The following is an 86090-nucleotide window of genomic DNA, read 5'->3' on the forward strand; positions in this document are numbered from 1 at the left end:
CGCTTTATCCAAAGAAAGGTGATGCAGGTGGAAGGAAAGTGGTTGGGCGGCCGGTATCAGATCCTGCAACGTGCGGGTGGCGGCGGAATGGCTGTCGTCTACAAAGCGATGGATACGGCTCTGGGCCGTCATGTTGCTGTCAAAGTGATGAATGACTCCCTCAGTCACGACGAAGATTTTATTCGTCGTTTTGAAAGGGAAGCCCATGCAGCCGGAAGTTTATCCCATTCCAATGTAGTCCAGGTGTTCGATGTAGGCAGGGAAGGGAATACCCACTATATCGTCATGGAATATATCGAAGGCGCTTCCCTGATGGATCAGATTGAAGAAAGGGGAAGAATCCCGGCAGAAGAAGCTGCCTACATCGTTGCCCAAGTGTGTGACGGACTGGCCCATGCCCACAAAAAAGGGATTGTTCATCGGGATCTAAAACCGCACAACGTGATGTACACCCTGGATGGTCAATACAAATTGGCCGATTTCGGAATCTCCCGAACTACCCGTTCATCCACGATCACCAAGACCGGATCTGTGATGGGATCGGTTCACTATTTCTCACCAGAGCAGGCCCAGGGCAAACCGGTGAGTGTCCGGTCAGATCTGTACTCCCTCGGGGTGACGTTATATGAGATGGTTACCGGCCAGCTTCCCTTTGATGGAGAAGAGGCCGTCGCTATCGCCCTGAAACATTTGCAAGAACCGGTGCCTGACCCCCGTTCTATAGTTCCCGATCTTCCGGAATCTCTCTGTGCCGTAATTTTCAAGGCCATGGAGAAAAAACCGGAACATCGCTTCCAATCAGCCCAGGAGATGGGTGAGGCCCTTCGTCAACTGACCATCATGGGCGCGGAAGCCCCACGTCAAGGGGAACCGCAAGCCTGGACACCAAGGGACGAGCCCCCGTCGCAAATGAACTCCGAGAGGGTGCCACAGCAGCAGAGCCGAACCACTCGGATCACCCAGTCCCGCCAGACCCGTAAAAAAGGGAAAAAGAAGAGATGGATGGGCCTGGCAATGGCCATCGCACTCTTATCGTTCTTATCTTATGGAATTTTCTTTTCCGGGCTGTTTGATACTTCTGACGGACAGGCCGATGCGGAAACAACGGGTACACCCACGCAGGATGAGAAATCGAAAGCGACGGTGGATTCCAAGGAGTCCGAGTCTGAAAAGGAAATGTCAGATAAGGAAGATTCCCCGGCTGACACTTCCCCAGGCGCTTCCTCTTCCAAAACGGAGGAGGAGGAAGAGGCGGAGGATTCCCAGGAAGATGGAGGTCATGACTGGAAGGGTATGGATTGGGAGAAGGGAGATCCTCATTTCAAAAATATCTCTTCCAACGGGTCTGAAGGCGAATATCACGTGACCCTGGAAACCGATCTGAGTCCGGAATTTTACTATGATATCATCCTCCATGACAGCAACGGAAAAAGAAGACAGGTGATCACACGTGTTGCTGTACCTACCCCCGGTGACGGCAGCGATTATGAAGACATTGATTTTAAAGTAGATGTCACTGACGACATTTCCAATGAAGGACTGGTGAAAATCCGATTGTACGATGAAGGAGAGAGTCAGGCCTACAAAGTCCTGGATACACTCCCCTAATGTTCAAGGGCACGCCGAGGGCGTGCTCTTATCCTGTTGGAAATAAACGCAAAAAAAACACCTTCCGTTCAGATATGCGGAAGATGTGTTCACCTCGGGTGACGGATCTATGATCTCAACGCCCCTTTTTTTGTTTGGCCGCCAACGCACTCAGGCGCTCTTCACTGCTCTTCATCCACTTTTTCATCATGTCTTCAAAGTCTTGGGCACCACCTCGGCCTCGTCCGCCGCGACGCCCTCCACGGGGACGGTCATCGGTGAGCGCTTTGATGGACAGTGAAATCTTCCCGGATGAATCGATGGAAAGTACTTTCGCTTTGACTGAATCTCCAACCGTCAATTCGTCCTCCACTTTCTCGACGAACTTGCTGGAGATTTGAGAGATATGAACCAGACCCGTCTCTCCGGTTTCAAGTTTGACGAAGGCGCCAAAGGGTTTGATGGCCACCACTTCGCCAGTCACGACGGATCCTTCCGCTAGCTGACTCATTCAAACACTCCCGCAATCATATTCATTCTGTATGAAGATAACACTTAATCAGGATTAAGTCAATGGGCAGACCTCTCCATCCTTTCGATTATTGTTCCATACTATTTAATATAAAAAATAAATATGTTATACTCTTTCCGTCAACAGCGGGGAATATATACCCCTTCCAGCAGATATGTGATGTACAGAAAGGATGGACCGATGAAGACACAAATGGATGCCAACCATTCCGTGGAACTCGAGTTGAATGGGAGTGTACATTTCAACTTGACCCCTCCTCAGCTGGTAGAAAAAGCGTTGGAACGAAAGGAAGGAATCTTGACCCGTACAGGTGCCTTTCGTGCCGTCACAGGAAAATTCACTGGACGCTCCCCCAAGGATAAATACCTGGTCAAGGATCCCAACATCGGAGATCAGATCGATTGGGGAAACGTCAACCAGCCCATGAATCCAGCAACATTCGAAGGTCTGTTCCAACAGGTGAAAGATTATCTCAAGGAACGAGATGTGTTTATTTTTGACGGTTTTGCCGGTGCGGATTCCCGTTATCGCCTTCCGATCCGCGTCATCAATGAATATGCTTGGCACAACTTGTTTGCCAGACAGCTCTTTGTCCGACCAACAAAAGAAGAATTGAGCGAACATCAAGCCCAGTTCACCGTGATCAGCGCCCCAGGCTTTCAGGCAAAACCCGAAAAAGTAGGGATCCGTTCGGAAACATTTATCGCTATTAGCCTGGAACGTCGGATCATTCTGATCGGCGGAACCGAGTACGCCGGTGAAATGAAGAAGTCCATCTTCAGTGTGATGAATTATTTGTTGCCAGAACAGAATGTACTACCTATGCATTGCTCCGCCAATATGAATAGCGATGGACATAGCGCCCTCTTCTTCGGACTTTCGGGAACCGGAAAAACCACCTTGTCTGCCGACCCCAAGCGAAGCTTGATTGGGGACGACGAACATGGCTGGTCCGATGAAGGCATCTTCAACATTGAAGGCGGCTGCTATGCTAAATGTATCCATCTCTCCAAAGAGAAGGAACCTCAGATTTGGGATGCGATCCAGTTCGGTGCCGTGTTGGAAAACGTTGTGGTGGACGATAATCGTCACGCCCACTATGATGACAGTTCCTTGACGGAAAACACCCGGGCTGCTTACCCAATTGAACACATCCCGTCAGCCAAAATTCCCGGTGTAGGCGGTCATCCTGATGTGATTATTTTCCTGACGGCAGATGCCTTCGGAGTACTTCCCCCGATCGCTAAACTGACCCCCGAACAAGCCATGTACCACTTTTTGTCGGGATATACCAGTAAGCTGGCTGGAACAGAACGGGGTATCACCCAACCGGAAGCTACCTTCTCCACTTGTTTTGGTGCGCCCTTTCTCCCTCGTCCCGCCAGTGTCTATGCAGAGATGCTGGGAGAAAAAATCGACCGCCACCAGGTTCGTGTCTACTTGGTGAATACCGGTTGGTCCGGTGGTCCCTACGGGGAAGGAGAACGGATGAAACTCGCTTATACACGATCCATGGTCCGGTCCGCTCTGGACGGGTCTCTGGAGGAGGCCACCTTCACTCCTGCTCCTGTGTTCGGTGTACAAATCCCCAATCGGTGCCCCGGTGTTCCCTCTGACGTGCTATTTCCTCGGAATACCTGGTCCGATCCCCAAGCTTACGATGTCAAAGTCCGGGAGCTGGCTCGCCGATTCCGGGGAAACTTCCAGCGTTTCCCTGATGTAAGCGATCGCATCCGCCAGGCCGGACCGATGGATTGATTCCAGCGTTTATTGTGGAATCCCCCAGCCAAGGGGGATTTTTCTTTTTCTCCATGGACAGCCCACGCTCCCAACTTTCTTGAAAAAAACTCCCGGAATTGCTATGATCAGCAAAGTGATTTCCACAGACTGACGGATTCGGGAGGGAGCATTCATCCCGAGCTGAGGAGTCAGACCGGGACTCCGATAGCCTAAGATTTGTGTTCCCCTGAGTGCATTCAAAACTGAGAAGGAGAACTACCCTGGCGAGAGGACCTGATGGGGCCCAGGATCTCCATCGGTCACACTAGCCGCTCCTTCTTTTGACATCGGAAGGGAAATGGCCGGACAAACCTTAGAAGCATCGTGAAGAATCCTTTTCAGGGAGGGCGGAAGCAATTTAGGGATCGGAATCAGCCCCCACCCCGACCGTCTCAGAACGCACTCGATCACTATGCTTTATAGAAAGGGATTATCTATGAAGAGACCGATCATTATCGGGGTTGCCGGCGGGAGCGGTTCCGGCAAAACCACCGTCGCTCGCAATATCTGCGAGCGGTTTGCCGATTCTGTCGCATTGATTGAACAGGATGCCTATTACAAAGACCAGTCACACCTACCCATGGAAGAACGAATTCATACCAATTATGATCATCCCTTCGCCTTCGATACCGAGTTGCTCCTCTCTCATTTGCAACAACTGTTAAAGCGAACCCCCATCCAAAAACCGGTCTACGATTACACCCTTCACACCCGAGCAGGGCGAAGAATCCCGGTGGAGCCCAAAGATGTGATCATTCTGGAGGGCATTTTGATTCTGGAGGACGAACGCCTCCGTGACCTGATGGATATCAAAGTGTTTGTGGACACCGATGCCGATGTGCGGATCCTGCGCCGCTTGGAACGGGATGTGAAGAACCGTGGCCGGACATTGGATTCGGTGATTCAGCAATATCTCACTGTCGTCCGTCCGATGCACCTGCAATTTATCGAACCCGGCAAACGCTACGCCGATCTGATTATCCCGGAAGGGGGCCACAACCAGGTGGCGGTCGGCCTGCTGATCAATCAAATCCAGACCATCCTGGCGGAAAACTGAAGGCTCCTCTGAGCAAGCATCGAGTTTTTTTCTTTCCATGAATGGATTCAGTATCAGATAGGTTGATTCGCCGTACCCCATGGGAGATCGGGTCAGGATGGGATTTTGCACTCGTCAGCTACGAGTCGTGCCACAGATTTCAATAGAGCCCCAAAATGGAAATTCCATCTATCCTCTCGCCAATCGATCTTACTTCAGCTATGATATGAGGAGTGGTTTTCCCGGACAAAAGCGAGTTTGAGAGAAAGGTTGGTTGGGAATCCATGAGCATTCTGGCTTTATACTGTAGCACTCGCAGGCAGGGAAACTCTGAATTGTTGGCAGATATCGTGGTGGAAGGTTTGAACTGCACCAAAATTCACCTGATGGATCAACATATTGAACCGATCCAGGATTTTCGCCACGCCCCTGAAGGATTCAAACCCGTCCACGACGATCATGCCAAGTTAATTCGGACGATGCTGAATCACGATATTTTCCTCTTAGCAACACCCATCTATTGGTACGGTATGCCTGGAATTCTGAAAAATTTCATCGACCGCTGGTCTACGTATTATAGTGATATGACCTTTAAAGACCGCATGAGTGAAAAAGAAGTGATTGTCGTAATGACCGGAGGGGATGATCCCCAGATCAAAGGCTTCCCTCTCATCCAGCAATTTTACTGGATCTTCGAGTTTATGGGCATCGAATTTACCCACTATATCATCGGCAATGGAAACAATCCCGGAGATGTCCTGCGAGATCTGAACGCTTTGTCCAAAGCGGAACAGCTCAACCATCAGCTTCGCATGCAGTTTTAAAATCTGCTCCGTGGGAAAGAGGGCACCACAGGTACCTGTGGCGCCCTCTTTGTCAATTCAGGAGGGTCACTGGCGATAAGCTACATATCAGGGCTGTTAATTAATCCTAAAGTGGATGATGGGAACAAAACGACCTCCCTCTTCCCCGTAAAATATTGTTTGAGGGGACGGGATGGTGGGACGTCTACGATCTCTTACAAAGAGCGCAAAAGCTCTTCCGACCTTAGTTCCTACCTAAAATATGGCTACTCAACACGCCTGGCCTCATAGATTTGCAAACGGGTGTACACTGTACTCAATAAAGGAAGGTCCGCCTCTTCTCCCGCCATCTGGAGAAGCACCCCTTGCAAATGATCCCCTTCTACGGAAGCGCCTTTTTCCATATCCCGTAGCATGGAGGATTTCATCGAGGGTTCCAGGAATCGAATCATGTCATACACTTTTTCCACCAAGTCCTCATCCAGAGTGGGTTCCCGCCGGCGAGCGGCAGAGGCGATCTCATCGAGGAGTCTCCGTGTGAGGGCGGATCCCTTCCCGGTCTCCATGATCGGACCGATGGCACTGTTCATCAAGCATGTCACCCCGCTGAAAGTGGCGAGAAACAAATACTTTTCCCACATGCGACGCAGGATCTCGCCACTACGAATCCCTTCAAAGCGCGCTTTTTCCATCGCCTGTTCCAATCGCCTGACCCGCTCCGATTCCGAACCATCCCGCTCCCCGAAAAAGAGATGATGCCGCTCGCCGAAGTGTTTCACCTCGCCTGCATCATTCAAGGTGGCTTCAATCAAGCAAAGCCCACCCAATACTTGTCCAGGGGAGAAAACCTCCTGCAGTCGATCCAAGTGAACCATTCCGTTTAACAGAGGTAGAATCACCGTATCCTTTCCCACATAGGGAAGCAGATCTTGGATAGTCTGTTCCAGGTGATAAGCTTTCACAGCCAACAGTACCACATCAAAAGGGCCGCCTGGCTGACCTGGAGTCAGGGTTTGAACAGGGGAATGGAAATCTCCTTGAGTACTGTGAATCACCAGACCCCTGCTCGCCAATTCTTCCTGGCGGCGAGGACGTACCAAAAATGTGACATCCTGACCACTCTCCATCAGTCGACCGCCAAAGTAGCCGCCGACAGCACCCGCTCCAACCACCAGAAAACGCAACTTCAGCACCTCCCAGATCTCCTCGGCTGATCGGATTCCTTTGATTCAAATAGTTCACACAACAGATAAGGGTATTGTACCCTATTAGCCGAGGGATTGAAAACCCGCCCTCTGAGTGGATCAAACAGAAAACCCGGCACCTCAAGGCACCGGGAGCTCTCTTCATTCAGCAACCATCGCTTCATATTTGTCGGCATCCATCAACTTGTCCAGGTCGGAAGCGTCACTGACTTCCACGACAACCATCCATCCCTCCGCGTAGGGGGATTCATTCACCTTTTCCGGAGAATCATCCAGGTCGCTGTTGATTTCCACCACTTTTCCCGAGACCGGGGAATACAGTTCCGAAACCGTTTTAACCGATTCGACACTGCCAAATGGGGAGTTAAATTCTACTTCATCGCCTACTTCCGGCAGTTCGACGAAGACGATATCACCCAATTCGTCTTGGGCAAAATCGGTGATCCCGATGCGTACCCGCTGATCCCCTTCTTGTTTGACCCACTCGTGCTCTTCACTGTACTTCAGTTCTTTGGGCAGATTCATCCCAATCCCCTCCTATTGCTCTTGGTTTCCCAGGAGACGCTCCAGCGGACGCTCCAACATTTTCATGGCTTTTTCACCGGCAGAGCGATGACGTAGCTGCCCTTCTGCATCAAACAGGTAGAAGGCAGGCACAAATTCGTTTTCAAAAGCATCTACGACACTGTGCTGGTTATCGATGGCTTGGGGATGGGTCATCTCATATTTTTCAATCGCTTCTTTGACCGCTTCTTTATCGGTATCTTTTTCGGAACGGGGCATGTGGATCCCCACCACCTGCAGGCCCGCATCCTTGTAACCGTCCCGAATTTTTAGGACATCCGGCATGCTTTTTTTACAGATGCCGCAACTGATGGACCAGAAGTGAATCAGGACCGGCTTTCCCAGCAGCTCCTCCTTGGTCACCTCTCCGTTCACCCATTCGGTGACACCCTTCAATTCCGGCATTTCTGTGCGCAATCGTAACGCCATGTCTCATACCTCCTACTTCATCGTCCCTAGCCGTTTCGGTTTATATTTGGTGAAAAAGGACCTAACGGAGGCGTTAGGTCCTGGGATCCCCCTCAGAGAGTTTTTTCACCTGGTTTCCAGTCGGATGGGCAGAGGCCCCCGCTTTGCAAAGCCTTCAGTACCCGAAGAGTTTCATCCACACTGCGACCTACGTTGTCATCGGTCACGACTTGGTAACGGACAATCCCGTCGGGGTCGATGATGAACAGCCCCCGTTGAGCGACGCCCTCTTCTTCGTTCAACACTCCGTAGGCACGGCTCACGCGGTGGGTCGGATCGGCACCGAGAGGGTATTTAACCTCACCCAGACCGTTGTCATCCCGGGAAGTGTTGATCCAAGCACGGTGTACGAACTCCGTGTCTGTGCTGACACCGACGATCTCGCATCCTTCATCCCGGAATTCCTCATAACGGTCGGAGAGAGCGGTAATCTCAGTCGGGCAGACAAAGGTGAAGTCCTTGGGATAGAAGAACAACACCAGCCACTCCCCTTCGTAATCAGAGAGCTTCACTTTTTCTTCCAAGGTTTCGAGATTCTTTGTGCTGTTCATTTCAAAGTCCGGCGCAGGCAATCCTACCAAACGTTGAGGCATAGCATAGTTCCTCCTTCATTCTTTGATACTCATGACTCATGTTAACAATCTACCCATGCAATCGATCCGCTAAACCGTCCATTGCCTGGGTTCCATGTATACAATAACATTTATATTATAGAAGTCAATACTATGTTAAATTCAATATAACCTGGGAACGATTTTCAGCGATAAATGAAACTAATTTGCAGAAAAATCGTCACTTCTTGTTCAAAAATGAATATCGATGATCTCATCTTTATAGAAAAAATTTTTTAATGAGTTAAAAACAAAATGGATCTGCTCAAGCGTGTGGGTTAGCCCTATTTTAGATAAGAAATAAGGAGGATGGTGAACGGTGAAGAGCCTTTGCACCCATAGGCACAAGTCTCGCCAGGGTCGCTTCCGCTCCCAGGTCTCGCTATGGCAGCACACGACTCCCTTCCGCTGCCCATTTGCTGGTTAATCAACAGCCCTGGTTTTGTTCCCATCATCCACTTGATGGTTCATCAATAGCCCTGGTATCTGGTGTGTGGATTCACCCGAAAAGGGGGATGAAAGAAAGTCCTATGCAACTAAAGATCATCTACAAACACTACCCTTTCCTACTCCATCGGAAGGATACATTCAGGTTGGTCAATTTTGGGAGAGTTGACGATGGGGGAGACGGGATAGGTCCGCATGGGGGCCGGATCACAGGGATCCAACAGAGACTTCAGCCCGTCGGGATCCTGAATCCTGGGGTCCAGCCACAGGTCCTCCTCCGATCGGTCCAGGATGACAGGCATTCGTGGGTGTATCGGACGAACCTTGTCATTGGCAGAGGTAGTGATGATGGTGAATGTATGTAGGGTGCAACTCTCTTCGGGATCAGTCCACTGATCCCAGAGTCCGGCAAAAGCAAACAGGTCGCCCTGCGCAAACAAAATTCGCATTGGCTGTTTTTTACCGGATGTGTCTTTTTTCCACTCGTAGAAACTATCCGCTGGCACCAGACAGCGTTTGCGACGGAAGGAGTGGCGAAAAGCTGGCTTTTCCGACAAACTTTCGCTGCGAGCATTGATCAGGCGGCTTCCGATGGAAACATCCTTAGCCCAATACGGGATCAATCCCCAGCGCATCGACACCAGTCTCCGAGTGTTTTCCCGGTAAACCACAATCGGCACCGACTGTGTCGGTGCGATATTGTAGCGAGGGACCGAGTCCCGCGACGTAATCTCTTCCACTTGAAAATGCTCTTTGATTTCACCCAGTCCCACCGTTAAGGTAAACCGTCCGCACATGGCCCTCTCCCCCTGCTTTTGGTTTCTAAGCCTCTCTGCCTCCTATTTCACCAGATCCTCTGTTTTTCCTTTTTCACAGTTTGGTGTGAGGGACGATGGTATCGTCACAGCGAACATCCACCAGGGAAACCTCGCGGGAGGCCAGGGCCGCTCTTAGGGCGGGTTCCAGCTCTTTCGTCTGTTCCACCCGATATCCCTCGGCTCCGAATGCTTCCGCCATCTGGACAAAATCCGGACTGTTCACCTCACCTCCCAGCGTCTTAAGCCCCCCTTTGATCATTCGGTTTCGCTCCATAGCATAGACCCCATTATTTATCAGAATGATGGAGATCGGAAGTTTATATGCCACCGCCGTGATCAGATCGGCCCATGTCGTTCCGAATCCACCGTCTCCCGCCAGTACCACCACCTGACGCTCCGGTTCAGCCAGCTTGGCGGCCATAGCTGCTGGCAATCCGAAGCCGAGGGTACGCCAGCGCCCCGAGATCAGGATCTCCTGCTTTTTCGCCTGGAAAACCCGGTTGAACCAGAGCAGGTGATCCCCCACGTCCAGAGCCATGATGGCATCGGCTTCCACCACCTGATGGAGGGCAGCCACCACCCGTTGCGGGGCGATCGGTTCCGTATCCAATTTAGCCTCCCTTTCCAGCTGTGATTTCCAATTCCCCTTCAGTTCCTGAACCCGCTGCAACCAGGCGAAAGGAGCCCCATCCCCGATCTCCCGTATCATTTGTGGTAAAACAGAGGACATCCCCCCCGCCACTGCCGCGGTGATCGGCATCCGATCCCCGATATTTTCCGGCCGGGCATCCACCTGGATCACCGGGATGGGGGCGGGAACAACTTCCTGGGGCCACCAGGTGGCGCCCAGGATCAGACATCCGTCTGCCTCCCGGAGCAGCTCCGTAGCAATGTCACTGCCCCCTTGACCCAAACCGCCGATATAGAGTTGATGATCATGGGGCACACAGGATTTGGCTGGGAGGGTGGTCATGATGGGCGCTCCCCATTTCTCGGCTAGCTGGAGCAATTCCCTTTCGCATCCTTTCACCCCGCGCCCAGCCAGGATAACCGGGCAGGCCCAACTCTTCATAATTCCGATGGCTCTCTGCAGCTCATGCTCCGGTGGCGGCGGGGCCGACTGGGGAACCATCGGCGGATAAAGTTCTCCATGCACGCCGTCCATCCAGACATCCTTCGGGATCGACAGATGGGCAACTCCCCCCATGGATATGGATTTCTTCATAGCTAGGTTCAGCTGAACGGGAAGTACTCTCGCATCAGCAGTCAGCGCTGAATATACCGCCAGCGGCTCGATCATCACCTGTTGATTGAGGTCCTGTTTACTGCCCGTCCCCAGCTTTTTTCGTTCCACCTGTCCTGTGATCGCCAACACCGGTGCCCGATCCTGGGCGGCATCCGCCAGACCATTGAGCATGTGGACGATTCCAGGGCCGCTAGTGGCGGCGCAGACCGCCAGCCGGCCAGTCAGTTTCGCTTCGGCGGAGGCCATCAGGGCGGCTGTGGTCTCCAGACGGCAATTGATGTAGCGGATCTGATCCTGTGCGGCGATCGCATCCATGAGATGTAAGATAGCATCCCCCGCCACTCCATAGATCCTTTCACATCCCCAGGCCGCCAATTGTTCTACCAAGTACTCCGCAGCGGTTCGCGACAGAGCGGATGTTTTTTGATGGATTGACATGGAGCATTCCCTCTTCCGCCCTTAGTCTGTATCGGATTCCAACAGACATACTGCAACACTCGTCTTCAGATTGTAACAAGGCATAAAAAAAGCACCGGATCGATCCGATGCAGCCTTCAGCGGGCCCAAACCTCGTCAAAAGTCTCTTCCTTAAAGCCGACGGTCACTTGTTTGCCATCCGTGACGATGGGACGTTTGATCAGCATTCCGTCGGAGGAGAGCAGGTCCAGCATTTCCGCCTCGTCCATCTCCTTCAAGCGATCCTTGAGCCCCAGTTCCCGGTACTTCTTCCCACTGGTATTAAAAAATTTGGTCAGGGGGAGTCCGCTCTTTTGCACCAGGCTCGCCAGCTCCGAGGGAGAAGGCGGGTTTTCGACGATATGGCGGTCTTCGTGGGAGATTCCCTTCTCATCCAAATACTTGAGCGCCTTGCGACACGTCCCGCAGCGCGGATACTGATACACGGTTAAAGTCAATTCTGGATCCCTCCAAGCGTAGTGGGTCCTTCCTAGAAGGGTTGTGATACCCTGCGTTTGTAGACGGTCGGGATGGGGTTTCAGATCTTTTCGTTGTTCTGAACTGCCAAGATCACTCCATGTGAAACCCAGGGCTGTTGTTTAACCATAAAGTGGATGATAAGAACGAAAGGATCCTTTCGCTCTTCCCATTGCCCCCATCGTAAATATGGCTTGAGGGGACGGGGAGGGTGGGACGGCTACGATCTCTTGCAAAGAACGCATAGCGAGACCCGGGAGCGGAAAGCGACCCTGGCGAGACTTGTGCCCTATGGGTGCAAAGACTCTTCACCCTCCCACCATCCCGACCTGATTTCCACCTCATATATGGCTAATCAACAGGACTCTGTGAAACCTCATCCGCCCTCCGATATTTTCACTCCACTGTCGGGAGATCTGTCCTATCCAACCGGTGGGCACCGTCTTTTCTTAAATCTTGCATTACCAGACATGCCCTAGTATACCCGATGGAAGCCGATTACTTAAAGACCTGGCCTCCCCGTTTGTATTCCACGTCACCGATCCCTTTTCGAACGTTGACCACACGGGCGATCGCAAAGAAATAATCCGACAGGCGGTTCAGGTAGCGGCGAACCTCTTCATTGGTCTCCTGTTCTCCAGTGAGGGTGACCACCCGCCGTTCCGCTCTCCGGGTGAGTACCCGGCAGATGTGCAACACCGCCGCTGCCGGGCTTCCCCCAGGCAGAATAAACCTGCGGATTTCCGGCGTCTCCTGCTCATAGCGATCGATCCACTCTTCCAGACGAGTTACACTCTCTCCGCTCACTTTATAATTCCGCTTTCTGCCCGCCTGGGCCAGATCTCCCCCCGCATCAAACAGCTCATGCTGAATCTCTGTCAGTTCGGCGATCAGATCCCCATACGCCTCGGAATCCAGGCGGCTGATCGCTTCTCCAACAAAGGCATTCACCTCATCCAGGGTGCCATAAGCCTCCACCCGGATATCATCCTTATCCACCCTGCCTCCGATCACACCGGTTTTCCCCTCATCCCCGGTCCGGGTATATAGTTTCATATTTCATTCCTCCTCGGTTTGAGTCTCCCGTGATCACAACAGAAACGATCCTGCCGATTTCAGGACGGTTGGATCTCCTCTCCTGGTTGGAGCAAAACCTGAGGTGCATGGGTGATCGGGTGTTGGGTGAGAACGGGTTCCACCCCGTATACTTCCCGGATCCGATCGGGAGTCAATACGTCGGAGGGCGTTCCCTGTACAAAACAGACGCCCCCTTTTAACATCAGGAGCCGATCGCAATAAAGAGCCGCCAAGTTGAGATCATGGAGGACGATTAGGACCGCCACCCCCTCCTTCTGACTCCAGGACCGGATCCAGTCCAGCATCCCCAACTGATGGGCGATATCGAGGAAGGTGGTCGGTTCATCCAGGATCAACACGCGGGGGCGTTGTGCCATCGCCTTGGCAATCGCCACCCGTTGCCGTTCCCCTCCACTCAACTGATCCACCTGTCGATCGCCATCCGCCTCCAGGCCGGTTTCCTGCAATACCTTCTCCACCACTTGCTGATCCCCTTCTCCCTCCCAGGGCCAAAAACCCTGATGGGGATGACGTCCCATCTCCACCACTTCTTTGACCGTGAAAGGAACCGAAGGCAGCCCTTCCTGGGGAAGAACGGCCAATCGTTTGGCCTTCTCCCGCTGAGACCAAGCGGACAGGGGGCGCCCATCCAGCCAAACTTCCCCCTCATCGAAAGGCTCCTCCCCGGTCAACAACCGGATCAGTGTGGTCTTTCCGCTACCGTTCGGACCGAGCACTCCCAACATCTCCCCAGGGGACACCGCAAGATTTACCCCGCGCAAGACCTTCCGGTTTGGATAAGATTTATGCAAACCCTCTGCAATCAGCATCTCCATCTACCCCTTATCCCCAATCGCTCCCAGTCACTCATGGATATTCGTGTCTGCGCTTTAGCTGCCAAGCAAAAAACGGTGCACCGACGAGGGCGGTTACCACCCCGATGGGCAGCTCCCGAGGCTCCATCACAGTCCGGGCCACGGTATCTGCCCCGACGAGGAAGAGTCCTCCCGCCAATACGGCGGCGGGGATCAACACCCGATGATCCGGACCCACGATTCGGCGCATGATGTGAGGAATAATCAACCCCACAAATCCGATCGTGCCGGAGACAGAAACAGCGGCTGCCGTCATCAAGGTGGCCGAAAGCAACAGCACCAGCCGAGTCCGACGGACGGGGACACCCAGGTGAGCGGCAGACCGCTCTCCCAGGGAAAACAAGTTTAGGGGGCGCGCCATCAGCCAAATCAAAAGCAGCCCGGAAATCAAAAAAGGGAGCACGACATAGATATGGTGCCACTCCCGGGCAGCCACACTTCCCATGATCCAAAACTGGATCCGTTGCAACTCTTCTGCTGAAGAGATCCCGATTATAAAGGTTAGCATCGCACCGAAAAAGGCCTGGATCACCACGCCGGACAGGATCAGGGTTGATCGACTCATCCCTCTGCCCGCCAGTCCAATGACGAGGATGAGAGCCGCCGTGGCGAAGAGAAAGGCCCAGACCGGCACCGTCCATCCCCCCAACCAGGCCACGCCGGCACCAGTAAAGATGGCGATCGCCGCCCCCAGGGCAGCACCGGAGGAGACCCCAAGGATATAGGGGTCGGCGAGAGGGTTGCGCAACAATCCCTGAAACACCACCCCTGCTCCTGCCAAGGCCATCCCCACCAGGGCGGAGAGAATCACCCGGGGGAGACGAATTTGCCAGAGGATCGCCTCAGTCGCCGGATCCACGGTTTTCTCTCCCGTCCACTTATCCTCCACGGTTCGCCAGAGTTCTTCCCATCCCAGCTCCGCACTGCCCCAAGAGACCGCCGCACCCATCGCCATCAATAGCAGAAGGCTCAAAGCGAGTGACCAAACCAGGAACCGTGAGAACCAACCCCATCGCTTCATTTGACTGTTTCGGCATATATTTCAGGGTAGATCGCCTCGGAAATCTGGAGCAACCCTTGGGTGATTCTCGGTCCGGGGCGACTGACGATATTGCTATCCAGCTGTTCTACCCGGTCTTCCTTTATAGCCTGGATACTTTTCCAGCCGCCCCGGGCTGCGATTTTCTCCTCTTTATCTGAATGGGTGTAGAGGATCACATCGGGATTCCATTTGACCACATTCTCCGAGGAGGCTTGGAACCAGCCTTTCTCTCCCTTCGCCACGTTTTTCCCACCAGCCAGTGTGATCAGTTCATCCATGAAAGTGCCCTCTCCGGCAGTAAATAGATCGGAAGAGACTTCGATCCATACCTTGGCCTGTTTGTCCCTTGGTACCTTGGCAGCGATCTTTTTCGCTTGCTGTTCCTCTTTCTTCATCTTGGAGATCAGCTCATCCGACTTTTTCCCGGCACCTGTCGCTTTCCCCACATCCTGAATCTGTTGGAACACACCCTCCAGATTCTCAGGTTCATAGGCGATGACTGTCAATCCCAGCTTGCGGAGCTTGTCCACGGTCTCCTTCCCGTTCAGACCCTCTGAAGCCAGAACCAGATCCGGTTTCAAGGAGAGCACCTTCTCCGTGTCGATCTTCATATCACCCACTTTTTCCACCTTTTTGACCTCGGCGGGATAATCATCATTGGTCGTCACCCCCACCATCCGGTCCTCCAATCCCAAGGCGTATGCCGTCTCCGTCATGCTGGGAATCAAGGATATGATCCGTTTGGGTTCTTTTTTTACGGTCACCTGGGTGTCCGTGCCATCTGTCAAGGTGACTGGAAAACCGGCTTCCTGCTTTCCGGAATCCTCGTTGTCAGCAGGTGCATTTGGAGTGGGCGCACAGGCGACCATCGCAAACACGAGCAGCAGGGATAATCCAATTGCAGAAATTCGCGTCCATCTTTTCATCTCATCCGCTCCCATTCACCGTTTTTCCCGAGGCAAAAAGAAAAACCCCACTTGCCGTGAGGCACAGGGGTTCCTGACCGAATCAAAAAAAACGATCCCAGGATCCGGGCAGTTGCTCTCCTCAGCCTCGAAGGAGATCGCAAGTTTCCCAGATGAAAAGGCAGGTCTCCTGGCTTATGGATCCTCACTCCGCCGCACCTTCCCGTTCTGTAGAACAGTGGCATCCTGCGGCTTCGCTCCCCAAATACAGTGGCGGGACCGCACCGGAATCTCACCGGCCTTCCCTTTTCACTCCCCGTTCTCCGTGGTGACGGGGAGACCTTTTCATCCTATCGACTTGTGATCCCATTATATAATGAAACTGAGAACTGGTTCAATTATAGGGACTGCCAGCGGCCTGCAAAGAAAAAAACTGGTAACAAATTGGCAAAGGGAGGACAGATGCGGACATCCCTGCCGCACCGCCTCAGATGGACAGAAAAAGTTGATGAACCAAAGTTGAACAGCAGAAGGAAGTCGGCTACCCAAGCGACCTGGCCCGTGAAGAAGTCTGATGTATGAGGGGACCGGGTGGGTAGGACGGTTACGATCTCTTGCAAAGAACGCATAGCGAGACCCGGGAGCGGAAAGCGACCCTGGCGAGACTTGTGCCCTATGGGTGCAAAGGCTGTTCACCGTCCCCCCCTCCCGACCTTATTTCCTACCCAAAATATGTTTAATCCACACGCCTGGTTAAATGATGGGGTTTCACAATGATTCTAACTTCCACCCCGAAGGGACTACTCTACAACTGATGGAAGCCATCGAGGCGGCCCCGGCTCCTGCAAAAAATTTTCAGCTGAATTTTTTCAAGACGAAAAGGCCGACCAATATGGGTCGGCCTTTTCGTCTCAAGGGGGTTAAACTAATTCTTATCAATTAAAAAGAGGATTGCAATGGTTTTTCATCTTGCAAAGACATCATTTTCAACCTTCGAAATCGTTTCTTCAAAACTATAACCCATGTAAAAATATATGTCAATCAATGAAAAAAGGGGATTGGCTAGCCACTCTGCAAGATGCAAATCCTAATCCTTTAGGACGCTGCCACTTTCAATTATTATAACGAAGTTCCTATATCAGAGGTTTCAGCTCCCTCCAATCCGTCCTACTTCTCCAGATTTTCATCCCGTTTCTTTTCAGCATTCTCCAGAACCTTTTCCACCCGGTTCTCCAGGTACTGATATTGCTTGATTCGGTATTTTTTCATCATCTCAACCCTCTGATCGATTTTTTTAGTTAAAGCTGTGGAATTGGAGAGCTTCCCCTGTTGCTCCAATTCCTCGGCGGCGGCTTTCAGGTGGGCACTCTCCTGATCGTAACAAGGAATTTTTCATATCATCCCTTCCAATCCAAAGCTTAATTTCCATATGGTGTATAATCCGTTACCGACTCTATTGTAAATCAATCCAAATCGAGAGAATATAGCCGGAAGCAGGGCTGTTGATTAACCAGAAAATGGGCAGCGGAAGGGAGTCGTGTGCTGCCAAAGCGACCTTTGCGCCACAGGCACTACAATCTCGATGGGCTGAAGCCCTGGAATAAAGGTAGCCATCCTACCCAGCGGAGAATCTGGAGGGAGGGCGTTTAGGGGCAACCTCTTCCCTGTGTTGCTTCCGTAAAGCTTTGCCCCTGCCCGATGGTCAGATTTGGAGCGGCCAGTTTTCACTTCCTTGCCGGATGGCAACGGTCGCGTGGGTGAACACGATCTCCCCACCCAAAATATGGCTAATCAACACGCCTGAGCCGGAAGGTTTTATATTGCTCACCTGCAGAAGCCGCAAGGAAGCTTTGAAACCTATCTTTCGTGAAAGAATCCCATATGACATAATGAATTTAGAACCCATGTTCATAGATTTGGGCCCGGCCTTTTCACGGTTTTGAAAAAGGAGTGTGTTCATCTATGCAGTTGACCGGCTATGTCCAGCCGTTGATCCATCAGCATACAGATCCGATTACCTACTTCTGGCCTTTTTCCGATCAGAAGCTACCCATCAACGAATTGCTAGGGGAAGAACTGGAGATCCGCTTTTTGGGAGAAAAAGCTTGTATATACTGTGGACGAAAGATCAAAAAGACTTTTAACAGCGGTTCCTGCTATCCTTGCTTCCGGGACCGAGCAGAGAATGACTTATGTATTGTGAAGCCTCACCAGTGCCACTTTCACCTGGGCACCTGTCGGGATCCTGCCTTTGGCGAACGCCATTGCATGCAACCTCATATCGTCTATCTGGCGATCAGTGATGACGTCAAAGTGGGAATTACCCGGAAAACCAACATGCCGAAACGATGGATCGACCAAGGAGCCGTGACAGCGGTTCCCATCGCTGAGGTTCCCGACCGCAAAACCGCAGGCGAGCTCGAGATGGTCTTGGCGCAATTTATCAAGGACAAGACCAACTGGCGACGGATGCTCAAAAATGAGATCGCCGACCGAGATCTGCTGGAGGTACGTGCCGATATGGAGGAAAAAATCCCGGAAGAGTACCGAGGATACTATCAGGGGGATCGAGAACCGCTGACCTTTCATTACCCTTGTCTGGAATTCCCGGAAAAGGTCAAGCCCCTGAACCTGGACAAAGTGGATCAGATCCAGGGCAAACTCCTCGGAGCCAAGGCCCAATATCTCATACTGGATAGCGGAGTGATCAATATCCGCAAGTTCAGCGGATATAAAGTGGAAGTGGCGGTTTGAAAAACGAACAACAAAAAATCGAAGCCGCTGACGGAGTAGCCTTCGTCAGCGGCTTTGACATAGGTATTTTTCATCGCTTGTGGCGAAAACTCCAGTAGCGCCAGCGATCCGGACGCCCTTTCCTTCGTAACAGAATCAAGCCCCCTGCAAACAATACCACCAGCACCACATACAACCCCGGAAATAAAACAAGGGAAAAGAGGATAACCCCGATGGAAGCAAAAAGTACAGAGACGGAAAAATAACGGGTGAGAAAAAGAGTCAGCAAATAGATGCCCAACCCCACTGCTAGCAACAGCGGACTCAGGATCAGCAAGCCCCCTGCAGCGACGGCCACTCCCCCGCTGTGGACGGGCCGAAACAGGGGAAACAGATCCCCCAGCACAGCTGCCGCGGCTGCCAGTGCACCTCCCGACCACCCTGCCAGCAATAACCCGATCAGGGTAGCCAACGCCCCTTTCCCTATTTGCAATCCTGCGAAGATCATGCCATCCCGCAGACCTTTTCCCGGACGGAACCCACCAGGGGAAAGATGAGTCACCCCGGGCGCTCCCCGGCTTTGAAACAGAGCGAAGGCAGGGAGTGAACCGATCAGGTAGCCGATGACGGCAATCAAGATCCATATCATGTTCTCCCTCTCCCTTTCAGGCAGATCGCACAACCGGGAACCGGTGACAGGAGGTTTTCCCTAAAAAGGATGGAACATTACTGATCCCACCATTCCACTTTCTCCTCCATGGGAGCCCGAGGGCGTTCCTTGGGAAGAATGGAGGGGTAACCGATGTACAAAAACCCGAGCAAGGTTTCTCTTTCCCCTAGTTGAAAAAACTCCTTCATCCTTGGGTGGTAAGTCGGCTTACCTGTACGCCAGATCGCTCCCAACCCCAGAGCATGAGCAGTAAGTAGCCCATTCTGAACCCCGGCGGCCACGGCGCAGATCTCTTCGATTTCCTCTACCTTTGGATCCTCGGAAGGATGGACAGCTGTAGCGATAACTACAGGTGCCCTCAAGGGCTTCCGTTCCTCTCGTTGCAAACTTTCAGCTTGTGCTTCTCGCTCCTCTTCCGTCCACCCCTCCGCTTTGATCTCGCTCAGCACTTTTCCCAACCTCACCCGGGCATCTCCGGTCAATACAAAGAATTTCCAAGGTTGGGTCATATGATGGTTGGGAGCCCAACGAGCCGCTTCCAGCACTTTTTCGATCAGTTGTGGGTCCGGCATGGTTTCACTCACTTTACCAATACTCCTCCGGGACCGAATGGCATCCATCACATCCAAATAAACTCTCCCCTTTCATTGGCTTCCCGTTCTATTCTATCCGATTCCGCTCCATTTAGGAAAATCCGAAGCATCTCATCTCTGAATGGCCGGATATTTGCAAAATGTCAATAGGAGCAACGTCAACAGTCCGCAATAGCCGAAGAAGGGATAGATATACCCTACGAATACCGGGAACCCGATCAGGGAGCAGACATATCCTAGGATAAAGATCAGAGCCATCAGCGTATTGATCCGAACCGGAATCCAATTTTCCAGATTGGCGGCCAATCCATAGACATTCCCGATGAGTGTGGTAAATATTTCACCCCACATCACTGCTAAAAAAAAATATTTCATTCCATCCCCCAGGGTGGAGATCACCAGTGCGATGGGAATCTCCAGTTGAAAGATCTCGGGAATTTTGAGTGCCAAGGCAAAATTGCTGGCCAACAGCATCACTCCCAAGCCGACCCCCCCCAGGATTCCTCCAAGCCGGAGTGTCTTTTCATCCTGGATCTCCCCTCCCATGGGAATCAGCACCGACTGTGACATTGCCAGGTTAAATGCGGCGTAAGTAATGGCGGAGACGACCCAGTTCCGGGCTCCTTCCATGGGTTCCATCGCCAAAAATTGACCGAGACCCGGCCCTGACAGTCCCTGGATTCCCACCACCAGGGTGAAGGCAAACATGCAGGGAACCACCAACGCATTGACATTCAAAATTCCTTCCATCCCTTTGATGATCACCAAAAAGGCAATCAGGGAGGTGACAATCACTCCAAAGTGAAAGGAGAGTCCCAACTGCTCCTGGAACAGAGCCCCAGTCCCGGACATCATCGCGGTGGTCACCCCAAAGAGTATGACTCCCACGAATCCGTTCATCCAACGGCCTACACCGGGACCAAACAAGTAATTATTAAACTCCTCATAGGAACGGGCTTGTAGGCGAGCCCCAATCACCATCATCCGGATCCCCAACCAAGAAAACAGCACGGTCACCAGCAAGATGGCAAACAAGCTTTTAAAGCCGCTGACCGTAAAAAATTGCATGATTTCCTGTCCAGAAGCGAAGCCCGCTCCCACCACCGTGCCAATATAGGTGAAACCGACACGGGAAGCGGTAAACCACCGTTCATGCAACACCACAGACAACCCCTCCCCGACTGAACTCGTCCCCGTAGAAACAGTCTATTGGGACAACACCCGGTTTAGAACCTGTCCGTCGGCTGGCCCAAAAACAACGAACCCCCTACCGATATGGAGGGGGTTCGTTGTTCAGGTGCTCGGACGATCCGGTCCGTCCATCTTTCGGTTACCCAATCCAGGGCGCGATTTCCGGTCCTGGACTTCTTTGTTCTCTTTTTCCTTGCGTTTTTGTTCCGGGCTGAAATTTTCCCGCTTCTTCATGGGATGTACCTCTCCTTTGCCGCCAGGTTCCGGCTGAACCCAAAGCGTCGTGAATAAATGTTGGACGGGGCCGATCGGGATGGGGTTTCACATTCCGGAGTCAAAGTTTATACGAACCCCAGATCTGCCACACCCTAGTCTGCCCTGCTCCACCATTCCCATGCAGTGGGAGGTCACCTTTTTATCCGCCCCAAACCGGGGGACGCCAGGGACCCTGGTCTCCCTGATCCGGAAGGGGGATAGGCTCCCCTGGGCCGTCGTCAGGGGGAGTCTCCGGCGGCTCTCCCGGATCCTCTTCAGGAGGATCTCCTCCCTCATCCCCAGGGGTGTCATCCCCTCCCTCATCTCCCGGTTGCTCTGGAGGTGGGGGTTCCGAAACCAATTGGATCTGTGCCGTGTTGGATGGAGCTGCCTCTTTGTTTTCCACGGTGTCGACTGCGATCACCCGGTATTGATAGGTCTTTTTCCCGCTGTTTGAACCAGGGAGTCCTTCAGCCGGTTCAGGAATAACCATACTACCATCCGTATAAGCACCGGAAGAGGTCTCTCCGATCGCCTGCCAGTTGCCCCCTTCCTCGGAACGTTCCACCCGATATTTCAGACGGCCGGAATAATCGTTCCACTTCAACCGGACCACTTGTTGATCGGCATCGTAGGATGCAGACAGTTGGACCGGCTTCAATTGGAAGGGAGGACGGGGCTCCGGCACACCTGGATTGGAGAAACGGCTGATCTGGGTTCCCTGCAAAGCTTCCGCCATCACTCTTCGAAAAATCTTCGCCGGATAGCCTCCGCCAGAAAGTTCCACTTTGCCATCTCCTTGATTGAAAACCATAGCGGACATTACATACTCCCGGGTGTAACCTACAAACCAAGCCTCCCGGCTGTTCTGCGTCGTCCCTGTCTTTCCGGCCACATCTCGTCCATCTGGAAGACGGGCACTCGTCCCCGTCCCTTGTTGAACGTTGTAGTGCATCATCCGGGTCAGATAGTAGGCGGTTTTTGGAGTCAAGACCTGCTGATTCCTCTCCACTTCTTTCTCCGCTTTCCATTCCCGATTCTCCCGAGTAATCTTCCGGATAGCATGAGCGTCGGTCATGTGGCCGTTATTGGCAAAGGGAGAGTAAGCCTGGGCCATCTGGATCGTGTTCACCCCTTCGGTCAGGCCCCCGAGAGCCAGTCCAGCATCCGAGGATCGATCCTTGTGATTCAGTTGTAGTCCCATCCGGGTGGCATACTCCACCGCAGTCTCCCGTCCCACTTTATTTTCCAACAGCCAGGCCGTAGCCACGTTGAGAGATTTGGCCAGCACCTGTTTCAGTGGCAACTTGCCAAAATAACGTTGCTGAAAGTTTTTCGGTTGCCAGTTACCAATGCGAAAACCCGGTGGATCCGGAACCACGGAATATTCATCGTATCCCTTTTCTTGTACGGCAGGAGCATAGACCGTGATCGGTTTGATGGCTGACCCCGGTTGCTTCAATTCTTCCTTGGAGCGAAGAACATATCCCTGCCCCTTATATTCACGCCCACCGGCAATGGCGGCGATCCCCCCGGTTTGAGGGTGGATCATCGTCGCTCCGCCGTCCAGCTCCTCTTTTTTCTGAAAGAGAGCATCATCATCGAAAGCTTTCTCCATCGCCAACTGAGCCTGGGGCGCCAGATGGGTCTGTATTTTGTATCCTCCGGTGGCTAGTTCCGTCTCGGAGATGCCATACCGTTCCTTCGCCTCTTCCATCACCAGATGTTTAAAAGCTACATACTTATCTGTCTTCAAGTATTTCTTCAGGTGTTTTCGATCCACACCCAGCTCGGTCTGGTGGAGACGATCCCGTTCCTCCTGAGAAATCACTCCTTCCCTCGCCATCAAATCGAGAACCAGGTTTCGCCGCTCCAGCGCTTTCTCCTCGTTCCGATAGGGATTGTATGTGGACGGAGCCTTGGGAAGGGCCGCCAACAAAGCAGCCTCCTGGGGCTCCAGCTTCTCCCGGGTCAAATCTTTTCCAAAGTAGATTTTGGATGCCATCTGGATACCCTGCACATCATTACCGAAGTAGATAAAGTTGAGATAAGCTTCCAGGATATCTTTCTTGTGATATTTTCGTTCCAGATTCCATGCGACGGCTACTTCTTTCAATTTACGAGCATAGGTTTTCGTATTGCTTTCCAGAATGACATTGCGGGCCACCTGCATTGTGATCGTGCCCCCACCCTCTGCCTTTCTACCTTGCAGCACATTATGAACCATCGCCCGCATCAAACCTTTGAAGTCAACGCCATGATGATTATAAAACCGGCGGTCTTCCACGGCGACAAAAGCACCTTCAATCAGTTTTCGCGATGGGACATCCTCCATATGAACATATTCCTTGTTGGTGGATCCCAGTTTGGTCGCCGGACGATTGTTCACATCGTAGATGGTAGAAGCCACGTCGACATGCTTCAATCGGTCGAGAGGCATCGATTTGGCCGACACCATGATCACGGAACAGGCTCCCGCTACCAACAAAGCTGTCGTGATCAACACAAGCAGGATCCATTTCCGGTTTAACAGCCGTCTGGACCCTTTTTTTCGCTTCCTGACCTCGGCCCGTTTTTCCTTCATGCTTCCCAACCTCCCATGTCCTTGGGCTTCTCCATCTCGATCCGTCTACTGACTATACCTGTGTCTATAGTACTCCAATTCTTCCTTTATATCCAATAGATTTCCTTTTCCAATCACTTCATACAAATGCACAAAAAAAGACCGGTCCCTTCGGACCGATCTTGCTTAGACCGTTATCTTCACCACGGCCATTCGTTATTCCCTTCATCTTCATTTTCACCCTGATCACGGCCGGGGGGACGATCCCCTTCCGGAGGAGGAGGGAACACGTCACCGCCGTTGGGATTCTGATCCTGTCCCTGATCCTGGGGTGGTTCCTCAGTCTCCTCCTCTTCTTCGCCATCCTCTTCAGGTGGCTCTTCCTCCTTTGAAGTGATGCGGATCGTCATCACATTGGAGGGTTCGGACTTCTGGTTCTCGGAATCCTCTGCCTTGGTATCGATGGCGATCACTCGGTAATGGTAAGACTTCTCTCCACCATCAGGTACTTCAATATCGCTGTCAGTATAGGAGCCATCCGAAGTCTCACCGATGGCATTCCAGTTGGAACCGTCTTCCGAACGCTCCACCTGGTATTTCAACCGGCTGGAGGCATCGGACCACTGCAGATTCACCTGGGAACTGCCGTCAAATCCACCCCTGAGGTCCGTGATCGGCTTCAGTTCAAAGGGCGGCTCGGGTTCCGGCACGCCTGATGGTTTCTGGAACATCTGGGGCGACTGCCCTTCCAGAGCTTTGCTCATCACATCTTGGAAGATGGGGGCTGCGTAACCACCACCGGAGAGCTCCACATCGTTCTCATTGTTTTTGTCGTATTGGTTGAACACCGTGACCGCGCCCACATACTTCGATGTATAACCCACAAACCAAGCCTCTTTGCTGCTCTGAGTGGTCCCCGTTTTCCCAGCCACTTGATGACCTGGGATCTGGGCGTTGGTCCCGGTTCCTTCCTCGACGTTATTCAGAAGCATCCGGGTCATGTACCAGGACGTTTTGGGATCAAACACCTCATGCTTTTTAATCGGTTTCGCTGGCTCGAGGACCCGGTTGTTCTCCTGGGGAGCCACGATCTTGACCACAGCATGTGCGTCCTTGGTTGCCCCCGTCATATTGGCGAAGGTGGCATAGGACTGGGCGATCTTGACTGTGGTGGTCCCTTCGGTCATCCCACCCAGGGCCAAGGCGGCATAACTGCCTTTATCCTTGTCATCCAGCTCGATCCCCGCTTTTTTCGCATATTCTGCTGCTGCCGGCAGCTTCACCGTATCCTGTAAGATTCGGATGGTGGAGAGGTTCAAGGAGTTGTTCACCATTTCTTGCATCGGGATATCTCCATAAACCTTACGACTCATGTTCTTCGGTTCCCAGTCACCGATTTTGATCGGCTCGTCCTTCACCATCGTGAATTCATTGAAATTATGATCCTTGATCGCCGGACCGTAAACGGTGATCGGCTTGATCGATGACCCCGGCTGCCGGTTGGTGATCGACCAATTGTAGAATCCCGGCTTGTAGTCACGGCCACCGCCCACAGCCACGATCTCCCCGGTTTTCGCATCGAGGAACGTCATAGCGGCGTTCAGTTCCTCCGGCTTCAATTTCTGGCCGCTATCCTTGTCGATAAAATATTCATCCTTCTCCAAGGCTTCTTCTGCCGCCTTTTGCATCTTGGGGTCCAGGGAGGTGTAGATCTTGTACCCTCCGTTAACCAGATCCTTTGAATCGATCCCCGGATAACGCTCCTCGATTTCATTGAGGATCAGACTTTTATAAGCGTAGTATTTGCTTCGTTTGAGGTGCTTTTTGGCTGCGTCCTTTTTGACACCCAGGCCCATCTTTTTATACTTTTCCGCTTCCTCCTGGGTGATCAACGCACCGAAGGGAGCTTCCGTCTCCTCTGCCATCTTGTTCAGCACCACATTGCGACGGAACTTGGCTTTCTCCGGGAAGTTGAAGGGATCGTAACCGTAAGGTGCCTTGGGTAACCCCGCCAACATGGCGATCTCATGGGGTTCCAGCTTCTCTTTGGTAATATCTTTGTCAAAGTAGATCTTGGCCGCCATCTTGATCCCCTGCACGTTATTCCCGAAATCGATATAGTTGAGATAGGTCTCCAGAATCTTAGATTTCTTTACTTCTTTCTCCAGACTCAAGGCGGCCATCATCTCATCCAATTTTCTGGAATAAGTCTTCTTCCGGTCTTTGATCACCGCGTTCCGGGCCACCTGCATGGTGATCGTCCCGCCACCTTCAGCTTTGCCCAAAGCGACGATGTTCTTGACCACCGCCCGTCCCATACTCCAATAGTCTACTCCGTGGTGATTGTAAAAACGCTCATCCTCCACTGCGACAAAAGCCTGGTATAATTCCGGAGACTTCACATCTTTCAGTTTTACATACTCCCGGTTCGTGGAGCCGAGTTGCATCACTTTTTTTCCGTCACGATCATAAACGGTAGACGAGCTTTCCATACTCTTTTTAACTTCATCCATGTTGTAGGTCTTGGCACTCATCAAAACTGCAGAACAACCTCCGACCACCAACAGGAGCGTGGTCATCAAGACCAGCAAAATCCATTTTTTGTTGAAGAAACGGAAACGTTTCCCGTTGCCGCCTCCTTGACCGCCCCGGGAGGAACGGCCCGCAAGGGAACGACGTTTCGTTTTGCGGCCGGTGCTACGTGACCGCGACGGTACGCCCCCCGACATCGTCTGATATTTATCCATCACTTCAAACCCCCTGCATCCCATCATTTCCCGGTTTTGTCTGTAATTTCAATTAGATTACGAGAGCTGAGAATAACGGCGAAATCTTTAATCTTCAAAATCCAATAGTTTCTGGAAAGGTCTCACCCTAGGCAAACGTATCAACCTCTTTCTCCGCTTCTTTCCGTTATGGTATAGTGGGAACGAGGTGATTCCATGAACACCCAAGCAGCGGTGTTTGCCTGCCGGTTTACTGGGTTCATCGGCATCCTCGCATCCCTCCTCTTCTGGAAAATGTACGGTCTCACCGGTCTGTCCCTGGGACTGGCCGGTTCGCTTCTCTGGTTTGGCCTCGGCCTGTACTTTCAAAAGACAGGTGGGAAAGGATAATGCCTGTATGAAATAAATACCCTCTCATTATAACGTAACCGGGATAAAGTTTGTTGCAGAATCTCCGTTTTGTTACAAAACCACTGTTTGTATGTACAGTGGTTTTTGTGTTATGCAACTTCTCACGAAAGAACGCGGCCATTTCCCCATCACCTGTCTGGATAGTCCAAATTCCCAGTTATCAAAAAGCCAAAAAAGAATTTTAAGTCGCTGCCGCCATCCCCATCGAGTTGATTCAAAATTTGGTTCGGAAGCGTGTCAGGTCATTCAGTATGGATGTGAAAAACCCGCCAAAAAGGCGGGCCAGACTCCATTTTTGATAGAGAGTCACGGAAGGTGGAAGGAACGGATTACGGTGCGCTGAAAGTTTTCTCCTTTCTCATTGACTCCCTGAACATCCACCGTCAAATTATAAACGCCAGATTTCGCCAACTTCGGAAGATGACCGGTGAAAGAAGATCTCTTTTCCCCTGTCTCATCCAGTTTTCCGTGAAAACCCTCAGCTTTCATTTGGTGAATGCTACCCGCCTTCGACGGAATCAGGTGAACCTTCACATCCTCCGGTTTCGCTTTCCACCCTGGGGGCAGTTGCACCCGAACCGGAACATCCTGTCCGGATTTTCTCGAAGCTGGGACATCCACTTCAACCCCGGCACTGTCCATCCAAGTTGCAGTCAACAGATATGCATCCTCTTTTTCGGAAACGAGACGAACCTTCCATTGTCCTACCTCTGGATCCGAGATTCGGTAACCTTGGACAACCGCCCTGCGAAAGATTCCCTCATCTGCTTCGGTGCGGTAGTATGGAGCACTCTGGGGGTCGTATACCTTACCGGAGGGAGAGATCAAGCGGACTTCAGCCGATGGATCTCCGGTCATCAGATTGAAAATCGCCTCTCCCACCCCTGATTCCACAGCTATCTCTTCTTCCACTGGAGTGCCTGCAGTGAGGGCGTCTCCACGAACTACCTGCTCCGAACCCTTGGAATTCTTCGCATCAGCGGCAGAGGCCGCCACTTCCTTCAGCGCTTCCGAATCCAAAGTGGAGGGGGCAACGGATCGCAACGTAGGTTCGATCTGAGGGAAAGCGGTACTCCCCATCCGAATATTATCATGATCAAAAGATTCTGTAAAAATATGCTGTCCATAGGGGAGGGAGGTACTCCAGACATTGACCATTCCATCGTTATCTCCATGGGGTGCCAAGTAGGCTCCACCCGCCCACAGAGCGGAGAGGAAAGGTCCCCAACTAGTGCCGGCAGAGGTATGGTAACTGTTTTTGCCGACGTGGGTGTGAGAATCCGTCACAGAGCGAAATTCATCCATATAGCCCGTCTGTAAGGATTCAGTCCCCGCATCTCGCACTCCCAACAGTTCCGCCAACCAGCCGGCCCACCAACTGTAAGCAAGATCTGCCAAATGGGAGCCCCCGTGGGGAGAACCGAGGGTGATCACTCGACCGACATGGGGATGCGCTCCGGAATGGATCAAGGCGGCCTGGGTGTCGATCCCTCCCTTGCTATGGGCAACGATATTCACCTTTTCGCCGAAATGTTGCCGAATCTCACCCAATTGTTGAGCCAGCAGGGCTCCATTGTCCCACATGTCTGCCGCATCCCCGCCGGCGGAATCGTATAACTCCACAAAGGCTGTGCGATAACCGTGATGATAGGCGTAATCATACATATCGTTGGCACCGTGGTACGCCGTATCCTCCCACCAGGAACTGGCCTGTCCGTGCAACCCCTGGACAAAGACGATGGGAGGTTTGCTCTCGTCCAAATTGGGAGGCGTCTCTCCCACAAACCAAGTCCCCGGTTCACTACCGGCGCCCCCACCTCCTTTGCCGCCGTCTTTCTCGACTTTGGCCGGAGGTGGTACCACGCCAGCGGGCTGCGGCTCCGGTGCTTCAGCTGTGGAGACCGCTCCCAGCTCACCGCCCGCTGGGATCAACAACAGAACGGCTATCGACAGTACTCCTGCCTTCCACATACTCCCCTTCAAAGTAAACACCTCATTTCAAATGGATTCAGGCGTGTGAATGATCTCCATTTCAACCACTCCAAGGAGACCATTCGCTTTGCAGGGGAGTATTTCCTGTCTATTTTTTAATGATTTACAATATTCTATATGGTGGCAAAGATTCCATCAGCAGGTGAATATCCTTCGGCAATGGAGATTCCCAGACCCGCTTTTCCCCATCCCGAGGATGAATCAATGAGAGGCGCACCGCGTGTAACGCCTGTCGGTTGATGCCCGTGGCCTGTCCACCGTAGAGGGTGTCACCGATCAGCGGATGTCCCAGATGGGCCATGTGAACGCGGATCTGATGGGTTCGCCCTGTCTCCAGATGCAACTGAACCAAGGTGACCTGGGACCATCGTTGCACCACCTGATAATGGGTACAGGCGGCGGCTCCCTCTGAGGAGACCCTACGTAGATGAGGATTTTCCCATGAACGAGCAATCGGTTCCTCCACCCTTCCCTCTTCCTTTTCAAGCCGGCCGTGAACCACAGCCAGGTACTCCCGTTGATAGCGTTTCCGTTGCATCTGACCGGATAGAACCGCATGGGCATGGGGATGTTTGGCAAATACGATCAGACCGGAGGTATCCTTGTCTAACCGGGTGACCGGACGCACGAGATGAAATTCTCCCCGTTCTCGCCAATAGGCGGCCAATCCGTTAGCCAAGGTCCCCCCTGCATAGTTCCGGGTGGGATGAACCACGATCCCCGGCTGTTTATCCAGGATGATCAGATCCTCATCCTCATGCACCACTTGGATCGGGAGAGGTTGCGGTTTCACTCCGTCACCTGTATCCCCTGGGAGAAATACAGCGATCTGATCCCCTGCGCGTACCCGGGAGGTAAGATAGACTGCCTTCCCATTCACTTCCACCGCTTCTGCCATCTTCAGACGACGGAACATGCGGCGGGAAAAACGATATCGATTGCGAAGCAATTGCCTCACCATCTTGCCCTCTTCTTCTTCCTGGACCTGATGGAGATAATCCGGTTTTCGGTCCATAGACTCCCTCCGTTCACACCTGAATCGAAATTAAGTATATCATTCTCCGGACCGGCTCCTCCCTTCCAGGGTAGCGTGTTCGCTACCCAGGGTTATGAATCCATATATTTATCTTTTAATTGATCCGAGCCTACCCCACCGAGGATCATCAAGGCTAAGGGTAGAAAATTGGATAGTACTTTGGGGATCCCTTCCGGAATCACAATACTTGTACTCACAAAATGGTGTAACCCCAAGATGATGAGTTTGATCCCCAATAAAAATACCCCTAGTAAAAATATACCGTCAAAAAACGCTTTCCATTTAGGATAAGCCAGCTGCTTACTATCTTGAATCACTTTTTCCTCCAATTTCTTGTCAGCCCTCAACAATTCGTCGATCGTAATCCCGAATAGATCACTCAAATGAATGATCACTTCGATACTGGGATAATTCAACCCCGTCTCCCATTTTGAAACGGACTGACGACTGACATGAATTTTTTCAGCGAGATCCGTTTGGGACCAACCTCTTTTTTCTCGTTCCTTTTTTAATCGCTCACTGAAATTCATGATTCCCCCCCTTCCTGATTTGCCATCATGATTCCACCGATTAGATCAGGCGTGTTGATTCGCCCTATTTTTGGCAGGAAATAAGGTCGGGATGATGGGACGATGAAGAGCCTTTGCGCTTTTTGCAAGAGATCGGAGCCGTCACCCCATCCCCGTCCCCTCAAGCCATATTTTACGATGGAGGCAATGGGAAGAGCGAAAGGGTCGTTTTGTTCCCATCATCCACTTTAGGGTTCATCAACAGCCCTGCGGTTAGATGTGTCTGATCCATCCATAGCTGGAGGTCGGGCCCTCACTACTTGCATGATCAGATATGCAATAGCTTAAGTAAAGATCGTTCTGAGCGCACCCCGACGCAACTTCAGGTTGTCACTCTGTGTAACCTACTCCATCCGGCCTGCGATCCCATCCTCCCCAGAGAAAAACCCTGTGCCCTTGTTATCGGGTCACAGGGCGTCAAGGGATAAACATTGGCCCCAGCCATGCTCAATACATTACACCTGTCCGTTGATGGGTTTTGGATAAAACTGAGGGATCGGGATCGAAATACTTGGAAGTATATCTTTTTACAAACCGATCCTGGGCATCGATATACCCTGCCCCCCAGGTAGGGTCCATCGTGATCCATTTTCCATCCACCTTCACTTCCACCCAGGCATGACGATTTCCGTCAGCCTCACCCTCCACAAAGCGAGCTTCCATATCGATGGAGCGGAGCAGAGCGATGGCGAGAAAACTATAGTCCTGACAGACTCCCTTCTTCTGCTGGAGCGCTTTGATTGCCGAGTCATCATATTTAAAAGCATCTGTCCGGAATTTCCACACGTCGTAGCGGATATTCTGGGCCACATATTGATAGATCGCCATGGCCTTTTCCCGCTCGGTCTGTTTCCCTTGGGTCAAATTCTGGGCCAGTTGCTGAATAGAGGGATCATCTGATTGGATCCCTCGGGAGGGAAGCCGATTGCGCAAGTCCTGATCCGCAGTGTTGTTCACTGTAAAGCGCGCCACCCCGAAAAAGCGGAAATAGTCCCGTTGTTGGTCCGTGATTTCAGGAACATTGACAGTCACTTCGTAGGCCCCTTTGCCAAAGCGGAGCCAGAAGGATCCATCAAACCGGTAATTTTTCACGGGGATGAAATAAGTGGCTTCCTCTCCGTCCTTCTTCGTCTGGACAATCAGATGTTTGGTTTTTGCCGCGTGGGGAGCTTTCGGGTCGATGGAGCCCTTGATTCGGTATTTCATTTCCCCCTTGCCACCTCCGGCGAGAGGCTGCTCCAGTTTGACCCCCCGACTGTCGTAATGCTTAAAATACTCGATCGGAGTGGTTTCCTCCACAGAGCGGTTGTCGACTCGCAGGGTGGCCCCTTCATTGTAGTAGTCTGCCCGTTCCGAATCAGGAATCATCACCGTGAGTTGATGAATTCCCTTCCCGTAAAAAAGCGGGACCCGGGTGTCGAAGGAACCTTCCTGCAATCGTAACAAGTGCTTCCACTCCCGACCGTCCTTTTCCACCCGTACCATCACCTGCTGGGCTTCTCCCTTCTGGATGGAACCTTTCAGCCGGATTTCCCCATCGGCTTGCACATAGCCGTCACCCGGATCTTCCAATTTCAAACCGGCTAGCATACCGGCCCGAGTCATGGCTACTTCCCGATCGATCTTAGGGTTGACATTGATCACTTGAAAGCGGGCCAAATCGTAAAACCGGTCTTCCCGTTCTGCACTGGGGAGCCGGACCGTCACCTGGTACTCCCCTTTACCGGCAAACAGGGAAACCTGGCGGCTGAACTTTCCTTCCTTGTTGATATGAGTGTAAAAGGAAAGGTCCTTTTCATCCGTCTCCCGCTTCCCCTTCACCTTTTCCACTTCAATCCAGACAAAGTCAGATTGAAAATCTTCGTATTCTTCCACAGTACCGTCTACCCGGAAATGGGAATTGACAGCAAAACGTTGATATTGAGGCGAGGAAAGAGTCGCACTCACCTCATCAGCGTACGGTTTCAGTTTCAATGGGGTCAAAGACAGTTGCTCATTCTTTTCCGCCGCAACACGGTCCCAACGATTCAAATTGGGTTCCGCCTCCGTCTGAAAAGCGGACATGGGATTGCAACCGGCGGTTACGATCACTGCCATGATAGCCAGCAGGACCCCCCCGGTCAGAAGGATCTTTTTCATCGATTTCCCTCCATATTGAAACCCCGACACACGGAACCGGGGAATATGGGTGGGGCCGCCAGCCCCTAAAAAACCTCTCATCATTATATCAACGATCTGCCTGAAATCACCAATGAATTTGGCAAAAAAAAAGGCACCTGACCACAGGTACCTTCCATATAGAAAGACCAAGACCTAAAAAACAGAAGAACATCGCAATACCCAGACCTAAATGGATCGGCTGAGTTCACCGATCGCCGGGCCCGATTATATCATACTATAATTTTGCGAACCTATGTTTTTAAAAATTCGACCCGATTCGACATTATTATCCCCTGATTTCGGGGGTTATAAGCGATTTCCTTTTAAGTTTTTAAAACTTTCCGCTGTTCCCCCTTCCCCTTCCCCTTCCCTGTCCACAGTTGACAGCGTATTGGATAGAAGTAAGATTGTAATAATGGCCAGTTTCTGTTTTTCATAAAGTATCTTGCATTGATTGAAAGGAGGGAACAAGCCATCGGTCTAGGAAACAATATCCGATACAGAAGAAAGGAACTGGGGCTGACCCAGTCTGAACTTGCCGAGGGGATTATTTCCGTACCTTACCTGAGTCTGATCGAAAATGAAAAGGCACATCCCAAACCGGATATCCTTTCCCCCCTCGCCAAGCGTCTCCATTCCTCTGTAAAAGATCTTCTCGGTGTCATCGATGCAAAGGATCTTCGCCGGGCGGATTTTTTGATTGATAAAATCCGCACCTCCCTAATGTATGAACGATACGGTGAAGCCAAAGCTTCCCTCGAGGAATTGAAAAAACTCTCCGGGAAGACCCCTGATCAACGGGTTCATATGAAAACCGATTTGATAGAAATCAATTTTTTAATTCATTTTTCCAAAAAAGAGAAATACCAAACCAAATTGGCCGCTTTCGAACAGAGGTGGGGAGACCCCAAGGAAGATATCAACCTGCGAGTCTGGTATCTGCGCATAAAAGGAAACATTCATTTTTTGCATGACATGTACGATCAAGCCCTTCTTTGCTACAATCAGGCGGAAAAACTGCTCCCCCAAGTGACGGATGACACTGAAAAAGCCTATATCTACGGGAATCTGGGTAAAACCCACCTGACCCTTTCCGATCCCGCCCTCGGCATTCTATACACGGAGAAAGCGATCAATATCATGCTGAAGCAAGATCGTTGGCTGGAAGTGTGCTCCATGTTCAACACCCTGGGTGCTTGTTACACCAACAAGGGAAATTTCCAAGGAGCGATCGAGTGCTTTGAGCGGGTTCTCCGGATCGCCGACCAATTTAAGTTCTCCAACATACTGATTTCCCGCACCTACCATGAACTGGGGGTCTGTTATCTGCGGTTGGAGGATTGCAAACAGGCGATCTACTACCTGAACCGATCACTGGAAGTGGTTAGTCCCAGTTATCTGCCGGCTTGGGAAGAGGGATTCGTCCACCAGATTTTGTGTCAAACCTACTTGAAAACCGGGGACTTGGATCAGGCGCAAGTTCATATTGAAAAGGCGATCCCTCTGCTGGAATCCCGGGAACGCCTCAAGTCCGAATGTCTGATTTTTCTGGGGCAAATCTACTATCATCGTGGAAATTACCAGCAATTCATCCGCTACTACCAGGAAGCGATCCAATCTTTTCTCCGTTTGGGTACCCCGGAAAACACGGCCCGGGCCACCCACACCCTCGGCAAACATTACATTCAATCAGGAAAAAACGACGAGGGGGTTCGCTACCTTCTGCAAGCGGTGGACCATTATCACCAACTTCTCCCCTGCACCAACTTCGAAGTGGATCTGTCTGAAAAAAAATGACCCGACCCGAAGGCAAAGACCCAGCAAGTCAGGCCACCCGAATCCCCGGTGGCCCGACTTGGTATACAGGAATAATTCCTGCCACCTCGCCTCAGCCGGAATGAAATCTGGCGGGGATTATCAACCACAGATCCTGGTTACTGTGCCTGTAGTACACAACGGTGCCTGGGCACTTTCTCTTCCCCTGATTCACTCCTCCAACATCCGCAAAAAGGTCTGTTCATCCACGATTTCCACCCCAAGATCACGGGCTTTTTTTAGTTTGGAACCCGCCTTTTCTCCAGCGATGACATAGTCGGTGCTTTTACTGACACTGCCGGTCACCTTACCCCCCTGCGCTTCGATGCGGTCGGCAGCTTCCTTGCGAGACATGGATTCCAATGTCCCAGTGAGAACCACGGTTTTGCCAGCGAAGGGGCTGTCTGAATCCGCCTGCTGTACCGGTACGGGCCCCTTATACAACATATTGACCCCTGCTGCTTCCAGGCGGCGGATCGTCTCCTTCACTTCCGGTTTAGCAAAATAGGTCTCGATGCTTTCCGCCATTTTGGGCCCGATCTCGTCGACAGCCTCCAACGCCTCCCGGTCCGCCGCCATGATCGCTTCCATCCCACCGAAATGCTGCGCTAAAATCTGGGCCCCCTTGGCACCGACAAAGCGAATCCCCAGACCGAAAAGCAGTTTTTCAACTGAATTTTGCTTGCTTCCTTCGATGGCCGCCAAGAGATTTGCCACCGATTTTTTCCCCATCCGCTCCAGGGGGAACAAGTCCTCCGCCTTCAGATCATAAAGATCCGCGGGTCCTCGAAGGAGGTTGGCGTTGAAAAGCTGAGTGACCACCTTTTCCCCGAGTCCTTCGATATTCATCGCTCCTCGGGAGACAAAGTGAATAATCTCTTCCCGGGTCTGGGCGGGGCATTGGGGGTTGATGCAACGTAAGGCCACCTCCCCCTCCAACCGGACAAGTTCACTGCCGCATTCGGGACATTCTGTCGGCATCCGGTAGGGTTGCTCCTCTCCGGTGCGACGCTCTGGAACGACACCGACCACCTCTGGAATAATATCCCCCGCCTTTTTCACAATCACATGATCCCCCAGCAGGATCTCTTTTTCCCGGATGAAATCTTCATTGTGAAGGGTAGCCCGCTGGACGGTGGTACCCGCCAAGATCACCGGATCCAACCTGGCAGTAGGGGTGATGGCCCCAGTCCGACCCACATTAATCTCAATGCCCCGCAGGACAGTGACACCTTCCTCCGCGGGGAACTTGTAGGCAATCGCCCAGCGCGGGCTTTTAGCGGTGGTACCCAGCCGTTCTCTCAGCTCCAAGTCATCCACCTTGATCACAATGCCATCAATGTCATAACCCAACTCTTCCCGGTGTTCCCGCCAATGATCAATAAACTGCATCACATCATCGATTCCCTTGACAGTCACCCGCTCCGGGTTCACCTTCAGCCCCCACTGGGACAAGCGATCCAAGGATTCGGTATGAGTCTTTGGCCTCTCTGAACCCTGGAGTCCCTCCATTTCGTAGAGGAAGATATCGAGAGCCCGCTCTGCAGCCAGTCTGGGATCCAACTGTCGCAGGGCTCCCGCTGCCGCATTGCGCGGATTGGCAAACAGGGTCTCGCCGCGACTCTCCTTCTGCTTATTGATCCGTTCAAACTCCTTTCGGGGAAGAAAAGCTTCTCCACGCACTTCTAGAGTAACTTGATTCCCCAGCCGCAGGGGTAAGGAGCGGATCGTCTTCAGATTCTGAGTGATGTTCTCCCCGGTGTTGCCGTCCCCCCGGGTGGCGCCGCGAACCATCACGCCCTCTTCATAACGGATGGAGACCGCCAACCCGTCAATCTTCAACTCACAAACATAGTTCACCTCGTCCACTTCGCCCAACCGGCGAATCCGTCGGTCAAACTCCTGCAACTCCGCAAAGTTAAAAGCATTAGCCAGGCTCAGCATCGGCTGAGTATGCCGTACCTTTTCAAAATAGGGAAGCGGTTCCCCGCCGACACGCTGACTGGGGGAGTCCGGGGTGATGAGCTCCGGGTGTGCCTTTTCCAGATCGAGTAGCTCCCGCATCGTGGCATCATATTCCTGATCACTGATCACCGGCTCGTTCAACACATGGTAACGATGGTCATGCTCATGGATTTCCCGGCGCAGGACCTCGATCCGCCGTTCTACTTCTTTCTTCTCCACGCCATCCTTCCTCCCTCTCTCACACCTTTAGGGTGTTTCTGATCCATCCATGGCTGTGACCCGTCGGGATGGAGTGATCCGTCACCTTTCGTTATTCCGACAGCCAAAGGGATTCTACGGAAGACCCACCCTCCCGCTGGAACTCCCACATCACACTCCTTCCGAAACTAGAATTCCCATACATACCTTAAATCTTGGTGACAGGGGCAAACTGGGCTAACAACCTTTTCACACCTGTGGGGGCGGGAAAAGCGATATTCAACTCCAGATCCTGCCCTTCCCCTTGCACCTTGACGACGGTACCGACTCCCCATTTCTTATGATTCACCTTGTCCCCTACACCCCAATCCGTCTCCGTATCAGGGTTGGGGCGAACCGGCCCCTGGCGCAACACCGGCTTTTGCAAAACCGCCGCCGGTTTTCCGACGGGCTCCACCAGTTCCTGTGGAATCTCCCGCAGGAAAATGGAGGGAGGATTGGCGCTGGTCTGGCCGAAGAGCATCCGCATCTTCGCTCGGGTGAGGTACAATTTCTCTTCCGCCCGTGTGATTCCCACATAAGCCAGCCTCCGCTCCTCCTCCAGTTCCTCAGGGTCGTCCAAGGTACGGCTGTGGGGGAAGATCCCCTCTTCCATCCCCACCAAGAACACCTGGGGAAATTCTAGCCCTTTGGCGGAGTGCAGAGTCATCAGGGTGACAGTATCCTCTGGAGTCTCCCCTTCATCTTCCAGTGTATCCACATCGGAGATCAAGGCCAAATCCGTCAAAAAGGCTACCAAAGATTTATCTTCGTTTTTCTCTTCAAACTCCCGGGTCACAGATAGAAACTCATCGATGTTTTCTAGGCGGGTGGCCGCTTCCACCGTCTCTTCCTTTTTCAGTTCTTCCCGATAGCCCGTCCGTTCCAGCACTTCTTCTGTCAACTCTCCCGCCGACAGATATTCCAACATCGCATTCAGCTCTTTGATCAAGCTGGTGAATCTCTCTAAAGGCCGGAGAAAGCGGTTGGAGAGGCCGATCCTCTCTACCTCCAGGAGCGCTCGCATCATGGAGATCCCCTCTTGGTCGGCAAAAGCTGCAATTTTGTCCACCGTAGCCTGTCCAATCCCTCGCTTGGGCACATTGATCACCCGACGCAAGCTGAGATCATCGTCGGGATTGACCAGAAGCCGCAAATAAGCCAGCAGATCTTTGATCTCCTTCCGCTCGTAAAACTTCAGCCCGCCTACCATCCGGTAGGGGATGTTAGACTTCATGAACACTTCTTCCAGCACCCGGGATTGGGCATTGGTCCGGTACAAAACCGCGAAACTCTTGTAATCCTTTCCCTCCTTCCGCTCTTTTACAACCGTGTCTGCCACAAAATAGGCTTCCTCATGTTCATTCTCCGCTTCATAGAGTTGCACCGGCTCCCCGGATAAATTCTCTGTCCACAGATCCTTCGGTTTGCGCTCCATATTGCGAGCGATCACCCCGTTGGCTGCCTTCAAGATCGTTTGTGTGGAGCGATAGTTTTGTTCCAGTTTGATCACTTGGGCCTCAGGATAATCCCGTTCGAAGTGAAGAATATTGGTGATGTCTGCTCCACGAAAACGGTAGATAGATTGATCGGAATCCCCCACCACACACAGGTTGCGATGATGTTCCGCCAACAGGCGAACCAGCACATACTGTACATGGTTGGTATCCTGGTATTCATCCACGTGGATATATTGAAACTTCCTCTGATAATAGTCCCGCACTTCCGGCACCTGTTGGAACAGGCGAACGGTCTCCGTCAGCAGGTCGTCAAAATCCAGGGATTGATTGGTGCGAAGCTTGTCCTGGTAGGATTCAAAGACCTCCGCCGCCAGTTCCTCCATGTAACTTTGGGCCCGATCCTTCATGTCCTGGACGGAATGGAGCTGGTTCTTCGCGTTACTGATCCGGTTTAATAATCCCCGAGGGGGAACCTGCTTCGGATCCAGGTTCTTCTCTTTCAAAATCTGTTTGATCACTGTCAGTTGATCGGAACTGTCCAGAATGGTGAAATTGCGGTTGAAACCGATCCGGTCAATATCCCGACGCAGGATGCGAACACACATGGAGTGAAAGGTGGAGATCCAGATCTCCTCCGCCTCAGCTCCAGCCAAGGCGTGGATCCGGTCTTTCATCTCCCGAGCCGCTTTGTTGGTAAATGTGATCGCCAGGATGTTCCAGGGGTGGATTCGTTTCTCCGATAACAGGTAGGCCACCCGGTTGGTCAACACCCGCGTTTTTCCACTGCCAGCCCCGGCCACGATCAGAAGCGGGCCTTCCGTTGTCTCCACTGCTAGTCTCTGGTCGGGGTTCAATCCTTGGAGAAGGGAGCCCTTCGTCCAGGTGTTTTGCATTCTGATCCGCACCTTTCCACTTTAATCGTCCTGCGATGCTCCGTTGGTTTCCGTTTCCTTGACCCAGCGGACAGACTGTAGCGCAGCCTCCAGGTCTTGATACACCAGGTTGCCCACGACCACGGTGTCAGCCGCCCGGCTCATCACCTGAGCCTGCTCTTCCCGGGAAATCCCGCCCCCGTAAAACAGACGAGACTTTTCCAAACCTTGGCGCGCTGCCCGCACCATTCTCTCCTCACCGTACATACCACTGTACTCCACATACAGAGCGGGCATCCGGAACAAAAATTCCGCCAAGCGAGCGTAAGCCGTCAAGTCGGCGGATTCCATCTCTGTCCGACTTTCTGTCAGGCGGGCCACCTTGGATTCCCGATGGAGGACCACATAGCCGAGGGCGGCTACATCCTGCCAAGGAATCCAGTCTCCATATTTCCGGATCGCCTGGTGTTGTGCCTCCACTACCCAACGGTGGGAGCTAGAATTGAGGACAACGGGGATCAGATAGCCGTCCGCACCGGGGACAACAGCCGATTCAACGGAAATCTCTTGGACACATTGCACCGGGTATTCAGTGATCCGCTGGATCAGCTCCCGGGAATTTTCATAAGTGATACCATCGGTTCCTCCCACGATCACTGCATCGGTACCAGCGGTACATACCTTTTCCAAGGCACTCTCGGACAGGGATCGGTTGGGATCCAGTTTAAATACATGTCGCCATGTTTTCATGCGTTCGGTCAGCATGCTCATCCTCCCAAGCCGCTCGTTCCATTCAGGATTATTATACACGACAAGGAAAGGGGGAAAAAGAAAGGCTTCTTCATGTTTCCGGGGAAGAATCCCACCCTCGGCGCATAGGATGAACGGAAAAGGGAAACCACGCCGGGGAGGTCACAAGGTGAAAAAATGGTTCTGGAGCGTGGTCATATATTACGGAATCTGGAGCCTGATGTTTTTCATCGGTTACTTGCGGATCCAAAGCCGGTACCACTTGTTTGGGGGAATGGAGCCTTCTCCTGTGCAACATGAGCTCCTCTGGTTCTGGGTCAGCGGGTTCGGACTTTTGTTTGTCCTTCCCTTGGGAGTCAGTCAAGTGGTGGCGGGGATTCTCTCCTACCGATATGCTGCCTCCCATCCCCGCACCTGGATTTCGCTTCTGTTGGGATTTGTTCTGTGCATCCCTGCCATCATCTGCTGTCTCTTCGAATATGCACTGTTTATCCTGCTATTTGCTTAACATGGGGCTTGGGAATGAGGACACAGATCGTAATGAAGCTAGAAACGTTGTGATTTACATCTATCGGAGGGTCAGATGGCCTTTCACATTCCGGCGTCTAAGTTCTACCGATCCGATCCATGTGAAGCCCAACCAGGCGTGTTGGTTATCCATATTTTGGGCGAGAAATAAGATCGGGGTGGTGGGACGGTGAAGAGCCTTTGCGCTCTTTGCAAGAGATCGAGCCGTCCCACCATCCCCGTCCCCTCAAGCAATATTTTACGATGGAGCCAATAGGTAGAGAGAAAGGTCAGTTTTATTTCCTCCACTCATTTTCTGGTTAATCAACAGCCCTGAAACCCCATCCTCTCTGTGAACAGTTTTCCCACAACTTCTAGGACGATCAATCTCCAAAGCGTTATCCTTGATCCGCAACAAATTGACAATGCGTTTTCCACCTGATATGATTTTTCCGAAGAAGGTGATGAAAGGACCCGCAGGTACGACTGTGTCCCAGGAAGTCGGCCCTCGACTGGAAGGTCGATGCACAGGTATCTGTTCCCCATCCTGGAGCCGCTGGCGACGAGCCACGCCGGATGCCCTTCCGTTATCGGGATCGAGTGGATCGCAGGTGCTCTGCGGTCAATCGGGGTGGTACCGCGGGTTGAATCTCCCGTCCCTTTTAGGGATGGGAGATTTTTGTTTACCATGGGATCAAGGAGTGATTTCAGATGGGCGATGAGAAAAAATTTGTGAAGGAGATCACCCCCCAGTCGGAGGATTTCTCCCGCTGGTATATCGATGTCATCCGAAAGGGAGACTTGATGGATTATACTCCCGTCCGCGGCTGCATCGTGTTCAAGCCGGATGGGTATGAATTATGGGAGCGGATTCAGGAGGCGATGGATCGGCGATTTAAGGAGACAGGACATCGGAATGCTTATTTTCCCATGTTGATTCCGGAATCTTTTTTACAAAAAGAGAAAGAGCATGTGGAGGGCTTTAATCCAGAGTTGCCTTGGGTGACCGAAGCCGCCGGCGAAAAACTGGAGGAGCGCCTGGCCCTGCGCCCCACTTCAGAGACGATGATCGGTCAAATGTACAGCCAGTGGATTCACAGCCACCGGGACCTGCCTGTGTTAATCAACCAATGGGCCAATGTGTTCCGATGGGAGAAACGGACCCTGCCCTTTCTGCGGACCTCGGAATTTCTCTGGCAGGAAGGACATACCGCCCATGCCACAGAGGAGGAAGCCCGTCAAGAGACGATGCAGATGCTAGAGATCTACAGAGAAGTGGTAGAAGAGGTACTAGCTATCCCCGTCTGGAAAGGACAAAAAACCACTAGTGAACGGTTTGCCGGAGCAGTGGAGACCTATTCCATCGAAGCGATGATGAAAGACGGCAAAGCGGTCCAGGCGGGTACTTCCCACTATCTCGGAGAAAATTTCGCCAAGGGATTCGATATTCAATTCCTGGACCGAGACAACCAATTGAAATATGTACACACCACCTCCTGGGGCACCTCCACCCGCCTGATCGGCTCTATGATCATGGTTCACGGCGATAACCGCGGGCTCGCCATGCCCCCCCGCGTGGCCCCGACACAGGTGGTGATGATCCCCGTCGGTCCAATCAAACTGAGGGAGAAGGTCATGGAACAGTTCGACCCACTGTTCGATGCTCTCCAGGCGGCAGGAGTGCGCGTGAGAGCCGACCTGCGGGAGGAGACACCGGGTTGGAAGTTTAACGAATGGGAGATGCGCGGTGTTCCTCTCCGTCTGGAAATCGGACCCCGTGACGTGGACAAGGGGGAAGTGGTGTTGGCCCGCCGGGACACCGGGGAGAAGATGGCAGTGGCGATCGATCAGGCGGTTGAGAAGATCGGGGAGCTGCTGGAAGAGATCCAGAAGAACATGTTCCAAAAAGCGCTCGCTTTCCGAAAAGAGCACTCCCATCTTCATATCGATACCTTGGAGGAATTGAAAGCACATATCGCCCAAGCGGAGAAAGAAGATCAAGTGGCAGGTTGGGTGTTGGCCGGCTGGTGCGGAGCCGACGCCTGTGAAGCCAAGGTGAAGGAAGAGACCAAATTCACTTCCCGTAACATCCCCTTTGAACCGCCGGTCACCAAGGAGACCTGTATCGCCTGCGGTCAAAAGTCCCAACATACCGTCTGGTTCTCCCGGGCGTATTAAAGCCCCACCAAAAAAAAGAAGCCCCACAGGGCGCTTGCGCCAAAACGTCTGGAATCCCTCCGTCATCAACGGAGGGATTTTGCTTTTCCCCTGATTTCATCCATTCCACAAGATTACGGGCGGATTGGATTGCGATTCGCAAATGTTAGATCCGTCGGGGGCGGGGATTCAGTTATGTTCACTTCGATTCCCTGATAATTCACACCAGTTCCCGCAACGTCTCTTCCAGGTCGGTGTGACGAAATTGGAAGCCCGCCTCCTGAAGCCGTTTGGGGATGCAGTTGCGTCCGGTGAGGGCCAATCCGGGATCCGCCCGCATCACCAACACCGCGCCTAACCGCACCAACGGGGCGGGGGCCGGCGGTGCCCAGCCTTTGCCCATGGCTTTTCGCAAGGCGGCCATAAAGCTTGCATTGGTCACCGGAGCGGGGCCGGTGGCATTGTAAATTCCCTCCATCGGATGGTCCAAGGCATATCGGATCATGGCATGGAGATCCTCCAGATGGATCCAACTGATGTACTGTTCTCCCGATCCGATCTTTCCCCCGAGACCATAGCGAGCCAGTTTGGCGAGCGGTTCCAGCGCACCGCCGTCCCGACCCAGCACAAAGCCGATCCGCAGCAGCACCTGTCGTATCTCCGGATGGTTCTCCGCAAAAAAGGCTTCCTCCCACCGTTGACACACTTCCACCGAGAATCCCTCACCATGTGGGGCCTCTTCGTCACATTCCTCGCGGGTATCCCCGAAGATGGCCAGTGAACTCGCCTGGATGAACACCTTTGGCGGCTGTTGGCATTGTCGGAGGGCGTGATGAAGCACCTGGACGGAGTCCAGTCGGGAATTCATGATCTCCTCCCGGTTCTTTGCAGTGTACAGGCAATTGACGCTTCGCCCCGTGAAATTGACGATCGCCTCCGCCCCCTCCAGCTCCATCGCCCAATCCCCCGGAGTTCTCCCGTCCCACCGGACATACCGGATGTCCCCCTCAGTCCGTCCCTCCCCCCGGGTCAACACCGTCACTTTGTAATCGCGGGATACCAGATCCTGCGCCAACGCCTGCCCCAAAAACCCTGAACCCCCAGGGATAATCACTTTCCGGCCCATCTCTCCACTCCCTTTGTGATGATCTTCACAAGATTTCAGATCCATTCTACCTGATTTGTTTCAACAATTCAAAAAATGAAGGTCCCAGGGTTGATGACGCATCACTAAAATATTGGATTGATGGCAAGGAAACTTTAATCAAAATTTTGATATTAGTGGATATGCTACACCTCAATTCAGTACAATGGGCTGGACTAGTTGTATGCAAAAATGTTTAGCAGGCAAAGGTATGTCGGCGTGAGCGATTTCTTTATTAGCTGTATTATGCGGTGCTTCTTGCACCATTGGAGTGCCTGCAACAGCAGGAACTACTTGTTATGCTTGCGTAAATACAGCTGGAATGATTGGAGTAACTACATAATGAATTGTTGGGAAAAGAAATGCAAACACAAGTGAATTAAAGATACTTATGAAATTTGGTGATTAGATGAAGCTTAGACAATGGTTAGTCAGAATTTCATTTGTATTAAGCGGTTTATCCATAGTCATCTTTGCAATTGTTTTAGATCAAGGTCTAACAGCTTTTATCCTCGCTGCTGTCTTTGTTGCAATTGCCGGGTTTTTAATGAAAACATAGAAATATGATGTAAGGTTGTTTTCATTGCAAGTAAAAGACTTGAGATCCATTTGGGACTCAAGTCTTTTTTCTGTTATACAGTGAAAATCAGGGATGACACTCCTCATATTCATCCTGAGCATCAGTAATCGCCAATTTAGAATATGCCTCAAAGAATGGAAGAGATGCCCCTTTGCCCTTGATAGTATGCTATGAATCAAGTTTGCCCAGATTCTTTTTATTCTTTAGCCTCATCAGAGGAGCCGGTTTTTTTATGACCCCTCCTTTCATTGCCGTCTCATCTTTGAGAAACCAGGCCTTCAGGATCACAGATGGGCGATCAGGGAGGCGGTATCCGTCACCTGGGTGAACTCACCGTGTAAACTGGCCAGATGGATGCGATGAACCTCCGCTGCCGGAATCCGATTCCCGTCGAGATCCTTCCGATCAAAGGTGGCGGTAGCATCCGACAAAAGCCAAGAATCAAAGCCCAGGTTCCCCGCCATCCGGGTTGGTGGAGACGCAATGATCCGTGGTCAGACCCGCGATCACCAAGGATTGAATCCCTTTTTCTCGGAGGTTCTCTTCCAGGTCCGTCCCGATGAAGGCACTGTTTACGTACTTCTCCATGACCGGCTCTCCCGCCAGGGGACGAGCTTCCTGCTTGAAATCACAACTGTCGGTGTCCCGGTGAAAAAGAGAACTCCGGTTCCGAGAGAGGTGACCAATATGGAACACTGACCATTCTTTTGCACGCCAAACCGATAGCAACTGCTCGATATTTTCTTCTGCATGAAGGTTGTTTCGCGGGCCCCACTTTGGGTCATCAAAGGCTTTCTGCACATCAATCAAAAGCAAGCCTGTTTTTGAGGAGAATTTCAATATCTCTGTTCCCTCCTCTCTTGGTTGTAACTGACACCACAAATATTCGGTACTGAGCAAAAAAACACCTTGCCACAGGCGTGTTGAATAGACATATTTTAGGTGGGTAGATCCTGTTCACCCACGCTCCGATACCATACCACAAGGAAGTAGAAGCTGGCCGCTCCAAATCTGACCATCGGGCAGGGGCAAAGCCTTACCGGAAGCAACTCAGGGAAGATGTTGCCCCTAAACGCCCTCTCTCCAGATTCTCCGCTGGGTAGGATGGCTACCTTGCCATCGAGATTGTAGTGCATGTGGAACAAAGGTCGCTTTGCACCCATAGGGCACAAGTCTCGCTAGGGACGCTTCCGCACCCAAGTCTCGCTTTGGCAGCACACGACTCCCTTCCACCACCCATTTTCTAGTTAATCAACAGCACTGAGTTGTTTAAATGACGATATGAAATCGGATTTTCATACCATGCTTTTCAGTTTTTCTGTATAATAAAAGGGAATATTTCGATATTCATTGGAGAGAGATTAGCATATCATTATAACGAAAATGACAGGGCTGTTGATTAACCACAAAATGGATGATAGGAACAAAACGATCCTTTCGCTCTTCACCGTCTCACCATCCCAATCTTATTTCCTTCTTAAAATATGGCTAATCAACACGCCTGTGAAAATGATTTTTTATGGAAGAAAGGTGTGTGACAACATGTTTTCATTTATTGTCGTTGTGTTTCTTTTATTTTTAGTCCCAGGTCCTGCAGTGATTATTACAATTTCTCAAACGATAAAAAGCGGAAGAAAAAATGGTATTATGACTGCTTGTGGGATCGCCTTAGGGGATAGTATTCACGTGTTGTTTGCTGTTTTAGGGTTATCAGCGATATTATTAAGTTCTGCTTTAGCATTTGAAATCGTCAAATATATCGGAGCTCTTTATTTATTTTACTTAGGGATTCAAATGTTACTTACAAAGACTAAACAAAAAGAAAAATCAAACCTCGAACAAACGTCTGTGTGTATAAATAAAAGCTCGAGTTGGAAATCAATTAAACAAGGCTTTTTAGCGGAAATATTGAATCCCAAAACAGCATTATTCTTTTTGGCATTTTTACCTCAATTTATCCAAAATAGCGAAAGTAGCGTGACATTACAACTTCTTGTTCTGGGTATTGTGTTTGTACTAATGAGTATTGCATTCACTTCCTTTTTGGCTTATTGTACAAGTTTCCTTGGAGCAAAGATGTTCAAAACATCAGGCATTTTTGCTAGTAAAGTTGAGAAAATTGTTGGTGTGATTTATATTGGCTTAGGCATACGTTTAGCCCTTCAAACTCAAGAATAGATGACGATATGAATGATACGTTGGAAAACATGTAAACGGTTCGCATGTAGTGCTTCCAATGTCACTAATCTGATTGTGATTAGGCTATACGGTGTTGTCACCACAGCCTGTGCTACAACTTGCCCAATAAAAAACGTTTTTTGTAAAGATTCCTCAAACATGATCATCTTATTCCCCGCTCCAGCGGAAAAACCGTGAGGACAAAATGATAGATATAATGGCGACACCTACAAGAACCGCAACATCCACGCCATTCTCCCAAATCGGTGTGAAATTCCATGTTTGCCTTATTAAATCAATGACGTAGTAAAGCGGAAGGAGGTGGGCGATAACACGTAATACGTTTGGCATCCATTCGAGCGGAAAGGTGGCTCCCGATAGAAAAATCATCAAATTCAAGGCAAGTGAACTGATGGCTGAAGCAGTCCGAACGTTTTTGGCAATGGAATTGATCAACAGTCCGAACGGGAAGAAGGCAGCCAGGCTTAATAGGATTGCCAATAAGGTACTTCCCAAATATTTCGGTACATGTAAATTGAAGACGAGGTGTCCAAAAATGAGAATAATTCCGGCGCTGATGGTAAAAATGACGGTTCCCTGCACGGTTTGCGCCGTTAACACCATCCAGGGCCGCACGGTTGTGACCTGATAGCGTCGCAAAATGCCTTTTTCACGATAGTTGGCCATCACCGTCCCGATTCCGAAAAACGCAGTGGTCAAGATGTTCACGGCAATCCAAGATGGTATGTAAGCATCGCTGTATGTCATTCCACCGATTTTTGCGCTTCCGAACATCTCTCCGAATAGCCAGATCATCAGAACCGGAAATAAAAAGGTCCAGAACACGGCCATTTTTTCTCGAAAAAATAACTTTGTTTCCATTACCGACAGTTTCACAATTTTATTCATGTTGATCGCTCCTTTAACAGGTGGACAAACAAATCTTCCAGCGTGCCTCGCTCGAAACGGAATGCGGCCACTTTCCAACCGCGTTCTTCACATTCTTTTAAAACCAGGTAGGCAGAACGCTGGAGATTCTCCGTTTGAATTCTCACCCGATCCCCGGATTTCTCCACGTGAATCACGCTGGGCAGGGAGATCAATACATCGGGATCCACATCGAAACTCTCAAACGCTAGGTAGTTTGTCGCTAGGTCTTCTAGCAACACATTCGGTTTTCCAAGTGCCCGGATCCGGCCATCGTATACCATGGCGATCCGATCACAAAGTTTTTCGGCTTCTTCCATATAATGCGTTGTGACGAGGATGGTGGTTCCTTGTTCCTTCAGGGTATGGATGACTTCCCACAACTCGCGGCGTGCTTGCGGATCAAACCCCATGCTCGGTTCATCCAAAAACACGATTTCGGGTTGATGCAAAACAGCTAAAGCGAGCGTTACCCGTTGTTTCCATCCACCGGAAAGATCCTTGAAATACGAATTGAGTTTGTTTTTCAAATGTAACTGTTCAATGATGTCCACCAGGCCGTGATGTGTGTCATAAAAAGAGGCAAACAGATTTAGCGCTTCCTTGACCTTTATTAACTCTTGTATGGATGTATCCTGAAACTGCACCCCGATTTTTTTATTTAATTGATAGCGGTCGGATTCCTTGCCGGGGTCATGGCCAAGTACATGTACCTTTCCGGAATCTCTTTTCCGCAATCCTTCCAGAATCTCAATGGTTGTGGTCTTACCGGCTCCGTTTGGACCGATGATACCGAAAATTTCGCCTTTTTCGACCTTAAACGAAACCCCCTGTACGGCTCGAGTTTCCCCGTACTGTTTGGTCAAGCCTTCAACTTCAATGACATGTTTCATATTTTTTTCTCCTTCTCTCATAAGAAATGAAAGGTTATTCCGGTAGCCACCCTTTGTTTTCGGCAATGGCGACGGCATCCATTCGGTTTCTCGCTCCCAGCTTCTGAATAATTTCAGAGATGTAGTTGCGGTTCGTAGCTGGAGAGAGATAGAGAGCCTTACTGACTTCTTTGACTGAATCCCCCTTCTTCAGGTGCAACAAAATCTCGGATTCTCGTTTCGTAAGTGGGTTTATTTCTTCCATCATGGAAAAAGTAAGATGTGGGCTAAAGACACGCTTGCCCGCGTGAATTTTTCGCAGTGCTTCCGCCAATTCGGACACGGGCATATCTTTTAGCAAATAACCCATTACTCCGGCCTTCACGGCACGTTGCAGGTACCCGCTTCGGGTGAAGGTGGTCACGATGGCGACCCGGCATTCACTGCCTTCATCCCTCAACTTTTCCGCTGCCTCCAGTCCACTTAACAATGGCATCTCTATATCGAGCACGGCAATATCGGCGTTTTTTTCCTGAATCAGCCGTAGGGCCTGTTTACCATTGTCGGCTTCCCCGACAATTTCAATATCTTCTTCCAGGGCCAACAACTGGCTGACCGCGCCCCGTAGCATTCCTTGATCTTCCGCAATGACGATTCTCATTAGATTCCCTCCGTTATCGCTGGTTTCTTAACTTTTGGCACGACGATCGTGATTTTCGTCCCTTTTGTTTCCCCGGTTGTCATTTCAAGTTTTCCTTCGATCAGCAACAACCGTTCTTTCATGCCTAGCAGGCCGCTACCGAACCGGTCGTGTTTTTCCTTCGCTATGCCAACCCCATCATCCCTCACCTGTAGAATATATCTCCCGGGGTCTTCTTCAAGTCGAATTGTGCAAGTGCGCGCACCGCTGTGTTTCACGACGTTGGTGACACATTCGCGAAGACACAGGCTCAGGATATTTCGAATAATCGGTGGGGCCTCACCAAGTTCATCATTGCGTTCCAATTTGAATGAAATCCCGGCTGACTCACAAATTTTGGCCGCCCGCTGGCACTCTTCGTCAAGATCGATGGACTGCATATCACTGATCAGTTCCCGCACCTGCAACAAAACGGATCTTGAAATATTCTGGATTTCACGCGCTTCTTTTGAGGCTTGGTCGGGATTTCGGGGAATCAGCCGCTCCACCAATTCACCTTTCAACGTAATCAGAGACAAGGTATGACCCAACGTATCACGAAGATCACGGGCGATTCGCTGGCGCTCTTCATTCTTAATCAGTCGGGAAATTTCATCATTGGCATGTTGTAGCCCCAATTTCATTTCATGTGATTTCCGGATCATTCTCACCATATAGGGTAGCCAGAAAAGAATGAGAAGAATCGAATACCAGCCAAGGTACAATGGATTCGACTCTCGCAAGAAATAGAACCCGGCTGACCCGGCAAAAAGCGCAACCATGAGTACAGTCATTCCAGTAATTTTGCGGTAGGATGGGTACTTGCCAATCACCAATGCGGGATAAAAGCCGAAGCTCAATTCCCATGGGCTCAAGAAAGCCCCCCATAAAGCAATCGTGACCAGTTGAACAATGATGAAAAAGGTTCGGTGTTTCGCATTCATAATGCTGATCAAATGAGCCGTTGCGATTATAAAAAACAATAGATAGTTGTACCCCGTCTGTTGTGGAAAAATAATCATAGAAATCAATGGAGGAAGCAACATCATTGTTTCCCACGGTAGTCTGACGCGAGCCATTTCTCACCACCTCCATCGTTTTTCTCTATCATACCAAATGGCTTTGAGCCATTAACCTTAACCTCTTTCGTTGGTAATCGGGATCCCGGGAATTTGGGTCTGCTTCTTGCGTTTTAACCACATCGGAACCAACCAGATCGAAAGTAAGAAGACCACGACATGCACCGGCTGTGCAATAACTCCGAATTTATCTGCAGGGGGATTAGCCAAAACATTGAGCGACGACAACAGAGTGACACCTCCTGTTAGTAGAACATAATAGGCTGAAGGTCTAGCAGTTTTTCGAAACCACTTTACGAAAATCATTGCCCCGGCGATATTTGCGATGATCGAAGCAACCGCAATGGAGATCATAACCACAGGCCTGTCACAGCACCTAACAGGTAAGCTGTGGCAACACCGGTAGCCCCCGAAATAACTCCCACATCAGGCGTGTTGATTAGCCATATTTTAGGTGGGGAGATCGTGTTCTACCACGCTCGGGTTGCCATCCGGCAAGGAAGTGAAAACTGGCCGCTCCAAATCTTCCGATCAGGCAGGGGCAAAGCCTTACGGAAGCAACACAGGGAAGATATTGCCCCTAAACGCCCTCTCGTAAGACTTCTCCGCTGGGTAGGATGGCTACCTTTATTCCAGGGCTTCAGCCCATCGAGATTGTAGTGCCTGTGGCGCAAAGGTCGCTTTGGTAGCACACGACTCCCTTCCGCCGACCATTTTCTGGTTAATCAACAGCCCTGCTCCCACATATAAACCGATTAATAAACCTTTTCTCATTATTCCTTGTGCCTCCTTGATTTATTGTATTAAGAGCATATCGAAAAGCCGACGGGACCAGTAGTTATGTACATCACTTCTTTGAAATGATAAATATCATTTTTTTAGAAGGTTTTTCGGAGCGATTTCATGTTTTTATAGAAAAACAGTAGCAAAATCTACGGAATGAATCGATTGCGGAATCCTTTTGCTACTTTTTATAAAGTAGTATTTTCTATGTAATTTCTGTAACAAAAACGATCTGTCCAGCCCTTCACATGTCTGGCTAGAAAAGTCTTTGATAAGAAGAGTAAACTATATAGTAAGAGCTTTACATACTATCGAAGGTCTTGATTTACTTGAAGAGTTTCTGGAGATTATTAAGAAGGAAACTGGAAAGAAACCACCTATCGTCCCCATTTTTCCAAAGGACGGTCTCTTTTTGGTTTTCAAAGTAAAAAGGGGTGCCCCTTAGGTCACTTTTGTGACCTAAGGGGCACCCTCTTGTCGACCGATGCTTTCGGATTTGTGAATATTATAGACTAAATACTGGGACCCGTCTATCCAGCTTTATTTGGATTATTTCCATTGGGTGATATCATCAATTGGCAGTCGAACGGGAGGACGGCCTTCGTCCGCCGCTTTACCAATAGAAATAATAACGATTGGGATGTAACGCGTGGCATCAAGCCCAAATGCTTCTGCAATTTTTTCTTTGTTGAATCCAGACATCGGATTGGTGGCGTAGCCATGTGCGTAAGCTGTTAGCAATAATTGCATAGTGACAAGTCCGCCGTCAACCATTACGGATTCGCGCTTTTCTTGAACAGAGAAACTGTCAAATAACGGTACGACAGTTGAAAGGATTTTTTCCTTAATCTCCTGCGGCATGTGGCCGAGTTCCACCGCTCTACCGTATATTTCATCGGCGCGGTTCGCAAACTCGAGATCACCAAACACGGCAATGACCGCTGAAGAGGTAATAACTTGTGTCGAATTAAACGGTGCAATCTCAAGCAACTTCTCCTTGGCATCCTGACTTTCAATGACAACAAACCGCCAGGGCTGCAAATTGAACGCTGACGGCGCAAGCGTTGCCTCCTTCAATATTTGGCTCATTTCCTCTCGGCTAATTTTTACTTCCGGATTGTATTTTTTAATGGTACGGCGTCCATGAATAACCTCGTTAAAATCCAGAACAGTATTTGTTGGAGTCATCATGTTTTCCTGCCTTCCTTTAAATTATTTAGAGTCGAGAGAAGCGTGAGGATCACTGACAAGCAAACGATCGATAATATCAGTCAATGCTTGCCTTTTCTCTATATATTCTTGTTCATTCCATGAAAAAATCCCTTTGTCCAACCAGAAGGAAGTGCCCACCAGTAAAAATTCTACAGCTAGTTCTGGTTGGTGTGCATTGAATACTCCTTCTTCTACACCTTGTCTAACGATTTGTTTTGCATAGGGAAGTAAGGCCATAATTTCGGCAACAATCCATTTCTGATGCATTGTGCTGTTGTTTTCTTGATGAATGTATTCAAGTACGTCCACATCTTGTTCATTCGGAGAAGCTTCCGTAAAGATCCGTGTAAGCTTCTCTAAAGCATTCCATTGAGTACTTTCGACTAAGTGCTTCACTTTTTCGAGTCGTGAGGCCAAGGTGCGTTCACATGCGGCATTGATGATTTCTTCTTTGGATTGAAAATAGTAGTAGAACGTTCCCTGCGCAACTCCAACTTTCTTGACGATATCTCTGACGGAGGTATGCTCATACCCCTTTGTGGCAAACAACTTGATCGCGGCATTCAAAATCTCATCTCTGCGTTCCTGCGGGTCTTTAGAAATTCTCGGCATTATGATAGGTCTCCTTTTTGTTCACTCCTGTCATATTTTTAATAATACATGTTGACTGACAGTCAGTCAACATTATAAACTTATTTTACACAATGACTGACAACCAGTCAACAAAGGATAGGAGGAATCCTTATGAACAAACGAAAGATTTTATTAGTGCTTGGACTTTCCGCCGCGATTGTTTCTCTCGGCCAAAGTTTGTATGTTCCATTGCTCCCCGACCTTCAGCGTGATCTTCACACTTCTTTATCATTGGTTAACCTCACAGTTACTTTATTTACGGTCGCGATGGCCGTGATGCAGGTTGTGCTTGGACCTATCGTCGATCGCAGCGGCCGCAAAAGAATTCTAATTACCGGGATGATTATCTATGTACTGGCTACGATTGGATGTATGTTTTCTTTCTCTATTGACATGCTTCTCGTTTTCCGCGTCATTCAAGGAATCGGTGCGGCTGCAGTACCTCTGGTTGCTGCAACCATGATCGGAGATGTATTTGAAGGTGAAAAGCGGGCTGAAAGTATGGCCACATACCAAATGATATTGGGGATATCCCCTGCTGTTGGGCCCCTGATTGGCGGCCTGATCGGATCTGTATCCGGGTACACTGGCGCCTTTGGTTTTGCGGCGGCAAGTGCTGTTCTCATTATGTTTACTGCCTTGTTCTTGTTACCCGAAACCATGCCGACAATTTTAACTACCACAGGAAAACAGCTTGGACTAAAAGCATTTGGACGGATTTTTCAAAGCAAAACCGGTCGTGTCGTGTTGTTGTGCGGTTTCGTTCTTTATGATCTCTTTTACACGTTGGTTGTATTTCTACCCACGATATTGGAGTCCCAATATAATTTGGGCGCTGCCACTATCGGTGTTTTTTCCCTGGTGTTAATGGCCTTTAATCTTGTTGGTAGTAAACTCAGCGGAAAACTTCAAACCAAAATTGGTTCTGTAAAATCACTGTTTTGGGTCAGCTCTTTTATCGTGGCCAGTCTTGTTATTTTTATTTTTGCCGCCCAGCTTTCGCTTATAACATTACTTATTGCATTAATGCTTACCGGTTTTGTAAGTGGACTGGCAATGCCTGTGCTGCCAACCTTATTATCGGCAGAATTCGTTCAAGAGCGAGCAACTGCGATGGCGGTCTACAACTTTGTCCGTTATTTGGGTATGGCAACAGCACCGATGATCGGTAGTATTTTATATCCCGTCGGCGGTATAGCTTTGTTGATTGGAGTAACGGCTGCCTTTGTTGGAGTCGCCGCAATTGCTACTCATCAATTATTGCCGAGAAAGAACGAACAGACAGCTTAACCAAATATCATGGTAGCATCAGAAAAAAATGCGGATTTACAACGTTGAGGAAATTTCAATATTAAAAAGCCTAATGCTCAATATAATGTACCCTATTAAGTAGACACCAAATAAATCTACCAATAGGGTGCTTTTTTGTATAATTAAGAAACACAACTAGATATAACATGGAGACGGGAAAATAATAAAAAGCGTCATCTAAATCTGGGGAGTGATTTCCAAAAGCAATTGTTTTGCCATGATCGATGAACTGCGCCATCATCACTCCTTGGCACAGTAGACTTTTGAGGAAGTCTACAAAGTTGTCGAAAAATACATTACTACAAAGAGCATTTCCAGAAAAAAAATGGGGCGACCTTTCCTCTGTCGAACATCGGGAAAAAAGTCGCCACATAACCGTTCTTTTTTCATTGTCTACTTGAAGGGTCCAGACCATGTCGCCTTTTAATCATTTGAACTCAGGCACCAGAAAATAGGCAGCAGAAGGGAGTCATCTGATTTCGTATAACCAACCGATCAAACCACATGAATCTCGACAATGCAACATGGGTTGCTCTTACTTTATTTTTAACCCTCTGTAACAGAGGTAGACACTGCATCTGTCCCTCGAGCTGCCTTAAATCCGGAAGCGAGCAGCAGGACCAAAAATACACCCACGACACCCCACAAGACGGAAGCATTTGAACCAACCGCACCCAACCCGCCGAAGTACATCACTTCCCGCAACCCTTCTGCCGAGAACCGTAACGGCGTCCACGAATAAATCCAATCTCGCATCGTCTGTGATAAGAACTCCGGAGCCATGTTCAGCAACGGCACGGAGAAGAACATCAACAGTACGAGTAACGGCATAGCCGGGAATCCGATCCAATTCAGCAAAGAAGATTGCAACAAGAAGAACGCCGACCCGACCAGCCATAAGAACAACCCAGTCTCTCCCGCCTTCGCTAATTCCATGCCGTACCACGATGAAGCCATCCATATGGTTAAGCCCGACGCCATGCCAACAATCGCCAGTCCCGCGATCGCTTGTAGCGCGCTGACCGTCCACCTCCTTGAACCCGCGGCGACCGCTTTTTTGCCAGTCAGGAACAAGACTATTGCGGTCACCAGACATCCGATATACATCATCTGGGTCAACAAACCCGGCGCATTCCCCGACGCATTGTTCACCCCTGGCGGATGCACAACTTCCTCCTGAACCTTCACCGGTGTCATTAAAGCCTGAGTCATCTCAACCGGAATTTTCCCCCCTGTTTTCTGCCTGATCTGCCCAAGCAGCTGTTGCGACAGCTCCCCACCGATCGTTTTCATAGCTTGCCCCAATCCCTGTCTTACAACCGTCGAGGCTTGAGTATTCATCCCCTCATTGACGATGATCTTCACATCAGGGGGAGCCGGCGAGGGAGTTGCTAACGAGAGCAATCCGCTACTGAGATCCGCCGGAAGCAGCAACGCTCCATAATATTCGCCGTTATCCATCCCTTTCCGGGCTTTTCCCTCGGAATCCACGACATGCCAGACGAAGGGCAGTGCCGAGTTCGACGTCAATTTCTCACGGATCTCCTCCCCTACCGAAAAAGTTCCTCCAGTCGGCAGCTCCGTCGGCTGATCAAGGACAACGAGGGCCACCGGGAGCTCCTTTGGCTTCGATCCAACTGTCCCCAACATGGCCGCCCCAAATATGATAAACACGACCAGGACAATCGCCGCTCCCAGCCACATCATTTTTTGTTTCAGCATTTTCATGATCTTCTACTCCTTGTCTCTTCACCACAATGTTCATTCGCGAAAGGATTCCTAAAGAATATGGCTGGTTCAGCCACACGCACTGAATCGCAATCAACAAAAACATCCCTGCTCTACAAAAACGCTTCTTTTATTCCTTTGATAATAAAGTGGATCACCCAAGTACTTTCGTGATATGAAAGACATCGCCGTCATTCAAGTCGGCGATGTCTTCTATGCGATTCAGTTACACGAACTTCAAAATCTACTGTTCGCATTTTTTCGTTTCTCCAACGGCAGGATGGCCTCGATTACGTCCCAATGCTCGGCAATTTTTCCATTCTCCACGCGGAACAAATCGTAGAATGCAGTAGGCTCACCATCAATAAGACCTTCACTCACCGTAAGCACAAAATTGCCTTGACCGATCACCTTATGAATATGAGTATATTGCATCTCAATGCCTTGCTCCTCCATGGCCTGCACCGAGGCGAGGAGACCGGAAAGGCCGTCTGCAATATCTGGATCATGCTGAATGTAGTGATCCCCATAAAAATAAGAGGTAAGCAAGTCCCTGTTCTTCCCCATCATGATATTCTCGACAAAACTTTTAACATATACTTTGTTCTCATCAGTCTTGTCGATCTCCTGAATCGTGACCGGTCCGTCGATCATCGTATGATTGCTTGGTGTCTTTTCCACCGCTTCCTGCAAATTATCCCAATGTTCGACGATCAGTCCATTCTCAAAACGGAAAATATCAAAGACAATTTTGGGACCGTGAAAATCATATAGGGAATGAAGGGCAACATAATCTCCATCGACTAAAGCTCGCCTAATGCTTACCTTTGTACCCATTTCCTTTAAATGATCAAGTGCATCCAACATAGCCTGACGGCCATCGAGTAAAGCTTGGTTATGCTGAACATATTTATCTGGATGAATGTAAGCCACAATCGCTTCGGGGTTGCCGCTCTCCATACTTTCCAGCACAGCGATTGCCTTACGGATAAGTTCATTTTGATTGTCTGATGTCATTAGAGTTTCCTCCTTATTTTATAAAAGGTTAAAATTCCAGTTTGGGATCGATCGAATGGATCTCAGATCCGTCCGAGCAAAAACAATCCTCCGCCCTCTTTATATACCTCCTTTCAATTAGTCATCAGATAAATAATGAACTACATATTGTTTATTTATCTATTGCTCATTATAATAATGGTTATTACATCAATCAATGTCCAATATTTCTATTTTTGAAAGATAAAATGCAATCTATAAAGGTTTGTCGCTTAACGATTCAAATTTCATTTAGGGGGAACGAAAAGGATGAACAAAAAAACCGATTTAAGAATACTGCGTACTAGACAATCGATTCGAAAGGCGTTTTATGAGCTTATTCAGGAAAAGGATTATGAAGCGATCACGATCCAAGATCTTGCCGATCGGGCGATGATCAATCGAAACACTTTTTATCTCCACTACGAAAATAAACCTGACTTATTAAATAGATGCATGGATGAGTTGTTGAGCGAAATAAAGGACGTCATCGTTCATTGTCCAATTAACATGGATCCTTTCAGTATCTCTAGGCTCGAAACCGTCATGCAATCTGTACTGGAGCATATTTCGCACAACACTCCTTTTTACCATGCCATGTTAATTGGAGAAAATAGAATATATCAGTTTCGTGCAAAAATGGAAAATATCATTAAAGATAAACTAAATAAGGGTTGGTCTGATCAGAGAAAGATATCCAAGGAATTGCTACTCGAATACCTTGTATCATCTTTCATGGGGGTTATCATTTGGTGGCTTAAAAACGATCAGCCGCTTCCTGAAGATGAAGTTGCATCTCAGTTTAGTAAAATCGTTGCCTTCGGATATTTAAAAACTACCGGCGTCGCCGTCGAGGAATAACATTCGCGAAGGTGGAAGTCACACAGCATGGGTATTGATTATCCATATTTTAGGTCGAGAGATCCTGTTCACCCAGGCGACCGTAGCCATCCGGCAAGGAAATGAAAACTGGCCGCTCCAAGTCTGACCATCAGGAAGCCACCATCCCCGTCCCCTTGAGCCATATTTTACGATGGGGGCGATGGATCGCTTCGTTCTCATCATCCACTTCAGGGTTCATCAACAGCTCTGGTCCCGTCATCACATATTAAAAAACGCCGGGAGCAAGCTCCCCGGCGATTATTTTTGTGCACCTTCATCTGGTTGTTGTTCCTTCAGTCGATCCAGAGCCATGGTGTAACCGTCGGTCCCATAGTGCAGACAACGCTTCACCCGGGAAATGGTCGCCGTACTGGCACCCGTATCCTCCTCAATCCGGTTGTAAGTGAACCCTTCTTCCAGCATCCGAGCCACTTCCAACCGCTGAGCCAAAGATTTGATCTCACCCACTGTACACAGATCGTCAAAAAAACGATAACACTCTTCAATGTTGTCTAACGTCAAAATTGCAGCAAATAAATTGTCTACTTCTTTTTGTCTCAGTTTGTCCAATTGCATCCCGATCCCCCTTTTCCCTGACAAACCGCACTTTACCCCTTTAAAATAGGAAATTCGACAAACTTTGCCGACCTCCTCCTATTTGCTGTATTCAAGCCCTCCCTCCACCGGCAGGACATTGATCCATGTCTTTCCGGGGGCAAAGGGTGCCGGCTTTCCATCGATCAACGGCAGAATCCAGCCCTGTCTGTATTCCCAGCGCAGTGGCCAAGCTTTGCCACCGCGAAAGAGCACCCCTTCACCCCCATTGGTGATTCCCACCTCTCTGCGACCGGAGGAATCGATGATTCGGTGAGGTGCGCGGATCACCAACAAATTGTCCATAGCCAGAGGTGTCCCCTTCTCCCGATCCACCTGTTTTTTCCCTTGGGTATAGCGGATGTAACGGCCGGTTTCCGGATGATAGCGATACCCCACTCGGTACAGTCGATGATATTTCAAATCGATATGAGATGCCACTCTTCCCTTATCAGGCTCATTACGGTTGAAAATGTAAGGGCTTTCAACAGTGCTCTCATCAACCCCTTTTTGCTTGACCCCTTTCCACAACTGTTCAAGATCGGTATAGAGATTATGGGGAGATTGGCGAAAGTCTACGCGTCGAAACCAACGGTTGTCCCCGTGAATGCCGTCCAGACTGGGAAGCCCCTCTTTACGAATTCGCAGTAAAGCTTTCGGAGATCCGCCAGCATGGGCCACCACCGCTTCAGGTCCTTGGGCCAGGTCGAGGAAATAAGGCCGGACGCTTCGAACCGGGCCCACAACCCCTTTGCTTTCCCCATAGTAAAAGGCAGCGAAGCGGGTGATCTCTCCCTCTGCCAGAACCTCTGCCACCAGGTCCGCCTGGCTTAATCCCGACTGAGGCCTCGCCTGAGCATGGTTATTCACCATCACCATCAAGAGGGGGCCCTCTGCCTTCTGTTTCATCACTTCGCCCGTCAACGGATGGGTCGTCTGCGTCTCCCGTTCCCTATCGCTCTCTTTGTCGGGGGAAAGAACTCCCGGCAGTGAACAGCCGGCCACCATCCATAAAAGCACTCCCACTCCGACCCAGACCCTGTATCGCATCTTACCACACTCCCTCGGAATTGGAACCCCCTTTGAGCGTATCGTGATGCAGTGTTTACTGATTGAATACTCGATTTCAAGGTTTCTTATTTAATGGTTCGACAGGGTCTATCCGTATCCTTTCATCCACTTGGCACCCATTTTCCCCAAAGAGCTGCCTCACTAGAAGCGTTGTGAAAAAATCGTCCTAAGGTCGCTTCGCTCCCCCGATGAAGGGAGGGTGGGGTTGCACCTGAAGTGATTTTGGATCGATAGAACAACGAAAAAATCATATGAGGCTCCGTCCAGGCCCTCTGCAAAGGCAGTAAATCACAATATTCATCGATCTTGAAGGGTCAGATAGTGAAACTCATTTGGCGTTAGGCGGACCTCTCCGGCCTTTCCATTCAACTCAACCGCTCTGCAGGAACCAACACCTTTTTTTCCTTGATCTGCATCAAACCATCTGCGGTCAGGCGGACCTGGGGTAAATGGGTGGAAGAAAGAAAGAGAAAGGTATAGATCGGATCATGGAAAGGATGGTCGTGTTCTTTCATGCGACGGAGAAATTCCTCCGTCTGGGGGATCAGCTGACTCATGGGGAGCAGACTCGTTTTTCCAGCCAGCGGAAGCGGAAGATTGTACACTTCCTCCCCGTTTTGCACCCAAGTAATCCCTCCCCCTTGTTCCAGAGCACGGTTCGCAGCACGAGCCATCGCTTTTGGGTCCCTTCCAAACAGCAACAAATCCTCCGATCCGTTATAAGTGCTGACCAAGCCGTCAATATCGCGGCCGAACCCTTTCACCACCGCTTTGGTGATCCACTTCCCCTTTCGATCCGCCAGAGCCACCAACAATTCCGCTTCACCCAAAGGAAGGTGCCACCCGCTCCCTGTTGGGGACTCTCTCCACTCCAGCTTGGTGATGACCGGATTGAGTAACCGGAGAACGGGAATTTTGCCTTCTGAGGCTTGTGGGAGCTTATCCAGATGTTTAGGACGAACCCACCCCTTCCATCGTAGCTGGAGAGTGGGATATCCTGCCCAGTCCACTTCGGGAAAGGTACAAAGGAGAGAGCCCGCCTCCGCTACCAGTTCCCCATCGACCAGCACTCTCTCCGGCACCGGTTCCTCTAAGGAAGAGAGAATGTTGATATCCGCAATCCGCCCTGGCGCAATAGCTCCCAGATGCTCATCTACACGATAGTAACTTGCCGGATTCAGAGTCACCATCTGATAAGCACGAACCGGCGGACAGCCAGCTTCCATCGCTGTTTTCAAAGCATAATCCACAAACCCAGCGCGAAGATAGGGAGGTGTGGGACCATCCGTGGTCAACATCAGCCGCTGCCAAGGAATCTCCCCTGGCCATTGGAGCAATCCCTGGATCAGTTTTGGCAGATCTGGACGCAAGGAACTATGCCGCAGTGTCGTTATATAGCCCAATCGCAGGCGATCCAACACCTCCTCCGTTGAGATGCTCTCATGATCCCCGGTCACCCCTGCCGCCGCCAGACGAGACAGAGTGCGAAAGGAAGCTCCAGGGGCGTGCCCTTCCACCCGGATGCCCCTTTTCCTCGCTTCACTCACCCAGCGAGTCTGATTTTCATCCTCCTCCAACAAAGAGATCCAGTCCGTCAACTCCCCGGCCTGCACCACAGAAGAGCGCCTCAATTCCTCAGCCACCCGGTCCCCGCTAAACAAATACCGGGAATCCTCATTCAGATGAGACTGGGCATCTAACCGTGCCCACCACAACATCTTGACCGGGAGGCGATCCAGCTCCGCCAATAACCGAGTCCAATGCTCCGGGTCCATACGGGTGAAAAAGAGCAGGTTGTCATTGATCAGGGTGGTGGTCCCTCTCTTGAGAACATCTTGAGCCAGAGTGACGGGATGATACAACTGAAAGGGGTGGGCGTGAGGTTCGATGTACCCGGGCACCAGCACCTTGTCGGTGACATCGATGACCCTGTGGGAATCAGGGAGTTGGATTCCCCCGTTTTTTAAATCCCCTACATAGGCGATCCGCTCACCATAAAGGGCCACATCGGCAAGTTCTAGCTCTCCCGTGAACAGATTGAGCACCCGACCCCCTGCAAGCACACAGGTAGGCAACCTTTTTCCTGTCGCAGTTGCGATCAATTTCTCCAAATCTTGCCGTCGAATCCGGTGGGTCAATGATCTTTCTCCTCTCTGCTCCATTTTTCACTTCCATGCTACCACAACCCATTCGAGACCGTCCTCCGTATAGGGGACAGACTGCTGATCATAATAAGAGCGAAAACATCCACTAGGGGAGGTGAAGGATGATGCAAAAAAACGTAGGAACATGGGATGCACTGATGCGAATCACCTTCGGTTTGACCGGACTGGCCTGGGGGATCGCCCGGCTAGCTCAGCGCCCCTTCGGTCTGATGCCGCTGATGGTGGCCGGTTTGTCCGCGATGAAAGTGGCGGAGGGAATCACCCGTTTTTGTCCCATGCTATTCGCCATGGGAATCTCCACCCGGAATACCGGACCGCGGCACATGAACACTCTGGATCGACAGGAGGGGTAAGTCTTGGAACAGATGTGGGCTCTTAACGACAAATGGAACGATTACTCCTTTGTCATCCTGACCGTGGTGGGTTCCTTGGTGGTATTGGGGCTGGTCATCAACCTATTTCGCCGTCGAAATAAAAATCGGTAGTCTTTTCCGCTACGAAACCCACATTCCCCCTTTGGAACCAACATATATTGGGGTGACCAAAAAAGGGGGAATTGAGTACACATGTTTATCCGCAATTGCATGACTCCCCGTTCCGCATTGGCAACGGTCTCACTAAACGCCACGGTCCAAGAAACCTTGGATCTGTTGGAACAACAGGGCTTGGATTCCGCTCCCGTCGTGGATGATCAGGAGCGCTTGGCAGGAATCACCGGGTACAAAACCATTTTCCGATCCCTTCAACAGCAGAAGGGATGGGAGACTTCTTTTCGCAATCAACCGATTGTGCGACTGGTGGAGCCGATTCAATCACTCGATCTGGACAGTGACTTTGAGGAAACACTGCCCTTGGTGATCCGCCATCCATTTGTCCCCATCGTGGATCCCAAGGATTCCACCTTGGCGGGAATTGTAAAAATAAAGGATATTGAATCAGCCATGGCCGTCGCCATGGGGTATGGGATCAAAGGGATCCGGATCTTGCTCGGGGTCGTCACGGACTCCCCTTATACACTGGAACTCCTGTTGGAGGCTTTAAAGCCTTACCAGGTAAATATTATTTCCGTTACCACTTTCGATGCGGGAGAAGCCGCAGCTCGACGGATCCTGTTGAAACTCGCGCCTACATCGAAGGTGAAAGCGATCCGTGAAAACCTGAATCGACGGGGTTTTCGGACCCTCAGTGTGAAACAAACCTAACCCCCTTTTTTACCATACTCCGCTGTCCAGGGCGGAGTTTTTTATTTTTTTATTCACTTCTTCAAAAAATTTCCCTTGAATCTTCCCCTGCCTCCCCTTTATTTTAGAAGAAAGGAAGATTTGCTTCTCCTTTCTGCCATCCGGTAGATCGGTGGCAATCCAAAAGAATCATGTTATGATATACAGCACGGGGAACGTATGATCGAGATGTTTCCACAGAGGAGAGTGAGAAAGTATGTCTCTGACCGAAGAAGAAAAAGAGACCGTGATCCAATTTGACGAAGCGGGACAAACCGCCTTAGTCTATACAGCCAGTTGGGGTATGGCCCGTAACCTCAAACGAGCCGGCTACACCCCTGTTAAAAAGACACAAGGCGCTTGGTGGTTTGAAGTTCCCTTGGGAGCTCTCAGTATCCAGGGGGAAAAACTGACGATGAGTCTGGATTCCCTCGGATAAAAAACGGACCCCCTGATGGATCAGGGGGTCCGTTTTTTAGTTAACGATTCCCAACTGCCTCTGTTTCCTCAGAGGGAAGAGTAGCTTCAATCACTGCCGTGGCTGTTTCAATCTTGTCCTGTTCCCGCTGGAAGTCCTTGGTGGACAACCAGATTTTATACAGGATAGCAGCTTCAAAGGCCAGCAGCAAGATCGTCCCGAAAAAGATGGCCTCTTTTATAATTCCAAAGATCGGCGCCACAACAAACACAAACATCTGGAATTCAATCCCACTAAACAGATGCATTCGAATCCGCTTATTCAGGAAGAATTCCCTGATTTTCATGTAAGTGGTGAACTTCGACTTGAACTCCTGTTGCAGATCAAACTTTTTCTTCTGCGTCAATTCGGTGTTCACCGTTTCGTGATCCCGCTCAGTTTCATCTTCCTCTTCTTCCGGTTTGTCCGTCTCTTGCTCCACCCCGGTCGCAGTTTCTTTCGGAATATCGATGACGATGCCGGCGGCTTCGCCGGTCCGTTTCAATTTGCGCTTGGCTTTACGCAGTTTGCCCCGCATCTCCCGCCGCAACTTGTACAACTGAAGGGCATTGATATGGCGTGCACAATACGCTGCCAAGAACAAAAAACCGAGATACAGGTAGACGACATCCCCCGTAAGTTGAAACTGGCTATAGGTGAGGGCTGCCGCAGCAAGAACGACCCGAATATGGTCCAAACTGATATCCAACAATACCCCGAAGGTGGAACCCGTCCCTTTCAGGCGGGCAATTTTTCCATCCATACAGTCAATGATGAAACTGATATGGTATAAGATGGCACCTACCACCAGAGCCGTGGTGTGCCCCTGAAAAAAACAATAAACGGATACCATTCCCAATGCAAAGGAGAACAGGGAAAGCTGATTGGGCGTGATGTTCGTATGGTTCGCCGTGGGCACGATCAAGCGTGAGGCAACAGGATCCACGAGCAATACCGTCCACCAAGCATCCTTTTTCTTGTAAGTCTCCTTTACATCTTCTAAAGAGAATTTAGCCCGGTCCCCACTCAAAGAACCATCACGCTCCTTTCTTTTTTTTCTTTGTTTTCTTTTCATCCTGGTACTTATCGATCATCTCGTCGATGGTTCCCACATCCTGCACCTGGCCCTGCTCCAAGATCAAAGCCCGATCACAGATTCGGCGCAAGGGTTTCAGACTGTGGGAGACGATGACTAAAGTCTTTCCCGAATCGCGAAGTTCTTCCATCTTGGCATAACATTTTTGCTTAAAGTCCTTATCCCCAACCGCCAACACTTCATCGATCAGAATGATGTCCGCATCGATGTGGATGGCGATGGAAAAACCCAATCGGGCCTTCATTCCCGATGAGTAGAATTTGACTGGTGTATTGATAAACTCATCCAGTTCGGAGAACTCCACGATCTTTGGATACATTTCAGCGATCCGTTTTTTATCCAAGCCAAAGATCGCACAATTCAAGCGAATATTTTCTGCACCTGTCAGATCTCGGGAGAGACCTGCTCCCAACTCAATCAGAGGGGCCACCTTTCCTTGAATCTTCACCTCGCCAGAATCGGGATGAATGATTCCGGACAGCACCTTGAACAGTGTACTTTTCCCCGCTCCATTTTTTCCGATGATGGCGTAGGATTCCCCCTGGTTCACTTGGAAGGAAACACCATTCAAAGCCGTAAATTCTTTATAACGTTTTTCCCCTTTTACCAACGAGATGAAGAAACCTTTCAATGTTTTATCATAGGCTTTCCGGAAATACTTGGTCAGATTGTTGACGACAATCGCTTCCATCGTCAGATCACTTCCCCTACACGGCGATTCATCCGTCTGAACAAAAGCCAAGCCGCCAAGAATAAGATCACAGTCAAGACCACAGTGTAGATCAGCCAAAAGCCGGGAATGCCAAATTTATCGGGTAATCCCTGATCCGCAAAGAAAACCCCGTGGTACATGGAGATCATCACAGCCATCGGATTCAGGAAATACAGGTCGGCGAACTGCTGAACCAATGCACTGGACTTCTCTTCATACAAAATGGAGATGGGATAGATGATCGGGCAAAGATACATCCAAGCTCGCATCACCAGGTTGACGATAAACTCCACATCCCGATAGTAAACATTCAGCACAGACACCAGCAAAGCGAGAGCCAGCGTAAAAAAAGCCTGCAACAGGATCACTCCGGGCAACATCGCCAGATAATCCCACTGAATGGTTTTGCCGTATGCCACAGCCATGATAAAGACCAAGGCAAAAGCGGGAAGGAAGTTGACCAGATTGGAGATCAACATCGTCAACGGGAAGATTTCTCGGGGAAAATACACCTTTCTGATCAAAGAGGCATTGCCGGATAGCGCCTTGGTTCCTTTCCGGATCGAGTTATTGAAGAAAGTCCAAGGGATCAATCCCGCCAAAACATAGAGGGGATAAGGCTCGATTCCCTTGTTCAGATCGATGATATATCCGAAGACCAAGGTGTAAATCGCCATCAACCCCAGGGGTTCCAGCAGGGTCCAAAAGAAACCGAACAGGGAGTTACGGTATCGAACCTTCAGTTCCTTGTGAACCAGGAAATACATCAGTTCCTTGTATTTCATCAGATGTGCGAGCATGTTCGCTACTCCTTATCCAGCGGACGAACCCGTCAGTTGGTATCGGTTTTTTGCTTGCTCGGGGTAAACTTCGTCCAGGATTTGATCTATTAATTCATCCGTCAGTTCAAACTCATCGAAGATCGTGTACCGGTTTCGCATCGATGGAGCTTTGCGGATCGCTCGGTGCATCTCCTCCCGAGTGTAGCCCAGATCCTCATAATGGGCGGGCAGATTCAACTTCTCATAGATCGGACCCACTTTTTCCACTTGCTCCCGCTTCCCTTGAAGATATTCGGTGAACAGCACTCCTAGAGCCACCTGCTCTCCGTGGAGAGCTTTTCCACCACAATGGTAGTCCAAGGCATGGCTAATCAAATGCTCGGAGCCGCTGCAAGGCCGGCTGGAACCAGCGATGGACATAGCAATTCCGCTCATGATCAAAGATTCAGCTGCTCCCTGGATCATGCGGGGGGAGTCCACTTCCTGCCGGTTGATCAGATTCAGAAATGAATCTACCGCATTGTTAGCCATGAGATTGGAAAAAGTGTTCATCTCTTCTTTACCGGCATTGTGAGCCAAGCGCCAGTCGAACAGAGCTGATTTGTTGGAGAGAAGATCTCCAATCCCGGCAGCCATCAGCCGCGGAGGAGAGGAAGCCAACAGGTCCAGGTCAATCACTACGCCCTGAGGCATTTTCACTCCGATGCTCGTACTCTTGTTCAACATCTTGACCACAGCGACAGGAGAACAGATGGCATCGCTGGAGATGGCGGTGGGGAACAGAACCACCGGAATATTGCTTCGGGTTCCTACGACCTTGGAGACATCCAAGGATTTCCCCCCGCCGACACCCAAGATGATCTCAGGAGGATCTTCCAGCACTATCCGTTCCAGTTCGTTGATCGTATCTAAACTGTTGTTTTCGCAACTCATCACCTGAATGCGGGAAGCCTGGCCGGAGATCACCTCAATAATGTCTTGTGTCACGGCACGGGTTTTCCCATTCCCACTGATCAGGGCAACCTTTTTATCCTTGATCCACTCATAGATCTCGGTTTTGTATAGGTGGGGAATCGCCTTGTGTTCAATGATCAACTGAACTGGAATCCGTACTTTAATTGTCATGATCCATCCCTCCCGTTCAGGTCAGAACAGTGGCTGCCAGTTTTTTGGCCGTCTCCAGATCATTGAAATCATCGATCTCCACCCACGGATACCCTTGAGTATCCACCCCGATGATCTTCAGATCCGACGCGCAAGCCTCATACACATTTTCATACCAAGCATCGCTCTCGCCGTTGTTGATCATGTTGCGCGCAGTCTGATAGAGGGTCTTCAGTTCGGGGCGAGCCAGTTTGGAAATCCCGATGTACTCCCCATCCGCTTCATCTAAAGCCATCTTCTTGTTAATCCATGTCAACCGATCTTCTCCGTCCACTTGGACACGCATCGCCTCTTCCGTCAGTGTTTTGGTCCGATCCACCAGAATAGCCGTGGGAGCCTCTGCATCGAGAAGCAAAGGAATCAACCGCTCATCGAAAAAGTCGTCGGAGTTGATCAAAAGGATGTCATCTCCGACTTCCTCCGTCAAAAGAAACGAGTAAATATTGTTCATGGATTCATAGTTGGGATTGAAAATAAACCGGATTCCCGAGCCTGCGAAGTGTTCTTGGATCCGTTCCATTTTGTAGCCGCCGAGGACAAAGATATCCTCATCGGCAAAGCCTGCTTTGCGGACACTTTCCACTTGATATTGAACCAAGGGTTTGCCATTGACCTGAATCATCGCCTTCGGTTTGTCATCGGTTTCCGGACGGAGGCGACTGCCCACTCCGGCTGCCAAAATTACAACTTTCATGGTATACACTCCTCACGTCTTGTAATATCCGTTTTACATAAATTTAATCCAGCTGCAATCTATTTTAACTTGGATGTGGTAAGATACATGCGAGCCAGCGTTTTTAAGGCTGTCACACCGAGAAAGGCGATCAGCACCCAAGAGACCAGCGGCAACGGAAGCACCATCTCCGTCAAAACCGCGATCAGGAACAAAGCGAAAAAGCCAGGCATTCCCGTAAAAAAGGCCAGCCACTCCATGAAGGCAGAGGAAGTTCTCATGTCACTGACAGGATCGCTTTCGTCTGCTTTCAATCCCACATAATTGTATGCTAGGGGAACCAGTAATCCCAAGGTCCCGATCAGAGTGGCTCCGTAGATAAGTGTCCCCTGGAGCAGATCCATCTCCACTTGGCCTGTTTCCTTCAGGACGGCCAGAGAAACACCGGTCAGGATCGGAATGCTCATGGCCCGGATCAGTGTATCCACATACACTCCGAGACGCCCGGTGATCTCTTTCAAACGAGCCAGCTCGCCATCGAGACAATCACAGAGATAACCCAGGTTGTAACAGAGAATCGCCAACAGATAGCCCCAAGCCTCCCCAATCAGCAAAAACCAGCCGGTTAGCGCGAAAAAGAGGAGGCTGCACCAACTGATCCCGTTCGGAGTTACTCGGGTTCGACTCAGCATCAATGTCACATAGATAGAAAATCTACGTAACACATGCCAGGACCAGATTTCTTCCAAATGCCTAGGTTTTTGGCAGAGAATTCGAAGCTGCCGAATCCGATCACTGTCAACGGGCAATGTTGGTCGCATTTTTATCATATCGCTGTTCTTCATGGACCCGGTCACCTCTCCAGTAATGTTTGCTCAGATAGCTGGCGGCCGAGCCGAAACCGCGGCTGAAATGCAACAGGAAAAAAGACAGCATACAAGGGAGAAAATACTTCCATCCCCTCTTTTTAACCATTCCCCATGACGAGCGAACCAAAATAACTAAGTAAGCTAGGATCAGTGCGAGCAAAGTCAACCTCGCCACCGTGCTGAAAAATGAAGCAAGCCCCAACAATAACGAGGTACAGACGACCATCAGCGGGATATAATGACGCCAACGGAGTACACCGGAGCCCCGCTTGCTAGCCACAATCGTCCATTTTCCGTCACTGTAGGATTTTTCCAGGAAAGCGGGCAGGGTATTTCGTACAAAATAGGTGGACCGGATGGTAGTGGACAAAAAGAAAGATCCCCCGCTTTTACGGATGCGGGCATGCATTTCCAAGTCCTCATTTCTGTTCAAGCTTTCATTGAACAGGCCCACGCGATCGAAAATCTCCCGTTTGTATGCCCCGTAAGGGACCGTGTCCACATATCCTTCCCACTTATTTTTGGTGGTTCGGAACTTGGAGTTGCCAACTCCGAAGGGATGAGAATAGACGTAAGCGTTCACCTCTCCCCAAAATCCGGTTCCCTTGGTTTCCACCACACCTCCCACACAGGAAGCATCGGGCACCTGCTGTGCTACACGATAGGTGCTGGACAGAAAGTCCTGAGGGATTTGGCTGTGCCCGTCCACCCGAATAACATACTCTCCGCGGGAGTGCTGTATACCGAGGTTCCAACCCGGTGGCAAGGTGTGTCGGGGATTGGACAGATAGCGAATGCGGCCCGGATACAGCCGCTGAAATTCCTCCACGATTTGCGGAGTGGCATCCTGGGATTCCCCATCCACCACGATGACTTCATACTGACTTTGCGGAAAGTCTTGGTTTAAAACAGATTCTAGCAAATTCCTTATATAGGCCTCTTCATTCCTTACGACCAGTAAAAAAGAAAAAACCAACGGATTTTCGATGGTAAATCACCCGCTCTCTACCTGCTGTCGGGATGCAAAGAATCCTGCCACACAAGGAAGCCATTGATTTATCACTTGGACCATCGGAATAAGATTTCAGATGACCTGTCAACGGCCAAGGCACTCCATGTGAAACCTCACCCTCCCTGAGGCGGTTGGTTTCCACAACGTCTCTGGAAGGAGGTCAAACCCCTGCTCCCTCCTCCTCTAACCGGTTTCACTTCATCACTATCATAACATAACATGGGCTTGTTTTTTCTACAATTACGGACCCCTCTCTTGTAAACAATTACATATAATCCCTCTTATTATTTCGATCCCGAGCACCATTTTATCAAAGATTGATTTTCATCTTATCATGTTTCAGATTGTTTTGCGGAGGATTCAACTGCAAATAGTTCTTTTAACGAAGGTTTTCTCCCCAAGGGTAGCAAAAACACATCTTTGGTCTTATCCCTTAGGATTCCTCCACTTGCAGGAAAGGACCCTCCATCGATTCCTGCAAACGTCGGGAACTTCCCATCCCCTCTGTCTGATCCACCTCTCCCTCCAATAGATGAAAACCACCCCGTCTTGGGCGGGGTGGTCGAGGATCTATTCAGCTTTCACTCCACGTATGCCAATATCCCGACGATAGTGAACCCCCTCAAAACTGATAGATTCCACACGTCGATATGCGGCTTCTCGCGCTGACTGCAAATCCACACTCCAGGAGGTGACAGCCAAGACCCGGCCCCCTGCCGTGACCAGAGTTCCTTCTTCCCAAGCGGTGCCAGCATGAAACACCATCGTGTCCTCGGGATCAACAGAAAGCCCTTGGATCTCCTTTCCCTTCACCACATCCCCAGGATAACCTGCAGAGGCCATCACGACACAGACCGAAGCTTCGGGCTTCCACTGGATCGATAGGTCCTGCAATCGCCCTTCCGTAACGGCTAATAAGATCTCCGCCAGGTCGCTGTCCAGCCGAGGAAGTACCACTTGGGTCTCGGGATCTCCGAAACGGGCATTAAACTCGATCACCTTGGGACCCGCAGCAGTCATCATCAGACCAGCGTAAAGGACCCCCCGATAGTGAAGCCCTTCTTTCTCCATTCCTCGGGCCATGGGTTCCAGAATCTCCATCACGATCTGCTGGATCCTCTCCTCCGAAATCTGAGGCACCGGACTATAGGCTCCCATTCCCCCGGTGTTAGGACCTTGATCTCCATCGAAAACCGGCTTATGGTCTTGAGCCGGGACCATCGGACGAACAGTTTCGCCGTCGACGAAAGCCATCAGAGAAATCTCTTCTCCCTCCAGATACTCCTCGACCACAATCTCTTCCCCTGCCTTGCCAAAGGCACGGAATGTCATCAGATCTTCCACCGCTTTTTCCGCCTCATGCAGGGTGCGGGCCACAATCACTCCCTTGCCCGCCGCCAAACCGTCAGCTTTCACTACGATCGGCGCCCCTTGCTCGCGGATATACTCGATGGCGGCCTCTGAATCCTTGAAAGCGCGGTATCTCCCCGTGGGGATTCCATACTTGTCCATCAGATCTTTGGCAAAGCGCTTGCTCCCTTCCACCTGGGCCGCATTTTTCCGCGGCCCGAACACCGCCAGTCCCGCTTTTTCAAAAGTGTCCACAACTCCCGCCATCAGGGAGGCTTCGGGACCGACTACAGTCAGATCGATCTGATTTTCCTGGGCAAAGCGGACCAAGGCTTCCCCATCAGTGGGGGAGATGGAGGGGGTGACAGCATGTTCCCCCATGCCGCCGTTACCGGGAGTGCAATAAACTTGGGTCACCTGGGGACTCTGCATCAATTTCCAAAGGAGGGCATGTTCCCGCCCCCCACTGCCAATCACCAATACACGCAAATTCAGACACCGCCTTCTGCAAGAAATAAATCCAATGTTCCCCGTGCACTCCGGGGCTTGTCCATTTCCTGGAAGAGGACCTAAAAAACCGGACAGAGAGGGCAGGGGCGCCCACCGACTGGATCCGATCTGTCCGGAAAATCTTCATCTGCTTATCCCAACCCTAAACTGACTCCAAACAGGAGGATCGTCACCACGATAAAGATAAAGGCCCAATCCCCTTTCACCTCGGATATCGGTCCCTTTTCCCCCTGGACAGAGGGATGAGACATGATTCCGCTCATGGCGATCGCAATCAAAAAATAGATTCCTGCTGCCACCCGGATCGCGTACTCCCAGGATAATGGCTCGTACCAGCCCAGGAAACTGACCAGCCACAAGAGGGAAATCGTAGCGACAACGATCAAGATCGACCAACGAATCACATACATGATCCACCCTCCCCGGCGTTCTGGTTTTGATATCTATACGCCAGCAAGGGAGGAGGTGTTAATAGGAATCAGTGCTTGAAGTGTCGGGTATGTGTGAACACCATGGAAATTCCATGACGATTCGCTTCGTCGATGGACTCCTGATCCCGGATCGAACCACCGGGCTGGATAATCGCCGTCACTCCCGCCGCTATCGCTTCTTCCACTGTGTCCTTCATCGGAAAGAATGCATCCGAGGCGAGAACCGATCCTTTACTCCGGTCCCCTGCCTGTTCGATGGCAATGCGGGCGGCACCCACTCGGTTCATCTGTCCCGCTCCCACCCCGACGGTGGAGAAATCCCGGGCCAGCACAATCGCATTGGATTTCACATGCTTCACCACTTTCCAAGCGAACAGGAGCTGCTCCCATTCCTCTTCAGAGGGTTCACGACGTGTCGCCACGGAACACTCTTCCCGGGAGACGGACTTGACATCCCGAGCCTGTGCCAACGCTCCCCCGCCCACGCTGCTCACACGGATGCTTTCTTGCGCTCCTTTGGACAAATCCCCTACACGGAGCAGGCGCAGGTTTTTCTTCTCCTGCAAGAGGGCGAGGGCTTCTTCTTCGAAGTCCGGAGCCAGGATGATCTCCAGAAAGATCTCCTTCAGAGATTGTGCTGTCTCCTGATCCACCCGCCGGTTGAGAGCAATGATACCGCCAAAGATGGAGACGGGATCTGATTCATAGGCTTTCCGGTACGCCTGTACCAAGCTCTCTCCCACACCCACACCGCAGGGATTCATATGTTTCACTGCCACCGCCGCAGGCTGATCAAATTCGGACACCATCTCCAGGGCGGCATTGGCATCATTGATGTTGTTGTAGGAAAGTTCCTTTCCATGGAGCTGTTCCGCTGTGGCCACCGTCCCGCTCCCGGAAAGCGGTTCCCGATAGAAGGCCGCCGACTGGTGGGGATTCTCCCCGTAACGAAGCTCCTGGGCCTTTTCAAAGGTGAGTGTCCACTTCTCTGGGTGAGTCTCTCCGGTTTGCCCCGTCAGGTAAGCGGCGATCAGGGCATCATAGGCAGCAGTGTGGCGAAAGGCTTTGGCTGCCAACCTTTCTCGGGTGGATCTCTGCACTCCACCCCGCTGGATCTCTTCCAATACCAGCTCGTAGTCTGCGGGATCCACTACCACCGTCACATCGCGATGGTTTTTCGCAGCCGCTCGCACCATGGATGGGCCACCGATATCGATATTTTCGATAGCCTCTTCCCAGGTTACTCCCGGTTTGCTGATCGTCTGCTGGAAGGGGTAGAGGTTGACCACCACCAGATCGAAGGGGTCGATGTTTTGTTCTCCCAGTTGCCGAGTATGGTTTTCCAAATCTCGTACAGCCAGTAACCCCCCATGGATCCGGGGATGCAGAGTTTTTACCCTCCCATCCAGTATCTCAGGAAAACCGGTCACTTCGGATACACCGATCACGGGAATCCCTGAATCCACCAACCTTTGCCGAGTACCTCCGGTGGACACCATCTCCACGCCCTGTTCGGAGAGTTTTTTCGCCAAATCTACGATTCCGGTCTTATCCGATACACTGATCAATGCTCGTCGGATCGATTTCAAGCTGGACATCCTCCTTTTCAGGCCTCTGATGTAGTCGGTCTCAGGATGGGCACCAAAGTTCTGGCGGGCCAAAGTCACTCCCTATAACCCACTCCCTCCGATATTTCACCAATTTCTCGAATCCCGCTTACTCCTTCCCCTCAGGGGAATGGATCTCGCCGGTCAGCCATTTGCGAACCACCATGGGGTAGAGGTTGTGTTCAACAAACTGAATCTTCTTGCGCAAGGAGTCTACGGTCTCCCCTGGTTCCACCAGCACCGGCTTTTGGTCGATAATCGGACCGGTGTCGATCCCCTGATCCACCCAGTGCACTGTGACGCCGGTCCAGCGGACTCCATAATTCAAGGCTTGCTCCGGGGCATCTTTCCCCTGGAAGGCTGGAAGTAGAGAGGGATGGATATTCAGGATGCGCCAACGATAGGCTTCCAGTAAAACAGGACCCACAATGCGCATATATCCCGCCAGCAAGATCCGTTGGATCCCCTGTTTCCGCAATTCTGCGAGGATGGCTTCTTCATAGGCCGCTTTGTTTTCGTAGTCTGAAGGACGAAAAGCCATGGCAGCCACCCCCAGCCGCTGGGCGCGTTCCAGTACCGGGGCTTCAGGACGGTCTGTGATCAAAAGCGTGATCGATTGGGGCCAACCCTGTCGTCGGGATTTTTCCACCAGTACTTCAAAGTTGCTACCATCTCCAGATGCAAAGACTGCGATACTCAAGCTAAATCCCTCCCAGTCCATGTCACCCCGCTGCCTTGGGTCACCTCTCCGATCACATAAGCCCGCTCTCCCGCCTCTGCAGCGGTTCGCACAGCCAGATCCGCCTGCTCTTTGGGGACACAAAGAACCATCCCGATTCCCATGTTGAAGGTGCGGTACAGATCCTCCTCAGACAAGTTTCCTTCCTGGGCCAGGGCTTGGAAGATCTCCGGCTGCGGCCAAGCTCCCCGGTCGAGACGCACTCCGCATTCCAGCGGAAGCATGCGAGGCACATTTTCTTCCAAACCTCCCCCGGTGATATGAGCGCCCCCTTTTACCTGACAAGCCTCCATCAAAGCTTGGAGGGCGCGCACATAGATGCGGGTGGGCGCCAGCAGTGCATCTCCCCAAGTCCCCTCCCCCCAGGGCACCTGTTCTGCAAGTCGTTTCGGTCCATCCGCTAGCAGAATCTTCCTTGCGAGGGAGAAGCCGTTGCTGTGCAAGCCGTTGGAAGCCAGACCCACCATGAGGTCTCCAGGCTGGATATGCTCTCCTCCCAGCAGCTGATCCCGTTCTACAGCACCGACGGCAAAGCCGGCCACATCATATTCCCCATTGGAATACATGCCCGGCATCTCCGCTGTCTCACCGCCGATCAAGGCACAACCCGCTTGCTCACAACCATCGGCGATTCCCTTGACCACAGCTTCCGCTTGATCGGGCAACAGCTTTCCTGTAGCGAGATAATCGAGAAAGAAGAGCGGCTCCGCCCCCTGGACGATCAGATCGTTGACGCACATGGCGACGCAATCGATCCCGATGGTATCATGACGATCCATGGCAAAGGCCAGCTTCAACTTGGTTCCCACCCCGTCGGTGGCGGCCACTAACACAGGCTCCCGGTAACCGGACAGACGGAAAAGCCCTCCGAAGCCCCCCAGGTCTCCTAGGACTTCCGGACGACGGGTCCGTTCTACATGTCCTTTGATGCGTTCTACCGCTTCATTGCCAGCGTCGATGTCAACCCCCGCCTGTCGATACGCTTCACTCATCGGCTCTTCCCCTCCGCAACCTGTGGCAATTCTCCTTCGATTGCCGTCGGATATTTTCCGTTGAAACAGGCGAGACAATGACCGCAATCTCCCAGTTCCGGGGATTTCCCCACAGCCCGGATCAATCCTCCCTCACTCAGAAAGGAGAGGCTATCGGCCCCGATGAGCTCCCGAATCTCTTCCACACTGTGCTTGGCGGCGATCAATTGCGTCCGGTCAGAAGTGTCGATCCCGTAAAAACAGGAGTAACGGACCGGCGGGGAACTGATCCGGACATGAACCTCCTTCGCCCCTGCCTCTTTCAACATCCCGACGATGCGGCGGCTGGTGGTTCCCCTGACGATGGAGTCATCGATCATCACGACTCGTTTTCCCTCCACCACCTTGCGCACCGCGGACAATTTCATCTTGACTCCTTGCTCCCGCAGGTGCTGACTGGGCTGGATAAAAGTACGTGCGACATAGCGATTTTTAATCAACCCCAGTTCATAGGGAATCCCCGCCGCCTCTGCAAATCCGATCGCCGCCGAGGTGCTGGAGTCCGGCACACCGGTGACGACATCCGCTTCCACCGGCGCCTCTCGGTAGAGCTCCTTACCGAGGCATTTACGAGCGCCATGTACATTGATGCCTTCGATATCACTATCTGGCCGAGCGAAATAGATATATTCAAAAGAACAGACCGCATGGGGCGCCGGCTCCGCAAAACGGAGGGAGCGCAATCCCTTTTTCCCTTTCAGATCCAAGACCAACAGCTCTCCCGGTTCAACCGTGCGCAGATGGTCCGCCCCGATCACGTCAAAAGCACAAGTCTCGGAAGAAAAAACGTAAGCATCACCTAACATCCCCATGGACAGAGGACGTAACCCATGGGGATCCTGGACGACCAGCAACTGGTCGTTGGTCAGGATCAAAAGAGCATAGGCACCCACCAGCTGGTTGAGAGATTCTTTCACCGCCTCCTCCAGACAAGACGCCTTGGACTGGGCGATCAGATGAGCGATCACCTCAGTGTCGGAGGAGGTGTGAAACACCTCCCCCTGACTTTCCAACTCCTTCTTCAGCCCTTCGGCATTGACCAGATTCCCGTTGGTGGCCAAGGCCAACTGACCGACGACGGCATCGTGGAAAACCAAGGGCTGGGCATTGGTCAACAAGCTCTCTCCCGAGGTGGCATATCGCACATGGCCGATGGCAGTATCCCCGACCAACCCTTTGAGGATCTCCCCGTTGAACACTTCATGGACCAACCCCATACTCCGGTGGTAACGAAAACCCGTGCCCCCCGTCGCTACGATCCCTGCGCTCTCCTGTCCCCGATGCTGCAAGGCATGGAGTCCATAGTAAGTCAGCTGGGCGGCATCGGGATGACCGACAATGCCAAAAACCCCGCACTCCTCGTTTAGTTCGTCGAAGACAGATTCATCATCCATGGGATCGCCCCTTCCCAATCGGTTTTAAGCTGTCGTACCGATGTATCGACTACATGCTTGTCGTTGATGCATACCGAGAGTGTGTCTCCTCCTACCCTTCCGATTGCGCTACAAGCTACCCCGTGATGGGTCGCCAATTCCCTCAAGGATTCCGCATATTCTTCAGGGACACTCAGTACCACTCTGGATTGGGATTCACTAAACAGGCAGACTATAGGTTCCAGGGGAGTCTTCATCTGAATCCTGGCTCCGAGACCCTTGCCAAAACAGGATTCGGCCAGAGTGGTCACCAGTCCCCCTGTCGAACAGTCATGAGCTGAGGAGACCCATCCTTTTTCGATCGCATCCAAGATCACCCGATACAGCTTTTTCTCCTTCTCCAAATCGATCGCTGGCGGAGGTCCGGAAATCTCCCCTTCCATCACCAGCTGAAGCTCGCTACCACCCAGTTCTGGAAAAGTCTCTCCCAGAAGGAAGATAGTATCCCCCTCCTGTTTGAATTCCTGGGTGGTGATATGATCGCGACGGTGAACCAATCCCACCACTCCCACCACAGGCGTGGGATGAATGGTTCCTTTGGATTCGTTATATAGACTGACATTTCCACCGACGACCGGTGTCCCCAGCACCCGACAGGCCTCACTCATCCCGTCAACAGCTTCTTCCAGTTGCCAGAAGACCTCCGGCTTTTCCGGACTTCCGAAGTTGAGACCATCGGTGACCCCCAGAGGTTCGGCGCCGGAACAGACCACATTGCGTGCCGCCTCAGCCACAGCGATCGCGCCGCCCTTCGCCGGGTCAAGATAAACATAACGACCGTTCCCATCCGTAGACATCGCCAAAGCTTTGTCCAAGCCCTCCATCATGATCACAGCCGCATCGGAGCCCGGCCGGACGGCTGTGCTGGTGCGGACCATATGATCGTACTGACGATATACCCATTCCTTGCTGGCCACGTTGGGAGACGAGAGAACCTTTTTCAAGGCTTCCTGGGGATCTGCCCCCGTCAGGGACTCTGCCGGACACAGATCGGCAAATTGGCGGTAATAGGCGGGCTCTTTCCCTTTGCGGTGGACCACAGGGACATCGTCCACCAGTGTATTGACAGGAATGTCCGCCACCAACTTCCCCTGATGCCGAACCCGGTAACGACCGTCATCGGTCACCCGTCCCACTACCGCTGAGGATAATTCCCATTTGTCCAGGACTTCCCGCACCTCATCCTCTTTGCCTTTCTCCACCACCAACAACATCCGTTCCTGGGATTCGGAGAGCAGCATCTCGTAGGGGGTCATCCCCGTTTCCCGCTGCGGAACCTCATCTAGATTCAGTACCATGCCCGAACCGCCTTTAGCAGCCATCTCCGTGCTGGAGCTGGTCAGCCCGGCGGCTCCCATATCCTGAATCCCAATCAGAATTCCTTTTTGCACCAACTCCAGGCAAGCTTCTAGGAGCAGTTTTTCCATAAAGGGATCTCCTGCCTGAATGGAGGGACGTTTCTCCCCGGAATCTTCCCCTAACTCTTCAGAGGCGAAGGTGGCTCCGTGAATACCATCGCGCCCGGTACCGGCTCCCACATAGATCACTGGATTCCCAGTTCCTGTGGCGATCCCCTTTTGCAATTCATCATGGGATAAGACTCCGACACACATGGCATTGACCAGAGGATTTCCTTCGTAGCTCTCGTCAAACTCCACTTCTCCGCCAACAGTGGGAATCCCAACTACATTTCCATAGTGGGCGATCCCCGCCACGGATTGTTCAAAAAGATAGCGAACCCGGGGGTTGGATATCTTTCCGAAACGAAGAGAATTGAGCAGAGCCACTGGCCGGGCTCCCATGGAAAACACATCCCGGATAATTCCCCCGACACCGGTGGCCGCACCTTGAAAGGGCTCCACCGCCGTCGGATGGTTGTGGCTCTCAATTTTGAAGACCACCGCTTGGCCATCTCCGATATCCAGGGCACCTGCCCCTTCCCCTGGGCCTTGCAGGACTCTGGCTCCCTCCACAGGGAACCGGCGCAAGAGCGGTTTCGAGTTTTTGTAACTGCAATGTTCCGACCACATCACACTATAAATCCCCAACTCCGTCCAGTTAGGCAATCCTCCGAGATGATCGATGATCAGTTGATACTCATCTGCGACCAACCCCAGCTCCAGATATAGCTGCTGCTCTTTGATTTCCTCCGGGGTCGGCTCAGACTCCGTTACCCGCTCCACCACGGATTCCCTTATCCTTTGTTCAGGCTGCACCATACATCCCCTCCCAGGTTTGAAGCATGGATTGAAACAGACGAACGCCGTCGGCAGTTCCCATCCAATCATAGATCGCCCGTTCCGGATGGGGCATCAATCCCAGCACGTTTCCCTGCGAGTTGGTCACCCCGGCGATGCCGGACACGGAACCGTTGGGGTTTTCTCCGGAATAACGGAAAACGATGCGCCCTTGGTCCTCCAATGTCTTCAGAGTCTCTGGATCACAGTAGTAATTTCCTTCCCCATGAGCGATGGGAAAATGAATCTCCTCTCCGGCTTCATACAGACGGGTAAAGGGAAGCTGATGATTCTCCACCCGTAAAGATTGGATGGCACAGCGGAATTGGAGGTGGTCGTTCACCCGCATGGCACCCGGGAGCAGCCCCGCTTCCAAGAGTATTTGGAAACCATTGCAAATTCCGAGGATCAGCTTCCCCTTTTCCGCTGCCTCCGCCACGGAATCCATCACAGGAGAGAAGCGGGCCAGTGCCCCTGTACGCAGGTAATCTCCATAGGAGAATCCACCGGGCAGAATGATGGCATCATAGGTTTCCAGGTTGCCTTCGGTATGCCAGACCAGGTCCACCGGACGATCCAGAATCTCCCGCACCGCTTTGGCACAGTCTACATCACAGTTGGAACCGGGAAAAACCGGAACAGCGAATCGCATAATTAGGCCTCCTTTTCCAGTCGGTACTCGTAATCCTCGATCACCGGGTTGGCCAACAACTGCTGACACATGGCATCTACCCGTTTTCCCGCCTCGGCCTCATCTGTGGTGTTCAGCCAAAGCTCCATCGTTTTGCCGATCCGGACTCCTTCTACTTCAGCGTAACCGAGAGAATGAAGGGATCCCTTGACAGCAGTCCCTTGGGGATCCAACACACTGGGTTTCAGACGAACTGTGATCATCGCTTTATACATGGGCTTCCCCTCCCAAACGGTGCCAAATTTCGCGATAGGCATCTTCCACATGACCCAGATCCCGTCGGAATCGATCTTTGTCCAACTTTTCATAGGTTTGCCGGTCCCAGAAGCGGCAGGTATCCGGAGAGATTTCATCGGCGAGGAGAAGCTCCCCCTGGCTATCTACTCCGAACTCAAGCTTGAAATCCACCAATATGATCTCTTTCTCAGCCATCAGCACCGACAAATGCTGATTCACCTGAAGAGCAGCCTCCCGCATACCAGTCACCTGTTCTTCCGTCGCTAATTGGAGCAGAGCGATATGATCTTCATTGATCAGAGGATCTCCCAGCTTATCGTCCTTCAAATAGAACTCCACCACCGGTCGAGAAAACTCCCGCCCCTCCTCCAATCCCAGACGAGAGGCGAGGGAACCCGCTGCCCGGTTACGAACCACCACTTCTACCGGCAAAATCGTCACATGTTTCACCAGCTGTTCCCGGGGGGAGAGGGTGCGCAGGAAATGATGGCGGACCCCCTTGCCTCCCAGGTACTCAAAGAAAAAGGCGCTGATCCGGTTGTTCAGCTCTCCTTTCCCCGCGATATGCCCCTTCTTTTCCCCATTAAAGGCGGTGGCATCATCTTTGTACTCTACACGGACCTGATCCGGATCTTCCGTAGAGAAGATTTTTTTAGCTTTTCCCTCGTAAAGAAGCGCTTCCCGGTTCATCTGATTCCCCTTCTCTCGTTAGTACTACTTTGAGAATGGCTGGTTTAGCTCAAAGCAGTACTAGAAATTTGGTGATTTACGTCCCCAGCGAACAAGGGGAACATCGCAGAAAAGCGAGGGTGAAGATTGGATTCGCCTCTGTCCCCATCGAGAGTCTCACGATGGGCTTTACCAGTGAGCCAAAACGACTCCCCCTCCTGCTCCATTTGACTGAAACACTCGATCCTAGTGCCTGAAGGAGCATTCCTTCCTTTTTAGACGATCGGGGAGGAGTTCTCATTCCAGCGCCATAAAGACGCCGAAACTCCCTCTCGCAACAACTTTTCCTCACATCCGAAGGCTGGATCAGAGCAACTCCAAACGGCGAAAGATATCATCCACTCGCTTCAAGTGGTAACGCGCATCAAAACAATCCTCCAACTCCTCCGGGGACAAGATGGATGAAATTTTATCATCCTGCTCCACCAACCCTCGGAAGGAACGCGCTTCTTCCCAGGCCTGCATCGCCAACCTCTGAACCCGATCATAGGCTTCTTCCCGCTTCAGCCCTTTGTCGATCAGGGTAAGCAATACCCTTTGTGAAAAGATCAGACCGTAGGTTCGTTCCATGTTACGTTTCATATTTTCCGGGAAGACAGTCAGGTTCTCTACGATCCCGGCAAAACGGTTGAGCATATAGTTCAACAGAATGGTGGTATCCGGCAGGATCACCCGCTCCGCTGAAGAATGGGAGATATCCCGCTCATGCCAAAGGGCTACATTTTCAAAGGCAGTCACCATGTGTCCCCGCACTACCCGAGCCAACCCCGTAATATTTTCCGATCCGATCGGGTTCCGTTTGTGAGGCATGGCCGAGGAGCCTTTTTGCCCTTTGCCAAAGGCCTCCTCCACTTCCCGGGTTTCGCTCTTCTGCAGTCCCCGTATCTCTACAGCGAACTTTTCCAGCGAGGTGGCGATCAAACTTAAAGCCGCCAGGTATTCCGCATGGCGATCCCGCTGCAAGGTTTGGGTGGAGATAGGCGCTGGCTTCAGGCCCAGTTTTTCACAGACGTAAGCTTCCACAAAGGGATCAATATTGGCGTAGGTCCCGACCGCTCCGGAAATCTTGCCGACGGCCACTGTCTCCATCGCCCGCACCAATCGTTCCCGGTTTCGTTTCATTTCCGCGTACCACAGGGCCATTTTCAACCCAAAGGTCGTCGGTTCGGCATGGACTCCATGGGTGCGGCCCATCATCACTGTATTCTTGTGTTCCAGAGCTTTCTTTTTCAAAACGGCAATAAACCGATCTACATCCTGCAACAAAATCTGATTCGCCTGGCGCAAGAGATAAGAAAGTGCAGTATCCACCACATCTGTGGAGGTGAGGCCGTAATGAACCCACTTGGATTCCGATCCCAGGGTTTCTGACACCGATCGGGTAAAAGCGACTACATCATGGCGGGTCTCTTGTTCGATCTGCAAAATCCGTTCGACATCGATCCGAGCGCCTTTCCGAATCTTGACTACATCTTCCTTTGGGATGACTCCCAGCTCCGCCCAAGCTTCACAGGCGAGGATCTCCACCTCCAGCCAGGCGCGGTAGCGGTTTTCATCGGTCCAGATGGACCCCATTTCCGGTCGGGTGTAACGTTCGATCATCGGATGGTTTCAACTCCTCTTTTCGTTGTCAGCACTTTTATTCCATCCCAGGCGGTCCACCGTAGCCATGGCTTCTTCTGTACTTTCTCCCAGCACCGTGAGGTGTCCCATTTTCCGGCCCGGTCGACTCTCCCTTTTGCCATACCAATGCACCTTGATCTCAGGAGGAAAGTCCCGGATCTGTCCCCGCAGACGATCCACATCCTCTCCCAGAATGTTGACCATTACCGCCGGAGTCAACAGCCTCGGAGAACCCAAGGGCAGGCCTGACAAGGCTCGGATCTGTTGCTCAAACTGGGAGACAGCACAGGCATCCAATGTATAGTGTCCCGAATTGTGAGGGCGGGGAGCCAACTCATTCACCCACAGGGAGCCATCATGTAACAAAAACATCTCCACTGCGATCAATCCCCGCACATTCAGCCCCTCTGCAACTTGACGGGCGAGTTCCTCAGCGTGATGCAAGATTCCACTCTTCACCGGTGCAGGAACGATAGACTGATGAAGGATCTGCTGGAAGTGAATATTCCACGCAGGTGGAAAGACAGCCACTTCTCCCCGGATACTTCTCGCCGCGATCACGGAGATCTCTTTTGCGAAGGAGACCCACTGTTCCAAGACATACTCCCGACCCGGCTCCAGTTCTGTGAAGGCCTCCACTTCCGCTTTAGATGGAAACACCCATTGGCCTTTCCCGTCATATCCTCCGGTGGCCGTTTTGAGAACACAGGGGAAACCCAGGGCTTGACTCCCGGAGAGAAGCTCTTCTCGGCTCTGAACCCTCCGGTATGGAGCTACGGGAACTCCCGCTTCCTCCAACGCCCTCTTTTCCCGGAGGCGATGACGGGTGGTACGGAGAAGTTCGCCTCCCTGGGGGAGAAAGGCATCTTCCTCCAATATCTTCACTACGGCATCATCCACATTTTCAAATTCGTAGGTGATCAGGTCACTGGTTTCCGCCAGTAATCGTGCCGCCTCCAGATCATCATAATCGGCAACGATATGCCGATCCGCCACCTGACTCCCTGGACAATCCTCTGCAGGATCCAATGTGACAAACCGATACCCCATCTTCTTTCCTTCCAGGATGATCATTTTTCCCAGCTGTCCGCCTCCCAAGATCCCGATCGTACTGCCTGGAAGGAGAGGCTGGTTCCCTTCCACTTTCTTCATACTCATCCCTCACCCAGTTTGGAATCCTGCCAAACTCGTTTTCGGATTTCTTCTCTTCGTTCAAGCAACTTTATTTGCAGTTCAGGACGCTTGATTCCTACTATTTCCGCGGCTAGCAAACCGGCATTGACCGCTCCAGCCTCTCCGATGGATACAGTGGCTACTGGAACCCCCCCCGGCATCTGGACAATGGACAAAAGAGAATCCAGACCGTTCAGAGTAGAGGATTTGATCGGCACTCCAATGACAGGCAACACTGTTTTTGCCGCCACCATCCCCGGTAGGTGAGCTGCTCCCCCTGCTCCGGCGATGATTACCTCCAATCCCCGTTCCCGTGCTGCCTCCGCATAACCAAACATCTCATCCGGTGTCCGGTGAGCAGACACCACTTGTTTCTCAAAGGGAATTTCCAGTTCTTCTAGCACTTCGCAGGCTTTGCCCATGGTGGGCCAATCCGAAGTGCTGCCCATAATGACTCCAACCGATGGCTTCAAGCGAATCCCTCCATCCCCAATCCCTTTTTAGAATGCCCTTGTGTAGAAATAGAAAAAGCCCGGACAGGTAAAAGGGAAATCCCTCCCGTCCGAGCACACTTCACCCTGGAAAGGCATCTCCCATAGTCCGGAAATTTACGGTTTCCGGGTAGAAACACTCAGGCCCTATCCCCAAGCATATATGAGAAATAACTTCAAGTCATTTGTTCAACTGTACAATCTAAGTTTAACAGGGTCCTCCACCCTCGTCAATCAAAGGCGAACATTAACATTCAATTTAATATAAGCGTTCGTTTTTCGCCTGAACAAGGCAAATACGTGACCAATCAGCTGCTCCCCTTGACTCCTGGATCGAAAAGAGTAGAATAGAGTAAAAATTGAGGACAAAATAAAACCGGCACCCGGGTTTTCCGGTCACCGGTTGCGTTCCTTTTACGCAGATTGAGGAACCGCTGAATCTCCCACATCGTCACCTTCCGACTTTGCCACACAGGCGGCGACCATGGCGTCACCGGTAATGTTGATGGCTGTACGGCTCATATCGAGGAGGCGGTCAACCCCAAGCACGATTCCCAAGCCCTCCAGGGGCAACCCTACGACGGGGAACACCATCGTCAACATTACAATTCCCGCGGAAGGAACAGCGGCTGTACCGATGGAGGCCAGAGTGGCGGTCAGGATGATCAAAAGTTGCTGGGTGAAGGTGAGTTCGATTCCATACACCTGAGCGATAAAGATGGATGCGACCCCTTGCATGATGGCCGTGCCATCCATGTTGATCGTGGCTCCCAAAGGCAGGACAAAACTGCTGATCCCCTTGGGCACTTTAAGACCCCGTTCCGCCTGCTCAATGGTCACAGGCAGGGCGGCTGCGCTGGAACTGGTGGTGAAACCCACTTCCATCGCCGGAAACATCGTCTTGAAGAATTTGATCGGGCTCATTTTGGCCCAGAATTTCAGAAACAGGCTGTACGTGATCCCTGCGTGAACCACTAATGCCAACAACAGCGTGATCATGTACATCGCCATGGAACCGATCATCTCCAGTCCGGCCTCACCCACAGCTTTGGCCATCAAAGCGAAGGCGGCGTAGGGAACCACTGTCATCAGCAAGTGAACCAACTTCATCATCACTTCGTTGGCTTGCTCCACAACTTCCTTGAGCCGGGCCACCTTATCACCGATCAGGGCGATCCCGATCCCGAAAGTGAGGGCAAAGAAGATGATCTGGAGCATCTCCCCCTCAGCCAGCGCCTGGATCGGATTGTCGGGAATGATGTTCATCAATGTCTCCATCACAGGAGGAGCGGCTTCGATATCCGTCTTTTCCGGTTTGTCCACATGGACCCCTTCACCTGGACCCATGACATTGGCCAGCAGCAAGGCGATGGTGATAGCGATCGCAGTGGTGATCAAATAGAGAAAAACCGTCTTGCCACCGATACGCCCCAGTTTTTTCGGGTTCCCAATTCCGGCGGCTCCCAAGACGATGGAGAAGAAGACCAGAGGAACCACGATCATTTTGATTGCTCTGATAAACAGATCACCCACTGGTGCAAACAACCATGTGTTTAGAAGGTTAAAGGCCTCAGGATAAAATTGATTGAGTATAATACCCACGATGAGGCCTAGAATGATCCCAAGAAAAGTTTTAGTTGTGAGTTTCATGCATACCACCACCTATACTTGATTCATAAATCACTTCCCGTTTTAATTAGGGCATTTTCATTGTGAAAGGGCTTACGCCCAAGGTCGAAATAGCCCACTAAACCATTATATCATACAGATATATCATACAGAAACAGCATACGGACCATTCTCATTGTGGTGGATAAAGATGCATGAACAACAACCAAAGTGTCTTGAGAGAGGCGTTTTCATTGGTAAAATGCGGGAATCAGTTGGCAAGCGCTTCGGAGGATTGATCACCCGCTTCATCCTTATAAACCAACAACCCCCCTGATCCAAATATGGATCAAGGGGGTTGTTGGTATAACTGCCTGGCAACGTCCTACTCTCCCAAGGGCCTGCGCCCTAAGTACCATCGGCGCTGGAGGGCTTAACTTCCGTGTTCGAGATGGGAACGGGTGGTTCCCCTCCGCCATCATCACCAGACGACTCAGGATGGATGTCACCCTGAAAACCGGATACAGACTGCAGAGCCAAAGATTACGAAGCAATTCAGGAGAAGTCCTCGACCGATTCGTATCCGTCAGCTGAACGTGTTGCCACGCGTACACCTCGGACCGATCTACCTCGTCATCTACAAGGGGTCTTACTCCATAAGGATGGGAAATCTCATCTTGAGGGGGGCTTCGCGCTTAGATGCTTTCAGCGCTTATCCCTTCCGCACTTGGCTACCCAGCGATGCATCTGGC

Annotated in this window: 75 protein-coding genes, 2 rRNA genes, 1 pseudogene and 2 riboswitches; of the genes and pseudogenes, 16 read left to right on the forward strand and 62 right to left on the reverse strand. The window is 51.2% G+C overall.

From position 1 onward, the window contains the following. The first annotated feature begins 27 nt into the window (after window positions 1–27). Window positions 28–1608, forward strand: a complete 1581-nt coding sequence (locus JOD24_RS02215) for a protein kinase domain-containing protein (protein ID WP_380166279.1) — start codon at window positions 28–30, stop codon at window positions 1606–1608. A gap of 115 nt (window positions 1609–1723) precedes the next feature. On the opposite strand, the gene JOD24_RS02220 is transcribed toward JOD24_RS02215, so the two are convergent. Then, window positions 1724–2098, reverse strand: coding sequence for a S1 RNA-binding domain-containing protein (locus JOD24_RS02220; RefSeq protein ID WP_380166277.1), 375 nt, complete (start codon window positions 2096–2098; stop codon window positions 1724–1726). Between the two features lie 201 nt (window positions 2099–2299). On the opposite strand from JOD24_RS02220, the gene pckA reads away from it, so the two are divergent. The 3 genes from pckA (at window position 2300) to JOD24_RS02235 (ending at window position 5758) form a co-directional block, all read left to right on the forward strand. Beyond that, a complete protein-coding gene (gene pckA, locus JOD24_RS02225) occupies window positions 2300–3877 on the forward strand; it encodes a phosphoenolpyruvate carboxykinase (ATP) (RefSeq protein WP_380166275.1) in 1578 nt (525 codons plus the stop codon). A 457-nt stretch (window positions 3878–4334) separates the two neighbouring features. Beyond that, window positions 4335–4955 carry a uridine kinase gene (gene udk / locus JOD24_RS02230; protein WP_380166273.1) on the forward strand — a complete coding sequence of 207 codons (621 nt, stop codon included), beginning with the start codon at window positions 4335–4337 and terminating at the stop codon, window positions 4953–4955. A 263-nt stretch (window positions 4956–5218) separates the two neighbouring features. Next, entirely contained in the window at window positions 5219–5758 is a 540-nt protein-coding gene (locus tag JOD24_RS02235) for a flavodoxin family protein (RefSeq protein WP_380166271.1), read from the forward strand. A 245-nt stretch (window positions 5759–6003) separates the two neighbouring features. Here JOD24_RS02235 and JOD24_RS02240 read toward each other — a convergent pair whose 3' ends face one another. The 11 genes from JOD24_RS02240 to JOD24_RS02290 all read right to left on the reverse strand — a co-directional run bounded on the left by JOD24_RS02240 (window position 6004) and on the right by JOD24_RS02290 (window position 15949). Beyond that, window positions 6004–6930 carry a ketopantoate reductase family protein gene (locus tag JOD24_RS02240; protein ID WP_380166269.1) on the reverse strand — a complete coding sequence of 309 codons (927 nt, stop codon included), beginning with the start codon at window positions 6928–6930 and terminating at the stop codon, window positions 6004–6006. 153 nt (window positions 6931–7083) lie between these two features. After that, window positions 7084–7467, reverse strand: a complete 384-nt coding sequence (gene gcvH / locus JOD24_RS02245; RefSeq protein WP_380166267.1) for a glycine cleavage system protein GcvH — start codon at window positions 7465–7467, stop codon at window positions 7084–7086. A gap of 12 nt (window positions 7468–7479) precedes the next feature. Further along, on the reverse strand, window positions 7480–7935 hold the full coding sequence (locus JOD24_RS02250) for a redoxin domain-containing protein (protein ID WP_380166265.1): 456 nt from the start codon (window positions 7933–7935) through the stop codon (window positions 7480–7482). 92 nt (window positions 7936–8027) lie between these two features. Then, window positions 8028–8567, reverse strand: a complete 540-nt coding sequence (locus tag JOD24_RS02255; RefSeq protein ID WP_380166263.1) for a peroxiredoxin — start codon at window positions 8565–8567, stop codon at window positions 8028–8030. Window positions 8568–9151: 584 nt separating this feature from the next. Beyond that, window positions 9152–9829: an SOS response-associated peptidase gene (locus JOD24_RS02260; RefSeq protein WP_380166261.1), complete on the reverse strand. Its 678-nt coding sequence runs from the start codon at window positions 9827–9829 to the stop codon at window positions 9152–9154. 73 nt (window positions 9830–9902) lie between these two features. Then, entirely contained in the window at window positions 9903–11534 is a 1632-nt protein-coding gene (locus JOD24_RS02265) for a thiamine pyrophosphate-binding protein (RefSeq protein WP_429246249.1), read from the reverse strand. A 116-nt stretch (window positions 11535–11650) separates the two neighbouring features. Continuing rightward, on the reverse strand, window positions 11651–12010 hold the full coding sequence (locus JOD24_RS02270; RefSeq protein ID WP_429246250.1) for an arsenate reductase family protein: 360 nt from the start codon (window positions 12008–12010) through the stop codon (window positions 11651–11653). A 517-nt stretch (window positions 12011–12527) separates the two neighbouring features. Further along, entirely contained in the window at window positions 12528–13085 is a 558-nt protein-coding gene (locus tag JOD24_RS02275; RefSeq protein ID WP_380166255.1) for a cob(I)yrinic acid a,c-diamide adenosyltransferase, read from the reverse strand. 59 nt (window positions 13086–13144) lie between these two features. Continuing rightward, the gene (locus JOD24_RS02280; protein ID WP_380166253.1) at window positions 13145–13936 is read right to left on the reverse strand and encodes a heme ABC transporter ATP-binding protein; all 792 of its coding nucleotides are present in this window, start codon (window positions 13934–13936) and stop codon (window positions 13145–13147) included. A 37-nt stretch (window positions 13937–13973) separates the two neighbouring features. Next, window positions 13974–14954, reverse strand: a complete 981-nt coding sequence (locus tag JOD24_RS02285) for a FecCD family ABC transporter permease (RefSeq protein ID WP_429246251.1) — start codon at window positions 14952–14954, stop codon at window positions 13974–13976. A gap of 44 nt (window positions 14955–14998) precedes the next feature. Next, window positions 14999–15949: an ABC transporter substrate-binding protein gene (locus JOD24_RS02290; protein WP_429246252.1), complete on the reverse strand. Its 951-nt coding sequence runs from the start codon at window positions 15947–15949 to the stop codon at window positions 14999–15001. A 142-nt stretch (window positions 15950–16091) separates the two neighbouring features. Then, window positions 16092–16288: riboswitch (cobalamin riboswitch) on the reverse strand. Window positions 16289–17890: 1602 nt separating this feature from the next. Between JOD24_RS02290 and JOD24_RS02295 the strand changes: the two genes are divergently transcribed. Further along, the gene (locus JOD24_RS02295; protein ID WP_380166245.1) at window positions 17891–18682 is read left to right on the forward strand and encodes a DUF2797 domain-containing protein; all 792 of its coding nucleotides are present in this window, start codon (window positions 17891–17893) and stop codon (window positions 18680–18682) included. 70 nt (window positions 18683–18752) lie between these two features. On the opposite strand, the gene JOD24_RS02300 is transcribed toward JOD24_RS02295, so the two are convergent. The 6 genes from JOD24_RS02300 to JOD24_RS02325 all read right to left on the reverse strand — a co-directional run bounded on the left by JOD24_RS02300 (window position 18753) and on the right by JOD24_RS02325 (window position 26680). Continuing rightward, a complete protein-coding gene (locus JOD24_RS02300; protein ID WP_380166243.1) occupies window positions 18753–19310 on the reverse strand; it encodes a glycerol-3-phosphate acyltransferase in 558 nt (185 codons plus the stop codon). Window positions 19311–19387: 77 nt separating this feature from the next. Continuing rightward, window positions 19388–19951: a nitroreductase family protein gene (locus JOD24_RS02305; RefSeq protein ID WP_380166323.1), complete on the reverse strand. Its 564-nt coding sequence runs from the start codon at window positions 19949–19951 to the stop codon at window positions 19388–19390. A gap of 84 nt (window positions 19952–20035) precedes the next feature. Then, window positions 20036–21088, reverse strand: coding sequence for a YkvI family membrane protein (locus tag JOD24_RS02310; RefSeq protein WP_380166241.1), 1053 nt, complete (start codon window positions 21086–21088; stop codon window positions 20036–20038). 129 nt (window positions 21089–21217) lie between these two features. Continuing rightward, the gene (locus JOD24_RS02315; protein ID WP_380166239.1) at window positions 21218–21349 is read right to left on the reverse strand and encodes a hypothetical protein; all 132 of its coding nucleotides are present in this window, start codon (window positions 21347–21349) and stop codon (window positions 21218–21220) included. 181 nt (window positions 21350–21530) lie between these two features. Beyond that, window positions 21531–23954 (reverse strand): transglycosylase domain-containing protein, encoded by a 2424-nt coding sequence (locus JOD24_RS02320; protein ID WP_380166237.1) that lies wholly within the window; start codon window positions 23952–23954, stop codon window positions 21531–21533. 179 nt (window positions 23955–24133) lie between these two features. After that, complete coding sequence (locus tag JOD24_RS02325) at window positions 24134–26680, reverse strand: transglycosylase domain-containing protein (protein WP_429246253.1); 2547 nt, start codon at window positions 26678–26680, stop codon at window positions 24134–24136. Between the two features lie 195 nt (window positions 26681–26875). On the opposite strand from JOD24_RS02325, the gene JOD24_RS02330 reads away from it, so the two are divergent. Next, window positions 26876–27049, forward strand: a complete 174-nt coding sequence (locus JOD24_RS02330) for a hypothetical protein (RefSeq protein ID WP_380166233.1) — start codon at window positions 26876–26878, stop codon at window positions 27047–27049. Window positions 27050–27376: 327 nt separating this feature from the next. Here JOD24_RS02330 and JOD24_RS02335 read toward each other — a convergent pair whose 3' ends face one another. The 4 genes from JOD24_RS02335 to JOD24_RS02350 form a co-directional block, all read right to left on the reverse strand. Continuing rightward, window positions 27377–29053: an esterase/lipase family protein gene (locus JOD24_RS02335; protein WP_380166231.1), complete on the reverse strand. Its 1677-nt coding sequence runs from the start codon at window positions 29051–29053 to the stop codon at window positions 27377–27379. Window positions 29054–29165: 112 nt separating this feature from the next. Continuing rightward, window positions 29166–30077, reverse strand: a complete 912-nt coding sequence (locus tag JOD24_RS02340) for an RluA family pseudouridine synthase (RefSeq protein ID WP_380166229.1) — start codon at window positions 30075–30077, stop codon at window positions 29166–29168. 92 nt (window positions 30078–30169) lie between these two features. Beyond that, window positions 30170–30628 (reverse strand): helix-turn-helix domain-containing protein, encoded by a 459-nt coding sequence (locus tag JOD24_RS02345; protein WP_380166227.1) that lies wholly within the window; start codon window positions 30626–30628, stop codon window positions 30170–30172. A 486-nt stretch (window positions 30629–31114) separates the two neighbouring features. After that, entirely contained in the window at window positions 31115–32806 is a 1692-nt protein-coding gene (locus tag JOD24_RS02350; protein WP_429246254.1) for a transglutaminase-like domain-containing protein, read from the reverse strand. 471 nt (window positions 32807–33277) lie between these two features. Between JOD24_RS02350 and JOD24_RS02355 the strand changes: the two genes are divergently transcribed. After that, complete coding sequence (locus JOD24_RS02355; RefSeq protein ID WP_429246255.1) at window positions 33278–34624, forward strand: helix-turn-helix domain-containing protein; 1347 nt, start codon at window positions 33278–33280, stop codon at window positions 34622–34624. A gap of 189 nt (window positions 34625–34813) precedes the next feature. On the opposite strand, the gene ligA is transcribed toward JOD24_RS02355, so the two are convergent. From ligA to pcrB, 3 genes are all read right to left on the reverse strand, one after another. After that, window positions 34814–36826: an NAD-dependent DNA ligase LigA gene (gene ligA / locus JOD24_RS02360; protein ID WP_429246256.1), complete on the reverse strand. Its 2013-nt coding sequence runs from the start codon at window positions 36824–36826 to the stop codon at window positions 34814–34816. Between the two features lie 187 nt (window positions 36827–37013). After that, the gene (gene pcrA, locus JOD24_RS02365; RefSeq protein WP_380166219.1) at window positions 37014–39197 is read right to left on the reverse strand and encodes a DNA helicase PcrA; all 2184 of its coding nucleotides are present in this window, start codon (window positions 39195–39197) and stop codon (window positions 37014–37016) included. Window positions 39198–39218: 21 nt separating this feature from the next. Then, window positions 39219–39941 (reverse strand): heptaprenylglyceryl phosphate synthase, encoded by a 723-nt coding sequence (pcrB, locus tag JOD24_RS02370; RefSeq protein WP_380166217.1) that lies wholly within the window; start codon window positions 39939–39941, stop codon window positions 39219–39221. A 154-nt stretch (window positions 39942–40095) separates the two neighbouring features. Here pcrB and JOD24_RS02375 point away from each other — a divergent pair, with 154 nt between their 5' ends. Next, window positions 40096–40434 carry a hypothetical protein gene (locus JOD24_RS02375; protein WP_380166215.1) on the forward strand — a complete coding sequence of 113 codons (339 nt, stop codon included), beginning with the start codon at window positions 40096–40098 and terminating at the stop codon, window positions 40432–40434. A 710-nt stretch (window positions 40435–41144) separates the two neighbouring features. Continuing rightward, window positions 41145–42611, forward strand: coding sequence for a proline--tRNA ligase (gene proS / locus JOD24_RS02380; protein WP_380166213.1), 1467 nt, complete (start codon window positions 41145–41147; stop codon window positions 42609–42611). A gap of 199 nt (window positions 42612–42810) precedes the next feature. Here the strand turns inward: proS and JOD24_RS02385 are convergent, their stop codons facing one another. Further along, window positions 42811–43716: a TIGR01777 family oxidoreductase gene (locus JOD24_RS02385; RefSeq protein WP_429246257.1), complete on the reverse strand. Its 906-nt coding sequence runs from the start codon at window positions 43714–43716 to the stop codon at window positions 42811–42813. 882 nt (window positions 43717–44598) lie between these two features. Next, window positions 44599–45154, reverse strand: a pseudogene (locus JOD24_RS02390) (cysteine hydrolase family protein). A 702-nt stretch (window positions 45155–45856) separates the two neighbouring features. On the opposite strand from JOD24_RS02390, the gene JOD24_RS02395 reads away from it, so the two are divergent. Further along, the gene (locus JOD24_RS02395; protein WP_380166207.1) at window positions 45857–46492 is read left to right on the forward strand and encodes a LysE family translocator; all 636 of its coding nucleotides are present in this window, start codon (window positions 45857–45859) and stop codon (window positions 46490–46492) included. Between the two features lie 168 nt (window positions 46493–46660). Here the strand turns inward: JOD24_RS02395 and JOD24_RS02400 are convergent, their stop codons facing one another. The 7 genes from JOD24_RS02400 to JOD24_RS02430 form a co-directional block, all read right to left on the reverse strand. After that, entirely contained in the window at window positions 46661–47401 is a 741-nt protein-coding gene (locus JOD24_RS02400; RefSeq protein ID WP_429246258.1) for an ABC transporter permease, read from the reverse strand. Then, window positions 47398–48312: an ABC transporter ATP-binding protein gene (locus JOD24_RS02405; RefSeq protein ID WP_380166203.1), complete on the reverse strand. Its 915-nt coding sequence runs from the start codon at window positions 48310–48312 to the stop codon at window positions 47398–47400. Before JOD24_RS02405 ends, JOD24_RS02400 begins: the two co-directional genes overlap by 4 nt. A 34-nt stretch (window positions 48313–48346) precedes the next feature. Further along, window positions 48347–48952 (reverse strand): response regulator transcription factor, encoded by a 606-nt coding sequence (locus JOD24_RS02410; protein WP_380166201.1) that lies wholly within the window; start codon window positions 48950–48952, stop codon window positions 48347–48349. Further along, window positions 48952–50049 (reverse strand): sensor histidine kinase, encoded by a 1098-nt coding sequence (locus tag JOD24_RS02415; RefSeq protein ID WP_429246259.1) that lies wholly within the window; start codon window positions 50047–50049, stop codon window positions 48952–48954. The genes JOD24_RS02410 and JOD24_RS02415 overlap by 1 nt, the downstream gene beginning before the upstream one ends. Window positions 50050–50106: 57 nt before the next feature. Next, complete coding sequence (locus JOD24_RS02420; RefSeq protein WP_429246260.1) at window positions 50107–50403, reverse strand: hypothetical protein; 297 nt, start codon at window positions 50401–50403, stop codon at window positions 50107–50109. 978 nt (window positions 50404–51381) lie between these two features. Further along, window positions 51382–52020: a nitroreductase family protein gene (locus tag JOD24_RS02425; protein WP_429246273.1), complete on the reverse strand. Its 639-nt coding sequence runs from the start codon at window positions 52018–52020 to the stop codon at window positions 51382–51384. 24 nt (window positions 52021–52044) lie between these two features. Then, complete coding sequence (locus JOD24_RS02430; RefSeq protein ID WP_429246261.1) at window positions 52045–52656, reverse strand: TetR/AcrR family transcriptional regulator; 612 nt, start codon at window positions 52654–52656, stop codon at window positions 52045–52047. A 132-nt stretch (window positions 52657–52788) separates the two neighbouring features. Between JOD24_RS02430 and JOD24_RS02435 the strand changes: the two genes are divergently transcribed. Continuing rightward, window positions 52789–53967 (forward strand): MFS transporter, encoded by a 1179-nt coding sequence (locus JOD24_RS02435; protein ID WP_429246262.1) that lies wholly within the window; start codon window positions 52789–52791, stop codon window positions 53965–53967. 567 nt (window positions 53968–54534) lie between these two features. Here the strand turns inward: JOD24_RS02435 and JOD24_RS02440 are convergent. Both JOD24_RS02440 and JOD24_RS02445 read right to left on the reverse strand, forming a co-directional pair. Then, complete coding sequence (locus JOD24_RS02440; RefSeq protein ID WP_429246263.1) at window positions 54535–55716, reverse strand: YhgE/Pip domain-containing protein; 1182 nt, start codon at window positions 55714–55716, stop codon at window positions 54535–54537. 237 nt (window positions 55717–55953) lie between these two features. Continuing rightward, window positions 55954–56733, reverse strand: coding sequence for a nuclear transport factor 2 family protein (locus JOD24_RS02445; RefSeq protein ID WP_380167590.1), 780 nt, complete (start codon window positions 56731–56733; stop codon window positions 55954–55956). Window positions 56734–57021: 288 nt separating this feature from the next. Between JOD24_RS02445 and JOD24_RS02450 the strand changes: the two genes are divergently transcribed. Continuing rightward, a complete protein-coding gene (locus tag JOD24_RS02450) occupies window positions 57022–57612 on the forward strand; it encodes a TetR/AcrR family transcriptional regulator (protein ID WP_380167588.1) in 591 nt (196 codons plus the stop codon). A 279-nt stretch (window positions 57613–57891) separates the two neighbouring features. Here the strand turns inward: JOD24_RS02450 and JOD24_RS02455 are convergent, their stop codons facing one another. The 3 genes from JOD24_RS02455 to JOD24_RS02465 all read right to left on the reverse strand — a co-directional run bounded on the left by JOD24_RS02455 (window position 57892) and on the right by JOD24_RS02465 (window position 61436). Further along, a complete protein-coding gene (locus JOD24_RS02455; RefSeq protein WP_380167586.1) occupies window positions 57892–58209 on the reverse strand; it encodes a YerC/YecD family TrpR-related protein in 318 nt (105 codons plus the stop codon). A 78-nt stretch (window positions 58210–58287) separates the two neighbouring features. Then, window positions 58288–59277, reverse strand: coding sequence for a DUF3048 domain-containing protein (locus JOD24_RS02460; protein WP_380167584.1), 990 nt, complete (start codon window positions 59275–59277; stop codon window positions 58288–58290). Between the two features lie 386 nt (window positions 59278–59663). Beyond that, window positions 59664–61436, reverse strand: coding sequence for an adenine deaminase C-terminal domain-containing protein (locus JOD24_RS02465; RefSeq protein ID WP_380167582.1), 1773 nt, complete (start codon window positions 61434–61436; stop codon window positions 59664–59666). Between the two features lie 131 nt (window positions 61437–61567). Here JOD24_RS02465 and JOD24_RS02470 point away from each other — a divergent pair, with 131 nt between their 5' ends. The 4 genes from JOD24_RS02470 (at window position 61568) to JOD24_RS02485 (ending at window position 63122) form a co-directional block, all read left to right on the forward strand. Next, the gene (locus tag JOD24_RS02470; protein ID WP_380167580.1) at window positions 61568–61816 is read left to right on the forward strand and encodes a YgaP family membrane protein; all 249 of its coding nucleotides are present in this window, start codon (window positions 61568–61570) and stop codon (window positions 61814–61816) included. A gap of 12 nt (window positions 61817–61828) precedes the next feature. Beyond that, window positions 61829–61948, forward strand: a complete 120-nt coding sequence (locus tag JOD24_RS02475) for an EYxxD motif small membrane protein (RefSeq protein ID WP_380167594.1) — start codon at window positions 61829–61831, stop codon at window positions 61946–61948. Between the two features lie 81 nt (window positions 61949–62029). Then, window positions 62030–62665, forward strand: coding sequence for a CBS domain-containing protein (locus tag JOD24_RS02480; RefSeq protein ID WP_380167578.1), 636 nt, complete (start codon window positions 62030–62032; stop codon window positions 62663–62665). A gap of 235 nt (window positions 62666–62900) precedes the next feature. Then, window positions 62901–63122, forward strand: a complete 222-nt coding sequence (locus JOD24_RS02485; RefSeq protein ID WP_380167576.1) for a hypothetical protein — start codon at window positions 62901–62903, stop codon at window positions 63120–63122. Window positions 63123–63162: 40 nt separating this feature from the next. Here JOD24_RS02485 and JOD24_RS02490 read toward each other — a convergent pair whose 3' ends face one another. From JOD24_RS02490 to JOD24_RS02600, 23 genes are all read right to left on the reverse strand, one after another. Next, a complete protein-coding gene (locus JOD24_RS02490) occupies window positions 63163–64170 on the reverse strand; it encodes a CDP-alcohol phosphatidyltransferase family protein (protein WP_380167574.1) in 1008 nt (335 codons plus the stop codon). A 7-nt stretch (window positions 64171–64177) separates the two neighbouring features. Further along, window positions 64178–64927 (reverse strand): ABC transporter ATP-binding protein, encoded by a 750-nt coding sequence (locus JOD24_RS02495; RefSeq protein WP_380167572.1) that lies wholly within the window; start codon window positions 64925–64927, stop codon window positions 64178–64180. A gap of 2 nt (window positions 64928–64929) precedes the next feature. Further along, window positions 64930–65748 (reverse strand): ABC transporter permease, encoded by an 819-nt coding sequence (locus JOD24_RS02500; RefSeq protein ID WP_380167570.1) that lies wholly within the window; start codon window positions 65746–65748, stop codon window positions 64930–64932. Window positions 65749–65760: 12 nt separating this feature from the next. Then, window positions 65761–66855 (reverse strand): iron-containing alcohol dehydrogenase family protein, encoded by a 1095-nt coding sequence (locus JOD24_RS02505; protein WP_380167568.1) that lies wholly within the window; start codon window positions 66853–66855, stop codon window positions 65761–65763. Window positions 66856–66871: 16 nt separating this feature from the next. Next, window positions 66872–67588, reverse strand: coding sequence for a phosphocholine cytidylyltransferase family protein (locus tag JOD24_RS02510; protein ID WP_429246264.1), 717 nt, complete (start codon window positions 67586–67588; stop codon window positions 66872–66874). A 59-nt stretch (window positions 67589–67647) separates the two neighbouring features. Next, window positions 67648–68412 carry a CDP-alcohol phosphatidyltransferase family protein gene (locus tag JOD24_RS02515; protein WP_429246265.1) on the reverse strand — a complete coding sequence of 255 codons (765 nt, stop codon included), beginning with the start codon at window positions 68410–68412 and terminating at the stop codon, window positions 67648–67650. Next, on the reverse strand, window positions 68366–69412 hold the full coding sequence (locus tag JOD24_RS02520; RefSeq protein WP_380167562.1) for a glycosyltransferase family 2 protein: 1047 nt from the start codon (window positions 69410–69412) through the stop codon (window positions 68366–68368). Before JOD24_RS02520 ends, JOD24_RS02515 begins: the two co-directional genes overlap by 47 nt. Window positions 69413–70018: 606 nt before the next feature. Then, window positions 70019–71287 (reverse strand): phosphoribosylamine--glycine ligase, encoded by a 1269-nt coding sequence (gene purD / locus JOD24_RS02525; RefSeq protein ID WP_429246266.1) that lies wholly within the window; start codon window positions 71285–71287, stop codon window positions 70019–70021. Window positions 71288–71439: 152 nt separating this feature from the next. Beyond that, complete coding sequence (locus JOD24_RS02530) at window positions 71440–71718, reverse strand: hypothetical protein (protein ID WP_380167598.1); 279 nt, start codon at window positions 71716–71718, stop codon at window positions 71440–71442. A gap of 68 nt (window positions 71719–71786) precedes the next feature. After that, entirely contained in the window at window positions 71787–73328 is a 1542-nt protein-coding gene (gene purH, locus JOD24_RS02535; RefSeq protein ID WP_380167600.1) for a bifunctional phosphoribosylaminoimidazolecarboxamide formyltransferase/IMP cyclohydrolase, read from the reverse strand. Window positions 73329–73455: 127 nt separating this feature from the next. Further along, window positions 73456–74046 (reverse strand): phosphoribosylglycinamide formyltransferase, encoded by a 591-nt coding sequence (gene purN / locus JOD24_RS02540; RefSeq protein ID WP_380167602.1) that lies wholly within the window; start codon window positions 74044–74046, stop codon window positions 73456–73458. Then, window positions 74043–75077 (reverse strand): phosphoribosylformylglycinamidine cyclo-ligase, encoded by a 1035-nt coding sequence (purM, locus tag JOD24_RS02545; RefSeq protein WP_429246267.1) that lies wholly within the window; start codon window positions 75075–75077, stop codon window positions 74043–74045. Before purM ends, purN begins: the two co-directional genes overlap by 4 nt. Next, window positions 75074–76510, reverse strand: a complete 1437-nt coding sequence (purF, locus tag JOD24_RS02550) for an amidophosphoribosyltransferase (RefSeq protein WP_380167606.1) — start codon at window positions 76508–76510, stop codon at window positions 75074–75076. The genes purM and purF overlap by 4 nt, the downstream gene beginning before the upstream one ends. Beyond that, window positions 76480–78768: a phosphoribosylformylglycinamidine synthase subunit PurL gene (purL, locus tag JOD24_RS02555; protein WP_380167608.1), complete on the reverse strand. Its 2289-nt coding sequence runs from the start codon at window positions 78766–78768 to the stop codon at window positions 76480–76482. The genes purF and purL overlap by 31 nt, the downstream gene beginning before the upstream one ends. After that, window positions 78755–79438 carry a phosphoribosylformylglycinamidine synthase subunit PurQ gene (gene purQ, locus JOD24_RS02560; protein WP_380167610.1) on the reverse strand — a complete coding sequence of 228 codons (684 nt, stop codon included), beginning with the start codon at window positions 79436–79438 and terminating at the stop codon, window positions 78755–78757. Before purQ ends, purL begins: the two co-directional genes overlap by 14 nt. 2 nt (window positions 79439–79440) lie before the next feature. Continuing rightward, window positions 79441–79692: a phosphoribosylformylglycinamidine synthase subunit PurS gene (gene purS, locus JOD24_RS02565; protein ID WP_380167612.1), complete on the reverse strand. Its 252-nt coding sequence runs from the start codon at window positions 79690–79692 to the stop codon at window positions 79441–79443. Further along, a complete protein-coding gene (gene purC / locus JOD24_RS02570; protein WP_380167614.1) occupies window positions 79685–80404 on the reverse strand; it encodes a phosphoribosylaminoimidazolesuccinocarboxamide synthase in 720 nt (239 codons plus the stop codon). The genes purS and purC overlap by 8 nt, the downstream gene beginning before the upstream one ends. Window positions 80405–80749: 345 nt before the next feature. Beyond that, complete coding sequence (gene purB / locus JOD24_RS02575) at window positions 80750–82045, reverse strand: adenylosuccinate lyase (protein ID WP_380167616.1); 1296 nt, start codon at window positions 82043–82045, stop codon at window positions 80750–80752. A gap of 9 nt (window positions 82046–82054) precedes the next feature. Continuing rightward, entirely contained in the window at window positions 82055–83224 is a 1170-nt protein-coding gene (gene purK, locus JOD24_RS02580) for a 5-(carboxyamino)imidazole ribonucleotide synthase (RefSeq protein WP_380167618.1), read from the reverse strand. Continuing rightward, window positions 83221–83688, reverse strand: coding sequence for a 5-(carboxyamino)imidazole ribonucleotide mutase (gene purE / locus JOD24_RS02585; RefSeq protein ID WP_380167622.1), 468 nt, complete (start codon window positions 83686–83688; stop codon window positions 83221–83223). The genes purK and purE overlap by 4 nt, the downstream gene beginning before the upstream one ends. A gap of 127 nt (window positions 83689–83815) precedes the next feature. Next, a riboswitch (purine riboswitch) is annotated at window positions 83816–83917 on the reverse strand. A gap of 227 nt (window positions 83918–84144) precedes the next feature. Next, on the reverse strand, window positions 84145–85380 hold the full coding sequence (locus JOD24_RS02590) for a dicarboxylate/amino acid:cation symporter (RefSeq protein ID WP_380167620.1): 1236 nt from the start codon (window positions 85378–85380) through the stop codon (window positions 84145–84147). A 330-nt stretch (window positions 85381–85710) separates the two neighbouring features. Further along, window positions 85711–85827, reverse strand: a 5S ribosomal RNA gene (rrf, locus tag JOD24_RS02595). 67 nt (window positions 85828–85894) lie between these two features. After that, window positions 85895–86090 (reverse strand): 23S ribosomal RNA (locus JOD24_RS02600); the annotation flags it as partial.

Origin of the sequence: Kroppenstedtia sanguinis, from assembly GCF_050433445.1 — a bacterium.
GTDB classification, from domain to species: Bacteria; Bacillota; Bacilli; order Thermoactinomycetales; family DSM-45169; genus Kroppenstedtia; species Kroppenstedtia sanguinis.

Coding starts and splice junctions, on each gene's coding strand:
- JOD24_RS02410 (WP_380166201.1), bottom strand. CDS start 48,952: ATGAGAATCGTCATTGCGGAAGATCAAGGAATGCTACGGGGCGCGGTC.
- JOD24_RS02405 (WP_380166203.1), bottom strand. CDS start 48,312: ATGAAACATGTCATTGAAGTTGAAGGCTTGACCAAACAGTACGGGGAA.
- JOD24_RS02250 (WP_380166265.1), bottom strand. CDS start 7,935: ATGGCGTTACGATTGCGCACAGAAATGCCGGAATTGAAGGGTGTCACC.
- JOD24_RS02265 (WP_429246249.1), bottom strand. CDS start 11,534: ATGTCAATCCATCAAAAAACATCCGCTCTGTCGCGAACCGCTGCGGAG.
- JOD24_RS02435 (WP_429246262.1), top strand. CDS start 52,789: ATGAACAAACGAAAGATTTTATTAGTGCTTGGACTTTCCGCCGCGATT.
- JOD24_RS02280 (WP_380166253.1), bottom strand. CDS start 13,936: ATGCTGATTGCAGAGGGTTTGCATAAATCTTATCCAAACCGGAAGGTC.
- JOD24_RS02455 (WP_380167586.1), bottom strand. CDS start 58,209: ATGCAATTGGACAAACTGAGACAAAAAGAAGTAGACAATTTATTTGCT.
- JOD24_RS02530 (WP_380167598.1), bottom strand. CDS start 71,718: ATGTATGTGATTCGTTGGTCGATCTTGATCGTTGTCGCTACGATTTCC.
- JOD24_RS02445 (WP_380167590.1), bottom strand. CDS start 56,733: ATGACATCAGACAATCAAAATGAACTTATCCGTAAGGCAATCGCTGTG.
- pcrB (WP_380166217.1), bottom strand. CDS start 39,941: ATGCTGACCGAACGCATGAAAACATGGCGACATGTATTTAAACTGGAT.
- proS (WP_380166213.1), top strand. CDS start 41,145: ATGGGCGATGAGAAAAAATTTGTGAAGGAGATCACCCCCCAGTCGGAG.
- purE (WP_380167622.1), bottom strand. CDS start 83,688: ATGGGCAGCACTTCGGATTGGCCCACCATGGGCAAAGCCTGCGAAGTG.
- JOD24_RS02295 (WP_380166245.1), top strand. CDS start 17,891: ATGCAGTTGACCGGCTATGTCCAGCCGTTGATCCATCAGCATACAGAT.
- JOD24_RS02350 (WP_429246254.1), bottom strand. CDS start 32,806: ATGAAAAAGATCCTTCTGACCGGGGGGGTCCTGCTGGCTATCATGGCA.
- JOD24_RS02500 (WP_380167570.1), bottom strand. CDS start 65,748: ATGCTCGCACATCTGATGAAATACAAGGAACTGATGTATTTCCTGGTT.
- JOD24_RS02450 (WP_380167588.1), top strand. CDS start 57,022: ATGAACAAAAAAACCGATTTAAGAATACTGCGTACTAGACAATCGATT.
- purC (WP_380167614.1), bottom strand. CDS start 80,404: ATGAACCGGGAAGCGCTTCTTTACGAGGGAAAAGCTAAAAAAATCTTC.
- JOD24_RS02255 (WP_380166263.1), bottom strand. CDS start 8,567: ATGCCTCAACGTTTGGTAGGATTGCCTGCGCCGGACTTTGAAATGAAC.
- udk (WP_380166273.1), top strand. CDS start 4,335: ATGAAGAGACCGATCATTATCGGGGTTGCCGGCGGGAGCGGTTCCGGC.
- JOD24_RS02505 (WP_380167568.1), bottom strand. CDS start 66,855: ATGACAATTAAAGTACGGATTCCAGTTCAGTTGATCATTGAACACAAG.
- purK (WP_380167618.1), bottom strand. CDS start 83,224: ATGAGTATGAAGAAAGTGGAAGGGAACCAGCCTCTCCTTCCAGGCAGT.
- JOD24_RS02440 (WP_429246263.1), bottom strand. CDS start 55,716: ATGAAAATGCTGAAACAAAAAATGATGTGGCTGGGAGCGGCGATTGTC.
- purL (WP_380167608.1), bottom strand. CDS start 78,768: ATGGTGCAGCCTGAACAAAGGATAAGGGAATCCGTGGTGGAGCGGGTA.
- pckA (WP_380166275.1), top strand. CDS start 2,300: ATGAAGACACAAATGGATGCCAACCATTCCGTGGAACTCGAGTTGAAT.
- JOD24_RS02475 (WP_380167594.1), top strand. CDS start 61,829: ATGTGGGCTCTTAACGACAAATGGAACGATTACTCCTTTGTCATCCTG.
- JOD24_RS02235 (WP_380166271.1), top strand. CDS start 5,219: ATGAGCATTCTGGCTTTATACTGTAGCACTCGCAGGCAGGGAAACTCT.
- JOD24_RS02385 (WP_429246257.1), bottom strand. CDS start 43,716: ATGGGCCGGAAAGTGATTATCCCTGGGGGTTCAGGGTTTTTGGGGCAG.
- JOD24_RS02315 (WP_380166239.1), bottom strand. CDS start 21,349: ATGAAGAAGCGGGAAAATTTCAGCCCGGAACAAAAACGCAAGGAAAAA.
- JOD24_RS02220 (WP_380166277.1), bottom strand. CDS start 2,098: ATGAGTCAGCTAGCGGAAGGATCCGTCGTGACTGGCGAAGTGGTGGCC.
- JOD24_RS02515 (WP_429246265.1), bottom strand. CDS start 68,412: ATGAAGAACAGCGATATGATAAAAATGCGACCAACATTGCCCGTTGAC.
- JOD24_RS02330 (WP_380166233.1), top strand. CDS start 26,876: ATGAACACCCAAGCAGCGGTGTTTGCCTGCCGGTTTACTGGGTTCATC.
- JOD24_RS02480 (WP_380167578.1), top strand. CDS start 62,030: ATGTTTATCCGCAATTGCATGACTCCCCGTTCCGCATTGGCAACGGTC.
- JOD24_RS02260 (WP_380166261.1), bottom strand. CDS start 9,829: ATGTGCGGACGGTTTACCTTAACGGTGGGACTGGGTGAAATCAAAGAG.
- JOD24_RS02470 (WP_380167580.1), top strand. CDS start 61,568: ATGCAAAAAAACGTAGGAACATGGGATGCACTGATGCGAATCACCTTC.
- JOD24_RS02400 (WP_429246258.1), bottom strand. CDS start 47,401: ATGAATAAAATTGTGAAACTGTCGGTAATGGAAACAAAGTTATTTTTT.
- JOD24_RS02485 (WP_380167576.1), top strand. CDS start 62,901: ATGTCTCTGACCGAAGAAGAAAAAGAGACCGTGATCCAATTTGACGAA.
- pcrA (WP_380166219.1), bottom strand. CDS start 39,197: ATGCAAAACACCTGGACGAAGGGCTCCCTTCTCCAAGGATTGAACCCC.
- JOD24_RS02420 (WP_429246260.1), bottom strand. CDS start 50,403: ATGATCTCCATTGCGGTTGCTTCGATCATCGCAAATATCGCCGGGGCA.
- JOD24_RS02300 (WP_380166243.1), bottom strand. CDS start 19,310: ATGATATGGATCTTGATTGCCGTCATCGGCTACCTGATCGGTTCACTC.
- gcvH (WP_380166267.1), bottom strand. CDS start 7,467: ATGAATCTGCCCAAAGAACTGAAGTACAGTGAAGAGCACGAGTGGGTC.
- JOD24_RS02415 (WP_429246259.1), bottom strand. CDS start 50,049: ATGGCTCGCGTCAGACTACCGTGGGAAACAATGATGTTGCTTCCTCCA.
- JOD24_RS02430 (WP_429246261.1), bottom strand. CDS start 52,656: ATGCCGAGAATTTCTAAAGACCCGCAGGAACGCAGAGATGAGATTTTG.
- JOD24_RS02340 (WP_380166229.1), bottom strand. CDS start 30,077: ATGGACCGAAAACCGGATTATCTCCATCAGGTCCAGGAAGAAGAAGAG.
- JOD24_RS02305 (WP_380166323.1), bottom strand. CDS start 19,951: ATGGATGCCATTCGGTCCCGGAGGAGTATTGGTAAAGTGAGTGAAACC.
- JOD24_RS02325 (WP_429246253.1), bottom strand. CDS start 26,680: ATGGATAAATATCAGACGATGTCGGGGGGCGTACCGTCGCGGTCACGT.
- JOD24_RS02590 (WP_380167620.1), bottom strand. CDS start 85,380: ATGAAACTCACAACTAAAACTTTTCTTGGGATCATTCTAGGCCTCATC.
- JOD24_RS02425 (WP_429246273.1), bottom strand. CDS start 52,020: ATGACTCCAACAAATACTGTTCTGGATTTTAACGAGGTTATTCATGGA.
- JOD24_RS02320 (WP_380166237.1), bottom strand. CDS start 23,954: ATGAAGGAAAAACGGGCCGAGGTCAGGAAGCGAAAAAAAGGGTCCAGA.
- purQ (WP_380167610.1), bottom strand. CDS start 79,438: ATGCGATTCGCTGTTCCGGTTTTTCCCGGTTCCAACTGTGATGTAGAC.
- JOD24_RS02495 (WP_380167572.1), bottom strand. CDS start 64,927: ATGGAAGCGATTGTCGTCAACAATCTGACCAAGTATTTCCGGAAAGCC.
- JOD24_RS02275 (WP_380166255.1), bottom strand. CDS start 13,085: ATGAAACTATATACCCGGACCGGGGATGAGGGGAAAACCGGTGTGATC.
- JOD24_RS02510 (WP_429246264.1), bottom strand. CDS start 67,588: ATGAAAGTTGTAATTTTGGCAGCCGGAGTGGGCAGTCGCCTCCGTCCG.
- purS (WP_380167612.1), bottom strand. CDS start 79,692: ATGTATAAAGCGATGATCACAGTTCGTCTGAAACCCAGTGTGTTGGAT.
- JOD24_RS02290 (WP_429246252.1), bottom strand. CDS start 15,949: ATGAAAAGATGGACGCGAATTTCTGCAATTGGATTATCCCTGCTGCTC.
- purF (WP_380167606.1), bottom strand. CDS start 76,510: ATGGATGATGAATCTGTCTTCGACGAACTAAACGAGGAGTGCGGGGTT.
- JOD24_RS02395 (WP_380166207.1), top strand. CDS start 45,857: ATGTTTTCATTTATTGTCGTTGTGTTTCTTTTATTTTTAGTCCCAGGT.
- JOD24_RS02460 (WP_380167584.1), bottom strand. CDS start 59,277: ATGCGATACAGGGTCTGGGTCGGAGTGGGAGTGCTTTTATGGATGGTG.
- purB (WP_380167616.1), bottom strand. CDS start 82,045: ATGATCGAACGTTACACCCGACCGGAAATGGGGTCCATCTGGACCGAT.
- JOD24_RS02345 (WP_380166227.1), bottom strand. CDS start 30,628: ATGAATTTCAGTGAGCGATTAAAAAAGGAACGAGAAAAAAGAGGTTGG.
- purM (WP_429246267.1), bottom strand. CDS start 75,077: ATGAGTGAAGCGTATCGACAGGCGGGGGTTGACATCGACGCTGGCAAT.